The organism is Sideroxydans sp., from assembly GCF_054604835.1.
The window spans coordinates 114,220-229,245 of the sequence record NZ_JBTSFG010000002.1 but is presented as its reverse complement, the minus strand read 5'-3'; the positions used below and the strand labels follow the sequence as shown (position 1 = coordinate 229,245).

Annotated in this window: 109 protein-coding genes, 1 pseudogene and 2 riboswitches (1 of these 112 only partly in view); of the genes and pseudogenes, 61 read left to right on the top strand and 49 right to left on the bottom strand. The window is 57.4% G+C overall.

All coding sequences use genetic code 11. The annotated features are described in order from the left end of the window. Positions 1 to 28 precede the first annotated feature (28 nt). Positions 29 to 373 (bottom strand): YraN family protein, encoded by a 345-nt coding sequence (locus tag ACYCZ5_RS04420; protein ID WP_461543567.1) that lies wholly within the window; start codon positions 371 to 373, stop codon positions 29 to 31. 4 nt (positions 374 to 377) lie between these two features. Next, the gene (locus ACYCZ5_RS04415; RefSeq protein ID WP_461543566.1) at positions 378 to 1,601 is read right to left on the bottom strand and encodes a penicillin-binding protein activator; all 1,224 of its coding nucleotides are present in this window, start codon (positions 1,599 to 1,601) and stop codon (positions 378 to 380) included. Here ACYCZ5_RS04415 and rsmI point away from each other — a divergent pair. The 10 genes from rsmI (at position 1,596) to ACYCZ5_RS04365 (ending at position 12,054) form a co-directional block, all read left to right on the top strand. Continuing rightward, positions 1,596 to 2,459 (top strand): 16S rRNA (cytidine(1402)-2'-O)-methyltransferase, encoded by an 864-nt coding sequence (gene rsmI / locus ACYCZ5_RS04410; RefSeq protein WP_461543565.1) that lies wholly within the window; start codon positions 1,596 to 1,598, stop codon positions 2,457 to 2,459. The genes ACYCZ5_RS04415 and rsmI overlap by 6 nt on opposite strands. A gap of 74 nt (positions 2,460 to 2,533) precedes the next feature. Beyond that, a complete protein-coding gene (locus ACYCZ5_RS04405; RefSeq protein WP_461543564.1) occupies positions 2,534 to 3,664 on the top strand; it encodes an efflux RND transporter periplasmic adaptor subunit in 1,131 nt (376 codons plus the stop codon). A gap of 6 nt (positions 3,665 to 3,670) precedes the next feature. Continuing rightward, positions 3,671 to 6,787: an efflux RND transporter permease subunit gene (locus tag ACYCZ5_RS04400; RefSeq protein WP_461543563.1), complete on the top strand. Its 3,117-nt coding sequence runs from the start codon at positions 3,671 to 3,673 to the stop codon at positions 6,785 to 6,787. A gap of 211 nt (positions 6,788 to 6,998) precedes the next feature. Then, on the top strand, positions 6,999 to 8,633 hold the full coding sequence (locus ACYCZ5_RS04395) for a methyl-accepting chemotaxis protein (RefSeq protein WP_461543562.1): 1,635 nt from the start codon (positions 6,999 to 7,001) through the stop codon (positions 8,631 to 8,633). A 127-nt stretch (positions 8,634 to 8,760) separates the two neighbouring features. Next, a complete protein-coding gene (gene pyrC / locus ACYCZ5_RS04390) occupies positions 8,761 to 9,792 on the top strand; it encodes a dihydroorotase (protein ID WP_461543561.1) in 1,032 nt (343 codons plus the stop codon). A 124-nt stretch (positions 9,793 to 9,916) separates the two neighbouring features. Then, positions 9,917 to 10,444, top strand: a complete 528-nt coding sequence (locus ACYCZ5_RS04385; protein WP_461543560.1) for a chemotaxis protein CheX — start codon at positions 9,917 to 9,919, stop codon at positions 10,442 to 10,444. A 10-nt stretch (positions 10,445 to 10,454) separates the two neighbouring features. Beyond that, a complete protein-coding gene (locus ACYCZ5_RS04380) occupies positions 10,455 to 10,994 on the top strand; it encodes a gamma carbonic anhydrase family protein (RefSeq protein WP_461543559.1) in 540 nt (179 codons plus the stop codon). A 1-nt stretch (position 10,995) separates the two neighbouring features. After that, entirely contained in the window at positions 10,996 to 11,370 is a 375-nt protein-coding gene (locus tag ACYCZ5_RS04375) for a hypothetical protein (protein ID WP_461543558.1), read from the top strand. Next, the gene (locus ACYCZ5_RS04370; protein WP_461543557.1) at positions 11,367 to 11,687 is read left to right on the top strand and encodes a DUF2288 domain-containing protein; all 321 of its coding nucleotides are present in this window, start codon (positions 11,367 to 11,369) and stop codon (positions 11,685 to 11,687) included. The genes ACYCZ5_RS04375 and ACYCZ5_RS04370 overlap by 4 nt, the downstream gene beginning before the upstream one ends. Continuing rightward, positions 11,671 to 12,054 (top strand): DUF302 domain-containing protein, encoded by a 384-nt coding sequence (locus ACYCZ5_RS04365; protein ID WP_461543556.1) that lies wholly within the window; start codon positions 11,671 to 11,673, stop codon positions 12,052 to 12,054. Before ACYCZ5_RS04370 ends, ACYCZ5_RS04365 begins: the two co-directional genes overlap by 17 nt. Positions 12,055 to 12,060: 6 nt before the next feature. Here the strand turns inward: ACYCZ5_RS04365 and pap are convergent, their stop codons facing one another. Together pap and ACYCZ5_RS04355 are read right to left on the bottom strand one after the other, a co-directional pair. Beyond that, positions 12,061 to 13,551 carry a polyphosphate:AMP phosphotransferase gene (gene pap / locus ACYCZ5_RS04360; RefSeq protein WP_461543555.1) on the bottom strand — a complete coding sequence of 497 codons (1,491 nt, stop codon included), beginning with the start codon at positions 13,549 to 13,551 and terminating at the stop codon, positions 12,061 to 12,063. Positions 13,552 to 13,567: 16 nt separating this feature from the next. Beyond that, positions 13,568 to 14,020, bottom strand: a complete 453-nt coding sequence (locus ACYCZ5_RS04355) for a SixA phosphatase family protein (protein WP_461543554.1) — start codon at positions 14,018 to 14,020, stop codon at positions 13,568 to 13,570. 85 nt (positions 14,021 to 14,105) lie between these two features. Here ACYCZ5_RS04355 and ACYCZ5_RS04350 point away from each other — a divergent pair, with 85 nt between their 5' ends. After that, entirely contained in the window at positions 14,106 to 14,477 is a 372-nt protein-coding gene (locus ACYCZ5_RS04350) for a hypothetical protein (protein ID WP_461543553.1), read from the top strand. Here the strand turns inward: ACYCZ5_RS04350 and ppk1 are convergent. The 3 genes from ppk1 to argA all read right to left on the bottom strand — a co-directional run bounded on the left by ppk1 (position 14,474) and on the right by argA (position 18,226). Further along, the gene (ppk1, locus tag ACYCZ5_RS04345; protein WP_461543552.1) at positions 14,474 to 16,567 is read right to left on the bottom strand and encodes a polyphosphate kinase 1; all 2,094 of its coding nucleotides are present in this window, start codon (positions 16,565 to 16,567) and stop codon (positions 14,474 to 14,476) included. The two genes, ACYCZ5_RS04350 and ppk1, sit on opposite strands and share 4 nt — an antisense overlap. 2 nt (positions 16,568 to 16,569) lie before the next feature. Continuing rightward, complete coding sequence (locus ACYCZ5_RS04340; RefSeq protein ID WP_461543551.1) at positions 16,570 to 16,842, bottom strand: oxidative damage protection protein; 273 nt, start codon at positions 16,840 to 16,842, stop codon at positions 16,570 to 16,572. A 64-nt stretch (positions 16,843 to 16,906) separates the two neighbouring features. Further along, positions 16,907 to 18,226, bottom strand: coding sequence for an amino-acid N-acetyltransferase (gene argA / locus ACYCZ5_RS04335; RefSeq protein ID WP_461543550.1), 1,320 nt, complete (start codon positions 18,224 to 18,226; stop codon positions 16,907 to 16,909). Between the two features lie 144 nt (positions 18,227 to 18,370). Here argA and ACYCZ5_RS04330 point away from each other — a divergent pair, with 144 nt between their 5' ends. Continuing rightward, the gene (locus tag ACYCZ5_RS04330) at positions 18,371 to 19,000 is read left to right on the top strand and encodes a hypothetical protein (RefSeq protein WP_461543549.1); all 630 of its coding nucleotides are present in this window, start codon (positions 18,371 to 18,373) and stop codon (positions 18,998 to 19,000) included. Between the two features lies 1 nt (position 19,001). On the opposite strand, the gene ACYCZ5_RS04325 is transcribed toward ACYCZ5_RS04330, so the two are convergent. Both ACYCZ5_RS04325 and ACYCZ5_RS04320 read right to left on the bottom strand, forming a co-directional pair. Next, complete coding sequence (locus ACYCZ5_RS04325) at positions 19,002 to 19,187, bottom strand: tautomerase family protein (protein WP_461543548.1); 186 nt, start codon at positions 19,185 to 19,187, stop codon at positions 19,002 to 19,004. A gap of 16 nt (positions 19,188 to 19,203) precedes the next feature. Next, positions 19,204 to 19,944 (bottom strand): 16S rRNA (uracil(1498)-N(3))-methyltransferase, encoded by a 741-nt coding sequence (locus ACYCZ5_RS04320; RefSeq protein ID WP_461543547.1) that lies wholly within the window; start codon positions 19,942 to 19,944, stop codon positions 19,204 to 19,206. 77 nt (positions 19,945 to 20,021) lie between these two features. Here ACYCZ5_RS04320 and ACYCZ5_RS04315 point away from each other — a divergent pair, with 77 nt between their 5' ends. The 18 genes from ACYCZ5_RS04315 (at position 20,022) to ubiB (ending at position 41,612) form a co-directional block, all read left to right on the top strand. Then, the gene (locus ACYCZ5_RS04315) at positions 20,022 to 20,582 is read left to right on the top strand and encodes a thioredoxin family protein (RefSeq protein ID WP_461543546.1); all 561 of its coding nucleotides are present in this window, start codon (positions 20,022 to 20,024) and stop codon (positions 20,580 to 20,582) included. After that, a complete protein-coding gene (gene trkA / locus ACYCZ5_RS04310; protein ID WP_461543545.1) occupies positions 20,579 to 21,952 on the top strand; it encodes a Trk system potassium transporter TrkA in 1,374 nt (457 codons plus the stop codon). Before ACYCZ5_RS04315 ends, trkA begins: the two co-directional genes overlap by 4 nt. Beyond that, complete coding sequence (locus ACYCZ5_RS04305) at positions 21,952 to 23,412, top strand: TrkH family potassium uptake protein (protein ID WP_461543544.1); 1,461 nt, start codon at positions 21,952 to 21,954, stop codon at positions 23,410 to 23,412. Before trkA ends, ACYCZ5_RS04305 begins: the two co-directional genes overlap by 1 nt. Before the next feature lie 99 nt (positions 23,413 to 23,511). Next, the gene (locus ACYCZ5_RS04300) at positions 23,512 to 23,919 is read left to right on the top strand and encodes a response regulator (protein WP_459717523.1); all 408 of its coding nucleotides are present in this window, start codon (positions 23,512 to 23,514) and stop codon (positions 23,917 to 23,919) included. Continuing rightward, positions 23,909 to 24,274 carry a response regulator transcription factor gene (locus ACYCZ5_RS04295; RefSeq protein WP_461543543.1) on the top strand — a complete coding sequence of 122 codons (366 nt, stop codon included), beginning with the start codon at positions 23,909 to 23,911 and terminating at the stop codon, positions 24,272 to 24,274. Before ACYCZ5_RS04300 ends, ACYCZ5_RS04295 begins: the two co-directional genes overlap by 11 nt. A gap of 11 nt (positions 24,275 to 24,285) precedes the next feature. Then, positions 24,286 to 24,780, top strand: a complete 495-nt coding sequence (locus ACYCZ5_RS04290) for a chemotaxis protein CheW (protein WP_461543542.1) — start codon at positions 24,286 to 24,288, stop codon at positions 24,778 to 24,780. Between the two features lie 26 nt (positions 24,781 to 24,806). After that, on the top strand, positions 24,807 to 26,819 hold the full coding sequence (locus ACYCZ5_RS04285; RefSeq protein WP_461543541.1) for a methyl-accepting chemotaxis protein: 2,013 nt from the start codon (positions 24,807 to 24,809) through the stop codon (positions 26,817 to 26,819). 18 nt (positions 26,820 to 26,837) lie between these two features. Further along, on the top strand, positions 26,838 to 31,886 hold the full coding sequence (locus ACYCZ5_RS04280) for an Hpt domain-containing protein (RefSeq protein WP_461543540.1): 5,049 nt from the start codon (positions 26,838 to 26,840) through the stop codon (positions 31,884 to 31,886). 50 nt (positions 31,887 to 31,936) lie between these two features. Continuing rightward, on the top strand, positions 31,937 to 32,497 hold the full coding sequence (locus ACYCZ5_RS04275; RefSeq protein ID WP_461543539.1) for a YqgE/AlgH family protein: 561 nt from the start codon (positions 31,937 to 31,939) through the stop codon (positions 32,495 to 32,497). Then, on the top strand, positions 32,490 to 32,945 hold the full coding sequence (gene ruvX / locus ACYCZ5_RS04270; RefSeq protein ID WP_461543538.1) for a Holliday junction resolvase RuvX: 456 nt from the start codon (positions 32,490 to 32,492) through the stop codon (positions 32,943 to 32,945). The genes ACYCZ5_RS04275 and ruvX overlap by 8 nt, the downstream gene beginning before the upstream one ends. Continuing rightward, positions 32,942 to 33,892 carry an aspartate carbamoyltransferase catalytic subunit gene (locus ACYCZ5_RS04265; protein WP_461543537.1) on the top strand — a complete coding sequence of 317 codons (951 nt, stop codon included), beginning with the start codon at positions 32,942 to 32,944 and terminating at the stop codon, positions 33,890 to 33,892. The genes ruvX and ACYCZ5_RS04265 overlap by 4 nt, the downstream gene beginning before the upstream one ends. Before the next feature lie 2 nt (positions 33,893 to 33,894). Beyond that, positions 33,895 to 35,169, top strand: coding sequence for a dihydroorotase (locus ACYCZ5_RS04260; RefSeq protein WP_461543536.1), 1,275 nt, complete (start codon positions 33,895 to 33,897; stop codon positions 35,167 to 35,169). A 39-nt stretch (positions 35,170 to 35,208) separates the two neighbouring features. Then, a complete protein-coding gene (locus ACYCZ5_RS04255; RefSeq protein ID WP_461543535.1) occupies positions 35,209 to 37,248 on the top strand; it encodes a M3 family metallopeptidase in 2,040 nt (679 codons plus the stop codon). A 12-nt stretch (positions 37,249 to 37,260) separates the two neighbouring features. Beyond that, entirely contained in the window at positions 37,261 to 37,752 is a 492-nt protein-coding gene (locus ACYCZ5_RS04250) for a glutaredoxin family protein (RefSeq protein WP_461543534.1), read from the top strand. Then, positions 37,749 to 38,507, top strand: coding sequence for an exodeoxyribonuclease III (gene xth, locus ACYCZ5_RS04245; protein ID WP_461543533.1), 759 nt, complete (start codon positions 37,749 to 37,751; stop codon positions 38,505 to 38,507). Before ACYCZ5_RS04250 ends, xth begins: the two co-directional genes overlap by 4 nt. Continuing rightward, positions 38,504 to 39,127, top strand: coding sequence for an RluA family pseudouridine synthase (locus ACYCZ5_RS04240; RefSeq protein WP_461543532.1), 624 nt, complete (start codon positions 38,504 to 38,506; stop codon positions 39,125 to 39,127). The genes xth and ACYCZ5_RS04240 overlap by 4 nt, the downstream gene beginning before the upstream one ends. 60 nt (positions 39,128 to 39,187) lie before the next feature. Next, entirely contained in the window at positions 39,188 to 40,027 is an 840-nt protein-coding gene (locus tag ACYCZ5_RS04235; protein ID WP_461543531.1) for a Tim44 domain-containing protein, read from the top strand. Between the two features lie 61 nt (positions 40,028 to 40,088). Next, positions 40,089 to 41,612 (top strand): ubiquinone biosynthesis regulatory protein kinase UbiB, encoded by a 1,524-nt coding sequence (ubiB, locus tag ACYCZ5_RS04230; RefSeq protein WP_461543813.1) that lies wholly within the window; start codon positions 40,089 to 40,091, stop codon positions 41,610 to 41,612. On the opposite strand, the gene ACYCZ5_RS04225 is transcribed toward ubiB, so the two are convergent. The 21 genes from ACYCZ5_RS04225 to rpmH all read right to left on the bottom strand — a co-directional run bounded on the left by ACYCZ5_RS04225 (position 41,609) and on the right by rpmH (position 60,787). Then, a complete protein-coding gene (locus ACYCZ5_RS04225; RefSeq protein ID WP_461543530.1) occupies positions 41,609 to 42,373 on the bottom strand; it encodes a ParA family protein in 765 nt (254 codons plus the stop codon). The genes ubiB and ACYCZ5_RS04225 overlap by 4 nt on opposite strands. A gap of 99 nt (positions 42,374 to 42,472) precedes the next feature. Beyond that, the gene (gene glmS, locus ACYCZ5_RS04220; protein ID WP_461543529.1) at positions 42,473 to 44,296 is read right to left on the bottom strand and encodes a glutamine--fructose-6-phosphate transaminase (isomerizing); all 1,824 of its coding nucleotides are present in this window, start codon (positions 44,294 to 44,296) and stop codon (positions 42,473 to 42,475) included. Position 44,297: 1 nt separating this feature from the next. Continuing rightward, complete coding sequence (glmU, locus tag ACYCZ5_RS04215) at positions 44,298 to 45,662, bottom strand: bifunctional UDP-N-acetylglucosamine diphosphorylase/glucosamine-1-phosphate N-acetyltransferase GlmU (protein ID WP_461543528.1); 1,365 nt, start codon at positions 45,660 to 45,662, stop codon at positions 44,298 to 44,300. Between the two features lie 92 nt (positions 45,663 to 45,754). Next, positions 45,755 to 46,180, bottom strand: a complete 426-nt coding sequence (locus tag ACYCZ5_RS04210) for a F0F1 ATP synthase subunit epsilon (RefSeq protein WP_461543527.1) — start codon at positions 46,178 to 46,180, stop codon at positions 45,755 to 45,757. Between the two features lie 15 nt (positions 46,181 to 46,195). After that, the gene (gene atpD / locus ACYCZ5_RS04205; protein ID WP_461543526.1) at positions 46,196 to 47,617 is read right to left on the bottom strand and encodes a F0F1 ATP synthase subunit beta; all 1,422 of its coding nucleotides are present in this window, start codon (positions 47,615 to 47,617) and stop codon (positions 46,196 to 46,198) included. A gap of 42 nt (positions 47,618 to 47,659) precedes the next feature. Further along, a complete protein-coding gene (gene atpG, locus ACYCZ5_RS04200) occupies positions 47,660 to 48,526 on the bottom strand; it encodes a F0F1 ATP synthase subunit gamma (RefSeq protein ID WP_461543525.1) in 867 nt (288 codons plus the stop codon). Positions 48,527 to 48,539: 13 nt separating this feature from the next. Then, a complete protein-coding gene (gene atpA / locus ACYCZ5_RS04195; RefSeq protein ID WP_461543524.1) occupies positions 48,540 to 50,081 on the bottom strand; it encodes a F0F1 ATP synthase subunit alpha in 1,542 nt (513 codons plus the stop codon). A gap of 30 nt (positions 50,082 to 50,111) precedes the next feature. Continuing rightward, a complete protein-coding gene (locus ACYCZ5_RS04190) occupies positions 50,112 to 50,645 on the bottom strand; it encodes a F0F1 ATP synthase subunit delta (RefSeq protein WP_461543523.1) in 534 nt (177 codons plus the stop codon). Positions 50,646 to 50,650: 5 nt separating this feature from the next. Beyond that, positions 50,651 to 51,121 (bottom strand): F0F1 ATP synthase subunit B, encoded by a 471-nt coding sequence (locus ACYCZ5_RS04185; protein ID WP_461543522.1) that lies wholly within the window; start codon positions 51,119 to 51,121, stop codon positions 50,651 to 50,653. A 40-nt stretch (positions 51,122 to 51,161) separates the two neighbouring features. Continuing rightward, positions 51,162 to 51,401, bottom strand: coding sequence for a F0F1 ATP synthase subunit C (gene atpE / locus ACYCZ5_RS04180; protein ID WP_212785950.1), 240 nt, complete (start codon positions 51,399 to 51,401; stop codon positions 51,162 to 51,164). A 60-nt stretch (positions 51,402 to 51,461) separates the two neighbouring features. Next, positions 51,462 to 52,361 (bottom strand): F0F1 ATP synthase subunit A, encoded by a 900-nt coding sequence (gene atpB, locus ACYCZ5_RS04175; protein ID WP_461543521.1) that lies wholly within the window; start codon positions 52,359 to 52,361, stop codon positions 51,462 to 51,464. After that, entirely contained in the window at positions 52,351 to 52,827 is a 477-nt protein-coding gene (locus ACYCZ5_RS04170) for an ATP synthase subunit I (RefSeq protein WP_461543520.1), read from the bottom strand. The genes atpB and ACYCZ5_RS04170 overlap by 11 nt, the downstream gene beginning before the upstream one ends. Before the next feature lie 12 nt (positions 52,828 to 52,839). After that, the gene (locus ACYCZ5_RS04165; protein ID WP_461543519.1) at positions 52,840 to 53,697 is read right to left on the bottom strand and encodes a ParB/RepB/Spo0J family partition protein; all 858 of its coding nucleotides are present in this window, start codon (positions 53,695 to 53,697) and stop codon (positions 52,840 to 52,842) included. 22 nt (positions 53,698 to 53,719) lie between these two features. Beyond that, on the bottom strand, positions 53,720 to 54,502 hold the full coding sequence (locus ACYCZ5_RS04160) for a ParA family protein (RefSeq protein WP_461543518.1): 783 nt from the start codon (positions 54,500 to 54,502) through the stop codon (positions 53,720 to 53,722). A 12-nt stretch (positions 54,503 to 54,514) separates the two neighbouring features. Next, positions 54,515 to 55,129, bottom strand: a complete 615-nt coding sequence (rsmG, locus tag ACYCZ5_RS04155; protein ID WP_461543517.1) for a 16S rRNA (guanine(527)-N(7))-methyltransferase RsmG — start codon at positions 55,127 to 55,129, stop codon at positions 54,515 to 54,517. Further along, the gene (gene mnmG, locus ACYCZ5_RS04150; protein WP_461543516.1) at positions 55,119 to 57,023 is read right to left on the bottom strand and encodes a tRNA uridine-5-carboxymethylaminomethyl(34) synthesis enzyme MnmG; all 1,905 of its coding nucleotides are present in this window, start codon (positions 57,021 to 57,023) and stop codon (positions 55,119 to 55,121) included. Before mnmG ends, rsmG begins: the two co-directional genes overlap by 11 nt. A gap of 88 nt (positions 57,024 to 57,111) precedes the next feature. Beyond that, entirely contained in the window at positions 57,112 to 58,455 is a 1,344-nt protein-coding gene (gene mnmE / locus ACYCZ5_RS04145) for a tRNA uridine-5-carboxymethylaminomethyl(34) synthesis GTPase MnmE (RefSeq protein ID WP_461543515.1), read from the bottom strand. Beyond that, positions 58,439 to 60,070, bottom strand: coding sequence for a membrane protein insertase YidC (gene yidC, locus ACYCZ5_RS04140; RefSeq protein ID WP_461543514.1), 1,632 nt, complete (start codon positions 60,068 to 60,070; stop codon positions 58,439 to 58,441). The genes mnmE and yidC overlap by 17 nt, the downstream gene beginning before the upstream one ends. A 24-nt stretch (positions 60,071 to 60,094) precedes the next feature. Next, a complete protein-coding gene (gene yidD / locus ACYCZ5_RS04135; protein ID WP_461543513.1) occupies positions 60,095 to 60,304 on the bottom strand; it encodes a membrane protein insertion efficiency factor YidD in 210 nt (69 codons plus the stop codon). Next, complete coding sequence (gene rnpA / locus ACYCZ5_RS04130) at positions 60,301 to 60,711, bottom strand: ribonuclease P protein component (protein ID WP_461543512.1); 411 nt, start codon at positions 60,709 to 60,711, stop codon at positions 60,301 to 60,303. The genes yidD and rnpA overlap by 4 nt, the downstream gene beginning before the upstream one ends. After that, positions 60,653 to 60,787, bottom strand: coding sequence for a 50S ribosomal protein L34 (rpmH, locus tag ACYCZ5_RS04125; protein ID WP_459717392.1), 135 nt, complete (start codon positions 60,785 to 60,787; stop codon positions 60,653 to 60,655). Before rpmH ends, rnpA begins: the two co-directional genes overlap by 59 nt. A gap of 145 nt (positions 60,788 to 60,932) precedes the next feature. Here rpmH and dnaA point away from each other — a divergent pair, with 145 nt between their 5' ends. The 3 genes from dnaA (at position 60,933) to gyrB (ending at position 66,057) form a co-directional block, all read left to right on the top strand. After that, positions 60,933 to 62,279: a chromosomal replication initiator protein DnaA gene (dnaA, locus tag ACYCZ5_RS04120; RefSeq protein WP_461543511.1), complete on the top strand. Its 1,347-nt coding sequence runs from the start codon at positions 60,933 to 60,935 to the stop codon at positions 62,277 to 62,279. 199 nt (positions 62,280 to 62,478) lie between these two features. Beyond that, on the top strand, positions 62,479 to 63,588 hold the full coding sequence (gene dnaN, locus ACYCZ5_RS04115; protein WP_461543510.1) for a DNA polymerase III subunit beta: 1,110 nt from the start codon (positions 62,479 to 62,481) through the stop codon (positions 63,586 to 63,588). Positions 63,589 to 63,627: 39 nt separating this feature from the next. Continuing rightward, entirely contained in the window at positions 63,628 to 66,057 is a 2,430-nt protein-coding gene (gene gyrB / locus ACYCZ5_RS04110) for a DNA topoisomerase (ATP-hydrolyzing) subunit B (protein ID WP_461543509.1), read from the top strand. A 111-nt stretch (positions 66,058 to 66,168) separates the two neighbouring features. Here the strand turns inward: gyrB and topA are convergent, their stop codons facing one another. Genes topA through ACYCZ5_RS04090 form a run of 4 tightly spaced genes read right to left on the bottom strand, consistent with a single transcriptional unit; the run spans position 66,169 to position 71,384 of the window. Beyond that, positions 66,169 to 68,784 carry a type I DNA topoisomerase gene (gene topA / locus ACYCZ5_RS04105; RefSeq protein ID WP_461543508.1) on the bottom strand — a complete coding sequence of 872 codons (2,616 nt, stop codon included), beginning with the start codon at positions 68,782 to 68,784 and terminating at the stop codon, positions 66,169 to 66,171. Positions 68,785 to 68,793: 9 nt separating this feature from the next. Next, positions 68,794 to 69,249 carry a Smg family protein gene (locus ACYCZ5_RS04100; RefSeq protein ID WP_461543507.1) on the bottom strand — a complete coding sequence of 152 codons (456 nt, stop codon included), beginning with the start codon at positions 69,247 to 69,249 and terminating at the stop codon, positions 68,794 to 68,796. Positions 69,250 to 69,263: 14 nt separating this feature from the next. After that, on the bottom strand, positions 69,264 to 70,334 hold the full coding sequence (gene dprA, locus ACYCZ5_RS04095) for a DNA-processing protein DprA (protein ID WP_461543506.1): 1,071 nt from the start codon (positions 70,332 to 70,334) through the stop codon (positions 69,264 to 69,266). Beyond that, positions 70,335 to 71,384 carry a LysM peptidoglycan-binding domain-containing protein gene (locus ACYCZ5_RS04090; protein ID WP_461543505.1) on the bottom strand — a complete coding sequence of 350 codons (1,050 nt, stop codon included), beginning with the start codon at positions 71,382 to 71,384 and terminating at the stop codon, positions 70,335 to 70,337. It abuts the gene before it with no gap. Between the two features lie 89 nt (positions 71,385 to 71,473). On the opposite strand from ACYCZ5_RS04090, the gene def reads away from it, so the two are divergent. The 12 genes and pseudogenes from def (at position 71,474) to fba (ending at position 84,594) form a co-directional block, all read left to right on the top strand. Then, complete coding sequence (gene def, locus ACYCZ5_RS04085; RefSeq protein ID WP_461543504.1) at positions 71,474 to 71,977, top strand: peptide deformylase; 504 nt, start codon at positions 71,474 to 71,476, stop codon at positions 71,975 to 71,977. Positions 71,978 to 71,985: 8 nt separating this feature from the next. Further along, positions 71,986 to 72,924, top strand: a complete 939-nt coding sequence (fmt, locus tag ACYCZ5_RS04080; RefSeq protein WP_461543503.1) for a methionyl-tRNA formyltransferase — start codon at positions 71,986 to 71,988, stop codon at positions 72,922 to 72,924. After that, positions 72,921 to 74,198, top strand: coding sequence for a 16S rRNA (cytosine(967)-C(5))-methyltransferase RsmB (gene rsmB, locus ACYCZ5_RS04075; RefSeq protein WP_461543502.1), 1,278 nt, complete (start codon positions 72,921 to 72,923; stop codon positions 74,196 to 74,198). Before fmt ends, rsmB begins: the two co-directional genes overlap by 4 nt. Further along, positions 74,173 to 74,802: a DUF4390 domain-containing protein gene (locus ACYCZ5_RS04070; RefSeq protein WP_461543501.1), complete on the top strand. Its 630-nt coding sequence runs from the start codon at positions 74,173 to 74,175 to the stop codon at positions 74,800 to 74,802. Before rsmB ends, ACYCZ5_RS04070 begins: the two co-directional genes overlap by 26 nt. Beyond that, positions 74,799 to 76,931, top strand: coding sequence for a sensor histidine kinase (locus tag ACYCZ5_RS04065; RefSeq protein WP_461543500.1), 2,133 nt, complete (start codon positions 74,799 to 74,801; stop codon positions 76,929 to 76,931). The genes ACYCZ5_RS04070 and ACYCZ5_RS04065 overlap by 4 nt, the downstream gene beginning before the upstream one ends. Continuing rightward, positions 76,928 to 77,344 (top strand): annotated as a pseudogene (locus ACYCZ5_RS04060) (response regulator); the annotation flags it as partial. The gene ACYCZ5_RS04065 and the pseudogene ACYCZ5_RS04060, both read left to right, overlap by 4 nt. A 12-nt stretch (positions 77,345 to 77,356) precedes the next feature. Beyond that, positions 77,357 to 77,554, top strand: coding sequence for a helix-turn-helix domain-containing protein (locus ACYCZ5_RS04055; RefSeq protein WP_461543812.1), 198 nt, complete (start codon positions 77,357 to 77,359; stop codon positions 77,552 to 77,554). A 137-nt stretch (positions 77,555 to 77,691) separates the two neighbouring features. Continuing rightward, complete coding sequence (gene tkt / locus ACYCZ5_RS04050; protein WP_461543499.1) at positions 77,692 to 79,704, top strand: transketolase; 2,013 nt, start codon at positions 77,692 to 77,694, stop codon at positions 79,702 to 79,704. A gap of 33 nt (positions 79,705 to 79,737) precedes the next feature. Continuing rightward, positions 79,738 to 80,739: a type I glyceraldehyde-3-phosphate dehydrogenase gene (gene gap / locus ACYCZ5_RS04045; protein ID WP_461543498.1), complete on the top strand. Its 1,002-nt coding sequence runs from the start codon at positions 79,738 to 79,740 to the stop codon at positions 80,737 to 80,739. Between the two features lie 64 nt (positions 80,740 to 80,803). Continuing rightward, on the top strand, positions 80,804 to 81,985 hold the full coding sequence (locus ACYCZ5_RS04040; protein ID WP_461543497.1) for a phosphoglycerate kinase: 1,182 nt from the start codon (positions 80,804 to 80,806) through the stop codon (positions 81,983 to 81,985). Between the two features lie 75 nt (positions 81,986 to 82,060). After that, positions 82,061 to 83,500 (top strand): pyruvate kinase, encoded by a 1,440-nt coding sequence (gene pyk, locus ACYCZ5_RS04035; protein WP_461543496.1) that lies wholly within the window; start codon positions 82,061 to 82,063, stop codon positions 83,498 to 83,500. A 29-nt stretch (positions 83,501 to 83,529) separates the two neighbouring features. Further along, positions 83,530 to 84,594: a class II fructose-bisphosphate aldolase gene (gene fba / locus ACYCZ5_RS04030; protein ID WP_461543495.1), complete on the top strand. Its 1,065-nt coding sequence runs from the start codon at positions 83,530 to 83,532 to the stop codon at positions 84,592 to 84,594. A gap of 46 nt (positions 84,595 to 84,640) precedes the next feature. Here the strand turns inward: fba and ACYCZ5_RS04025 are convergent, their stop codons facing one another. Continuing rightward, positions 84,641 to 85,549, bottom strand: a complete 909-nt coding sequence (locus ACYCZ5_RS04025) for a LysR family transcriptional regulator (RefSeq protein ID WP_461543811.1) — start codon at positions 85,547 to 85,549, stop codon at positions 84,641 to 84,643. Positions 85,550 to 85,677: 128 nt separating this feature from the next. On the opposite strand from ACYCZ5_RS04025, the gene ACYCZ5_RS04020 reads away from it, so the two are divergent. From ACYCZ5_RS04020 to ACYCZ5_RS03985, 8 genes are all read left to right on the top strand, one after another. Next, on the top strand, positions 85,678 to 87,090 hold the full coding sequence (locus tag ACYCZ5_RS04020; RefSeq protein WP_461543494.1) for a ribulose-bisphosphate carboxylase: 1,413 nt from the start codon (positions 85,678 to 85,680) through the stop codon (positions 87,088 to 87,090). A 114-nt stretch (positions 87,091 to 87,204) separates the two neighbouring features. Then, positions 87,205 to 88,008: a CbbQ/NirQ/NorQ domain-containing protein gene (locus ACYCZ5_RS04015; RefSeq protein ID WP_461543493.1), complete on the top strand. Its 804-nt coding sequence runs from the start codon at positions 87,205 to 87,207 to the stop codon at positions 88,006 to 88,008. Between the two features lie 34 nt (positions 88,009 to 88,042). Continuing rightward, positions 88,043 to 90,316, top strand: a complete 2,274-nt coding sequence (locus ACYCZ5_RS04010; RefSeq protein WP_461543492.1) for a nitric oxide reductase activation protein NorD — start codon at positions 88,043 to 88,045, stop codon at positions 90,314 to 90,316. A gap of 20 nt (positions 90,317 to 90,336) precedes the next feature. Continuing rightward, positions 90,337 to 90,855 (top strand): 5-(carboxyamino)imidazole ribonucleotide mutase, encoded by a 519-nt coding sequence (purE, locus tag ACYCZ5_RS04005; protein ID WP_461543491.1) that lies wholly within the window; start codon positions 90,337 to 90,339, stop codon positions 90,853 to 90,855. A gap of 90 nt (positions 90,856 to 90,945) precedes the next feature. Continuing rightward, a complete protein-coding gene (locus tag ACYCZ5_RS04000; RefSeq protein ID WP_461543490.1) occupies positions 90,946 to 91,914 on the top strand; it encodes a TerC family protein in 969 nt (322 codons plus the stop codon). Positions 91,915 to 91,983: 69 nt separating this feature from the next. Then, on the top strand, positions 91,984 to 92,985 hold the full coding sequence (locus ACYCZ5_RS03995; protein WP_461543489.1) for a class 1 fructose-bisphosphatase: 1,002 nt from the start codon (positions 91,984 to 91,986) through the stop codon (positions 92,983 to 92,985). A gap of 67 nt (positions 92,986 to 93,052) precedes the next feature. Continuing rightward, complete coding sequence (locus tag ACYCZ5_RS03990) at positions 93,053 to 93,940, top strand: phosphoribosylaminoimidazolesuccinocarboxamide synthase (RefSeq protein ID WP_461543488.1); 888 nt, start codon at positions 93,053 to 93,055, stop codon at positions 93,938 to 93,940. Next, positions 93,937 to 94,572, top strand: coding sequence for a carbonic anhydrase (locus ACYCZ5_RS03985; protein ID WP_461543487.1), 636 nt, complete (start codon positions 93,937 to 93,939; stop codon positions 94,570 to 94,572). Before ACYCZ5_RS03990 ends, ACYCZ5_RS03985 begins: the two co-directional genes overlap by 4 nt. Here the strand turns inward: ACYCZ5_RS03985 and ACYCZ5_RS03980 are convergent, their stop codons facing one another. Together ACYCZ5_RS03980 and pyrE are read right to left on the bottom strand one after the other, a co-directional pair. Next, complete coding sequence (locus tag ACYCZ5_RS03980; protein WP_461543486.1) at positions 94,573 to 95,178, bottom strand: DUF4124 domain-containing protein; 606 nt, start codon at positions 95,176 to 95,178, stop codon at positions 94,573 to 94,575. Continuing rightward, the gene (gene pyrE / locus ACYCZ5_RS03975) at positions 95,175 to 95,816 is read right to left on the bottom strand and encodes an orotate phosphoribosyltransferase (protein ID WP_461543485.1); all 642 of its coding nucleotides are present in this window, start codon (positions 95,814 to 95,816) and stop codon (positions 95,175 to 95,177) included. Before pyrE ends, ACYCZ5_RS03980 begins: the two co-directional genes overlap by 4 nt. 78 nt (positions 95,817 to 95,894) lie before the next feature. Here pyrE and ACYCZ5_RS03970 point away from each other — a divergent pair, with 78 nt between their 5' ends. Beyond that, positions 95,895 to 96,662, top strand: a complete 768-nt coding sequence (locus ACYCZ5_RS03970) for an exodeoxyribonuclease III (protein WP_461543484.1) — start codon at positions 95,895 to 95,897, stop codon at positions 96,660 to 96,662. Here ACYCZ5_RS03970 and ACYCZ5_RS03965 read toward each other — a convergent pair. The 3 genes from ACYCZ5_RS03965 to metX all read right to left on the bottom strand — a co-directional run bounded on the left by ACYCZ5_RS03965 (position 96,650) and on the right by metX (position 99,751). Beyond that, complete coding sequence (locus tag ACYCZ5_RS03965; RefSeq protein WP_461543482.1) at positions 96,650 to 97,909, bottom strand: AmpG family muropeptide MFS transporter; 1,260 nt, start codon at positions 97,907 to 97,909, stop codon at positions 96,650 to 96,652. The two genes, ACYCZ5_RS03970 and ACYCZ5_RS03965, sit on opposite strands and share 13 nt — an antisense overlap. Continuing rightward, the gene (gene metW, locus ACYCZ5_RS03960; protein WP_461543481.1) at positions 97,906 to 98,508 is read right to left on the bottom strand and encodes a methionine biosynthesis protein MetW; all 603 of its coding nucleotides are present in this window, start codon (positions 98,506 to 98,508) and stop codon (positions 97,906 to 97,908) included. Before metW ends, ACYCZ5_RS03965 begins: the two co-directional genes overlap by 4 nt. Positions 98,509 to 98,617: 109 nt before the next feature. Beyond that, on the bottom strand, positions 98,618 to 99,751 hold the full coding sequence (metX, locus tag ACYCZ5_RS03955) for a homoserine O-succinyltransferase MetX (protein WP_461543480.1): 1,134 nt from the start codon (positions 99,749 to 99,751) through the stop codon (positions 98,618 to 98,620). Positions 99,752 to 99,790: 39 nt separating this feature from the next. After that, positions 99,791 to 99,865: riboswitch (SAM riboswitch) on the bottom strand. A gap of 188 nt (positions 99,866 to 100,053) precedes the next feature. Here metX and ACYCZ5_RS03950 point away from each other — a divergent pair. After that, positions 100,054 to 101,049 (top strand): porin, encoded by a 996-nt coding sequence (locus tag ACYCZ5_RS03950; RefSeq protein ID WP_461543479.1) that lies wholly within the window; start codon positions 100,054 to 100,056, stop codon positions 101,047 to 101,049. Between the two features lie 79 nt (positions 101,050 to 101,128). Here ACYCZ5_RS03950 and ptsP read toward each other — a convergent pair whose 3' ends face one another. The 9 genes from ptsP to ACYCZ5_RS03905 all read right to left on the bottom strand — a co-directional run bounded on the left by ptsP (position 101,129) and on the right by ACYCZ5_RS03905 (position 109,417). Then, on the bottom strand, positions 101,129 to 102,856 hold the full coding sequence (gene ptsP, locus ACYCZ5_RS03945) for a phosphoenolpyruvate--protein phosphotransferase (RefSeq protein WP_461543478.1): 1,728 nt from the start codon (positions 102,854 to 102,856) through the stop codon (positions 101,129 to 101,131). Further along, complete coding sequence (locus tag ACYCZ5_RS03940; RefSeq protein WP_461543477.1) at positions 102,853 to 103,122, bottom strand: HPr family phosphocarrier protein; 270 nt, start codon at positions 103,120 to 103,122, stop codon at positions 102,853 to 102,855. Before ACYCZ5_RS03940 ends, ptsP begins: the two co-directional genes overlap by 4 nt. A 9-nt stretch (positions 103,123 to 103,131) precedes the next feature. Further along, positions 103,132 to 103,521 (bottom strand): PTS sugar transporter subunit IIA, encoded by a 390-nt coding sequence (locus ACYCZ5_RS03935; protein ID WP_461543476.1) that lies wholly within the window; start codon positions 103,519 to 103,521, stop codon positions 103,132 to 103,134. Next, positions 103,521 to 103,721 carry a hypothetical protein gene (locus ACYCZ5_RS03930; protein ID WP_461543475.1) on the bottom strand — a complete coding sequence of 67 codons (201 nt, stop codon included), beginning with the start codon at positions 103,719 to 103,721 and terminating at the stop codon, positions 103,521 to 103,523. The genes ACYCZ5_RS03935 and ACYCZ5_RS03930 overlap by 1 nt, the downstream gene beginning before the upstream one ends. Then, positions 103,718 to 104,770 (bottom strand): FAD:protein FMN transferase, encoded by a 1,053-nt coding sequence (locus tag ACYCZ5_RS03925; protein WP_461543474.1) that lies wholly within the window; start codon positions 104,768 to 104,770, stop codon positions 103,718 to 103,720. Before ACYCZ5_RS03925 ends, ACYCZ5_RS03930 begins: the two co-directional genes overlap by 4 nt. Beyond that, a complete protein-coding gene (gene gshA, locus ACYCZ5_RS03920; protein ID WP_461543473.1) occupies positions 104,767 to 106,038 on the bottom strand; it encodes a glutamate--cysteine ligase in 1,272 nt (423 codons plus the stop codon). The genes ACYCZ5_RS03925 and gshA overlap by 4 nt, the downstream gene beginning before the upstream one ends. Before the next feature lie 49 nt (positions 106,039 to 106,087). Continuing rightward, positions 106,088 to 107,701, bottom strand: coding sequence for a response regulator (locus tag ACYCZ5_RS03915; protein ID WP_461543472.1), 1,614 nt, complete (start codon positions 107,699 to 107,701; stop codon positions 106,088 to 106,090). A gap of 22 nt (positions 107,702 to 107,723) precedes the next feature. After that, the gene (locus ACYCZ5_RS03910; RefSeq protein ID WP_461543471.1) at positions 107,724 to 108,416 is read right to left on the bottom strand and encodes a sensor histidine kinase; all 693 of its coding nucleotides are present in this window, start codon (positions 108,414 to 108,416) and stop codon (positions 107,724 to 107,726) included. Positions 108,417 to 108,481: 65 nt separating this feature from the next. Beyond that, positions 108,482 to 108,583: riboswitch (cyclic di-GMP riboswitch) on the bottom strand. A gap of 129 nt (positions 108,584 to 108,712) precedes the next feature. After that, positions 108,713 to 109,417, bottom strand: coding sequence for a hypothetical protein (locus ACYCZ5_RS03905; RefSeq protein ID WP_461543470.1), 705 nt, complete (start codon positions 109,415 to 109,417; stop codon positions 108,713 to 108,715). 108 nt (positions 109,418 to 109,525) lie between these two features. Here ACYCZ5_RS03905 and ACYCZ5_RS03900 point away from each other — a divergent pair, with 108 nt between their 5' ends. From ACYCZ5_RS03900 to ACYCZ5_RS03875, 6 genes are all read left to right on the top strand, one after another. After that, on the top strand, positions 109,526 to 111,121 hold the full coding sequence (locus tag ACYCZ5_RS03900; protein ID WP_461543469.1) for an ABC-F family ATPase: 1,596 nt from the start codon (positions 109,526 to 109,528) through the stop codon (positions 111,119 to 111,121). Positions 111,122 to 111,156: 35 nt separating this feature from the next. Next, positions 111,157 to 111,960 (top strand): glutamate racemase, encoded by an 804-nt coding sequence (gene murI, locus ACYCZ5_RS03895; RefSeq protein ID WP_461543468.1) that lies wholly within the window; start codon positions 111,157 to 111,159, stop codon positions 111,958 to 111,960. Positions 111,961 to 111,972: 12 nt separating this feature from the next. Further along, positions 111,973 to 112,176: a hypothetical protein gene (locus tag ACYCZ5_RS03890; RefSeq protein WP_461543467.1), complete on the top strand. Its 204-nt coding sequence runs from the start codon at positions 111,973 to 111,975 to the stop codon at positions 112,174 to 112,176. 64 nt (positions 112,177 to 112,240) lie between these two features. Beyond that, the gene (gene purU, locus ACYCZ5_RS03885) at positions 112,241 to 113,095 is read left to right on the top strand and encodes a formyltetrahydrofolate deformylase (protein ID WP_461543466.1); all 855 of its coding nucleotides are present in this window, start codon (positions 112,241 to 112,243) and stop codon (positions 113,093 to 113,095) included. Between the two features lie 20 nt (positions 113,096 to 113,115). Further along, positions 113,116 to 114,069, top strand: a complete 954-nt coding sequence (locus ACYCZ5_RS03880; protein ID WP_461543465.1) for a GGDEF domain-containing protein — start codon at positions 113,116 to 113,118, stop codon at positions 114,067 to 114,069. Positions 114,070 to 114,166: 97 nt separating this feature from the next. Then, a protein-coding gene (locus tag ACYCZ5_RS03875) for a serine/threonine-protein kinase (protein WP_461543464.1) crosses the window boundary here: on the top strand, positions 114,167 to 115,026 show its 5' portion. The gene runs 118 nt beyond the window's last position; 860 of the gene's 978 nt are visible here — the first part of the coding sequence; the start codon lies at positions 114,167 to 114,169; its stop codon lies off the right edge, out of view.

The window sequence follows — 115,026 nt, the reverse complement described above, 5'->3', positions numbered from 1 at the left end:
CTCGTTGGTGAACGGGTTTGATTTTACCCTAAAGCTGGAACGCATTCTTCAGCCACTCGACTCCTTCGCCGCCTTCGGCCGAGCTGAGCAGCACGGCATCGAAACGGCAAGGCGGTGTCGGCGAGACGGAAGAAAGATAATGTTGTGCGGCCAGTATGAGCTTGTTCTGCTTGCGCGCGTCGATGCTGGCCGCCGCACCGCCGAAATCGGAGCGGCTACGCATGCGCACTTCGGCGAACACCAGTGTGTCGCGATCTTTCAGGATCAGGTCGATCTCGCCGAAACGGCAGCGGTAGTTACTGTGCAGCAGTCGCAGGCCCTGACGCTGCAGATACTGCGCAGCTGTCTGTTCGGCCTGCGCGCCGGCCTTCATCCGATCACTCTTCCGGCACCGTGGTCGGCATGGGCGGTTGCGGCCCTTTCAGCGCGGCGTCCATCGTCATGCCCTGTCCGTTGCGCATGGTGGATTTCACGCCCTCGCGCTTGACGTAGCGCCCTTCCAACGTCAGCTTGCCAGTGACGCCGTCCAGCGGCAGCGCATTGCTCGTATTGTGGTGGTACAACACCTGCAGCATACGGTAAGCGTCGATGCCCAGCGCGTACAGGCGTTCCATGTCCATGCTGTAGGGCGGTTCCACGCGCGGGTAGACCATCACCGCCGGATGATCCGGCTGCATCACCCAGGGCATGTCATAGAAACGCACCTCGCCCAGATCGTAATTGACCAGATTGTTGCCGTTGCCGGTGAACACCTGCGACGTGGTGTAGACCGGGATATCGGCGAAGATGTAGGGCCGGATGAGGCGAGCCTGATCCGGCTCTGCAGCCATGAACACCATGCTGCCCGCTTCTCCACCCAGCAAGCGGACCTCCTCCGGGTCGCCTTCGTACACGATCTCGGGCCACAGCACCCCGCCGGTGCGCTGCCATTCTTCTTCGAAAGCCTGCGCCAGCCGTTTGGACAGTGCGCTATCGGTGCGCACCACGGTGGCGGTGAGCAGGCCGGTGCTCGCAGCCCACTGCGCGGCCTGGCGTGCTTCGAGTTCCGGGGGAAGGCCAAAGGAATACAGCTGGTCGGTGCGCTCCATCTCCAGCACGTTGAGCGCAAGGGTCGGCACCGGCAGCGCCGGGTTCGCAGCCAATGCCGCGACGCCATTGCGGGTGAGCGGCCCGGCTACCGCGAGCGCGCCCTGCGCCAGCGCCAAGCGGTACAGCGCGTCCACTTCGAACTTCTCGTCGCTGGCAGAATAGACCCGCACCGGCAATTCGTTCGGTTGCTGTTCCGCCGCAGACAGGAAGCCCAGCTGCAACGCCTCTGCGGCACGTCCGAACACGGGCGAGCGCAGCGGCAGGATCAAGGCGATATGGTGTTCCGCGCCTTCTGCCAGACGGGGCAGGATAGGTTCGACGACCGGTTGTTCCATGTCGACCGTGCCGGTCTCGACAACGGGCGTTTCCACGGCGGGTTGCTCGGCCGATGCTGCCGGCGCAGTGACCGGCGTTACGGATCGGGGTGGAGTGGCGCAGCCAAACACGCTCACGTATAGTGCGGCGATCAACAGACCGCGCAACCATTTCAACCCGGGGATACTCGTTTGCATAGCAAGACCAATCAAAGAATCGAATGCGCATTATATGTAGTCGCCACCCCGATTGGAAATCTGAGTGACATTTCCCTGCGTGCGCTGGACATCCTGAACGGCGTGAGCGTCGTCGCAGCCGAAGATACACGCAATACGCGCCATCTATTGCAGCACCACGGTATCAGCGACGCCAAGCTGCTCGCCGTCCATCAACACAACGAGCGTGGTTCGGCCGACAAGGTCATCTCCCTGCTACAGGAAGGGAAAAGCGTTGCGCTGGTGACCGACGCCGGCACCCCTGCGGTCAGCGACCCCGGAGCCTTACTGGTGGAGGCGGTCATCGCAGCCGGTCTGCGCGTGATCCCCATCCCCGGCGCATCTGCCGTGGTCACCGCCTTGTCCGCTTCGGGTCTGGTCAATCCACATTTCATGTTCTACGGCTTCCTGCCCAACAAATCCGCCGCGCGCCGCGTCACGCTGCAATCGTTGGCGAACCAGACCTGCACACTGGCGTTCTATGAAGCCCCGCACCGCATCCTCGAATGCACGGCCGACCTGCAGGCCGTGTTCGGCGACGAGCGCGAGATCGTGTTCGCGCGCGAGATCACCAAGCTGTTCGAGAGCATCCATCGCTGCAAGCTGGGGATCGCGCTGGACTGGCTGAACAGCGACCCGAACAACCAGCGCGGCGAGTTCGTGCTGCTGGTGTCGGGCGCGGCAGAGCGCACCGAGGAACTTGATGCGGAGGCAGAGCGGGTGCTCACATTGCTGCTGGAAGAACTGCCGCTCAAGCAGGCGGTGCAACTCGCCGTGCAGATCACCGGACAGAACAAGAACGCGCTCTACCAGAAGGCACTTTCCATCAAGTCCGCATAAGCACGCGGTTGTTATTCGCGTCCGGTTTGCTAAACTCGCTGCCCCGCACCACGATCCGATCTTTCGAGGACGTAATGAATCCCGCATCCAAATTCCTCCCTGTTCTGCTGGCGCTGACTCTGGCTGCCTGCGGCGGCGGTGACAAGAAAGCCGCCGCGCCCGCCGCCGGAGCCATGCCGCCGCCGCCCGAAGTCGAGGTCGTCACCATCGCGACCGGCAATGCCACTTACACGCGAGATCTGCCGGGCCGCGTGCAAGCCTTCCGCACCGCACAAGTGCGCGCCCGCGTGGATGGCGTGGTCGAACAGCGTCTGTTCAAGGAAGGCAGCGACGTGACCGAAGGCACGCAGTTGTTCCGCATCGATTCGCGCAGTTATCGCGCCGCCGCCGAAGCAGCCAATGCCGATGCCGCGCTGGCCTATCAGAATCTGGATCGCGCCAAGCGTCTGCTGGAGATCAAAGCCATCAGCCAGCAGGAATACGACCTGACATTGGCCAGAGCGGCACAGGCGCGCGCTGCGCTGGTGCGCGCCAACGAGGATGTCACCAACGCCGGCGTGCCCGCGCCCATCACCGGCCACATCGGCCGCACCGAGGTGACCGAAGGCGCGCTGGTCAGCAAGAGCGCCGCGACCCTGCTGGCGACCGTCGAACAGCTCGATCCGGTGTATGTGAACTTCTCGCAATCGGCGACCGACCTGCTGCGTCTGCGTCAGGCGGTGGCGACCGGCGTGCTCAAGCGCGCCGAGTCCACCGACGTCGAGCTGATGCTGGAAGACGGCAGCATCTATCCCAAGACCGGCCGTATCTTCTTCACCGACCTGGCGGTCGATGCCAACACCGGCTCGGTCTCCCTGCGCGCCCAGTTCCCCAATCCAAAACGTGATCTGCTGCCCGGCATGTTCGTGCGCCTGCGCTTCCCCGAAGCCATGGCCGAGAACGTGATCCGTGTGCCGCAACGCGCGGTGCAGTCCGGTGCACAGGGCCAATTCGTGATGACCGTGGGCCCTGACGGCAAGGTCGCGCCGCGCCCGGTCACCACCGGCGGCATGGCCGGTGCGGATTTCGTCATCGCGTCAGGTCTGAAACCTGGCGATCAGGTCATTGTCAACGGCCTGCAGAAGGCGCGTCCCGGCACGGTGGTGAAACCGGTGCCGCTGGCGACCAGCATGAAGATGGAAAGCCAGCTTTCCGCTGCGAAGTAAGCCGATATGCTCGCCCGCTTCTTCATCGACCGCCCCATCTTCGCCTGGGTCATCGCGCTGGTCATCCTGCTGGCCGGTGTGCTGGCCTTGCGCGGCCTGCCCGTCGCGCAATATCCGTCGGTCGCACCGCCTGCGCTGGCCGTCACCGTCACCTATCCCGGTGCCTCGGCGCAGGTGATCGAAGAGACCGTGGTCTCCCTGCTCGAGCAGGAGATGAACGGTATCGACAATCTGCTGTACATGGAATCCGCCGCCGAACTGGGACGCGGCAGCATCACCCTAACCTTCCAGACCGGCACCGATCTCGACCTTGCTTCCGTTGAAACACAGAACCGCGTCAAACGCGCCGAGATCCGTCTGCCGGAAGAAGTACGCCGCATGGGTATCCGCGTGGCGAAATCGGCGCGCAACTACGTGATGATCGTTGCGCTCATCTCGCCCGACAAGAGCTTGGACAACGTGGCACTCGGCAGCTATGTCAGTGCCAACGTGCTGGACAGTGTGCAGCGCGTACCTGGCGTGGGCGAGGCACTGCTGTTCGGTACCGAATATTCGATGCGTTTGTGGCTGAAGCCAGAGAAGCTGCAAGCCTACGGTGTGTCGCCATCGGATATCTCGAAAGCAGTACGTGCGCAGAATTCGGAACTGGCTGTGGGCGAGCTGGGCCAACTGCCCTCCGCCCCCGGTCAGGAGATGAATGCGGTGATCGTCACCCGCAGCCGCCTTTCCACACCGGAAGAGTTCGGCAACATCTTAGTGCGCACCAATGCCGATGGTTCCGCTTTGCGCGTGAAGGACATCGCCCGTGTCGAACTCGGCGCACAGGATTACTCCACCGCCGCCCGCATCGACGGTCAGCCGACCGCCGCCATCGCCATCCGCCTGACACCGGACGCCAACGCGCTGGATACCGTGAAAGCGGTGAAGGCGCGCATGGCCGAACTGGCGAAGTTTTTCCCGCAGGGTGTCGACTGGGTGGTGCCGTACGACACCTCCAAGTTCATCGAGATCTCCATCCAGGAAGTGCTAAAGAGCCTGGCCGAGGCGCTGCTACTGGTGTTCCTGGTGATGTATCTGTTCCTGGGCAACCTGCGCGCCACGCTGATCCCCACCATCGTCATCCCGATCGCGCTGGTCGGTGCGCTGGTCGGTCTGTATCTGCTGGGTTATTCCATCAACGTGCTGACGCTGTTCGCGATGGTGCTCGCCATCGGTATCGTGGTGGACGATGCCATCGTGGTGGTGGAGAACGTCGAACGCATCATGACCAAGGAGAACTTACCGCCGCGTGAAGCGACGCGCAAGGCGATGGATCAGATCATCGGCGCGATCATCGCCATCACACTGGTGCTGTCGGCGGTGTTCATCCCGATGTCGCTGTTTCCGGGATCGACAGGTGCGATCTATCGCCAGTTCGCGGTGACGCTGGTGCTGACCATGGGCTTCTCCGCGCTGATGGCGCTGACGTTGACGCCTGCGTTGTGCGCCTCGCTGCTCAAACACACCCCAGGCAAGGACGACCTGGTACCGAAGAGCGGTCCGTTGCACTGGTTCCATGATGCATTCGAGCGCTTGAGCCATCGCTATGTCGGCGTGGTCGGCAAGATCGTGCGCAAAGCTGCGCGTTATCTGCTGGTGTATGCCGCCATCCTCGTCGCCGTGGGCTGGATGTTCAGCAAGCTGCCGGGCAGCTTCCTGCCTTCCGAGGATCAGGGCTATTTCGTCAGCGTGATCCAGTTGCCGGCCGGTGCCACACGTGAACGCACACTCGACGTGCTGACACAGGTAGAGCAGTATTACCTCGGCCTGCCGGAAGTGGAGCACGTCATCGGCGTGGCCGGTTTCTCCTTCTTCGGCCGCGGTCAGAACGCCGCCATCACCTTCGTGCGCCTGAAGGACTGGAGCGAGCGCCCGGCCAAGGAAAGCGGCGCATCGGCACTGGCACAGAAAGCCAATATGATGCTGTTCCGCATCAAGCAGGCGATGATCTTCGCCATCAATCCGCCGCCCATCCCCGAGCTGGCAGCGGCGGGCGGTTTCGACTTCCGCCTGCAAGACCGTGGCGGATTGGGGCGCGACAAGTTGCTGGAGGCACGCAACATGGCACTGGGTATGGCGATGCAGAACCCCGCACTGGCCGGTGTGCGCCCCGAAGGTCAGGAAGCCGGTCCGCAACTGTTCCTCGATGTGGACCGCATCAAGGCCGAAGCCTTGGGCGTTTCCATCACCGACCTGAACGAGACGCTGCAATCGCTGCTGGGCACGGTGTACATCAATGACTTCGTGCGTCAGGGCCGCGTGCTGCGCGTGCAGATGCAGGCCGAGGCCGACACCCGCCGCACGCCTGACGACATCCTCAACATCTCCATCCGCAACAAACAGGGTGGCATGGTGCCGCTGTCCGCTATCGCCAAAGCGAGCTGGATCAGCGGTTCGCCCAAGCTGGACCGTTACAACGGCCTGCCCGCCATGAAGATCGCCGGTGGTCCCGCGCCGGGACGCAGTTCCGGTGAAGCGATGCAGGCGATGCAGGAGATCGCCGCCAAACTGCCGCCGGGCTTCGGCTTCGAATGGTCGGGTACGGCACGCGAGGAAGAGCAGTCCGGCGCGCAATCCACACTGCTATTCGCAATCTCCATCGTAGTGGTGTTCCTGTGTCTGGCCGCGCTGTACGAGAGCTGGTCCATCCCGTTCGCGGTGATGCTGGCCGTGCCGCTGGGTGTATTCGGTGCGCTGCTGGCGGTGACGCTGCGTGACCTGCCGAACGACGTGTATTTCAAAGTCGGCCTGATCGCCATCATCGGCCTGTCGGCCAAGAACGCCATCCTGATCATCGAATTCGCACGCAGGTTGCAGGACGACGGTATGAACCTGATCGACGCCACGCTGGAAGCTTGCCGTCTGCGCTTCCGACCCATCCTGATGACCTCGTTCGCCTTCATGGCCGGTGTGTTGCCGCTCGCCCTTTCCACCGGTGCGGGCGCGCAGAGCCGCCATGCCATCGGCACCGGCGTGATCGGCGGCATGTTCACTGCCACGCTGTTCGCCGTGTTCCTGGTGCCGGTGTTCTTCGTTATCGTGCGCCACTTCTTCCCGGGCCATTCGCGCAAACACCTCGATTAGGTATCACCTCATGCGTGCACCCCGCACGGCTGGGAGCGCTGCGTCATCCGCTTCGTGACTTGACTGACTGTCCTCCGCTGCGCTTTACTCGCACACTTTTGCAATCATGAATCTGACCCCGATGCAGGGGTCAGACCTAAAGCGCAAGACAAATGGTCCGAATACAAGGGCCAAGCTAAATAGATATAAATGTAAACGGGGGAGAAGAAACATGAACAAGTGGTGGGATGATTTATCGCTGAAAAACAAGCTGCAGATTCCGGTGCAGCTGATCCTGATGCTGATCCTGCTGACCGGCCAGCACTTCGCGTTCGTCTGGTTCGAGGAACGCATGCTTGACGAAGTGAAACAAAAGACTGCTTTGACTGCCGAGGTTGCGTTCCGCGGCATGAATGCGCTGATGCTCAACGGCGAGATCGTCGATCCCGCGCGACGCAAGCAGGTGCTCGAAGGAGTGCTGCGCGACAAGCAACTGAATCTGTCCGAACTGCGCATGATCCGCGGCAAGCCGGTGCAAGACCAGTTCGGCCAAGGTGCTGCAAGCGAGCAACCAAAGGACGACATGGACAAGGCCGCGCTGTCTGGCGCCGGGATGCAGGTTGGAGCGCTCAAGCGTGAGGGGAATCAATCGACGCTACGCATGGTCGTACCATTCGCAGCCAGCAAGGATCACGGTGGCGTGAACTGCTTGCAGTGCCACGTGGTGCCGGAAGGATCTATCAACGGTGCGATCAGCTTGGTCGCCGATGTGTCCCATGAATATGAATTTATCTCGCGCGCCAACATCGTGCTGTGGATCGCGCAGGCGTTCATCCAGGTCGTACTGTTCTTCGTCGTCGGCGCGGTTATCAATCGTGTGACCCGCCCGGTCAGGGATCTGCAGCAGGTCATGCTGAAGATCCAGTCCACTGGCGACCTGACACAACGCGCGCCAGTGACCGGCAACGACGAGATTGGGCAGATCTCGCGTGCATTCGATGCGCTGATGGACAGCATGGCCGAAGCATTGCGCCGGGTGCACGCAGGCGCTCAGGATGTGATGCGCACATCAACGAAACTGGCGGTGATATCTGGGAAGATAACCGAAGGTTCAATGGCACAGAGCGAAGCGGCGTCCTCGACTGCCGCAGCTGTCGAGCAGATGACTGTCAGCATCACATCGGTCGCCGACAGCACCGAGGAAGTACGCAGGTTGTCGGGTGAGAGCCTGGCGCGCACCCGCGAAGGCAACGACAGTGCGGCCGAGATGATACGGGAGGTCCGCCAGATCGAAGAGACGGTGCGACAGGTCGCTGCCTCGGTCAAAGACTTCGTGCAAAGCACCCATGACATCGCGGGCATGACCCAGCAGGTCAGGGACATCGCCGACCAGACCAACCTGCTGGCGCTGAATGCCGCCATCGAGGCTGCGCGCGCCGGCGAACAGGGACGCGGCTTCGCGGTGGTCGCCGACGAAGTGCGCAAGCTGGCCGAGAAATCCTCCAGTTCTGCCGGAGAGATCGACGGCGTGACCTCCGGTTTGAGCAGCAAGGCCGAAAGCGCTGAAGAATCCATCGAACGTGGTCTGGCTTCGCTGCATGCGACGCTGGAACATATCGATCGTGTCACCATCATGCTTGAGCAAGCCGGCCAGTCGGTCAACGAGGCCAGCAGCGGCGTGAACGATATTGCTACCGTCGTACGCGAACAGAGCCAGGTCAGCGGCCAGGTCGCGCAACATGTGGAACGCATCGCACAGATGGCCGAGGCGAACCACAGTGGCATCGAACAGACCGCGGCCGACATACGCCATCTGGGCTCGCTGGCGGATGACCTTGAAGCCGCCATTGGCCGCTTCAAGGTGTGACCCCCGCGCGGGCAGCCGGCTGATCCAGAACGGTCGCCTCCGGCTTTCCGGTCACAGTGTACAAAGGCCGACAGTCAGTCGGCCTTTGCTACAATCCCGCCATCACTCCACTGAGCCGGGAACCCCCATGCAACAACTCACGATCACCCGCCCCGACGACTGGCACCTGCACCTGCGCGACGACGCGCTGATGGCCTCCGTCCTGCCCGACACCGCGCGCCAGTTCGCTCGCGCCATCGTCATGCCCAACCTGCGCCCGCCGGTCACCACCACCGAACAGGCCGTGGCCTACCGCGAGCGCATCCTGAAAGCGCTACCAACAGGCATGAAGTTCGAGCCGCTGATGACGCTGTACCTGACGGACATCACCTCTGCCGACGAGATCAAAAAAGCCAAGGCCAGCGGTGTGGTGCATGCGGTGAAGCTGTACCCAGCCGGCGCCACCACCAACTCCGATGCGGGCGTGACCGACCTGCGCAAGACCTATGCCGCACTGGAAGAAATGCAGCGTTGCGGCATTCCGTTGCTGGTGCACGGCGAAGTCACCAGCCCCGACATCGACATCTTTGACCGCGAATCCGTGTTCATCGAACGCGTGATGCAACCGCTGCTGAAAGACCTGCCCGAGCTGCGCGTGGTGTTCGAACACATCACCACCAAAGATGCCGCCGAGTTCGTGATGAGCGCGCCGGACAACATCGCCGCCACCCTCACCCCTCAACACCTGCTCTACAACCGCAACGCCATGCTGGTCGGCGGCATCCGCCCGCACTACTACTGCCTGCCAATCTTGAAACGCGAAACGCACCGCGAGGCACTGCTCAAAGCCGCCACCAGCGGCAGCAAGAAGTTCTTCCTCGGCACCGACAGCGCCCCGCACGCGCAGCACACCAAAGAGAACGCCTGCGGCTGCGCCGGTTGCTACAGCGCACACAGCGCCATCGAACTGTATGCCGAAGCGTTCGAGAACGCGGGCGCGCTGGACAAGCTGGAAGGTTTTGCGAGTTTCTATGGGGCGGATTTCTACGATCTGCCTCGCAATACAGAGAAGGTCACGCTATGCAAGGAAGAGTGGCTAGTGCCTGCGTCGGTAGGATTTGGGGAGCATCAGCTGGTGCCGTTGAGGGCGGGGGAGCAGATGAAGTGGAAGTTGCTTTGAAAAAGCCAGCTTCACGTGGAGCGCTATAATTGAAGCGCTTTGCAGCAATTTATAAACCTCCGGTGCAATGCCCGTTGGCTATTGCGCCCGCTTTACAATGTCTGCTCAGTTTCGGGAGAATGAGATGGAACGCAAGGTAGGCGCCAAAAGATCCGCGAAGAAAGTCGCATCGCCCAGTGACGGCAGCCAAAGGGATGCAATCATCCTCAATGCGCTGGTCGATTCCTTGCACACGATCTTCGAGACGATGATGAATACCAAGGTGGAGATGGGCGCGCCTATCCCCAAACCTGCAAACACTGTGCAGAGCGGTGTATCCGCCTTGATCGGCATGAATGCTCATCAAGCGCGCGGCAGTGTGGCAATCACCTTGCCGATGCCTGCGCTGAACGAGATCTCGCGCAAGCTGCTCGGCGAGGAAGTCACGGCTATAGATATGGATGCGGCGGGTCTGGCAGGCGAGCTTTCCAACATGCTGGCGGGTGTGGCGAAGCGCATCCTGTCCGAACAGGGCATGGAGTTCGATATGCAGACTCCGCAGATGATGCACGGCGACGGTCACGAGATCGAACATCATCATGACGGACAGACCATGCTGTTACCGGTGAACATGAACGGTCACGAATTCTTCATCGAACTGAATTTTGTGTGAGAACCTGGCTATGCCGCTTTCCAACTACCTCGATACCTCCCCTGTCATAGGAGACAAGGTCTTCCTGCATCCTTCCTGCCAGGTCATCGGCGATGTGAAGATCGGCGAGGACAGTTCCGTCTGGTGCAACACGGTGTTGCGCGGCGATGTGAACCGCATCGTGATCGGGCGCGGCTCGAACGTGCAGGACCTGACCATGGGCCATGTGTCGCACAAGACCGCCGAGAAACCGGATGGCTCGCCGCTCATCATCGGCGACTACGTGACGGTGGGCCACTCGGTGATCCTCCACGGCTGCCGCATCGGTAACGAGTGCCTGATCGGCATGGGCTCCATCATCATGGACGATGTGGTGATCCCCGATCATGTGATGGTGGGCGCGGGCAGCCTGATCTCGCCTGGCAAGACGCTGCAAGGCGGCATGTTGTACATGGGCCGGCCGGCCAAGGCGGTACGCGCACTGACCGATGAAGAGATCGAATATCTGCGCTATTCCGCCGAACATTACATGCGTGTGAAGGACAATTATTTGAAGAGCGAGGTTTCCTGAGATGTTCGGCGACGACATCTCATTCAGGATAGAGCGCGAACTCGAGCTTGAGATCGAGCGCAAATGCCTCATCCTGAATCTGGACTTCAACGATGATGTGGCGGTGCATGGCTTCGCACACGATGTCCTGAGCCATCTTGATCGCTATGGCAAAGCCGCCGCCGACGGCGACATGCAGGCCCGCATCAAGATCGAGCTGTATGGCATGGCGGTGTTGATGCACAAGAGCAACGCGGCTAATTTCGGTGCCGGTTACATGACACAACTGGATGCGCTGTCGGAACGCGAATCGGCATGGGTGAGGATCGCGCGGGCGATCTGGAGCGAATTGGAAAGACGCAATTCCATGGATGAAGCAAGGAAAGTAACGCAATGAAGATGGATAACGACGAAAAGCTGCTACGCGGCCAGATCAATCTAGAAACGGCGCAGATCGCCTGGCGGGAGCTGCAACGCTTCTTTGCCAGCGGTGCGACAGTGTTCGTCGGGCCTGAGCTTGATCTGGTAGAAGTGGCCTACCAAATCGCAAAGGACAATGCGGCGCAAGTCGCGGAGTGGATGGAGCACGGCCAGATCGCCCGAGTCACCGATGCGCAGGCTTTGGCCTGGCATGAGGCCGACACCATAGTGTGGGCCGTCGTCGCAAGACCATATGTTTTGATCCAGGAGAACCGCTATGTATCACATAGTTGAGAGCGAGAAGAGTTTCGAACAAGCAGCTGCCGATCTTGAAGCAGCGGTGAAGAAGCACGGCTTCGGCGTGCTGCATGTGCACGACATCGGCAACACGCTGCGCGGCAAAGGCGTGGCGTTCGAGCCGCAGTGCCGCGTGTTCGAAGTGTGCAATCCTGTGCAGGCTTCGAAGGTGATGGCGGCTGACATGCGCCTGAACATGGCGCTACCCTGCCGCATCTCGGTCTATACCGAAGGCGGCAAGACGCACATCGGCATGATCAAACCCGCCGCCATCCTCGCTTCGCTTTCGCAGGACCCGGCGCTCGCCGTGGTTGCACAGGAAGTGGAACAGCAAACGATACAAATGATCAACGAATCGAAGTAGCCGAACTTACTTCGCTTTCTTCAGTGCCGCCTCAATACGGTCGGCGAGGGTCTTCAGCACCTTGATGCGCGCGAAGTATTTGTCGTTCGCTTCGACCAGCGTCCAGGGGGCGATCTCGGTGCTGGTTCTGTCCACCATGTCGCACACCGCGTGCTCGTAGGCGTCCCATTTCTCGCGATTGCGCCAGTCTTCCTCGGTGATCTTGAAGCGCTTGAAACCGATCTTTTCGCGTTCCTTGAAACGTCTCAACTGCTCATCTTTGGTGATCGCCAGCCAGAATTTGACCACCACGATGTTGTGGCGCGCGAGTTGCGATTCGAAATCGTTGATCTCGCTGTAAGCGCGCATCCAGTCTGATTCGGAACAGAACTTCTCAACCCGCTCGACCAGCACGCGACCATACCAGGAACGGTCGAAGATGGTGAGACGGCCGCGTCGTGGCACATGCCGCCAGAAGCGCCACAGATAGGGTTGAGCGCGCTCTTCCTCGGTCGGTGCGGCGATGGGGATGATGTTGTATTGACGCGCGTCCAGCGCGCTGGTGATACGGCGCACTGCACCGCCTTTGCCTGCCGCATCGTTGCCCTCGAACATGGCGACGACCGTGATCTTGCTGAATTTTGGCGAGCGGGTCAGGATGGCGAGCCTGCCCTGATGCTTTTCCAGTTCGGCCTCGTATTTCTTCTTGTCCAGCTTCTGCTTCATATCCAGCGTCTTCAGCACGTTCAGCTTGTCGAGGGACGACATGGGCAGCGGCGCGGTGACGTCCGTCGCCTTTTTTGCGACATGCTTCAGACGTTTGGTGATCACGTCGAGAATGATCTTGCCCACGGTGAGGCTGCGATAGCGCGGGTCGTAACCCTCAACGATGGTCCATGGCGCGTCGGCGGTACTGGTATGGCGGATGACGCGTTCATTCACCGCGTTGAACTTGTCGTACAAATTGTAGTGCTCCCAATCCCGCTTGGTCACACGCCAGCGCGTTTTGGGAGCCTTCTCCAGCGACTTGAGTCGCTTCTGCTGTTTCTCCTTGGACAGGTGCATCCAGAATTTGAGTACCACCGCGCCCTCGTCCACCAGCATCTTTTCCAGACGTTTGGCACGCTCCAGACTTTGGTCCAGCTCGGCGTTCTTGGTCACACCGCGCACACGGTTGAGGATGGGCCAGGTGTACCAGGAACCGAGGAAGATGCCGATACGCCCTTTCGGCGGCAGCTCACGCCAGAAGCGCCACATCATCGGGCGGTCGAGCTCTTCGTCGGAGGGTTCGCCCATGCCGTGCGTCTGCAGGAAACGCGGGTCCATCCATTCATTGAGCAGGTTCACGGTCTCGCCGCGTCCCGCACCGTCCACCCCGCCGATCAGTATGACCACCGGGAATTTGGATTGCTTCGCCAGTTCCATCTGCGCTTCCAGCAGCGCTTCGCGCAGCTTGGGTACTTCGGCGTCATAGGTGGCTTTGTCTATCTTGTGTCCGAGCTCGGCGGATTCAAACATGATCGTCTCCTTTGATTCACAGGCTTTCCGGTGCGATCACCAGTTTGAGGCTGGTCTGATAATCGCCTTCGTTCGTTTTGCGCACCAGCCACCACACCGCACCTTTCTTGACGCTGAAACCGGCGTTTGAATCCGCCAGCAATCGGGCGGCGATCTGTCCCAGTGTGGGCTGGTGGCCGACCACCAGCACCGTCCCTTCGGCATCCGGCCAACCAACAGCGTCCAGCACATTCTGCGGCGTGGCGGATGTGCCCAGTGCGGCATCGGTGATGAAGTGTTTGGTGAGGGCAAGTGCGGTCTGTTGTGTGCGCTTGGCCGGGCTGACCAGGATGCGGGTGTGCTCGGGCAATCGTTCGCGTAGGAAGGCGGCCATCTTGTCGGCTTGCTTGCGCCCTTTGCCGGTCAATTCGCGTTCGAGATCGGGCGTTCCATCTTCTGCCTCGGCATGCCGCCAAAGTATCAGTTCCATGCTGCCTCTCCCGAAATATTACAATCGTGTCAGCAGGATATACCGTCTATACTGTTTTTGCCATCACACAACTGGAGGCTTCAACATGGTCACATCCGCTACAAAGAAAGCTACACCGGCCGCACGCAAGCCTGCCGCTGCTGCGCGCAGAACACCAAGCACGACACGCAAAGCCACTGCTGCAAAACCGGCTGCCAAGCCCGCAGCCAAACCGATGAAGAAAGTCGCCGCGCCCAAGAAGGTGAAAGTAGTGCGCGACAGCTTCAGCATGCCGCAGGATGATTACGCTTTGATCGCGAAGTTGAAAGAGAAGGCGCAGGCAGCGGGCATGCAGGTGAAGAAGAGCGCGCTGTTGCGTGCCGGCCTGCAGTTGCTGGATAAGAGCAGTGCGCTGCAATTGAAGCGCGTGATCTCCGGCCTGACGCCGATCAAGACCGGCCGGCCGAAGAAACACTAGGCGGCTTCGTCGCTCGGAGTTGGCGTCTGCCCCAACAGGGCAGCCAACTCGACTTGGGCGTTGACCGATTTGCTGCGATTCGGTTTCTTGCGATGCCAGAAACCGTTGCAGTCCATCTCCCATGCCTGATGGTTGTCCTTCAGGTAGATGTTCAGTCCTTCATCCAGCACACGCTTCTTCAGCTTCTTGTCGAGGATGGGGAAACAAGCCTCGATACGACGGAAGAAGTTGCGGTCCATCCAGTCGGCGCTGGCGAGATAGATGTCTTCCTTGCCGCCGTTGCGGAAGTAGAAGATGCGGGTGTGTTCCAGGAAGCGTCCGATGATGGAGCGTACCTGGATGTTCTCCGACAGTCCTTTCACGCCGGGCCGCAACGCACATACGCCGCGCACGATCAGGTCGACTTTCACGCCCGCTTGCGAAGCCTCGTACAAGGTGTTGATGGTCTCCGGTTCCAGCAGGGCATTCATCTTGGCAATGACGTGCGCCGGTTTGCCCTCCTTGGCCAGCGCGATCTCGTTGCGGATAGATTCCAGCACCTTGCTGTGCAAAGTGAACGGTGATTGCCACAGATGTTTGAGCTTGCTCGCCTTGCCCAGGCCGGTGAGCTGAACGAATATCTCGTTCACATCACTGCACATGTCCTCGTCGCAAGTGAACAGTCCGAAATCGGTATACAGACGTGCCGTGCGCGGATGATAGTTGCCGGTGCCCAGATGCACGTAGCGACGCAGGCCGCCTTCTTCGCGGCGCACCACCATCAGCATCTTGGCATGCGTCTTGTGACCGACCACGCCGTACACGACGTGCGCGCCGACCAGTTCCAGCCGCGATGCCCAAGTGATGTTTGCCTCTTCGTCGAAGCGGGCCAACAATTCCACCACGACGGTCACTTCCTTGCCGCGTTTGGCCGCGGCGATCAAGGCTTCCATCAGCTCGGAATCGGTACCGGTGCGGTACACCGTCTGTTTGATCGCCACCACATCGGGATCGGCGGCGGCCTGCTGGATGAAGTCGATCACCGGGCGGAACGATTGGTAGGGATGGTGCAGCAATACGTCACCCTTGCGGATCACCTTGAACATGTCCGCACCCTTCTTTTTCAGCAGGGGCGGCATGCCGGGCACGAACGGCGGGAATTTGAGATCGGGCCGCTCCACCTTGTCGGGGATGCCCATCAGACGCACCAGATTCACCGGACCGTGCACGCGATACAGGTCGTCGCTGTTCAATTCAAACTGCTGCAGCAGAAAGTCCGCCAGTTCGGGCGGACAGTTGTCGGCCACTTCCAGCCGCACCGCATCGCCGAAATGGCGCTGGGGCAATTCACCCTGCAAACTGATGCGCAGGTTCTTCACTTCTTCCTCGTCCACGAACAGGTCGCTGTTGCGCGTGACGCGGAACTGGTAGCAGCCCTTCACTTCCATGCCGGAGAACAGCTCGCCCACGTGCGCATGCAGGATGGACGACAGGAACACGAAACCGTGCGGGCAACCGGCAATCTCGGGCGGCATGAGGATGGCGCGCGGCAGCACGCGCGGCGCCTGCACGATGGCCTTGGCGGAATTGCGGCCAAAGGCATCCTTGCCCTGCAGCTCGACGGCGAAGTTCAAACTCTTGTTGAGCACGCGCGGGAAGGGATGCGCCGGGTCGAGTCCGATCGGAGTGAGCACCGGCATCACTTCGCGCAGGAAGAAATCCTTCACCCACGCCTGCTGGGTGGGATTCCAGTGCGTACGACGCAGGAACTTGATGCCCTGCGCGGCCAGCGCGGGCACCAGTTCTTCGTTGAACAACTGGTACTGGCGCGCGATCAACTGGTGCGTGGGATCGAACAGGCGCTTGAGGATCTGCGTGGCTTCCAGTCCGTCGGCACCCGCGGCGATACCACCCAGCTTGACCTGTTCTTTCAGGCCGGCGACGCGTATCTCGAAGAACTCGTCCAGATTGCTGCTGACGATGCACAGGTACTTGAGGCGTTCCAGCAGTTGCACTGCGGGGTCTTCCGCCTGTGCCAATACACGCCGGTTGAACTCGAGCAAACCGAGTTCCCGGTTGAGGAAGTTCTGCGCTGTATAGGTTTTGGCCAATCTCAGTTTTTTGGCGGCACGAAGCCCTGCGGCATCTGCGCCTCCCCGCCGAAGAAGTAGTTCTCCATCTGTTGGGCCAGATATTGGCGTGCCTTGATGTCCGCCAGATTGAGACGGTTCTCGTTCACCAGCATGGTCTGGAACTTGATCCATCCCTGCCAGGCTTCCTTCGACACGTTGTCGAATATGCGCTGTCCCAGCGGGCCCGGATAGGTCGGGCGCTCCAGCCCTTCCGCTTCGCGGCCCAGTTTCACGCATTGCACCATTCTTGTCATTTGTCGTCTCCATAGCCGGTTGATATTAGGCGCGCAATGTTACACGCCGATGAAACAAAGCATCTCATTTCAGGTTCTTTACGAATACTTTTGAGCGGCGCTGGTAGTTGTACAAGGCCTTCTTCTCCTTAGGCAACTGACTGACGTCCGCTTCCTTGAAGCCGCGTTCGATGAACCAGTGCGCGGTGCGCGTAGTCAGCACGAACAACTTCTTCATGCCCTGACTTTGCGCCAGTGCGCCCATGTGGTTGAGCACTGCTTCGCCGTAACCGTGGTCGCGATACTGGCTGTCCACGGCCAGACAGGCCAGCTCGGCGGACGCTTCATTGGGGAAGGGATACAGCGCGGCACAACCGATGATGCGATGGTCGTGTTCCAGCACCTCGAAGCGGGAGATCTCACGCTCCAGCAGCTCGCGTGAACGCCTGACCAGAATGCCTTCCTCTTCCAGCGGCCGCAGCAACTGCAGGATTCCGCCCACATCCTCGATGGTCGCCGCGCGCAAGGTATTGAGCGTGGACTCGACCACCATGGTGCCGATGCCGTCGTCGCTGAACAGTTCCTGCAACACCGCCCCTTCCACATGACGACTGACCAGATGCGTGCGGGCCACGCCTGCCTCGCAGGCGCGCACGGCGCAGGGCAGGAACAGGCTGATGTCATCAGGCAGCTTGCGCTTGGCGGACAGGATGGCTTGCGCCTGACTGATGGTCAGCTCCTTCAGCAGTGCGCCCTTCTTGTCCTGCACCCCGTCCGTGTCCATCAGGAACACCAGCTTGTCGGCATCGAGTGCGATGGCGGTAGCGGTGGCCACGTCTTCCAGAGTGAGGTTGAACACTTCACCTGTGGGCGAATATCCCAATGGCGAGAGCAGCACCACCTCGCCGAATTCCATGCGGTCGTTCAGCGCGGCCACATCGACCTTGCGCACGCTGCCGGTGTGCATCAGGTCGACACCGTTGATGACGCCCAGTGGTTGCGCGGTGATGAAGTTACCGCCGGCGACGCGGATATCGGCATTCGCCATCGGCGAATTGGCCAGGCCCATGGACAGCAGCGCCTCGATCTCGACCCGCACGCGGCCGACCGCCTCCTTCACGCATATCATGGTTTCGGCATCGGTCATGCGCACGCCATGGTGATAGGCGTCTTCCAGCTTGTTCTTGGCCAGATGCTGTTCGATCTGCGGGCGGGCACCGTGTACCAGCACCAGCCGGATACCCAGTGCCGCCAGCAGATTGAAGTCATGTGTCAGCTCGACGAACTTACCGTCCGCCACCACTTCGCCGCCGAATGCGATGACAAAGGTCTTGCCGCGAAAGGCATTGATGTAGGGGGCGACCGAACGGAACCAGTTGACGAACTCGGTGGACTGGAATGGCATGGCTATCGATTCGGGGGAAGTTGGCAACGCTTGCAATTAGACACCCAGAACGAAAAAATTGCCATTTGTAGCACAGCCTAAAGGGGCTAGAATCAAAGTCACAGACAAGAAGGCGATTCCCGCCTCGATGCAAGGAAAACAATCATGAACCATCTCCTCAGTCAGGTCTCCTATCCGGTGTTCCTGTATATGACGCTGCTATTCTTCCTGATCGCCAGTGTTTTTTCCTTCCTGGTGGGGATAGGTCTGTCACTGAGAAGCCGGCGCGCGATGCGCTGGTTCGACGTGATGAACCGCTGGATCTCGGTGCGCAAGATGATCAAGCCGCTCACCATGCCGCATGAAGTGGAGCCGATCCTGATGAAACAGCGTGTCTGGCTCGGCAGCGCCATCATCATCGGCGCTGCTATCGCGCTATATCTGTTGCAGGATGTCGACCTGCGCGTGGCGCTGCTGCTGTTTGACGGCAGTCTGACACCGATCGAGATGGGCGGCATCGCCGACAACCTGAAGACTTTCCTGCTGGTCGGCAACGCGCTCTGCCTGATCGTCGGCATCGCCATCCTGTTCTTCCCGCGCACGCTGACCGTGGTCGAGCGCTATACCGATCACTGGTATACCGTGCGCAGAAGTACGCGGGCACTAGATCTGATGCACATGGAAGTGGATAGCTGGGTGCTCAAGCACCCCACCAGCGTGGGCATCACCATGTCGCTGCTGTCGGCCAGTCTTGGCATGATGATGTACAGCATGATGCAAAGCCTGCCGGCTTAAGTCACAGCTCGTCCAGTAGCTTGCCTGCGATGGCCCAGTTCTCGTCAGGGAGTTCGTCGAACGCAATGTAGGTGTACGACGCCGGTTTGAGCGCGATGCGTTCCAGCGTGTCGGTGATCTCTGCGGCGATCTTCGCTTTCTGTTCGCGGCTCAGTGTTCCGGCAATGCGGATGTTCACATAGGGCATATTCGCTTCCTTCTATTTAGTTGAAATCTCCCCACAGGGTCTGAATGGCAGTGATCCCGGCGATGGCCGCTGTCTCGGTGCGCAATACGCGCGGCCCGAGCAGGATGGGTGCGAAGCCGACTTGTTGCGCGACATTGGCTTCGTCCGTGGTGAAGCCGCCCTCGGGTCCGATCAACAGGGTCACGCGCTCCTGCGGTTTGGCTTGCGCCTTCAACGCGCAGGCTCCGCCCGGCATCAGGATGAACTTGCTGCCGCTTTGTGCTCTCGTGGCTTGCAACCAGTCTGCCATAGACACGGGGGGATGCATGCGCGGCAAATCGTTGCGGCCACATTGCTCGCAGGCCGAGACGATGACGTTCTGCCAGTGCTGCGCACGCTTCTCGGCGCGGGCCCCGGTCAGCTTGGCCACACTGCGCTGCGCCTGGACAGGCACGATCTCACTCGCCCCCAGTTCGGTGGCTTTCTGTATCACCCAGTCCATCTTCTCGCTGCTGCACAGCGATTGCGCCAGCACGATCTGCAGGTCGGATGCCTGCTGCTGCACCATGCAGGTCTGCAGATTACCCAGGTAAACATGCTTGCCGCTGATGTTGTTGATGGTGGCGTCCAGCGCGTTGCCCTCGCCATCGAAGATCTGTACCGCATCGCCGACGCGCAGACGCAATACACGGCTGGCGTGATGGGCGGCTTCGGGCGGCAATTCGCAGTTGTTATTTTGCGGGAGCGGCGGCGGACAATAGAATCTGGGGGCTGACATGGTGACCCGAAGGCGTATGAATGGGCGTGATAATATAACGCCGCAAAAAATCACGCTGTTCATCAGGAGGAAGTTTCATGGTCAGTCTGCAACCCCCATTGTGCGACTTCGGCTGGAAGGCGCGTCCTTTCGATCTGCCGGGCGTCGATGGCAAGCGCTATACATTGGAGAATGCACGCGGCCCCAACGGCTTGCTGGTGATGTTCATCTGCAACCACTGCCCCTACGTCAAATCCATCCGCGACCGCATCATCCGCGACGTGCGCGAACTGCAGCAACACGGCATCAACACCATCGCCATCATGTCCAACGATCCCGCCGATTACGAGGAAGACTCGTTCGACAACATGAAGAAGGTGGCGCAGGAATTCAGCTATCCCTTCCCCTACGTGTGGGACGAGACGCAGCAGATCGCCAAGGATTACGGCGCGGTGTGCACACCGGACTTCTTCGGCTTCAACGCCAACCTCGAACTGCAATATCGCGGCCGTCTGGATGCTTCGCGTAAGGAAGCTGCACCGGATGCCAAGCGCGACCTGTTCGAAGCGATGCTGCAAGTGGCGCAGAGCGGGCAAGGCCCGCGCGAGCAGCTCGCCAGCATGGGCTGTTCCATCAAATGGAAAGGTGAAGCAGCGTGAAGATCCTCATTCTGGGTGCAGGACAAGTCGGCTCCTCCGTCGCCGAAAGTCTGGTCGGCGAAGCGAACGACATCACCATCATCGATTCCGACGCGGAGAAGCTGCGCGTATTGCAGGACAGGCTGGATCTGCGCACGGTGGTTGGCAACGCCGCCCACCCTTCCACACTGGAGCGGGCCGGTATCGCCGATGCGGATATGCTGCTGGCGGTCACGCAGAGCGACGAGGTGAATCTGGTGGCCTGCAAACTGGCCGCCAGTCTGTACAACACCCCGACCCGTATCGCGCGTATCCGCGCCGTCGATTATCTGAACCGTCCCGAGATCTTCGAGAAGGATATCTTCAGCGTGGATTTCTCCATCTGCCCCGAGCAGATCCTCACTGAATACATCGTCAAACTGATCGAGTTCCCGGAAGCGCTGCAAGTGCAGAAGTTCTCGCAGGGCAAAGCCTCGCTGGCTGCCGTGCGCGCTTTCGAGGGCGGACCGCTGGTCGGCCAGCCACTCTCTTTCCTGCGCACCGACATGCCGCAGGTGGAGACGCGCGTGGCTGCCATCTTCCGCCACGACCGCCCCATCATCCCGGAAGGCACGACCGTGGTGGAAGCCGGCGACGAAGTGTTCTTCATCGCTGCCACCGAGAACATCCGCAGCGTGCTGCACGAACTGCGCCGCATGGACAAGCCGGTGAAGCGCGTCGCCATCGTGGGCGGCGGCAACATCGGCTTCCGGCTGGCCAAGGCGATCGAGAACGATTACCAGGTGAAGCTGATCGAGCACAACAAGAAAGCCTGTGAACGACTGGCCAGCCAGCTGACCAACACCCTGGTGCTCAACGGCGACGGTACCGACGAGAAGCTGATGGAGCAGGAACACATCGGCGAGGTGGATGTGTTCTGCGCGCTGACCAACGACGATGAGAACAACATCATGTCCGCCCTGCTGGCGAAACAGGCCGGCGCACGCAAGGTGATCTCGCTAATCAACCGTAGTGCCTATGTCGACCTGCTGCAGGGCGGCAAGATCGACATCGCGCTGTCGCCCGCCCAAGTCACCATCGGTTCGCTGCTGGCCTATGTGCGCCAAGGCGATGTGGCAGCCGTGCATTCGCTGCGGCGCGGCGCGGCGGAAGCGCTGGAACTGGTGGCGCATGGCGACCACGACTCCTCGCGCGTGGTCGGCCGCCGTATCGACGCGATCGACCTGCCCAAGGGCGCGACCATCGGGGCCATCGTGCGCAACCACGAGGTGGTCATCGCCCACCACAACACGGTGATCGAGGCCGAAGACCATGTGATCGTGTTCGTCGTCGACAAGAAGATGGTGAAGAAGGTCGAGAAACTGTTCCAGGTCAATCTCGGGTTCTTCTGATGGGCCGCACCCTGACCGTCTTCCATGCGCTGGGCCTGTTGCTGGTGATGTTCAGCATCACCTATCTGTTCCCGGTCATCACCGCGCTGATCTATCACGACAGCACGCTGCTGCTCGACTTCCTGCTCGCCATGCTGTGGACCGCCGGTGCCGGTACCGCCATGTGGATGCTGACCCGCCGCTACAAGGGCGAACTGTCGATCCGCCATGGTTACCTGCTGGTGGTGACCATGTGGACCGCGATGCCGCTGTTCGCCACCATTCCGCTGTTGCTCGCGATCCCCGGCCTGTCGTTCACTGATGCCTATTTCGAGACCATGTCCGCCATGACCACTACCGGCGCTACCGTGCTGACCGGACTGGATGACATGCCACCGGCGATCAACGTCTGGCGCCACGAACTGCAATGGCTGGGCGGTTTGGGCGTGATCGTGCTGGCGGTGGCGGTGCTGCCGCTGCTGGGCATCGGCGGCCGACAACTGTTCAAAGCCGAGACACCCGGCCCGATGAAAGAGACCGCGCTGACCCCGCGCATCGCCGACACCGCGCGCAATCTGTGGATCATCTATGTGGCCATCACACTGGTCTGCATCGGCACGCTGAAATGGGCCGGCATGGACTGGCTGGACGCGGTCTGCCATGCTTTTTCGGCCATGGGCCTGGGCGGCTTCTCCACCCATGACAACAGCATCGGCTATTTCGATTCACCGCTGATCGAGTTCGTGCTGATCGCATTCATGCTGTTCGCGGTGATCAACTTCGCCACCCACTTCCTGGCACTGCGCGGCCGCTCCTTGCGCACTTACATCAGAGATGCAGAAGCGGTCGCGGCAATCAGCCTGATCGTGCTGAGCTGCGGTGGTGTCGCGCTGTTCCTGTGGTGGCAAGGTGTGTATCCAGACTTCCTCACCGCCTTGCGCCATGCCAGCTTCAACCTGGTGTCGATCGCCACCGACAGCGGCTATGCCAGCGTGGACTACGCACAGTGGCCGATCTTCGCGCCGATGTGGATGCTGTTCCTCGGCTGTATCTGCGCCAACTCCGGCTCCACCGGCGGCGGCATCAAGATGATCCGCACGCTGGTGCTGATCAAGCAGGCCGGTCGCGAATTCCTCAAGCTGCTGCATCCGGCCGTCATCAACCCGATGAAGATCGGCGGTCAGGTGATCGCCAACAACATCGTGTTCGCCGTGCTGGGTTTCATCTTCCTGTATTTCATGACCATCGCCACGCTGGCCTTCGTGCTGTGGATCAGCGGCCTGGATTTCATTACCGGCTTCACCGCCTCGCTGGCGATGGTTAACAACATCGGTCCCGGACTGGGCGCGGTCGGTCCTTCATCCAACTTCCAGGGGCTGACTGATTTCCAGACTTGGGCCTGCGCCTTCGGCATGCTGGTCGGTCGACTGGAGATCTTCACTGTGCTGATCCTGTTCACGCCCGCCTTCTGGCGCCGATAAACACGTTGAGGCGGCGGGGGCAAATGGGGTAGGATTCGCCCGTATCGCGGCGGCGGTGCGGCGGGAGGGGTCTCAAATACAACGAACTAGGTGGACAGCATGAGCGATAGTCTGGCCGGGATAAGCGTTTTACTGATAGACGACAGCAACACCATACGCCGCAGCGGCGAGATCTTCCTGTCTCAGGCGGGCGCCAAAGTCATTCTGGCCGAAGACGGCTTCGACGGCCTGTCCAAGGTGGTCGATCACAAACCCGACATCATCTTCGTCGATGTCATGATGCCCCGCCTGGACGGCTATCAGACCTGCGCACTCATCAAGAACCACCGCGATTTCAAAGATGTACCGGTAGTCATGCTGACCAGCAAGGACACGCTATTCGACCGCGCACGCGGCAAGCTGGTCGGTTCCGACCAGTATCTGACCAAACCGTTCAGCAAGAAGAGCCTGATCGAGGCGGTCATCGCACATACGCAACAATACGAGGATGTGGATTATGGCAATTAGCAAAGTGATGGTGGTGGACGACTCGGCGACCGAGCGCCATGTGTTGGGGGACATCCTCGGCAAGAAAGGTTTTCAGGTGGTCTATGCCGAGAGCGGTGAGCAGGCTGTGGCGAATTCCAAAACCGAACTGCCCGACCTGATATTGATGGACGTGGTGATGCCCGGCCTCAACGGTTTCCAGGCCACGCGCGCGATCACCCATGACGATGTGACCAAGCACATCCCCATCATCATCTGCACTACCAAGGGGCAGGAGACCGACAAGGTGTGGGGTCTGCGCCAGGGTGCCAAGGATTACGTCACCAAACCGATCCGCGCCGATGAGTTGCTCGGCAAGATCGCCGCACTCGGCTGATCCAATAGACGATGTCGAAGCGTTTCAACCTGCGCGAATTCCAGCAACAAGTGCTGGATCGCCTCCAGGCGCAAACTGCCGGCGACAGCCGCCAGTCCACACTGGGCATCCAGCTCGGGCAGGAGAACTGGCTGGTCGACATGACCGACATCAGCGAAGTCATGCCGCTACCGGCGCTCACGCCGGTGCCGCTGACCAAGAGCTGGTACTGCGGTGTCGCCAACGTGCGCGGCAACCTGTACAGCATCATCGATCTGAACACCTATAACCATCAGGAAGCGACAGCCCGCGACGCGCACAACCGCGTGATGCTGCTGGGGCATCGCTTTGCCTTCAACGCCGGTTTGTTGGTTTCGCGCGTGCTGGGCCTGCGCAACACGGAAGACTGGCCGCAAAGCGAAGAGAACGGCTCGGTAAGTTACCGGGATCCGGGCGGTCAGATATGGCACAAGCTGGACATCCATCAATTGTTGTCACAACCAGAGTTTTTGCAGATCGGGGAATGAACCCCGTCGCACAGGGAGAATAAGCAATGGCTTTCAAGTTACCGTTCACAAAGTCCTCGACCAAGCTTGCCAAACACGGCGCCACACAGCAGGCGGAAAGCGCCATCCGCATCCCCTGGTTCAGCGACCAGTCCTTTGACCGCCAGCTCCGCATCCTCGGTTTCCTGCTGCTGGTGTTCCTGGTCGTCGCCGCCACGTTCACCTACCTCGACACCCGCACGACCAGCGAAAGCTCGCGCTATGTCGCGCAGGCGTCCAAGCTGCAACTGCTGTCCCTGCAACTGGCCAAGCATGCTGAAGTGGCCAGTATCTCGGGTGAGAACGATGCGTTCGATGCGCTGCTCAATACGCGCGCCGAATTCACAGCCACACTGAACGGACTGGATCAGGGCAATGCCGAGCTGCCTGCCACGACCGGTGTGCCGCGCGACTCGCTGGACCTGCTGCTGCTCAAATGGCAACAGCAGGAGAAGTTGCTCAATCAGGTGGAAGAAGGCCGTCCTTTGCTGGTGACACTGGAACGCGGCGCTTCGCTTCAACGCGACATGCTGCACCGCGCGGAAGTGATCGCACTGCGCGCCCCGCTGGTATACAGCCAGAAGGCCGCCCGTCTGCAATTGCTGCTCGAGCAGATCGTGGGCGCGGTGCAGACCGTGCAGACCTCCTCCTCCATCGACATTCTGGATACCTTGCCCGCCAAGATGCAGGCCGCCCGCACTCTGTTCAGCGAATTGCCGCAATCCGACAGCGAAGTGCTGGAGCTGTCCGAAGAGTTCGACGGCTACCAGAACGTGGTGGGCTTCATCATCGCCAACAAGAGCCTGCTGCTCACTTCGCGCCAGGCAGCCCAGCAACTGCTGAAAGAGGATGTGCGCATGCAATCGCTGATGCAGAACCTGCTGAATGCCTATGAGCAGGCCAGCGAGAACCGCCTCACCAGTTTTGTGGTGGCACTCTCCGGCGGTATGCTGCTGTTGCTGCTGTTGCTGCTGTCCAAGATCTATCTGGACGAATCGCAGCGCCGCGAACATGAGTCCGCCCGCATCAACCGCCAGAACCAGCAAGCCATTCTGCGTTTGATGAACGAACTGTCCGATCTGGCCGACGGTGACCTGAGCGCCAAGGCGACCGTCTCGGAAGACATCACCGGCGCCATCGCCGACTCGATCAACTACACCACTGACGAGCTGCGCAAGCTGGTCGCGCGCGTCATCACCGCGTCCGAACAGGTGAACAAGGCGACCACCGACGCGGGTCAGGTCACCAAAGGGCTGCTGAATGCTGCAGAGAAGCAGGCGGCGGAGATCCGCGACGCCGGCAGCGCGGTCGAACTGATGACCAAGTCCATCCAGGAGGTCGACAGCAGTGCGGCGCAGGCTTCGCAAGTGGCGTCCCGTACCTTGCAGGTGACCGAACAAGGCGCCAAAGCGGTGCAGAACTCGGTGGCCGGCATGGACGGTATCCGCGAACAGATCCAGGAGACATCCAAGCGCATCAAACGTCTGGGCGAAAGCTCGCAGGAGATCGGCGAGATCGTGGACCTGATCTCGGACATTACCGAGCAGACCAACGTGCTGGCGTTGAACGCCGCCATCCAGGCGGCGTCGGCCGGTGAAGCCGGTCGGGGCTTCGCGGTGGTGGCGGAAGAAGTGCAGCGCCTCGCGGAACGCTCCGGCGAGGCGACCAAGCAGATTGGTTTGCTGGTGAAGACCATTCAGGGCGACACCCAGGATGCGGTGACCGCGATGGAGAAGAGCACGCAGGGTGTGGTCGAGGGGGCACAGCTCGCCGACGACGCCGGCCATTCTCTGCAGGAGATTGAAAAAGCCACACGCGAACTGACCGACCTGGTGAACAGCATCTCGGTATCGACCCAGGTACAGACCGATATGGCGCAGGAGGTCGCGGCAGTGATGGGCGACATCCTGAAGATCACGGAACAGACTTCCAAGGGTACCCAGCTCACCAGCGCATCGGTCACACAGCTGGAAGGCCTGGCCAAGGAGCTGAGTGGCTCCGTCTCCGGCTTCAAACTCTAATCACGGCTCAGGAATTTAGTGACTCCCGCGTTCAATCCTCTGCTGCTTTCATCGGTCAAGTCCGAGCTGGACAGCTCGCTGGCCACCATCATCCGCGAACAGGAGCAGTTCTTCTCCTCGGCCGGCAAGCATCCGCTGGATGCCGCGCTGGGGGAATTGCATCGCCTGCGCGGCGTGTTGCAGATGTTGCACCTGCAAGCGCTGGAGGTGTTCTGCGGCGAGCTGGAAACGCTGATGCAGGAAATGTCGGACCGTCCGGACAGCGCCACCGTGATGCATCTGGACGCTATGCGTCATGCCTTGTTCGGCCTCACCCATTATCTGGATGCACTCTCGGCCGGCGCCTCCAACGCCGCCCTGCGGCTGTTCCCGGAATACCAGGAGCTGCACCAGGTGCGCGGTTTGGATATGGCCTTCGAAGTGGATCTGTTCTTCCCCGAGCTGAACGTCGATCTGCCCGCTGAACTGCTGGAGGGTGCGCTGCCCGACAGTGCACCCGCGCGCATCAAGCAGGCACGTATGCATTTCCAGCAGGGCCTGCTCAAGTGGTTGCGCCAGGACGAAGCGAATGAAGCATTGCGGGCCATGACAGCCGCTGTCAAAGCTGTCGCGAATTGTGTGGCAGGTGAACAGCGCGGCTTCTGGTGGGTCGCGGAAGGTGTATTGGGCTGTGTAGCACTGGACGGTGTGCCGCCCGAGTTGAACGTCAAGAAATCGTTCAGCCGCATCGATCAGGGCATGCGCGCCCTGCTGGACAACAGCGAGTTCGACACGGTCGGCGCCATGAGCGAGATGCTCTATCTGGTCGCGCGCAGCCACACCGTCAACGAGGCTGTGGAACAGATCAAACAGGTGTTCGATCTGGACACCTACCTGCCGGAAGCACCGCCGCTGCCGCCGGGCGAGACGTCGGCATTGCTGGAGAACATGCGCGCGCAACTCGCCGTGGCGACCGAAGCATGGGAACAATGCGTGCTGAACGACCGCCCATCCTGCACCCGCTTCGCCACCCAGTCGGAACAGCTGCATGCCTTGTCCGAACAGCTGGACCGCAACACGCTTCAGTTCCTGTGCAAACAGATCCATGCCACGGCGCAGCATGTGGAGAATCCGGAACACGCGCAGATTGTTTCGATGGATATGGCGATGGCTTTGTTGCTGCTCGATAGCGGCATCGAGCACTACCAGCATCTGGGCAGCGGCTTCCACGAGCAGGCCCGACTGCTCACTTCGCGTCTGCATGAGACCCTGCTGAAGCATCCCGAAGACCACAACAAGCTGGCCAGTCTGGTCGCGCTGTACTGCGAGATGGAACAACGCGACGTCATGGGTCCGCTGGCCGTCGAGATGCAGAGCAATCTGCAGCATATCGAACAGACCCTTAACGCCTTCTTCGGCAATGCCGCCAAACGCACCGAGCTGCTGCAGGTCAATCGCCTGCTGAGTCAGGTACAAGGCGGTCTGCACATCCTGTCTTTGGATATCGCCGAACAACTGCTGCTCACCCTGCGCCAGATCACCGAGCGCTACCATCAGGGCGATACGCCTTCTCCCGCCGAGATGCGCGCCGTGGCGACGGCCATCAGCGTCATGGACGATTATGTGCACGGCCTGTCGTTGGGCCAGAAACCCGACCCGGTGGCACTGAATGATGTACTGCGCGAATTGGGCGAAGCCACGGCCGGACATGCACAAGCTGTGGCAGAAACCGCCGAAGAGGAAACGCCCGCTTCGGTGGTGTCTGTCCGCTCCGGCGATGAAGATGCCGAACTGCTGGAAGTGTTCCTGGAAGAAGCGCAGGAAGTGATGGAGACTTTGCGCACCAATCTGGAAGTCTCGCGCCTGCATCTGGACAGCCGCGACCCGTGGGTCACCATGCGCCGCGCCTTCCATACGCTCAAGGGCAGCGGTCGCATGGTCGGACTGACCGAGCTGGGAGAGGTTGCCTGGGCAGTCGAGCGTGCCATGAACAAGTGGCTCGCCTCCAACCAGCCCGCCACGCCGGATCTGCTCGATCTGGTCGGCGATGCGGAAGTGCTGTTCCAGCACTGGGTGGATATGCTTGAGAGCGGCAGCACTACGGCGCAGATCGACACCGCGCATCTGCTCACGCTGGCAGATTGCATCGAACACGGCAAACCAGCACCCCAGCCAGCCGTACCTGCAGCCGCCGAACCCGAGCCGCAGATCGAAGCGGCAGCCGAGGCTGCACCCGAACCCGAGGATGAAGGCCCGATCGTCATCGGTGACGTCAGTATGTCTCCGGTATTGTTCAACATCGCATCGGAAGAGGCGCTTGAGCATGTGCACGCCTTGCGCGCCTGCTTCGACGTCATCCAGGCATCTGCCAAACCGGTCGTGTCTTACGATTTCATGCGCGCCGCCCACACCCTGGCGGGCGTCAACCGCACCATGGGTTTCCTGCCTATCGCCGAACTCGCCTACACGCTGGAGATGTGGCTGGAACCACGCATCGACAAAGCAGGCGCCATAGGCACCCCGCAGCTGGTGTTGCTGGACGATGTCATCACCCGGCTAGATGAACTGTGCAATGGCGTACGTGAACGCAAGGCGCCAGCCCCACAGACCGAACTGATAGAGCGCCTGCAGGCCGACAAGGTCCTTGGCGGTTCCGATATCCCGCAGGAAACGGAAGAACAACCTGACGAAACGTTCACCGCAATAGCCGCCCCATCTGAGGCTAACGCACAGATCGTGGCCGCCGAGCCGGCACCCGAAGCAGTGCCGGAAGAGGCTGAGGCCGAGGAAGAATCCCCTGCGCCTCAGGCCGAATTGCATGAGCGCACCGTCCATGACGAGGTGGACGAGCAACTGCTGCCCATCTTCCTGGAAGAAGCGCACGAGCTCTATCCGCAGATCGGCAGCACCTTGCGCGCCTGGCGCGACGATCCCGAGGATGCGCAGCAGGGACGCAACCTGCAACGCAGCCTGCACACACTGAAGGGCAGCGCACGCATGGCCGGTGCCATGCGGCTGGGAGAATTGACCCACCGTGTCGAAGATCGCGTCAGCAAGGCCATCTCGCAGAACGTGCTGGACGAAAACCTGTGGAACGAGATGGACAATTATCTCGACCGCATCGCGCATGCCATCGAGCAATTGACCCAGCCATCCGCGGACGAAGCAGCGCCGCAAACCGCTGAGTTGACCGGCACGTCTGCGACCGAATCACCCGCCGAAGTGCCTGCCGCGTTTGCTGCACCTGCGGCACCAGTCGCCGCGCTGGAAGTCGGCGCCGAGCGCGCGATGCAATCCGCACTATTGCGTGTGCGCTCCGATATCGTCGACCGGCTGGTCAACGAAGCCGGCGAAGTCAGCGTGACACGCTCGCGCGCCGAGGCCGAACTGCGCGAATTCCGAACCAGCGTGCTGGAACTGACCGACAGCGTGAGCCGTTTGCGCAAGCAATTGCGCGAGATCGAGATCCAGGCGGAAAGTCAGATGCAGGCCAACGTCGCCGTCAGCACGGATGTCGCCGGACAGTTCGATCCGCTCGAGTTCGACCGCTTCACCCGTTTCCAGGAACTGACACGCTTCATGACCGAGAGCGTGCACGACGTGCAGACGGTACAGCAGACGCTGCTGAAGAATCTGGACGAGACCGCCGCCGCGCTGAATGCCCAGGCACACATCAACCGCGATCTGCAGCAGGGACTGATGAGCATACGTATGGTGCCGTTCGCCAGCATCAGCGAACGTCTGTACCGCATCGTGCGCCAGACCGGCAAGGAACTCGGCAAGCGCGCCAACCTGGAGTTGTCGGGCACCGAGATCGAACTCGACCGCAGTGTGCTGGAGAAGATGACGGCACCGTTCGAGCACCTGCTGCGCAACGCGATCGCCCATGGTCTGGAAATGCCGGAGCAACGCAGCCAGAGCGGAAAACCGCCCATTGGTGAAGTACGTTTCTCCTTGCGGCAGGAAAGTAATGAGGTGGTGTTCGAATTGGCTGATGACGGCGCCGGTCTGGATATCGAGCGCATCCGCCAAAAAGCGCTGGACAGCGGCCTCATCACTGCCGACGAGGAGATCAGCGACGAGCAGTTGATGCAGTTGATCTTCACCGCCGGCTTGTCCACCGCCGGCGAAGTGACCGAGATCGCCGGTCGCGGTGTCGGTCTGGACGTGGTACGCAGCGAGGTGTCAGCATTGGGCGGTCGTGTCGATGTCAGCTCCGAGCCCGGCAAGGGCGTGCGCTTCACCATCCACCTGCCGTTGACGCTGGCCGTCACCCGCACCCTGATGGTGCGCGCGGCGCACGCCGTGTATGCCCTGCCCGGCACCATGGTCGAGCATGTACAGCAGGTGAAGCCGGCAGAATTGAACGCGCTCTATGCCCAGCAATATATCGACTGGCAGGGTAAACGCTACCCCCTGTTCTATTTGCCGCGCGTGCTCGGCGACGATCAGGCCGAAGTGGTCAGCCTACCGCACAACCCTATCCTGCTGCTGCGCAGCGGTGAGCAGCGCATCGCCTTGCATGTGGACGCCCTGCTCGGCAACCAGGAAGTCGTGGTCAAGAACATCGGTCCGCAACTGGCGCGCCTGCCCGGCATCGCCGGGGCTACGGTTTCCAGCAGCGGTGCCGTGATCCTGATCATCAATCCGGTCGCCTTCACCCAGCGTATCGCCGTGACGCGCAAGATCGCCAAGAAAGTGGAGACCGAAGCGGTACATACCAAACCGCTGGTGATGGTGGTGGACGATTCGCTGACCGTGCGCAAGATCACCACCCGTCTGCTGGAGCGCAGCGGCTATCTGACCGTTACCGCGAAAGACGGCGTGGACGCCCTGGAACAACTGATGGAGATCTCGCCTGACGTGATGCTGCTGGATATCGAGATGCCGCGCATGGACGGTTTCGAGCTGGCCAAGCGTCTGCGCCAGGACAGCAAGACCAAGGCTTTGCCTATCATCATGATCACTTCGCGCACTGCGGACAAACACCGCAACTACGCGATGGAGCTGGGCGTGAACGAGTACCTCGGAAAACCCTTCCAGGAAGAGGAATTGCTCGGTCACATCGCAAGCTTCATCAAACAGTGATTCACCGCATCTGATTTGTGAAGGCCGGCGGCAATAGCTACAATGCCGCCATGTCCGACATCGACCTCACCAACCACTTCCTCATCGCCATGCCGGCGATGACCGACCCTTTCTTCGCGAAGTCGCTCACCTATGTATGCGAGCACAACGACGAGGGCGCGATGGGTATCGTGGTGAATCGCCCGATCAGCCTGACCCTGAGCGAGTTATTCGCCCAGATCAACATGCCGCTGACCCAGTCCGAGCTGGAAGACATGGCTGTGCATTTCGGCGGCCCGGTGCAGACCGACCGCGGCTTCGTGTTGCATGACTCAGGCGAAGCATGGCAATCCACGCTGCAAGTGAACGACCGGGTCAGCCTCACCACCTCCAAGGACATCCTGCAGGCAGTCGGCGAAGGCAAGGGTCCCAAGCATCTGCTGATCACGCTGGGTTATGCCGGCTGGTCGGAAGGCCAACTGGAGCAGGAGATCGCCGACAACGCTTGGCTGTCGGTGCCCGCCACCGAACACATCCTGTTCGACCTGCCGGCCGAGGAACGCCTTACGGCTGCCATGGCACTACTCGGTGTCGATTACGCCACCCTGTCGGAGGAAGCCGGACATGCCTGAGGGCGTGACCGCGAACTATTCCGGCACCCTGCTCGCTTTCGATTTCGGTACCCGTCGCATCGGCATCGCGGTCGGCAACACCCTCACCGGCACCGCGCGCCCGCTGACTACCATCGCCGATGAGAGGAACGATGTGCGCTTCGCCACCATCGCCAACCTGCTGCAGGAATGGCAACCAGTTGCACTGGTGGTCGGCCTGCCCTGCAATGACGACGGCACACCGCACGAGATGACCGCCCACTGCCGCCGCTTCGCCAATCGACTCAAAGGGCGTTTCAATTTGCCCACTTTGCTGGTGGATGAGCGGTATACTTCCGCCGCCGCGAGTTCAGCACTGGATGATGAAGGGATACACGGCAGGAAGCAGAAATCCCTGATCGATCAGTATGCCGCGCAACAGATACTGCAAGCGTATTTCGATGAACCCAGCTCAGGGATCCATGCATGAATAATCCTCAGTTGAACAAGAACGGTGAACTACAGCACCTGCTGTCCACCGAGGGCTTGCCCGCGCGCATCCTGCGCGACATCCTCGACCAGGCGGGCGAGTTCGTGAATCCGAACGGCGGCAGCGAGATCCGCAAAGTACCGCTGCTGCACGGCAAATCGGTGTTCAACATCTTCTTCGAGAACAGCACCCGCACCCGCACCACCTTCGAGATCGCGGCCAAGCGCCTGTCGGCTGACGTGGTCAACCTCAATATCGGCTCTTCTTCCACCAGCAAGGGCGAGACCCTGCTCGATACCGTGGACAACCTGTGCGCGATGCATGCCGACATGTTCGTGGTGCGCCATTCCACCAGCGGCGCGGCGCACCTGATCGCCAAGCATGTCGCGCCGGACATCCACGTGATCAATGCCGGCGACGGGCGCCATGCTCACCCGACGCAGGCGCTGCTGGACATGTTCACCATCCGCCACTACAAAAAAGAGTTCCACAACCTGACCGTCGCTATCGTCGGCGATGTGCTGCACTCGCGTGTGGCGCGTTCGCAGATCCACGCGCTGACCACACTGGATGTGCCGGAAGTGCGCGTGGTAGCGCCCAAGACACTGTTACCTAGCCATGTCGACAAGCTGGGGGTGCGTGTCTTCCACGACATGGAAGAGGGACTGAGAGGCGTGGATGTGGTGATGATGTTGCGCCTGCAGAACGAACGCATGCAGGGTGCGCTGCTGCCCTCGGCGCAGGAGTATTTCAAATACTACGGCCTGACCCAGGATCGTCTGGCGCTGGCCAAGGACAATGCCATCGTGATGCATCCGGGTCCGATGAACCGCGGTGTAGAGATCGACTCCAGCGTGGCCGACGGTTCGCAGGCGGTGATCTTGCCGCAGGTGACGTTCGGCATCGCGGTGCGCATGGCGGTGATGAGCATGCTGGCGAGGAATTGAACATGAACATCCATATCAAGAACGGTCGCCTGATCGATCCCAGCAATCAGCTCGATGCACAGCAGGATCTGTTCATCGTCGACCGGCGCGTCGCGGCTATCGGCAAAGCCCCCAAAGGTTTTGTCGCCGAACAGGTGATCGATGCCGCAGGCATGATCGTGATGCCGGGTCTGGTCGATGTGGCGGCGCGCCTGCGCGAGCCGGGTTATGAATATCGAGCAACGCTGGAATCCGAGATGGCCGCTGCCGTTGCCGGCGGCGTGACCTCGCTGGCCTGCCCCCCCGATACCGATCCGCCGCTGGACGAGCCGGGCTTGGTAGAGATGCTGAAGCACCGCGCGCGCGCGCTCAATCAGTGCCGCGTGTTCCCACTGGGCGCGCTGACCTATGGCCTGAAGGGTGCTGAGCTGACCGAGATGGTCGAGTTGAGCGAAGCCGGTTGCAAGGCATTCAGCCAGGCCGATGCACCGCTCACCGACACCCGCGTGCTGATGCGCGCCATGCAATATGCGGCGACCTTCGGCTATCGCGTGTGGCTGCGTCCGCAGGACAGCTTCCTCGCCAAGAACGGCGTGGCGCATGACGGCGAGGTGGCTACCCGGCTCGGTTTGCCGCCCATCCCGGTGATCGCCGAGACCATCGCGTTGTCCACCGCACTGCAACTGGCACGGGAGACCGGCGTCACTTTGCATATCTGCCGCCTGTCCAGTGCCGCCGCTGTGGACATGGTCCGTGCGGCCAAGCAGGAAGGACTGAACGTCACCTGCGACGTATCCATGAACCATGTGCACCTGACCGAGATGGACATCGGCTACTTCGACGCCAACTGTCATCTGATGCCACCGCTGCGCAGCCAGCGTGACCGCACCGCGCTGCGTGCCGGCCTGCTGGACGGCACCATCGATGCGATCTGCTCCAACCATTCACCGGTGGACGACGATGCCAAGCTGTTGCCGTTCGCCGAAGCGGAGGCCGGGGCGACCGGGCTGGAACTGTTGCTGACTTTGGTGTTGAAGTGGGCTGAACAGGAGAAAGTGCCGCTGCTGCATGCGCTGTCGCGCATCACCATCAACCCGGCGAAATTATTGGGCCAGAAGATGGGTCACCTGTCGCTGGGCGCGCATGCCGACATCTGCATCTTCGACCCCGCCGCCAACTGGCGCGTGGAACCTGCCGCGTTACGCAGTCAGGGCAAGAACACGCCGTTCAACGGTTATGAGATGCAGGGCCGCGTGCGCTACACCCTGCTGGACGGGCAGCTCGTTTTCCAACAATAGGCGCGCCCATCCGGGCGTGCCGTTCTTTACGTGAACATCATGAACAATCCATTACTCGACCAATCCGGTCTGCCGCGCTTTGCCGAGATCAAGCCCGAGCATGTCGCACCCGCCATCGATCAGTTGCTGGCGGAGAATCGCGCGCTGAATACGCGTCAGTTGTCCGACGCTATCCCGCCGACCTGGGATGCTTTCGTCCGCCCCATGGAAGATGCCAACGAGCGCCTGTCCCGCGCCTGGGGCCCTGTGGGTCATCTGAACGCGGTGATGAACTCGCCCGAGCTGCGTGAGGCTTACAACAGCACACTGCCCAAGATCACCCAGTATTACGCGGAGCTCGGCCAAAACCAGGCGCTGTTCGAGAAGTTCAAGGCTTTGCGCGCCAGCGCCGAGTTCGCCACGCTGAGCGCGGCACGCAAACAAGTGATCGAGAACGAATTGCGCGACTTCCGTCTGGGCGGTGCCGAACTGCCCGAGGACAAGAAGGCGCGTTACATGCAAGTGCAGGAGCGCCTGAGTGAACTCTCTTCGCGCTTCTCGGACAACCTGCTGGATGCGACCAACGATTTCACGCTGGTGGTCGAGCAGCGCGGCGAAGTGAGCGGCATGCCGGAAGATGTGTTGCAGACCGCACGCGAAGCCGCCGAAGCAGCGGGCAAGACCGGCTGGCTGTTCACCTTGAAGGCACCTTCTTATATGCCGGTGATGCAATTCGCCGACAACCGCGAGCTGCGCGCAAAGATCTACCGCGCCTATGCCACGCGCGCTTCCGAATTCGGCAAGCACGACTGGGACAACACGCCGCTGATGGACGAGATCGTAGCCCTGCGTGCGGAAGAAGCGCAGCTGCTCGGTTTTGCCAACTACGGCGAACTGTCGCTGGCAGCCAAGATGGCTGAAACACCGCAGCAGGTCGCGGACTTCATGCGCGAACTGGCCCAGCGTGCGCGCCCTTTCGCCGAGAAAGATCTGGTCGAGCTGCGTGCCTTCGCCAGCAAGGAATTGGGTTTGAGCGAATTGCATTCATGGGATGTCGCTTACGCCAGCGAGAAGCTGCGTGAACAGCGCTATGCCTTCTCCGAGCAGGAAGTGAAACAGTACTTCCCCGAAGATGCCGTGTTGAGCGGTTTGTTCAAGCTGGTGGAGACGCTGTACGGTCTGACTATCCAGGACGCCAGTGCGCCGGTATGGCACGAATCCGTACGCTTCTTCGACATCCGCGACGATCAGGGTGCGCTGGTCGGCCAGTTCTACTTCGATCTGTATGCGCGCAACAGCAAGCGCGGCGGTGCATGGATGGACGACGTGATCACTCGGCGCCGTCTGGCCGATGGCACGATCCAGACACCGGTCGCCTACATGAACTGCAACTTCTCCGCACCGGTCGGCGGCAAACCCGCGCTGTTCACCCACGACGAGGTGAACACGCTGTTCCACGAGTTCGGCCACGGCTTGCATCATCTGCTGACGGAAGTGGAGGAGTTGGGCGTGTCCGGCATCAACGGCGTGGAATGGGATGCGGTGGAGTTACCCAGCCAGTTCATGGAGAACTTCTGCTGGGAATGGGGCGTGCTGCAGAACATGACGCGCCATGTGGACACGGGCGAGCCCTTGCCGCGAGAGCTGTACGACAAGATGCTGGCTGCCAAGAACTTCCAGAGCGGCTTGGCCACTTTGCGCCAGATCGAGTTCGCCTTGTTCGACATGCTGATGCACAGCAATTTCAAACCCGGGGAAGGCAGATCCATCCTGCGGCTGCTGGACGAAGTGCGTGCCGAGGTGGCCGTGCTGATCCCGCCCGAATTCCACCGCTTCCCGCAGAGCTTCGCGCACATCTTCGCCGGCGGCTATGCGGCGGGTTATTACAGCTACAAGTGGGCGGAGGTGTTGTCGGCCGATGCCTACAGCCTGTTCGAAGAGCATGGTGTGCTCAACCCGGAGATCGGTGCCCGCTTCCGCAGCGAGATCCTTTCCTTCGGCGGCGCACGGCCGGCGATGCAATCGTTCACCGCATTCCGCGGCCGCGCGCCTTCCATCGACGCGCTGCTGCGGCATAATGGGCTGGTCGAAACCGAATAACAGGAGGTCGCCATGCGGGCTTTTATTCTCTTCGCCATGTGCTGTGCACTGGCCGGCAATGCGCAAGCCGAGCTGTACCGTTCCGTGGATAGTCAGGGCAAGGTGCATTACAGCGACAGCCCGCTGCCCGGCACCGATGACGTGGAACAGCTGAAGCTTGGTACTCCCCCGACACCGGATGTCAGCCTGCCCTATGAGACGCAACGCGCTCAGAAGAACTTTCCTGTGACTTTGTATGTAGCCCCCAACTGTGGCGCGCCCTGTAACGACGCCCAATCATTCCTGAGCAGGCGCGGCATCCCTTACGCCGAGCAGAATCTGGACACAGCCGAAAAGGTCGAGGCTTATCGTCAGGCGAACGGCGGACTGGAGATCCCCTCGCTCACTGTCGGCAACACCCGCCTCAAGGGATTCCTTGAGTCCGCATGGAACAAGGAGCTGGATCTCTCCGGTTATCCCAAGACTGCGCCTTATCGTCCGCGCGTCGTACAACCTGCCCGATGAAGATCGCTACCTGGAACGTCAACTCGCTCAAAGTGCGTCTGCCGCACCTGCTCGACTGGCAGGCTACATCGCCGGTGGATGTGGTGTGCCTGCAAGAGACCAAGACTGAGGACAAGAACTTCCCGCTGGCGGATATCGAGGCGGCCGGTTTCCATTGTGTCTACAGCGGACAGAAGACTTATAACGGTGTCGCCATCCTCAGCCGTGAGGCGGCCAGCGATGTGCAGGTCGGCATCCCCAACTTCGAGGATGAGCAGAAGCGCGTGATCGCTGCGACCATCGCCGGTGTGCGCGTCATCTGTGTCTACATCCCCAATGGTCAGGAAGTCGGCTCGGATAAATATGATTACAAACTGCGCTGGCTCGCTGCATTGCATGTCTGGCTAAAGGACGAGATGCAGAGGTATCCCAAGCTGGCTCTGTTGGGCGACTACAACATCGCCCCCGATGACCGCGACGTTTACGATTCGATTGCCTGGAAGGACAAGGTGCTGTGCAGCGCGCCGGAGCGCGATGCGTTCCAGGGGCTGCTAGCCCTCGGTCTGCGCGATGCGTTCCGTTTGTTCGAATCAGGTGAGAAGCTCTATTCCTGGTGGGATTACCGCATGATGGCTTTCCGCCGCAACATGGGCATGCGCATCGACCACATCCTGATCAGTGCTGCGCTGCAATGCACGGGCTGCCACATCGACAAAGCACCGCGCAAACTGGAACGCCCCTCCGACCACACGCCTGTGGTGGCCGACGTCACTTGAACTCCCCCGCAGTCGAACTGCTGTTCGCAGATGAGCACCTGCTGGTAGCTGTCAAACCTGCCGGCCTGTTGTCGGTGCCCGGGCGCGGAGCGGATAAGCAGGATTGTCTTTCTGCGCGCCTCCAACAGCAGTTCCCCGATTCCCTGGTCGTTCATCGACTCGATATGGCCACATCCGGCTTGATGCTGTTCGCACGCGGTCCCGAGATGCAGCGTAAATTGTCGATGATGTTTCAACATCGCGAGATGGATAAACGCTACATCGCAGTATGCACGGGCAAGCTGGAAAACCCCCGGGGCGAGATAGATCTGCCTATCGCGCCCGACTGGCCGAACCGCCCGTTGCAACGTGTCGACGTTGAGTATGGTAAGCCCTCGCTCACACGCTATCAGCTGCTGCAACAGGAGGGTGATCACTCACGTGTCGAGCTGGAGCCGGTCACCGGCCGCACTCACCAATTGCGTTTGCATCTGTCTGCCCTCGGCCACCCTATCCTTGGCGATGCGCTGTATGGCGATGAGCATAGTGCGCCGCGTTTGCTGCTGCATGCTTGCCTGCTGCGCTTTAACCATCCAGTAAGTGTGGAATTGCTGGCCTTTGAGCATGCGCCTTCGTTCTAAATTCACTGGTCGCTACGGTATACTGCGCGCCCTGTTCCAACCTCGATCTTAAGGATGCACATGAAACGTTTCGCTGTTGCCCTGACCTTGCTGCTCACCAGTTTGACCCTGATCTCGACTCATGCCGAAGCCAAGCGCCTCGGTGGCGGCGTTAACCTCGGCAAGCAACGCACCATGAGCGCGCCACAGAAGCAGGCTGCACCCGCGCCGACGCAAGCCAGTCCTGCGCAAGCTGCCGGGACACCCGCCAAACAAGGCAACAAGTGGCTTGGCCCCCTGGCTGGTATCGCAGCCGGTCTGGGTCTGGCGGCGCTGTTCTCCCACCTCGGACTGGGTGAAGGCATGGGCATGTTGCTGTTGATCATCTTGCTGGCCGTGGGTGCTTTCTTCCTGTATTCGATGCTGCGCAAGAAACAGCAACCCGCGATGCAATACGCCGCTAACGGGCCTGACTTTGGCGCTACCCCTCAGCAAGCCCCCGTCACGACCCAAGTGTCTGCCGATACTGTACCGCAGCGAGCTGCGAACATACCGGCAGACTTCCCGGTGGAAAGCTTCCTGCGCAGCGCCAAGATGTCTTTCATCCGTCTGCAGGCGGCCAATGACCGCAAGGATCTGAACGACATCCGTGAATACACCACACCCGAGATGTTCGCCGAGATCAGCATGCAGTTGCAGGAACGCGGCGATCAGGCACAACTGACCGATGTCGGTTTCGTGAATGCCGAATTGCTGGAAGTCGTAACCGAGAACGATCTCGCCATCGCCAGCGTGCGTCTGAGCGGCCAGTTGCGCGAAAACAACGGTGCGCCCGAACACTTCGAGGAAGTCTGGCACGTGCAGAAGGACCTGAAGGATGACGATTCTGTCTGGTTGCTGGCCGGAATTCAGCAGAACTGAGCATGAACTGAAGTAGACTTACGGGCACGGCGCTTTGGCCGTGCCCTTTTCATTTCTAGCGATGCGTTTCTTTCGACTGATCAAGATCATCTACATCGTCCTGCGCTTCGGTTTGGACGAATTCATTCTCGCGCATGAACGTACCAGCTGGCTGTTGCGCCCGCTCAATGTGCTGTTGTTCTTCCGTGACAACAAGCGTCCGCGCGGCTTGCGACTGAGGCTGGCACTGGAAGCGCTGGGGCCCATCTTCGTCAAGTTCGGCCAGTTGTTGTCGACCCGGCGCGATCTTATCCCGACCGATATCGCCGATGAACTCGCATCCCTGCAGGATCAGGTACCTCCCTTCCCTTCCGCCGTAGCTGTGGCTTTGCTTGAATCTGCCTTCGGCAGACCTTTGCAGGACGTGTTCGCCAGTTTCGATCAATTGCCGGTCGCCAGTGCCTCGGTTGCCCAAGTGCATTTCGCCGTGCTTCCGGATGGGCGCGAGGTCGCCGTCAAAGTCTTGCGGCCCGGTATCCAGCAGATCATCGAACATGACCTCGCTTTGCTCGACATCGCCGCTTCTCTCATCGAACGGCTGTGGGAAGACGGTAAGCGTCTGAAGCCAAGGGAAGTCGTCGCCGAGTTCGAAAAGACACTGCATGACGAACTGGATTTGATGCGCGAGGCGGCTAATGCCAGCCAGTTGCGCCGCAATTTCATCGATGCGACCTTGCTGCTTGTGCCCGAGATCTACTGGGACTGGTGCAGCGAACAGGTAATGGTGATGCAGCGCATGCAGGGCATTCCTGTCAGCCAGATCGCGGCGCTGCGTGAGGCAGGTATCGATATTTCCAAACTGGCCAGCGATGGCGTCGAGATCTTCTACACCCAGGTGTTCCGTGACGGCTTCTTCCATGCCGACATGCATCCCGGCAACATCCTGGTCGCGCGCGATGGCCGTTATGTGGCTTTGGATTTTGGCATCATGGGCACGCTGACCGATAACGACAAGCATTACTTGGCACACAACTTCATCGCTTTCTTCAACCGGGATTACCGGCGCGTGGCCGAGTTGCACATCGAATCGGGCTGGGCGCCTTCCTCCACGCGCATCGATGAATTCGAGTCGGCGATACGGGCTGTATGCGAGCCTATCTTCGACAAGCCGCTGCGCGAAGTCTCGTTCGGCCGCATCCTGTTGCGCTTGTTCCAGACCTCGCGTCGTTTCGGTATCCAGATACAGCCGCAATTGGTCCTGCTGCAGAAGACACTGCTGAATATCGAAGGACTGGGGCTGCAGCTCGATCCCGAGCTTGACCTGTGGAAAACGGCCAAGCCTTGGCTGGAGCGCTGGATGAGTGAACAGATCGGATGGCGCGGGTTCTTACAAGCTCTCAAGCGTGAAACGCCACGTTTTGCCACCTTGATCCCCGAGCTACCCCGGCTGATCCATCAGCGCCTGAAGCAGGAGCCTTATGAACATGCAGCACCTTTGTTGCTGGAATTGGTCGTGCAGCAGAGAATGCGTAACGGCTGGTTGTCCTTGATCGCCGCCTTGCTTGCAGCCGCGCTTGCTTTAGCCGTGTCCGTTCAGTTCGGCTAGATGAAGCCGGTTTCGGTCAGTTCCTTGGCGAGCGCTCTGTAGTCCGCCGCCCCCGGACTGTTCGGCGCATAAGCGAACACATCCAGACCATGCATCGGGCTAGTCGCCAGCGCGACCGTCTCGCCGATGCGGGTCTTGCATACCAAGTCACCGTATCGTTGCTTGAGCTTTTCGTAGATGTCGAACGAGAGCTTGCGACGGGAATCGAAGCGCGTGACGACGATGCGTCGCTCGAATGTACGCTGCAGTTTCTTTTCCAGCACATTCAATGCGCTGTCCAGTCTGTGCACACCATGCTGCGACAGGAAATCCGGGGATACCGGTATCAGCACCTTGTCCGCCGCCAGTAGCGCGTTCAGCGTCAACACACCGAGCATGGGGCAGCAATCTATCAGTATGGGTGCACCGGTCAGCGCCAATTCCTCGGCCAATCCCTGTTTCAGCTTCTTGGCGGCTTGTGGGTCGTTGCCATACATGGCATCGATCTTGGAAAGCTCCAGCGTTGCGGGTATCAGCTGCCAGCCGGCGGGGGTTTCGTACAACAGTTTGGCCAACGGCGTGCCATCCCTAAAGAATGAGGCGATGCTGTCCCGTTGGGTCGTGCCATGACGCAAGCCGGATGCCAGGCTCAGGTGTCCCTGCGGATCCATGTCCAGTGCGATCGGGCTGCGCTGGGCAAGCGATAACGCTGCCGTCAGGTTGAGGCAGGTCGTGGTCTTGCCAACACCACCTTTTTGGTTGAATACGGCGATAGTCGCCATGCTGTGTTTTTCTCCGATGATACGGGAGGCTGGATTTCCACAGTATCGTCAAGGGTGGTCAAAGCTTTAATTCCGCCTTGCCACCATTGTTGTCCTGCGTTACTCCACCGTGACGGATTTGGCGAGGTTTCTAGGCTTGTCCACATCCGTTCCCTTTTGCAGTGCTACGTAATATGCCAACAGTTGCAAAGGGGCAGTGTGCAGAATAGGGCTGAGAAAGCCCGCGTGTTCCGGCATTTGCAGGATGTGTATGCCTTCACTTGAATGTATATGGGTATTGGCATCGGCGAAGACGAATAGCTCGCCTCCGCGCGCGCGGACCTCCTGCAGGTTCGACTTGAGCTTTTCCAACAATGTGTCATTGGGAGCGACCGACACCACTGGCATGTCCTTGTCCACCAGTGCCAACGGTCCATGTTTCAATTCACCTGCCGGGTAAGCTTCTGCATGGATGTAGGAGATCTCCTTGAGCTTGAGTGCGCCTTCTGCCGCGATCGGGAAATGCATGCCGCGTCCCAGGAACAGGGCATGATGCTTGTTCGCGAAGTGCTTGGACATCTCTGCGATCTCCGGTTCCAATGCCAGAACTTTCTGCATGGCGGCCGGAAGATGGCGCAGTTCATGCAGGAATTGTTGCTCGCGCGTCTCATCCAGACGCCCGCGCACCTTCGCCATCACCAGCGTGAGCAGGAACAAGCCTGCCAGCTGGGTGGTGAACGCCTTGGTTGAGGCCACTCCGATCTCCGGCCCTGCGCGCGTCAGGAATCGCAACTTCGATTGGCGGATGATTGCGCTTTCCGGCACGTTGCAGATCGCCAGCGTGTAACCATGGCCCGTGGCCTTTGCGTGATTGAGCGCGGCCAATGTGTCGGCAGTCTCTCCCGATTGGGAGATGGTAACCACCAGTGTCTTCGGATTTGCCACGCTGGTGCGATAGCGATATTCGCTGGCGATCTCCACATTGCACGGAATACCGGCGATCTCCTCCAGCCAGTAGCGTGCGACCTGCCCTGCGTGGTTGCTGGTGCCGCAGGCTAGGATGAGGATGTTCTCTACACGCGGAAAGATATCATTTGCTTCTGCCCCGAAGATCCCCGGTACCAGAGACTGGCTGTTGCACACCGATTCCAGTGTGTCTGCCAAGGCCTGGGGTTGTTCATGTATCTCTTTTTGCATGTAGTGCTGGTACTCACCCAGCTCCACGCTGTCATTGTCCAACTCGCTGATATGGACCTGCCGTTGTACGCGCACCCCTGCGGCATCGAATATACGGTAGCTGTTTGCGCTCACTTCGACTACATCGCCCTCTTCCAGATACACGACGTTCCTTGTGACCTGCAACAGGGCCGACATATCTGAACCTACAAAGTGTTCACCCTCTCCTACGCCAAGTAGTAGCGGACTACCCTTTCTAGCCGCGACCATTTGGTGCGGGTTGTCTGCCGCTATGACGCCGATCGCATAAGCACCAACCAGCTGCGACAGTGCCATCTGTGTCGCAACCAGCAGGCTTCCTTGTGCGTAATGACTGTGGACCAAGTGTGCGATCACTTCAGTGTCAGTATCCGAGGTGAACTCGTAGCCTTGCGCGGTTAACTCACTCCGTAGTTCTTCGTAGTTCTCGATGATGCCGTTGTGCACCACGGCTATCAGTTCGCGGCTCATATGCGGGTGGGCGTTGCGCTCGCTCGGTACGCCGTGGGTCGCCCAGCGTGTGTGTGCGATGCCGACTTCACCTACGGTATGCGCGCTCTTTTGTCCCAGTTCGGCAACACGGCCTGCACTGCGCACACGCTCCAGTTTACCTTCATGCACTACTACCAAGCCGGCTGAGTCGTAGCCACGGTATTCCAGGCGTAACAGACCATTCACCAAGACTGGGACGATGTTGCGTTTTGCGACTGCTCCGACGATTCCGCACATGTTATTTCTTTCCTTTTACGGGACGTTGCCAGCCGGCAATCGTGACTTGTTTGCTGCGGGAGAGTGTCAGTTCTCCGGCAGGGGTGTCTTTGGTGATGGTAGAACCTGCGCCTATGGTCGCGCCTTTGCCAACAGTGACTGGCGCAACGAGTTGCGTATCCGAGCCGATGAATGCATCGTCCCCGATGACAGTGCGGAACTTGTTCGCACCATCGTAGTTGCAGGTGATGGTTCCCGCTCCGATGTTGACCCGACTGCCCACCGTGCTGTCCCCTATGTAACTCAGGTGGTTCGCTTTGCTACCTGGTCCGATCTCGCTGTTCTTGATCTCTACGAAATTGCCGATATGGGCATGGTCGTGTAATTCAGTACCGGGACGTAGCCGCGCGTAGGGTCCGATGTGGCAGTCAGCACCCACTTCGCTGCTATCGATATGACTGTAAGCTGCAATGTGTGTGGCATTTCCGATATTTGCGTTGCGAATGACACTATAAGCGCTGACTTTCACCCGATCTCCCAAGGTGACCTTACCCTCAAAGATGCACCCGACGTCGATCTCCACATCGCGCCCACATACCAGTTCACCGCGCACATCGATCCGTGCCGGATCGTTCAGCGTCACGCCTTGGGCCAAAAGCTTCGTGGCGATTTGTTTCTGCCACACACGCTCAAGGCTGGCCAGTTGCATCTTGTTATTGATACCTTCAACTTCCCACCCATGCGCCGGTTGGGCGGTATGTACCGCAACACCCTGCTGCACTGCCATCGCGACGATATCTGTCAGGTAGTACTCACCCTGGGCGTTGTCATTTCTCAACTTGCCTAACCATTCACGCAGTTTTGCTGTCGGGGCGAGCATGATGCCAGTGTTCACTTCGCTAATCTCCAGCTCTTCCGGAGAGGCGTCTTTCTGCTCGACGATGCGCTGCACATCACCCTCTTGATCGCGCACGATTCGACCGTAGCCTGCTGGATTGTCAAGATCGACTGTCAGCAATACAAGCCCTTCGCCCGCTTGTTGCATCTGGTGCAATGTACTATGCTGGATCAGCGGTACATCGCCGTACAGTATTAGCGTACGACTATCATCCTGCAGGTGCGGCATGGCCTGTTGTACGGCATGACCTGTGCCAAGTTGCGGTTCTTGAATGACGAATTTTGCACCGTAGAGCTGCATCGCTTGCGGTACTGCCTCGCCACCGTGGCCGTACACCACGCAGATCTGCTGGGGTTGTAACGAGATCCCGCAGTCCAGCACATGCTGAACCAGTGGTTTACCTGCCAAGTTATGCAGCACCTTCGGCCGATCCGAATACATACGCGTACCTTTGCCGGCGGCAAGGATGATGATGTTCAATGCGTTCATATTGTTCTGTGTTTCATTGATGCGCGAGTATAGCTTTCAGGCAACAAAAAAGCAGCCGAAGCTGCTCTTTTGGTGTTTCTGATACTTGAACTTTAATGCGTGTGTTTGCGCATTTGTTGGATTGCTCGCAATTGCGCGATCGCTTCAGCCAATTCAGCCTGGGCTGCTGCGTAGTCGATGTCAGAAGTACGGTTCTTCATGGCTTCTTCCGCCGCCTGCTTGGCTTCCAATGCACGCGCCTCGTCCAAATCGGCCCCGCGGATTGCGGTGTCGGCGAGGATAGTGACCACGTTGGGCTGCACTTCCAGCATACCGCCGGACACATAGATCAACTCTTCCTGCTCCTGGTCCGGACGCTTGATGCGCACAGCACCGGGTTTGATGCGAGTCATCAGGGCGGTATGGCGCGGATAGATACCCAATTCGCCCATCTCGCCCGGTACCACGACGACTTCAGCCAGCCCGGAGAAGATCTGCTCCTCCGCGCTCACCACGTCTACATGTACGGTCATTGCCATGGTTATCCCCACTAATTATTGCAGTGTTTTGGCCTTTTCGACCGCCTCTTCGATGCTGCCGACCATGTAGAAAGCCTGTTCCGGCAGATGGTCGTATTCACCATCAACGATGCCCTTGAAGCCTTTGATCGTGTCTTTCAGGGTCACGTACTTGCCCGGTGCACCTGTGAACACTTCAGCAACGTGGAACGGTTGCGACAGGAAGCGCTGGATCTTGCGCGCACGGGCCACGGCCAACTTGTCTTCCGGTGCCAGTTCGTCCATACCCAGAATCGCGATGATGTCGCGCAATTCCTTGTAGCGTTGCAACGTCTGTTGCACGCTGCGTGCTACTGCATAGTGCTCTTCACCCACGACCAGCGGATCGAGCTGGCGAGAAGTGGAATCCAGCGGATCGACCGCAGGGTAGATACCCAGCGAAGCGATGTCACGGGACAGCACGACGGTGGAGTCCAGGTGCAAGAAGGTCGTTGCTGGAGACGGGTCGGTCAAGTCGTCCGCAGGCACGTAAACGGCCTGGATGGATGTAATCGAACCGACCTTGGTGGAAGTGATACGCTCTTGCAGACGGCCCATTTCTTCGGCCAGTGTAGGCTGATAACCCACGGCGGAAGGCATACGGCCCAGCAGCGCGGACACTTCGGTTCCGGCCAGTGTGTAACGGTAGATGTTGTCCACGAAGAACAGGATGTCGCGGCCTTCGTCACGGAACTTCTCGGCCATGGTCAGACCGGAAAGTGCAACGCGCAGACGGTTACCGGGCGGTTCGTTCATCTGACCGAACACCATCGCAACTTTGGACTTGGTGAAGTCTTCCTTGTCGATAACGCCCGCGTCGGACATCTCGTGGTAGAAGTCGTTACCTTCGCGGGTACGCTCACCCACGCCGGCGAACACGGACAGACCCGCGTGCTGCTTGGCGATGTTGTTGATCAGTTCCAGCATGTTCACGGTCTTGCCCACACCCGCGCCGCCGAACAGACCCACTTTACCGCCCTTGGCGAACGGGCAAACCAGATCGATCACCTTGATGCCGGTTTCCAGCAGGTCAACGGAAGGCGACAGTTCGTCGAACTTCGGTGCAGCCTGGTGAATAGAGCGGCGCTCGTCACTCTGGATCGGACCAACTTCATCGATCGGGCGACCCAGCACGTCCATGATACGGCCCAATGTGCCGGTGCCAACTGGCACTTGGATCGGGTTGCCGGTGGCATTGACTGCCATGCCGCGACGCAGACCGTCGGACGAACCCATCGCAATGGTACGTACCACGCCGTCGCCCAATTGCTGTTCGACCTCGAAGGTCAGGCCAACTTCAGCAGTGGAGTTACCGGCATCTGCCAACGTCAAGGCTTCGTACACCTTGGGCATGCTGTCGCGCGGAAATTCGATGTCGACCACGGCACCGATACACTGAACAATCTTTCCTTGACTCATTTTAAGATTCCCCGTCTAAATTAATTCTGAATTCTTTGCCGATCAACCGATCGCCGCCGCACCGCCCACGATCTCCGAGATTTCCTTGGTGATCGCTGCCTGACGTGCTTTGTTGTAAACCAGCTTGAGCTCGCCGATGACGCTCTTGGCATTATCGGATGCGGCTTTCATCGCCACCATGCGCGAGCTTTGCTCGGAAGCCATGTTCTCTACCACCGCTTGGTACACCAAGGATTCGATGTAGCGCAGCAGCAGTTCGTCGATGACTTTTTTGGCATCGGGTTCGTAGATGTAGTCCCAGTTACCTTCGCTGGTACCCATCTTTTCACCGGTCAACGGCAGCAATTGCTCGATGCGTGGCTCCTGCTTCATCGTATTGATGAAGTGGTTATAGCTCAAGTAGATGGCATCGATCTCGCCAGCCACATAGGCATCCAGCATCGCCTTGACGGTACCGATCAGCTTTTCAATATGCGGTGTGTCACCCAAACCCGTCAGGTGTGACTGGACCTTGGCGCCGATGCGGTTCATGAAGCCAAAACCCTTGTTACCGATCGGACATACCAGAAGACCTTTACCTTCGCCTTCCCATGTTTTCATCTCGTTTATAGCGAGACGCAACAGGTTGGTATTCAAGCCACCGCACAGACCTTTGTCGGAAGTGACGACGATCAGGCCGACGTTTTTCACTGTTTCACGCTTGACCAGGAATGGATGCTTGTATTCCGGGTTAGCGCGCGACAGGTGAGCGGCGACATTGCGAATCTTCTCGGCATAAGGGCGAGCGGCACGCATGCGTTCCTGCGCCTTGCGCATCTTCGCAGCTGCCACCATTTCCATCGCACGCGTGATCTTGCGCGTATTTTCAACGCTCTTGATTTTGGTGCGAATCTCTTTACTGCCCGCCATAACTCAGCTCCCCTTAGTAGACAGCAGTTGCCTTGAACGATTCGATCGCAGCCACCAGCAGTTTTTCATTGTCGGCAGACAGATCCTTGCTGGATTCGATCGCGTCCATCAGTGCTTTGCTGTTGGTCTTCAGGTTCGTATGCAGTGCGGATTCGAATGCCAATGCCTTGGGCACAGGAACATCGTCGAAGTAGCCCTTGTTCACTGCGAACAGCGTAGTGGCCATCTCGGAGACCGACAGCGGCGCGTACTGCAGCTGCTTCATCAGCTCGGTCACCAAACGGCCGCGCTCCAGTTGCTTGCGGGTAGATTCGTCCAGATCGGAAGCGAACTGCGCGAACGCAGCCAGTTCACGGTACTGAGCCAGAGCCAGACGCACACCGCCACCCAACTTTTTGATGACCTTGGTCTGCGCAGCACCACCCACGCGGGACACCGATACACCGGCGTTGATCGCGGGACGGATACCGGCGTTGAACAGGTCGGCTTCCAGGAAGATCTGGCCGTCGGTGATCGAGATCACGTTGGTCGGCACGAACGCGGACACGTCACCGGCTTGGGTTTCGATGATCGGCAGAGCGGTCAGCGAACCGGTTTTGCCCTTGACTTCGCCCTTGGTGAAGGCTTCGACGTAATCGGCGTTCACGCGTGCTGCGCGCTCGAGCAGACGGGAGTGCAGATAGAACACGTCGCCAGGATACGCTTCACGACCGGGCGGACGGCGCAGCAGCAGCGAGATCTGACGATAGGCCCAAGCTTGCTTGGTCAAGTCGTCATATACGATCAGTGCGTCTTCGCCGCGATCGCGGAAGTATTCACCCATGGTGCAGCCGGAATATGGTGCCAGGAACTGCATCGCGGCGGAGTCGGAAGCGGTAGCGGCCACGACGATGGTGTATTCCATCGCGCCGTGCTCTTCCAGCTTGCGCACCACGTTGGCGACGGTCGAGGCTTTCTGGCCGATGGCAACGTAGATACAGGTCATGTTCTGACCCTTCTGGTTGATGATCGCGTCGACAGCGACGGCAGTCTTGCCGGTCTGGCGGTCACCGATAATCAGTTCGCGCTGGCCGCGGCCGACTGGAACCATGGAGTCGATGGACTTCAGACCGGTCTGCACGGGCTGGTCAACGGATTTACGTGCGATGACGCCCGGCGCGACCTTTTCGATCTTGTCGGTCATCTTGGCATTGATCGGGCCCTTACCGTCGATGGGCTGACCCAACGCGTTCACTACGCGACCGCGCAGTTCGGGACCAACCGGCACTTCCAGGATGCGGCCCGTGCACTTGACGGTGTCGCCTTCGGTGATGTGCTCGTACTCACCCAGAATCACGGCGCCGACAGAGTCACGCTCGAGGTTGAGTGCGAGGCCGAATGTGTTACCCGGGAATTCCAGCATCTCGCCCTGCATCACATCGGACAAGCCGTGCACGCGAACGATACCGTCGGTTACGCTGACCACCGTACCTTCGGTGCGCGCCTGGGTCAGTGCTTCGAAGTTATCGATGCGACTGCGAATCAAATTGCTAATTTCAGAAGGATTGAGCTTCATCTGGATTTCCTCATTCTTGATAATTCTTTATCAGGCTAGGGCAGTCGCCATTTCGCCAAGGCGCGTCAACGCGGATCCGTCGATGACCTTGTCTCCGGCGCGGATCACCACGCCACCCAGCAATTCTTTTTTGATGCGGCTTTCAAGCTTGATCTCGCAGCCCATGCGTTTCTTCAACGAAGCCACTATCTTGTCTTGTTGCGCAGTTGACAGTTCAAACGGAGACTCAACCACCACATTGATCGATTTTTCCGCCTCGGCTTTCAGTGCTGCAAAGCTGGCTGCGATCTCAGGCAGAACAGAAACGCGCTGATTGTCGGCAAGGATACGCACGAAGTTCTGCAGTTTGACATCCGGGCTTTTTCCCAGAAATGCCTCCATCAGCGAAGCCACTTGGGTCTTCGCAACCTTCGGATTGCCGATGATGGCGCGCACTTCGGGGTGGGAGGCTGCTTCTGCCAGAGCAATGAGTGCATCCGACCAAGCCTGTAGCGCATTCAGCTTTTGAGCTTCCTCAAAAGCTGCCTGGGCGTAGGGGCGTGCAATGGTTATGGCTTCAGACATGGCGATCAGATTTCCGCAACGAGTTTGTCGAGCAGGTCGTTATGTGCCTTCGCATCGATCTCTCGACCGAGGATCTTGCCGGCGCCTGCCAGTGCGATCGCGGACACCTGCGTACGCAGCTGTTCTTTGGCGCGGAACACTTCCTGATCGATCTCTGCTTTCGCCCCAGCGATGATGCGCTCACCTTCGACCTTGGCCTGAGTCTTGGACTCTTCCACGATCTCGCTAGCGCGTTTTTCGCTATTGCCAATGATCTCGCCAGCTTTTTCCTTGGCCTCGCGCAGGATCTCTGCGGAACGACGGGATGCGAGCTCCAGATCCTGCTTGGCGCGTTCTGCATCTGCCAGACCGTCAGCGATCTGCTTCTTGCGCTCATCCAGTGCCGCCACGATCGGGGTCCACACGAACTTCATGCAGAACCATACGAACAGCGCGAACATGATCAACTGTGCGAGAAGAGTTGCATTGATATTCATGCAAGCTTCCTTTCTAAATTATGCGTTTCGCTTGCGCGAATCAGCCCACCACTGCGAACAGAACGTACATGGCGATACCGACAGCGATCATCGGAACAGCATCGACCAGACCCATCACCACGAAGAATTGTGTGCGCAGCATCGGGATCAGCTCAGGCTGACGTGCAGCGCCTTCCAGGAAGCGACCACCCAGGATACCGATACCTACAGCTGCGCCGAGAGCGCCCAGACCCATCATCAATGCGCCAGCGATGTACAGCAGTGCGTTTGCCATTTCCATTTTCAATTTCTCCTGTTAGATAAAAGTAAAGCTAAAGTTAAAGTTAAATGAAACCGTAAATTAGTGGTGTTCCTGATGCGCCATATCCAGATAGACAACTGTCAGCGTCATGAAGATGAACGCCTGCAGGGTCACGATAAGGATGTGGAAGATCGCCCAGCCGAGAGACAGCAGAATCTGCGAACCGAACAAGGTGACGCCGCCCAGCGAGAAGCCCGCCCAAGCACCGCCCATCAGTGCGATTAGGATGAAGATCATTTCACCCGCATACATGTTGCCAAACAGACGCAGTGCCAGTGAGATCGGCTTGGCGATCAGGTTCACGCCTTCCAGCAGGAAATTGACCGGCATGCCCCACTTGCCGAATGGCTGCAGGGTCAGTTCGCCCATGAATCCACCCAGACCCTTCATCTTCACGCTGTAGTACAGCACCAGCAGGAACACGCCGATGGCCATGCCGAATGTTGCATTGGGATCGGTTGAGGGAACGACTTTGAAGAATGGCACGCCCAGCGAAGACATCAACAATGGCACCCAATCGATCGGGATCAAGTCCATCAGGTTCATCATGAACACCCAGAAGAAGATGGTCAGCGCCAGCGGTGCGACCATATTGTTCTTGGAACTGAAGGAGCCACGCACGCTGGTGTCGACGAATTCGATTGCCCACTCGCAGAAGTTTTGCAGACTGCCCGGCGCGCCTGTCACGATCGTCGTTGCTACGCGACGGAACACGAACAGGAAGATCGCCCCCAGCAGCAAAGACATGATGAATGTATCAAGATTGAGCGCCCAGAATCCCATGGCCTTAGCTTCTGCTGCGCTATGCGCGACACCCCATGTGCCATCGGGCAGCTGACCATATGTCAGGTTCTGGAGGTGGTGCTTGATGTAATCGCCCGATGTGTGAGCCGCCTCGTGGGCTACCTCGGTTGCTGCATGCGCCATTTCACTGGACATTTTGTGAGCCACTTTCCGTCTTGTTCTTTAACAATAAGCGAGCTGCCAGCAGCGTCGCCTGCCCCAATACAAATCCACTAATTACCATCAGCGGAGAATCTTTCAGCACCACCAGAACCAAGCCCAGCAGCACCACAACCGCCAGAAACCGCTCGGCAGCATAAAAATACATAAGCCGTAATTGTTGAAGCGCGTCGTGGACAGGGCGTTGAGTTGCTCGGGACATTCTCCAAGCAAGCAACGCACCGTTGAGAATGGAAATCCCTCCCCCACCTAACACTGCTATCGCATTTTGCGGCGAACTTCCCCAAGCCATGACTGCGCCTGCTGCGGACAGCGTGACCAGCATTTGCAGCCAGATCACTTGACGCGCCGATTTTTTTTCTTGTTCTTCGGCTAGGAAAAGCGGCGGGATGATAGCGGCGTTCTCACGGGGTGTCAAACACTCTTGCAGCTGTTTTCCCATGGCTTCGAGCGCTTAGCCGGCCCGGGTCAGGCGTGATATCAATTCATCCAGATGGTCATTGCTTGCATATTCGATAACGAGTTTGCCATTACCTTTTTTCCCAGATTTGATCTCTACCCGAGCTCCGATCTTTTCGGTCAACTCCTCTTGCAGGCGTTCCGTGTCTCTATTCGCCAGCTTGGGCTTGAGACCTTCTTTAGATGCAGCAGCTCCTTGTTTTTGCACCAACATCTCAGCTTCACGCACTGACAACCCTTCCAGCACCACCTTGTTTGCCAGCATGATCTGTTGTGCCGGCTCCAATGACAGCAAGGCCCGCGCATGCCCCATATCCAGCTTGTTTTCCATCAACATGCCCTGCACTTCAACCGGCAGCTTTAGAAGACGCAGCAGATTGCTGGCCGCACTTCTTGAGCGTCCAACCGCATCGGCGGCTTCCTGATGTGTCATCTGGAATTCATCTATCAGGCGCTGAATACCCACCGCCTCCTCCAGTGGATTCAGATCTTCGCGCTGGATGTTCTCGATAAGCGCCATGGCCAGCGCTGCATTATCCGGAACAACTCTCACCAATACAGGAACTTGCGTCAATCCTGCCAATTGCGAAGCACGCCAGCGGCGTTCACCGGCAATGATCTCATAACTACCGTTGGGCATTTCTCTAACCAGGATTGGCTGCATCACGCCTTGCGACTTGATAGAGGCGGCCAGTTCCTTGAGCGATTCCTCGTCCATATGGCTACGCGGCTGGTATTTTCCGGGTTTGAGCTGGTTAACATTCAATTCGCGCAATGATTCATTGGTCTTTGTTGCACCACCACCCAGCAGCGCATCCAATCCCCGACCCAGCCCCTTGTTTATCTTTGCCATTTTATTTTCCGTTCAATTTAAGTTATTGAATACCTTGATTAAACTCAGATCTATTCAAGATTTCTCCCGCCAGCGCCAGATATGCCTGCGTGCCTTTGGATTGGGCATCGTGGTACAGCACGGGCACACCGTAGCTGGGCGCTTCGGCCAATCGAATATTGCGAGGGATAACCGTGCGATAGACCTTCTCCCCGAAGTGCTGCTGCAATTGCGCAGAGACCTGCTGGGCCAGCGAGTTGCGGGGATCGAACATGGTGCGTAGCAATCCTTCGATCTCCAGCTGAGGATTCAGGCTTTCGCGCACCATGCGTATGGTGTTCACCAAATCACTCAAGCCTTCCAGCGCATAATATTCGCACTGCATCGGAATCATCACCGAATGGGCTGCGCACAAACCGTTCAGAGTCAGCAGATTCAGCGCGGGAGGGCAATCTACCAGGACATAGTCGTATTCACCTGCGACCGCCTCGATCTCTTTCTTCAGTCGTGTTTCACGACCTTCTACGTTCACCAGTTCGATTTCGGCACCCGCCAGATCTCTGCTCGCCGCCAACACGTCGTACTTACCTTGCTGATAGCTTATTCTTGCTTGAGCAATCGTGGCTTCACCCAGCAACACATCATAGACAGTCACTTCCTGCGCATGTTTGTCGATGCCACTGCCCATGGTCGCATTCGCTTGCGGATCAAGATCGACCAGTAATACGCGCTTTTTCGCCGCAGCCAGACTGGCTGCCAGATTCACTGTGGTTGTGGTCTTGCCAACCCCGCCCTTCTGGTTGGTGATTGCCATTATTCTTGCCATTCCTGTCGCTCCCTATTTCCTGCCTGCGATCACCAGACTTCTTGATGCATCAAGTCCCGGCACATGCAATGTGATGATGTGGTCGATTCTGTATTGCCCGGGAATCCCCTCTTCCATTTTCCCCTTCATTGCAGCCCATCGCCCTTCTGGAGCAAGCAAACCTTCTGTCAAACTGAAGAAATTCCCTAACTCGGTGAATGCCCGAGAGATTATCCCGTCGAACCGAATCCCTTCCTGCCAATCTTCTACTCTACCGGTATGGACTTGCACGTTCTTCAAGCCCAGCTGAATGGCTGCCTGCTGTACAAATCCAGTTTTCTTTGAATTGCTGTCCAGCAATGTGAAATCCCAGTCCGGTCGCATGATTGCAAGCACTATTCCCGGAAGCCCGCCCCCGCAGCCCACGTCCAACCATTTTCCCGCCCAAAGATGCGGCAGCACTGCCAGACTATCCAACAAATGGTAAGTCACCATCTCCGGTCCGCTGCCGATCGCGGTCAGGTTGTACACTTTATTCCATTTTTGCATCAAGGCCATATATTGGAGCAACTTTGACTGCGCGTCAGCGGTCAATTCAATACCCAGTTGACCCGCGCCATCTATCAGCATCTGGCGTTCATTTTGCATCTTCGTTGCCCGCCCGAATTGTGCGAAATCCCCGCTTCAAATGCACCAGCAGCAAGGAAATATCAGCCGGTGTGATACCCGAAATCCGGCTCGCATGGCCAATAGTTTCAGGCTTCTGCAGGTTCAATCTCTGTTGCGCTTCGATGGATAAAGCTCTTACTTCCCGGTAATCGAGTGTTGCGGGCAGTTGCAAGTCTTCCTGCGCGGCTTGTTGTTGCACCTCTTGATTCTGCTTGGTGATGTAGCCCTGATATTTGGCACCGATCTCCACTTGCTGCGCCACTACATCATCCACCACCCGCTCTCCACTATTGGGCAGCGACATCAGCGCGTCGTAGCTCACCTCTGGCCGCCTCAGCAGATCGTACAAGGAGTATTCCCGCTCTACGTTTTTTCCCAGAACACGAATAGCGTGTTCTTCGCTCAGGATCGCTGGGTTGATCCAAGTCGATTTCAAGCGCTGCTCTTCACGCGCTATAGCTTCGCGTTTTTCATCAAACGCACGCCAACGCGCCTCACTTACCACGCCCAGATTCCAGCCTATCTCCGTCAAGCGCAGGTCCGCATTGTCTTCGCGCAACTGCAGTCTGTATTCAGCCCGACTGGTGAACATCCGATAGGGCTCCGTCACACCTCTGGCGGTCAGGTCATCGACCATCACACCAAGGTAGGCTTCGTTGCGCTTCGGACTCCATGCCTCTTGCTCGCGCGCATGTCGTGCGGCATTCATTCCCGCCAACAACCCTTGGGCTGCCGCCTCTTCATAGCCTGTCGTGCCATTGATCTGCCCTGCAAAGAACAAGCCCGCAATTGCTTTGGTTTCCAGCGATCGTTTTAGCCCTCTCGGGTCGAAATAGTCGTATTCAATGGCATAGCCAGGGCGCAATATATGCGCATTTTCAAGGCCCTTGATCGAGCGCACCAACGCTATCTGCACATCAAATGGAAGACTGGTCGATATTCCGTTGGGATATATCTCATGTGTCAGCAGACCCTCTGGCTCAAGAAATATCTGATGGGAATCCTTACCGGCGAATCGGGTTATCTTGTCTTCAACGGAAGGACAATAACGGGGGCCCACCCCCTCGATCACACCAGTGAACATCGGAGAACGATCCAGCCCTCCGCGAATGATTTCATGGGTTTTTTCATTGGTTTCAGTGATCCAGCATGGCAATTGTCTCGGGTGCTGGGCTGCTTTACCCATAAACGAGAACACGGGTGCCGGATCATCTCCCCTCTGTTCTTGCATGACTGAAAAATCGATGCTGCGACCATCCAGTCTTGGTGGCGTGCCGGTCTTCAACCGCCCCACGGGCATCCCCATCTCTCGGAGTTGCTCCGAAAGCGTGATCGAGGGCGGATCGCCGGCTCGTCCAGCAGAGTAATTCGATTGCCCCACATGTATCAGGCCCGACAGAAAGGTTCCTGCCGTCAGAACAACACTTTTTGCAGAAAAGCGTATTCCCGCTTGCGTCTTCACACCCTCAACTCTATTTGCGTTGACTATCAATGCATCCACGGCCTGCTGGAAGAGCCACAGATTCGGCTGATTCTCCAGCCGCGAGCGAATGGCTTGTTTGTAAAGCAACCTGTCAGCCTGCGCCCTAGTGGCCCTGACTGCCGGGCCTTTACTGGCATTCAGAATACGAAATTGAATTCCACCTTCATCCGTCGCTGCGGCCATGGCCCCATCCAACGCATCGACCTCTTTAACAAGGTGCCCCTTCCCTATCCCGCCAATCGACGGGTTGCAGGACATTTGCCCCAGGGTTTCAATGTTATGACTGAGCAGCAGCGTCCTACAGCCAGCGCGCGCGCTTACTAGCGCCGCCTCCGTTCCTGCATGGCCGCCGCCAACAATAATCACGTCAAATTTATCGGGATAATCCATTCTATTCATGAATCACAAGGGGGGCGCATCTTACATCAGGGCAGCCAACTACAAAACCACGTTTCACGTGAAACAATTGGTTTCTATTCTATTTCCCCACGCAAAACTTCCCAAAAATCTCACCCAGTAAATCATCGGCAACAAATTCTCCAGTGATCTGATTAAGTGCGTTTTGGGTTTGGCGCAGGGATTCTGCAAACAATTCAAGTTGGGAGCACAAGGTCTCCGCGCCTCGCAGGGCTGTCAATGCTTGGTTGATTGCATCCATGTGCCTAGTTCTGGCCATGAATATGCCTTCTTCCCTATGCCAGCCTATAGCGTTCAAGATAGCGGCTTTAAGCAGCTCGATCCCATCCCCTGTCTTGGCAGAAAGGAATACCCGGGTCGTCCCCTCATGGCTTTCGATTGCAGCTTGCATGCCGGTCAAATCGATCTTGTTATGTACAAAAATTGTCGGAGTTGCTCCACCCCGGATCTCAGCCTTGACTAGGGCTTGTGCTGCTGCAGCGTCTGATTCGTCTATCAATAATATGAGAAGGTCGGCTTTATCTATACTTTGACGCGCACGAACAATGCCCATCTGTTCCAATACATCTTCTGTTTCCCGAATCCCTGCGGTATCAATAAGATGAATGGGCACACCCTCGATCTGCAGTGCTTGCCGTATGGTGTCCCGCGTAGTGCCCGGGATATCACTCACCAGCGCTACCTCTTCGCCTGAAAGTCGATTCAATAAGCTGGATTTCCCCGCATTTGGTGCGCCAATAAGTACTACTTGAGCACCCTCGCGCAAAATATTTCCCTGGGTTGCCAGTGACTGTATGTGCTCAAGCTCTGCCCTCAAGGTACCCAAATCAGCTTGTAACCGGCCGTGGTCAACGCTGACAACGCCCTCTTCTTCAGGAAAGTCCAAGGTTGCTTCGACAAAGACTCTCAGGCGTATGGTTTTGTCCAGAACAGCGGTGATGGCCCTAGAGAATTCACCATTTAGAGAACGCACAGCGCTCTTTGCAGCCTGCTGTGTAGTGGCTGCAATAAGGTCTGCAATGCTTTCTGCCTGAGCCAGGTCCAGTTTGCCATTCAAGAATGCGCGCTGGCTGAACTCCCCAGGCTGGGCAAGACGCGCACCAAGACTGATGCAGCGATTCAGAACTGACTGCAGCACCGCCGGCCCGCCATGCCCCTGTAATTCAAGCACCTCTTCGCCTGTAAAGGAATTGGGGGCGGTGAAATACAGCGCTATTCCCTGATCCAGGGTTTCCCCAGCCTCATCCAGGAATGACGTATAGGTGGCGATGCGCGGAGCCAGTTTTCGACCCGTAACGGCTTCCGACAGATCCACCAGGGATGTGCCCGACACTCTAACCACACCGATCCCGCCCTGACCGGGCGCGGTGGCGATCGCCGCTATTGTGTCAGGCTTTGGAAGCACCCTTTTGAGCCGTTTCTGCTGCGTGAGTGATATACCACTGCTGCGATATGGACAAGATGTTGTTCACGATCGAATACAACACCAGTCCTGCGGGGAAAAAGAAGAATATGACGCTGAATGCCACGGGCATGATTTGCATGATCTTCGCTTGCAACGGGTCTGTCGGCGTGGGGTTGAGTTTGCTTTGTATCAGCATGCTGATACCCATGATGATAGGCAGCACAAAATACGGATCGGTTGCAGACAGATCGACTATCCAGCCCACAAACGGCGCATGACGCAACTCTACGCTTTCCAGAATCGCCCAGTAAAGGCCGATGAATACTGGAATCTGGATCAATACCGGCAGGCATCCGCCCAAGGGATTGATTTTCTCGCTCTTGTATAGATCCATCATGGCGCGATTCAGGCGCTCACGATCATCGCCACATTGCTGTTTGATCTTTTCCAGCTTGGGAGCGACCAGGCGCATTTTTGCCATGGACCGGTAGCTCGCCGCGGACAGGGGGAAGAATGCAAGCTTGATCAATACCGTCAGCAAGATGATGGATACGCCCCAGTTCCCGATCCAGCCATTCAGGAATGACATCAGCCAAAACAACGGAGCGGCGAATATCGTGAAGATCCCATAATCCACCGACAAACCCAAACCGGGGACTATGTCGTTAAGTTTTGTCTGGGCCGGTCCAACATATAGTCGTGATTTGATCTCGGCCGTTTGGCCGGGTGCTATCTCTGCTTCCGGCATAACAACACCCGCCGAATACAGGCCCTCGCCCAGTGATTTTGTGTAGAACTCACGCTGTCCGTTGCCCTCTGGCAGCCAAGCTGATACGAAATAGTGCTGCAACATGCCCACCCAGCCATTGTTGGCTGCTGTAGGCAATTTTTGCTTTTCCTTGGCAATATCACTGAATTCGACCTTCAGAAACTTTTCTTCATCCGTATAGATTGCCGGGCCGGTATAGGTAGGAATGAACATCGACCCACCTTCTGGCGGCACATCATCCCTTACCAGTTGAAAGTAGGCTGTGGGCTGGATAGCTTCCTTGCTTTTGTTTTCAATTTTATAAACAACATCAACCAGATAAGAATCACGATGGAATGTGTAGATTTTTGAAACCTGCGCCTGGCCGCTTTCCGTGGCAGACAGAACAACAGATATCTCATCTTTACCGCTTTCAAGACGAGTCGTGCCGCTCGAGCTTGTCTGGAATACCGCATTGTGCGTGGGAAGCCCCGGACCCAATAACCCGGACTGGGCTACATATGTGTGGCTTTCATCCTGCTGAAACAGCGTGATCGGTTTTGTTTTATCGTCTGCAACACGATGTTTCAACAAAGTAAAGCTATTGATATTTCCGCCGGCTGTATCTATTTTTGCAACATAGTTACCTGTTTCAACCACCAAGACTTGCCCTGTTGCCGCCTTTATTTTGTTCTCTTTTGGCTGAGCAGGAACCGATTTGAGCGAGGTCACTTCCGGTGTTTGAGCGACACCTTTATTATTCTGGATCTGCGGGCTTGCGGGCTGCCCTTGGCGATTCCACTCTCCCCACAATATGATCAAGGAAAAAGAAAAGACAATAAATAGTAATAAGCGCCGCGTTTCCATCAATCTGTCACCTGTTAATGATATTTAAGGTACGGGGTCAAATCCGCCTGCATTCCAGGGGTTGCACCGCAATATTCGCTTTGCGGACAGCCAAGCGCCCTTCAGAGCCCCGTGTTTAACGATCGCCTCTTCTGCGTATTGTGAGCAACTAGGATGAAACCTGCATGACGGTGGCAAGAGCGGACTGATCAGATATTTGTATCCGCGCACCAAGAGTAGAAATAGTGATTTCATTTGTTCGCCAATACCCGCTTCAGCATCTCTGCAAGTACAGAGAAAACCAGAGATAGTTCCGCCTTTTCGATCGGTCTTCTCAATCGAACAATCACATCTTGTTGTAAGCCGCTTCTATCTTGAAGGCGAAAGCTCTCTCGGATCTTCCTCTTCAATCTGTTGCGTTGAGCAGCGCCAGGTATGTGGCGCTTACCAACGGACAATCCCAGTCTTGCACATCCTGAATTGTTTGGTCTGGAATGAACAGCAAACCAACGATTCAATAAGGGCTTTTCTTGCAAAAGCCCGGAAAAACCTTCTTGGCGAGAAATTCTAAAACGCCGGGAAAAATGAAAGTTTTGTCCTGCTTTAAACACCAAGACGGGTTCTACCCTTGGCTCGGCGGGCGGCAATAACTGCACGACCACCTTTGGTCTTCATGCGGACGAGGAATCCGTGTGTACGTTTTCTTTTGGTTACTGACGGTTGAAATGTGCGCTTCATGGCTGAATCCTATATTTCTAGTATTGAAAAGCGCGCAATTACAATCGTTTGCGCTTCTGCTGTCAAGTTTAATTTATATTGTGGATAACTTTGGGTGGAGCTTGTAGAATTGAGCGGTCTATAAGCAATCGAAACCTGACTTTTTATGTCATCCCAAGGCTTGTCTGTGTGCTACCAGAAGTATTTTCAGGAATTGCTGCCTCCGCAACAATATAATTCCTGGATCAAGCCGTTATTGTTTGAAATGGATGGTAACAAGGTAATCCTTACCGCGCCGAATAGTTTTACGTTAAGAATCATTCAAGAACGTTTTCTTTCCGCGCTAGCAAAACAAGCTCATGATTTTTTTGGTTTTCCTGCTGAAATCGAGCTGCGGCTGCAAAAAAAACGAGCTGTTAAATTGGCAACGCCCACCGAACAGCTGCCCCCTACCTCTCCTGTTTCATCTATACCTGCAAAAGTATCAAAGTCAGCAAGCAAGCTAAATCCTATGCTGACTTTTGATACTTTTGTAACTGGAAAAGCCAATCAACTTGCCCACGCCGCTGGTTTGCAGGTTGCTGAAACACCAGGGGCGACATATAACCCGCTATTTGTCTATGGCGGGGTGGGGTTGGGGAAAACCCACCTTTTGCAGTCCATCGGCAACTTGGTGGCAAAAGAGAATAGCGACGCAAAGATCTGCTATATCCACGCAACCAATTATGTTTCTGGCGTAGTCAAAGCGTTCCAGACAAAGAGTTTTGATGAGTTCAAGCAGTTTTACAACTCTTTGGATTTGCTGCTTATTGATGATATTCAGTTTATTGCTGATAAACCTGGTACTCAACAAGAGTTCTTCTACACCCTTAATTCTTTGATCGATACCAATAAACAGGTCGTTATATCCTGTGATACCTTTCCAAAGGAGATTTCAGGGATCGAGCCGCGCCTTACTTCGAGATTCACGTGTGGATTAACAGTAGCTATTGAGCCACCGGGACTAGAAATGCGGGTGGCTATCCTGTTACAGAAGGCCGCAAACAGTTCAACACCCATCTCTGAAGATGTCGCTTTCTTCATCGCCAAACATGTTCGTTCGAATATTCGTGAATTGGAAGGTGCTTTGAACAGGATTGAAGCCTATGCTCGGTTTCATAAGAAGGTTATTTCGATTGATTTGGCCAAAGAAGCCTTGAAAGACTTGCTGGCCGCGCAAAACAAACAAGTAACAATAGAAAATATTCAAAAGACCGTAGCCGACTTTTACCGAATCAAGCTAGTTGAATTGTTATCCAAAAAAAGGACTCGAGCGATTGCCCGTCCCCGACAAATCGCCATGTCTTTGGCTAGGGAATTAACTCAACTAAGCCTTCCGGAAATCGGAAATACTTTCGGTGGTAGGGACCATACCACTGTGTTGCACGCTTGTAAGACGATAGATGCATTAAGAAACTCTGATTCAACGATCGAAGCTGAATTCAATCTATTGCATCAGACGTTAAGGGGATAACTCTGAATTTTATTGATTGTACTTGTGGATAACTATGGATATGTTCCATATCTAATTTTTATCCACAATCTATGTACAGTATTCAGTGTATTTCGCTAACAGTACTCAAAGTTTGCTTGTTGTTGAATTAGTTTGAGTTTTACGAGTTTCCACAAAAACTTGCGCTATTATTATTTATATTAAGAATTTAAGGAAAAACATGTTTATCAAACAAATCAATCGAAATGACTTGGTAAAACCCTTACAGGCTGTCGTTGGCATAGTGGAAAGAAAACAACCCCTTCCTATACTTTCAAATGTACTTCTTAAAAAAACCGGTGATTCGCTTCATTTGGTGACAACCGATCTTGAAATTCAAATCGAGGCTAGACAGAAAGTAGAACTTTTGGGATCAGAAGGTCCAGATTCCATTACGATTTCAGCAAAAAAATTCCAGGACATATTGAAAGCCATTCCTGAAGAAAGTGTGGTCAGTCTGGACATACAAGAAAGTAAACTACTTGTAAAAGCAAACAAGAGTAAGTTCAGCTTGCAAACCTTGCCAGCCCAAGACTTTCCAAACTTGACAGACCAATTGGATGGGGCGACACAGATAAGGATCAAGCAAGGCAAAATGAAGCGGCTGTTGAGTTCGGTTCAGCATGCAATGGCTCAACAGGATATTCGCTATTATCTCAATGGTGTTTTGGTCGTTGTTGAAAACAACTCTATCAAACTGGTTGCGACAGACGGTCATCGTCTTGCCTATATCGCAGAAGAAATGGATGAAGAATATCCAAAACTGGAGGTCATTCTTTCCAGAAAAACCGTAAACGAATTATTAAAACAGCTCAATGACAGCGATGATGAACTTCTGATCGAACTTGCTGAAAAGCAAGTGCGTTTTAATTTTGCAGACACAACCATGACTTCCAAGGTGATTGACGGCAAGTTCCCTGATTACACACGGGTCATACCGAACCACGCCAATCATCTAGTCTTGAACAGAGTGGTTATTATGCAAGCGCTACAGCGAGCCGCAATTCTGTCGAATGAAAAATTCAGAGGCGTACGATTACTTCTCACTGAGAACAATCTGCAAATCATCAGTAACAACAGCGAACAGGAAGAGGCTCAAGAGGATATCGAAACCCAATACACAGGGGGCCCTTTAGATATTGGCTTTAATGTAAATTATCTGCTTGATGGTATTAATTACCTAAACAGCGAAGAAGTAACTTTTTCGTTCGGGGATCAAAACAGCAGCCTCTTGGTGACTACACCTGAAAAGAATGACTATAAGTATGTAGTCATGCCAATGCGTATTTAACGTGTTCCACGTGAAACAGCAACGAAAGTAAAAATACAGATGAGCGAAAACTACGACGAATCAAGCATCCAACAACTCGAAGGCCTGGAGGCAGTGCGTAAGCGACCAGGTATGTATATTGGCGACACATCAGATGGTACAGGTCTGCACCATATGGTTTTCGAGGTGGTAGATAACGCTATTGATGAGTCGCTGGCCGGACACTGTGACGATATTAAAGTCATTATTCATGGAGATAACTCGATTTCAGTGGCTGATAATGGTCGAGGAATTCCTATTGGTATTAAGTTCGATGATAAGCATGAGCCAAAACGCTCCGCGGCTGAAATTGTACTGACGGTGCTGCATGCAGGCGGTAAATTCAATCAGAATAGCTATAAGGTTTCCGGCGGATTGCATGGCGTGGGTGTGAGTTGTGTAAATGGATTGTCAGAATGGCTGAAGTTGACCACGTATCGGGATGGGAAGAAATTCGGCTTGGAGTTTGTCCGAGGAGCAGTGAAAGATCGTCTGGTAGAAAACCAGAAAGGCGTCGAGGTTTCCCCGATGCGAGAATTGGGGGAAAGCCAGAAGCGCGGCACTGAGGTACATTTTTTAGCGGATGCAGAAATTTTTGGTAATGTGGATTTCCACTATGAGGTGCTCGCAAAACGCCTTCGAGAGTTATCTTTCCTGAATAATGGCGTTAAGATCGAGTTGATAGATCAACGCACAGGAAAAAGTGAGAATTTTGCGTACTCTGGGGGAGTTCGAGGCTTCGTTGAGTACATGAACAAGAGTAAATCTGTTCTGCATTCGAAATGTTTTGAAGCAACCGGTGAAAAAGACAACATCATTGTTGATGTTGCCATGCAGTGGAACGATAGTTATTCGGAAGTTGTACAGTGTTTTACCAATAACATCCCGCAACGGGATGGTGGTACCCATATGACCGGTCTGCGTATGGCAATGACGCGTGTCATAAATAAATATATCGAAGACAACGAACTGGCAAAAAAAGCCAAGGTTGATACCACTGGCGATGATATGCGAGAGGGCCTGACTTGTGTACTTTCAGTAAAAGTACCGGATCCGAAGTTCTCTTCGCAAACAAAAGACAAGCTCGTTTCCAGCGAAGTACAGCCTGCTGTACAAGAGGTGGTTGCACAAAAGTTAACAGACTTTTTGTTGGAGAATCCGGTAGATGCAAAGATCATCTGTAACAAGATCATAGATGCGGCGCGCGCGCGCGATGCCGCCCGCAAAGCCCGCGAATTAACGCGGCGCAAAGGTGTTCTGGATGGAATTGGTTTGCCAGGGAAATTGGCAGACTGTCAGGAAAAGGATCCAGCCCTGTCGGAGCTGTATCTGGTAGAGGGTGATTCCGCCGGCGGTTCCGCCAAGCAAGGAAGAGATCGAAAATTTCAGGCCATTCTGCCGCTCAAGGGAAAGATCCTTAACGTAGAACGCGCACGGTTTGAAAAACTCATCTCCTCACAGGAGATTGCTACCCTGATTACCGTATTGGGTACGGGTATCGGCAAAGAGGAATATAACGCGGATAAACTACGCTATCACCGCATCATCATCATGACTGACGCTGACGTGGACGGCGCTCATATTCGCACGCTGCTACTAACCTTTTTCTATCGCCAGATGCCAGAGTTAGTTGAGCGCGGCCACATATACATTGCTCAACCACCACTATATAAGATCAAACAGGGCCGCGACGAGCGCTATCTGAAAGATGAGCACGAACTGAAAAATTATATGCTTGGTTCTGCGTTGAAAGATGCATCGTTTTACCCTGCGCTTGATGCTGCGCCCATCCAGGGTGAGGCGCTTGGTGAGATCGCCAAACAATACTTTCTTGCTGAGGCGGTCATTGATCGACTCTCGCGCTTCATTGCGCCCGAGGCTAGCCACGCCCTGCTGATCTTGCCTGCGCTATCGCTGGCGGACGAAATTAGTGCCAAAGAGAGTGCAAAATTACTGCAGGAAGCCTGTGGTGGAGTCATCAGGGCAGAAGTAGAGAAGGACGAGAACAGTGAGCTGCGACTGCGTCTGGAAAAGATCTATCACGGCAACTATTCGCTCAGTTATCTAGATAAGGAGTTTCTGGAAAGCGGAGACTACGAGCAGATACGCCGCACAGCCGACGCATTGAACGGTCTGATATCACCTTCCGCCTACGCCATGCGAGGCGAGCAGAAGCGGGGTGTAGGCAGTTTTAAACAAGCTATCGAATGGTTGCTTGAAGATGCCAAACGCGGCGTCAGTATCCAGCGCTATAAAGGACTGGGCGAGATGAACCCCGAGCAGCTATGGGAGACCACTATGGATGTGAAGAACCGCATCTTGTTGCGTGTGCGTATCGAGGATGCCATTGGTGCCGATGAGATATTTACTACGCTTATGGGTGATGTGGTTGAGCCGCGCCGCGCATTCATTGAGAAGAATGCACTGGGCGTGAAGAATCTCGATGTATAAGGGATTTCAGTACCTATTCCCGAGTAGGTAATTGAAAAAAATGACCACAGATGCTGTGGTCATTTTTTAACTAGTGATAATCGCGGAGATTATCAGGGGAGAATCGAACAGTTACTTCTTTGCAGCTTTCTTGACTGCGGGTTTCTTCGCCGTAGATTTAGCGGTAGCCTTTTTTGTAGTGCCAGCTTTAGCAGCAGTCGTTTTGCCAGAAGATGTTGCCGCCTTGGTTGTTTTCTTGGCGGCAACTTTTTTGGTAGCTGGTTTCTTTGTTGCTTTGGCTTTACTTGGCCCGGCCTTGGCAGCTCTTGCAGCAATCAGCTCCAGCGCTTCTTCCAGTGTTACAGCCTCAGGGGTTACGTCTTTTGGCAAGGTGGCGTTGATCTTGCCGTGGCGAACATAGGGGCCATAACGGCCGCTGCACACTTCGATGGGCGCTTTGTCATCAGGGTGCTCACCAATGGCACGCAACACCGTGGCGCCGCCCGTCTTGGCTTGCGCGAGCAGTTCCACAGCACGTTCTAATCCGATGTCGAAGATGCTGTCAGTACGCGGGATAGACTTGAATTTTCCGTCATGTCCGATGTAGGGGCCGAAACGGCCAATGTTGACGATGACCTTCTTTCCGCTTTCTGGGTGAGTACCAACTTCTCTTGGAAGAGATAGTAACTTGAGCGCGGCGGCAAGATCAGCCTGCTCCAAGGGAAGATCCTTGGGCCACGAAACTCGCTTGGGTTTCGTCTTTACGCCCTCTTCCTGCTCACCGAGTTGTACGTAAGGGCCATAAGGACCGCGCAACAACAATACAGCCTGATTGGTGTCCGGGTGCATCCCCAATTCTTTGCGCGCTTCTCCGGTGTCCTCTTCATCACCAAGGCTGCGGGTGAAATCACACTCCGGATAACCGGTACAGCCGATGAAACTACCGCGCTTGCCAAGGCGCTTGGAAAGCGGCTTGCCGCACTTGGGGCAAGCCTCTTCCAGGATCTCTGTGCCGGGACGATCAACATCCTTCTTGTCTACAAGCAGCTTATGGAAACCAGTCCAGAAGGCGTCCAGCACAGGTATCCAATCGCGCTTGCCTTCAGATATCTCATCAAGCTCATCTTCAAGATTGGCGGTAAAGCTGTAATCGACATATCTTGTGAAGTGCTCATTAAGGAATTTAATCACGACACGACCGACATCGGTGGGCATAAAGCGCTTTTTGTCGAGCGTTGCGTATTCGCGAGCCTGCAACGTGGAGATGATGGCGGCATATGTGGAAGGACGGCCGATGCCGTACTCCTCGAGTGTTTTCACCAAACTTGCCTCGGAATAGCGCGGCGGAGGCTGGGTAAAGTGCTGCTCTCCATAGAGCTTATCGACTGGCAGAATGTCGCCTTCTGCCAAAGGCGGCAGTTTGGCACTATCCTCTTCCTCGGCATCATCTACATCTTCCATGTAGACGCCGATAAAACCAGGGAACACCAGTGTCTGTCCGCTGGCGCGAAACAGTGTGTCATCACTGCTCAGCCGGATATCGACACTGACCGTGTCAAAACGAGCAGGAGACATCTGGCTGGCCAGCGTGCGCTTCCATATCATTTCGTACAGACGCATCTGGTCGATGTTCAGATGGTCTCTAAGGCTGTCAGGCGATCGTCCTATAGAGGTGGGGCGAATGGCCTCGTGTGCCTCCTGGGCATTCTTTGACTTGCTTTTGTAGGTAGGCTGCTTTGCAGGCAAGTAGTCGGAAGCGAAATTATCCTTGATGTAGTCGCGGATCTCGGCGACGGCCTCATTGGCCAAGTTCAAAGAATCGGTACGCATGTATGTGATCAGACCAATGGTCTGGCCGCCAATATCAACGCCCTCGTACAATGACTGTGCGGTACGCATGGTGCGGTCGGAAGTCATGCCCAGCTTGCGGACGGCTTCCTGTTGAAGTGTGGAAGTCGTAAAAGGCGCGGCGGGATTTCGCTGCTTTCCTTTTTTGTCTACGCGCACCACCTTGGGTGGCAACTTGGCATCATTAAGCTTGGCGTAGATCGCGTCATACTCTTTCTGGCTGGCGATGCTGAGCTGTTCAAGCTTATTACCTTGATACTGGAAAAGTTTAGCCTTGAACGGGATGCTGTTCTTCTGACTGTCCAGGTGCACGGACCAGTATTCCTGGCTTTTGAACTTCTCGATCTCCAGCTCACGTTCGACGATTAGACGTAACGCGGGGCTTTGCACACGTCCGGCGGAGAGTCCCGGCCTGATCTTGCGCCATAGCAAAGGCGAAAGATTGAAACCGACCAAGTAATCCAGAGCTCTTCGCGCTTGTTGGGCATTCACCAGCGGCATGGAGATTTCGCGGGGTTTGGCGACGGCTTCCTGGACGGCACTTTGCGTGATCTCATAAAAGACGACGCGTTGCATGTTCTTGTTTTTGAGTGCACGCTTGCTTTTAAGCAGCTCGGAGATATGCCAAGCAATTGCTTCACCCTCGCGGTCGGGGTCGGGTGCCAGAAAGATGTTGTCTGCCGCAGCCGCAGCTTTTGCAATGGCATCAACATGCTTGGAGTTACGAGCGATTGTCTCGTAATTCATGGCGTAGCCATTATCAACGTCAACAGCACCATTCTTGGGAATAAGGTCGCGAACATGACCATAAGATGCAAGAACCTCAAAGTCCTTGCCCAGATATTTCTTGAGCGTCTTGGCCTTGGCCGGAGACTCAACAATTAGCAGATTGGTTGCCATGCGCGGTTTCTAATGTAGGGGTGTGGTGCCGGAAGGCGTAAGCAGATCCTCGATCAGCATAGGATCAAGCTCCTCATGCTGACTCCACAAGACCATGAGCATGATGAGTTTGACTTTATCCAACTGAAGGTTCTCACGGTCAAGCGCGACCGCGCGATCAATGATCATCTCGCGCTCGATCGGTGTGATGAACTTGTTGTGCTCCCAGAACTTCAAGAAAAGGAGCGCGTCGGAACTGATGCGCCGCTGTTCATAGTCAGAGAACAGGCGAAAGCCGCTTTGATTGATACTCTCGGGGTACTTTGCCTGGGTAAGCTGCTGCAAACCAGAGAGCCAGACCAGCGCCTGGTTGATGTCCTCTTCCTCAAACCCGGCTGCTGAAAGCTTCAGGGAAAGTTTGTCGTGATCAGGATAGCTGCCGAGGTCGAAATAACTCTCGAACAGGAATAGGAGGATATCAAACATGAATGTATATGGGTTTAGGTGATACGTTGATACAACCCGCCGGGTAAGCTTGCGATATGCCCGTCGAGTTCAAGTTGCAACAGGATGGCTGATAGCTCGCTTATCGTCAAGCCGCTGCGCTGCGCGAGCGCTTCAGCATCGACGGGCTCGAAACCCAAGTGTACGAACAAGGGATGCTCTTCTGAAGTGCCGGTTGCGGAAACAACCTGCAAGGAATGACCCAGCTCCTCGAAGATGTCGTTAACGTTCTCAACCAATTTTGCCCCTTGCTTGATCAATGCGTGGCAACCTTTGGCTTGGGGTGAATGGATAGAGCCGGGGATGGCAAATACATCTTTACCCTGCTCAACAGCCAAACGAGCCGTGATAAGTGAGCCGCTCTGGATGGAGGCCTCAACTACAAGGCAGCCAAGGCCAAGCCCGCTAATGATTCGGTTGCGACGGGGGAAGTTCGCTGCCAGCGGAGGCGTGCCAAGAGGGAACTCAGAAATGATTGTGCCAGCTTGGGCGAGCGAGTGTGCCAGATCCCGGTTGGAAGCAGGATAGACCTTATCAAGCCCGGTACCTACCACAGCGATACTAGATCCACGGCCCTCCAAGCCGCCGATATGTGCTGCGGTATCGATACCTTGCGCCAAGCCGCTGACAACACAGAAGCCAGCTTCAGATGCTGCAAGCGCAAAAGCTTCTGCGTTGCGGACCCCTTGAGCTGAAGCATTGCGGCTACCCACGATAGCCAAAGCAGGGGCATTCAAAAGATCAAGCCGGCCCTTAACAAACAGCAACAAGGGCGGGTCGGGAATATTCAACAAGGATTGTGGATATTCGATATCGGCAATTGTGATGACATGGTTAAGCGGGTCTTCCAGCCAGGCAGAAACAGCAGATATCAAAGAAGAATCGATTTCAGCTGAAATCGAGCGAGCTATCGCTGGTTTAACGTGAGGAGCGAGGTCTGCAACGGTTTGATCAAAAATTGCTGCAGGGGAGCCAAATACCTTTAACAGACGGCGCTGGCTCTCGTGACCCAGCCCCGGAATCATGTAGAGTCGGAGCCAAGCTGCGAGTCCAGAGTCAACTGCCATTTATTCCGGGTTGCGAGCGCTATCGAGTAACTGGACTGGCAGTTTGGTTTCCATGACCAAGGCATACGAGACCTTGTTGAAAACACGGAACACCATGACCAAGCCATAGCGCATGTCAGGGAGATTGATGTTTGGTGTAAACCAGCCCTGGGTTTTAAGAACCTCTCCCTTTTGGTACAAGCCAAGAACGTTGCCGACTTCAAGGCCGTCACGGCGCCCTTTATTCAGTGTGATAACAGCGTGTTGCCCAGCTTGCTGTACGCCGCCATATATAGAAATGACTTTGGCGGAAATCTGATTTTCAGGAGCGCGAGGTAAATAACTGGTGCTATAACCCGTGCCCGCCTGTGCAAAATAATCACCTTTATTGATTTCCAGAATCGCGTTGGTGATGCGCAAAGTGCTGGGGTCGCCGAACTTTTCAACGGTCGCGTCGCCGAGGTACATGACCTCCTGCCCGAGTTCTTCGTCAGTATCGGGATCGACGAACTTCACATTCGGACGATAGACCTGCCATTGCGAACCTTTGTCAGTAGGCAAGTTCTGCGCATACGCTAAATCATTGACCGACAGAAGCGTGCGTTGCTCATAGGTACCCACCAGCTTGGGAGCGATATCCAACTCCTCCTCGTCAACGACCAGGGGTCGCTGCAGAAACGAGGCGATCACATCCAGTGGGATGGCGGGAATAGCCTCGGTGTTTTGGCCTACAACACGCACTTTAGGCTCGAGTTTCACAATGTTGGACGGCGTAACGGGCTCGGCAACGAGAGCCGGTGCGGGAGGCGTGGTGGTCAAAGTGCCGGTACTACGGTCCAAATAGACCAGATCGCCGGGATAGATCCAGTGAGGATCCTTGATCGCTTGCTTGTTCAAAGCCCATATCTCGGGCCATTTCCATGGATCTTTGAAAAACATCGCCGAGATATCCCACAAGGTATCACCCTTGACGACGACATAACGGTCCGGGGCATCTTCGCGGATCTGCAACACGTCTGCGGAGGCAAGGATGGGCAACAGAAAGCAAATCAGCGATATAATCTTGCGCATGGAAAACCCCAGCAAAGTAATGAAATGCGGTGCAAAGTTTGCGCACCTGTTTAAATTCTGCATCTAGTCTCTTAAGTTGGCAAGCATTTATGGCGTTACTACCCATTATTAAATATCCTGATCCACGATTGCATAAGGTAGCTAAACCGGTTGCAGCGGTGACCCAGCACACCCGAAAACTGATACAGGATATGAGTGAAACGATGTATGCGGCCCCGGGCATCGGACTTGCCGCGACGCAGGTCGACGTGCATGAGCAGATCGTCGTGATTGATGTGTCTGAAACCCATAACGACCTGAAAGTCTTCATAAATCCGGTGATACTTGAGCTAGATGGTACCGAAGAGAGTGAAGAAGGCTGCCTGTCGGTTCCCGGAATATATGAAACGGTACAGCGAGCGAATCGGGTCAAGGTGCAGGCTCAAAATGAAAACGGAGAATCATTTCAGTTGGAAGCAGATGGCCTGCTGGCTGTTTGTATCCAGCATGAGATCGACCATTTGCAGGGCAAGGTGTTCGTAGAGCGCCTGTCACACCTTAAACAAACCCGCATCCGCGCAAAGTTGAAGAAGCAGCGGCGCGAAACGTTGTAGAACACAACGTGAATATCATCTTTGCAGGCACCCCTCATTTTGCAGCCAGCGCACTTGCTGCCTTACTGAACTCAGGGCATAAGATTCTGGCTGTGCTGACACAGCCAGATCGTCCGGCTGGCCGGGGCATGCAACTGACCGCAAGCCCTGTGAAAAAACTTGCGCTCGAGCACGACATTCCCGTATTACAACCGGCTTCTCTGAAGTCCGAGGAAATACAGCAGACCTTGCGGGCGCTGAAGGCAGATGTGATGGTGGTCGCGGCATATGGTCTGATCCTTCCTTCCGCGGTATTGGATATCCCGCGCCTAGGGTGTCTGAACATCCACGCCTCGCTGCTGCCAAGGTGGCGCGGCGCGGCACCGATACAGCGCGCCATCCTGGCGGGCGATGCCGAGACGGGCATCACCATCATGCAAATGGACGTGGGCTTGGATACGGGCGATATGCTGTTCAAGTACCCCTGCCCTATCCTTGCAACGGATGATGCACAGTCATTGCATGACAAGCTGGCGGACATCGGCGCAACAGGCATCGTCGATGCTTTGCAGCAGCTTGAGAAGGGCACAGTGCATCCAGAGAAGCAGGACGACAGCCAAGCTTGTTATGCGGCAAAGCTAAGCAAGCAGGAAGCACTTGTCGACTGGTCTCTGGATTCAGTCGTTCTTGAAAGGATGATCCGAGGCTATTTTCCTTTCCCGGCAGCACATACGGAGTTCAATGGGACACCAATAAAACTCCTGCGTGCCCGTCCCGGGTTGCAGGAAACAGCAAGTCCCGGCACGGTGTTGGGTGTGAACAAGAGTGAGATCGTCGTGGCATGCGGGCGTGGCACATTGGCTCTGGAGGTCTTGCAAAAACCGGGTGGGAAGCCATTGCCGGCGGTGCAATTCGTACAGGGATTTCCGCTCAAGGCCGGTGACAGATTCGGTGTCGATAAGCTGTGAATGTCATCCAGACAGAGGCCGCCGGAATCGTTCAGCGCGTCATGGGCGGATGCAATCTGGATCGGGCACTCGCCGACAGGCTGACAGCAAACCCAGACTACTCGCCCCAGCAAAGAGGTGCGCTCCAGGATTTGAGTTATGGCACGGTCCGTCACTACTCGCGCCTTGAATTCATGCTGGGGAAATTACTAGACAGGCCGCCACGCGATAAACTGGTATCCCACCTGTTGCAGGTGGCCCTGTACCAACTGGAATACAGCAAAGCCGGCTCGCACGTGATCGTCGATCAGGCAGTGCGTGCCGCAAAGAGATTCAAGTCCCCAGTAAGTGGACTGGTGAATGCCGTGCTGCGCAACTTCCTGCGTCAGCGGGAAAGCCTGTGCTTGGCGGCAGATGCAGAGAAAAGCAGTCACTTTGCTTATCAGGATTGGTGGATACAAGAGATCGAACGACAATACGGCGAACGCTCGACAGAAATACTGCAGGCTGGCAACGCCCATCCGCCTATGACACTCAGGGTCAACCGACGCCTCACGACCACAGAAGACTATATGTCATTGCTGGAAAAGGCAGACGTTAGAGTTCAGCGGGTGGCGGCAGAAGCTTTACTGATGGCACAACCGATGTCTGTGGAGCGCCTGCCCAAGTTCGCCGAAGGCTGGGTGTCGGTGCAGGATGCGGGTGCACAGTGCGCAGCCGCTATCCTCAATGTCGCAAATGGCATGCGCGTGCTTGATGTGTGTTCGGCGCCGGGCGGTAAAGCAATGCATATGCTGGAACGCGCGGACATCGAACTTGTGGCGATGGACAAGGATGAACGACGACTGGACCGGGTCAGGCAAAATCTGCACCGGGGAAAGCTGAGCGCACAAGTGGTTTGCGGAGATGCTTCGCAACCTGACGCGTGGTGGGATGGCAAGCCTTTCCAGCGCATCCTGGCTGACGTACCCTGCTCGGCCTCGGGGGTGGTGCGCAGGCATCCCGACATCAAATGGTTAAGAAGGGCTGCAGATATTGCGGAGTTCGCCGAGCAACAGCTACGCATACTTCAGGCTGTCTGGCCGCTGCTGGACTCGGGTGGTAAATTGCTTTACGCCACCTGTTCGGTATTCAGGCAGGAGAACCAGGATGTGGTTGAGCGGTTTCTGACTACACATGAAGATGCGCGTCAGGAGATTATCGAGCTACCTTTTGCAAATGATCCGCCCGGACAGTTATTGCCCTGCGATCAGCATGATGGATTCTTCTATGCCCTGCTGCGCAAAGACGACTAAAGCACTGTTGCGAAGCTTGTGCGCCTGGGTATTGATCCTTGGCGCGTCATCAGCCATCGCCGACGGCATCGAGGTCAAAAAGGTAGAAGCCAGGCTGACCAGCGAGGGGTATCTGATCTCGGCCGATTTTGATATTCAATTGCCTCCGCAAGTAGAGGAAGCTTTAAGGCGTGGTGTAACGCTGTATTTCGAAAGTGAATTATCCGTGCACCGCTCGCGCTGGTATTGGATGGACAGCGAGATTGCCAGCCACACGCAGACCAGCAAACTCACATTCAATACGCTGACCCAGCAATATCGTCTGACCCGGGGCGGTTTGTATCAAAGCTTCCTCTCCCTGCCGGATGCCTTGCGCATTCTGGGGCGCCAAGTCGCGCCACCGATCGAGATATCCCGTCTGGATATGTCCGGCGGCGGCTATTTTTCGAGGCTGGTCAAGAAAGGAAGTCAGGTCGGGGCAACCGCCTGGATGACGCTGGATATCACGCAGCTACCAAAACCGATGCAGATGAACGCGCTGACCAGCGACCAGTGGAAGGTAGAGTCGGAACGCTTCCATTGGGACATCAGTCCGGAACCCCCTGCTGAGGAAGAGACGCCATGAAGTATCTGGTTCTGTTCTCCAGTGTCATCGGGGTCATCCTGCTCTACTTATTATCCAGTGCGAGCGGTAACACGGATCTGTACGCCCGCAACTACTTCACCCTGTTGTTATTAACGGGGGCGTTGGCTTTGGGTCTGCTGGTGCAGGTAATCTATCAATTCTGGCAACTAAAGAACAAATTGCGAGATCAGGTGTATGGCGCCAGGTTGACTTTGCGTCTGGCGATGTTCTTTTCGCTGATCGCGGTATTGCCGGGCATGCTGGTCTACGCGGTATCAGTTCAGTTTCTGGGCAAGAGTATCGAATCATGGTTCGATGTGCGTGTCGAAAAAGCGCTGGAAGGCGGTTTGAATCTTGCGCGCAGTACCCTGCAGAACGGACTGGATGAACTGGGAAGAAAAGGACAGTTCGTCGCGCTGATCCTTGCGGACCAGCCTCCCGGACGGCACGGCGAGACTCTGGCACGCTTCATATCGGAAGGCGGAGCTCAGGAAGCGGCGGTATTCGACAAGGGCGGAAGGCTTTCAGCGTATGCCAGCAGCAGGAATGTCGATCGCATAGAGTCCCCTGCCCCAGAGATGCTGCGCGAGGTTTGGAAGTCGGGCCGCTACAGTCAGGCCGATGCCCTGCCGGATGGGCGTTTGATATTGCGTGTCATCGTGCCAATCCGTTCGATGAATAACGAACAGCGTGTATTGCAATTCGCGCAACCGGTTCCAGAGCGTTTGGCGGCAGATGCGGAGACCGTTCAGGGCGTCTATGGTGATTACCAGCAGTTGAGCCTCTCCAGAGTGGGACTCAAACGTCTGTATGGCATCACGCTTACCCTTTCGCTATTGATCGTTCTGCTGAGCGCAATCTCGGCGGCGTTCTACTTGAGTGCAAAACTGAGTGCGCCGTTGGCGGCCTTGGCGGCAGGTACACGCGCCGTGGCGAAAGGCGATTTCAGCAGCAGTTATCCCGTACAAAGCAACGACGAACTGGGCGGATTGACGGCGCTGTTCAACCAGATGACCTCGCAGCTGTCTGCTGCGAAAACATTGGGCGAGCAACAACAGCAGCAGGTAGCCGATGCAAAGGCTCACCTTGAAAGTGTGCTGGGACATTTGTCGTCGGGCGTACTTGTTCTGGATGAGCATCTGATGTTGCGCTCGGCGAATGCCAGTGCGGGACAGATACTCGGGTTGGCCACTGCGGAGTTGAATGGGAAAAACACACAGAGTCTGGGCGAAGAACACGGCCTGCTAAAACCATTCCTGCTGGCGATCGAGCAAGGCATCACTTCCAGTCCGCAGCAAGTGTGGCAACGGCAGATCGAGCGCATGAGCAAGGATGGAGACCAAGTCCTGCTGCTGCGCGGAACCCGGCTGGCGGGTGATGCAAATCGAGGCTACGTTGTGGTGTTCGACGACATCACCCACCTGCGCCAAGCTGAACGACAAGCCGCTTGGGGCGAGGTCGCCCGGCGCTTGGCACATGAGATCAAGAATCCGCTGACCCCGATCCAACTTTCGGCGGAACGTCTGCAACACAAACTTGCGGATCGTCTGGATGAAAAAGACGCGCAACTGCTGCAGCGTGCCACGCAGACCATAGTCAGCCAGGTTGCAGCGATGAAGAATATGGTTTCAGATTTTGCCGACTACGCCCGCGCACCTGCTGCGCGCTTGATGCCTCTGGATCTGCACCAGCTACTGAACGAGATCCTTGGTTTGTATGAAGCGAACAGCAGCCCTATCAAAATCAAACTGGAGGCTCGCCAAACCATGATCAATGGAGATGCGACGCGCTTGCGTCAAGTGGTGCACAACCTGTTGCAGAATGCGCACGATGCTTTGCAACAAGTGCAGGACAGGTTGATCACCCTGTCCACCAGTGATGACAGGAACAACATGCTCAGATTGTCGGTAGCAGATAATGGCAGTGGTTTTCCGGAGCAATTCCTTGCCAAGGCTTTTGAGCCTTACACAACGACCAAAGCCAGAGGCACGGGGCTGGGATTACCGATTGTAAAAAAGATCGTAGAAGAGCACGGCGGTAGCATCAGCATACAGAACCAGCCACAGGGCGGCACATGCGTCAGCATACTGTTGCCGGTGTTGGAAAATAAGACCAGGAGGGTTGCATGACAAGCAAGACCATCATGATCGTGGATGACGAAGCAGGCATACGAGAACTGCTGTCCGAGATCCTGTACGACGAAGGCTATGGCGTGCTACTGGCGGAGAACGCGGAAGAAGCGCGCAAGTTGATAGACCAGGAGCCGGATGTCGTGCTGCTGGATATCTGGATGCCGGATACGGATGGGCTCACCCTGCTCAAGGAATGGGTGGCACAAGGACGTTTGACGATGCCGGTGATCATGATGTCGGGACACGGCACCATAGAGACGGCTCTGGAAGCGACCCGTATCGGTGCAGTGGATTTTCTGGAAAAGCCCATCGCTTTGAAGAAACTGCTGGCGACGATCGCACAGACTTTGAAGCCGCAACAAACAGCGCCTGCAAAGTCCGAGAATCACCTTGCATCACAAGGAGACAGCCGTGACGGTTATGTGAAGCTGGAGTTGCCGTTGGATCTGCCATTCCGTGAAGCGCGCGAGCATTTCGATACGGCCTATCTGAATTACCATCTTGAAATGGCACAAGGGAATATCGCCAACTTGGCAGATAAAATCGGCATAGAGCGCACGCATTTGTATCGAAAACTCAAGCAATTGGGTATAAAACCGCCTAAAAAGAACGCCGGCTGAATCGAAAAGGTATTCCCAATCAATGGGCAAGGATATTGGTGAGTTGCCCAGACAATAGGCGCTGAGGCATAATCTGTCCTCTTTAATGTAGCGTCCGGTGCTTGATCACCACAAAGTTTTTTCGGAGGAGAACGGAAATGTCAGCAACACGCAGTGTAAACCCACCAAAATATAACGACATCACAGGTGCGATCCGCATGCTGGCGGTGGATGCAGTGCAGAAGGCAAATTCCGGTCACCCCGGCGCGCCTATGGGCATGGCAGAGATCGCCGACGTATTGTGGAACCGCCATCTGCGCCACAACCCGGCCAACCCGAAATGGCCGGATCGTGATCGCTTCATCCTGTCCAACGGCCACGGTTCGATGCTGATCTATGCATTGCTGCACCTGTCCGGTTACGACCTGCCGATCGAAGAACTGAAGCGCTTCCGCCAGATGCACTCCAAGACTCCGGGTCACCCCGAGTACGGTTACACGCCAGGCGTAGAGACCACCGGTGGCCCGCTGGGTCAGGGCATCACCAACGCCGTGGGTATGGCGATGGCAGAAAAGTTGCTGGCAGCTGAGTTCAACAAGCCGGGTCATGAGATCGTCGATCACCGCACTTATGTGTTCTTGGGCGATGGCTGCATGATGGAAGGTATCTCCCACGAAGCCTGCGCGCTGGCTGGCACTTGGGGCTTGGGCAAGCTGACCGCATTCTGGGACGACAACAACATCTCCATCGATGGCCACATCGACGGCTGGTACACAGATGACACACCGAAGCGTTTCGAAGCTTACGGCTGGCACGTCATTGCCGATGTGCAAGGTCATGATCCCGAGGCGATCAACGCCGCGATCGAGGCTGGCAAGGCCGTAACCGACAAGCCGACACTGATCTGCTGCAAGACCGTGATCGGTGCCGGTTCTCCGAACAAGGAAGGTACACACGACGTGCATGGCGCAGCGCTGGGCGATGCTGAAGTCGCTGCAACTCGCGAACACATCGGCTGGAAATATCCCCCGTTCGAGATCCCCGCTCACGTGTACGAAGCATGGGATGCCCGCACCAAGGGCGAAGGCCTGGAAAAGCTGTGGAACAATAAGTTCGCCGAATACAAGGCTGCATTCCCAAAAGAAGCTGCTGAGTTCGAGCGCCGCATCAATAACCAGTTGCCAGCAAACTGGACTGCTCACGCTGCTGAGTTCATTGCCAAGACCAACGAGAAGGCTGAAACAATCGCTACTCGTAAGGCTTCGCAAAATGCCATCAACGGCCTGCAACCTGCCCTGCCAGAGTTCCTTGGCGGTTCCGCCGACCTGACCGGTTCCAACCTGACCAACTGGACAGGCGCGCACCATGTCAGTGGCAAGAAGCCAGGCAACTACATCAGCTACGGCGTGCGCGAGTTCGGCATGTCGCACATCATGAACGGTATGGCCTTGCACGGCGGCTTCCTGCCGTTCGGCGGAACCTTCCTGATGTTCTCCGAATACGCACGCAATGCGCTGCGCATGTCGGCACTGATGAAGCAGCGCGTGATCTATGTGTTCACCCACGACTCCATTGGTCTGGGTGAAGACGGCCCGACCCACCAGCCGGTCGAGCAGACTGCTACGCTGCGTTACATCCCGAACATGGAAGTATGGCGTCCGTGCGACACCGTTGAGTCCGCCGTGGCATGGGTCGCTGCAGTCGAGCGTACCGACGGCCCATCCAGCCTGATCTTCAGCCGCCAGAATCTGGCGTTCCAGAAGCGTGATGCAGCGCAGATCGCCAACATCCGCAAGGGAGCGTATGTTCTGTCTGAAGCGGCAGGTGGCAAGCCGCAAGCAGTGATCATCGCGACTGGCTCCGAAGTGTCGCTGGCACTGAGCGCACAAGTAGCATTGGCAGTAGAAGGTATCAACGTGCGTGTGGTATCGATGCCATCCACCAACGTGTTCGACAAGCAAGACCAAGCCTACAAGGACAGCGTATTGCCGAAGGGCAGCAAGCGCGTGGCGGTCGAAGCGGGCGTGACCGGTGGTTGGTACAAGTATGTTCTGGATGGCGCAGTGGTTGGTATGGACACCTTCGGTGAGTCCGCTCCGGCACCCGAGCTGTTCAAGCACTTCGGCTTTACTACGGAGAACGTAGTCAAGGCCGTGAAGTCGGTGCTGTAAGACATAATTTAATTACTAAACGGGAGAGAAAACATGGCAATCAAAGTTGGTATCAATGGTTTCGGTCGTATCGGCCGCATGGCATTCCGCGCAATCGCTAAGGACTTCCCCGAGCTCGAAGTGGTCGCGATCAACGACCTGTTGGAGCCGGATTACTTGGCATACATGCTGAAATACGATTCCGTGCACGGAAACTTCAAGGGCGAAGTGGGCGTAGACGGAAACAATATGGTGGTGAACGGCAAGAAGATCCGCCTGACCGCCGAGACCGATCCGTCCAACCTGAAGTGGAACGAAGTGGGCGCCGAGCTGGTGCTGGAATGCACCGGTTTCTTCCTTGATGATGCCGGCTGCCAGAAGCACATCGCTGCCGGTGCCAAGAAGGTGGTGATGTCAGCACCTTCCAAGGACAAGACACCGATGTTCGTGTACGGCGTGAACCACACTGCCTACAAGGGCGAGGCAATCGTTTCTGCCGCTTCCTGCACCACCAACTGCCTGGCTCCGGTCGCTAAAGTACTGAATGACAACTGGGGCATCAAGCGCGGTCTGATGACAACTGTGCACGCAGCGACTGCTACCCAGAAGACAGTCGACGGCCCGTCCAAAAAAGATTGGCGCGGCGGCCGCGGCATCCTGGAAAACATCATCCCCTCCTCTACTGGCGCAGCCAAGGCAGTGGGTGTGGTGTTGCCAGAGTTGAACGGCAAGCTGACCGGTATGGCATTCCGCGTGCCGACATCCGACGTATCCGTGGTCGACCTGACTGTGGAATTGAACAAGGAAGCCAGCTACGCAGAGATCTGCGCCGCCATGAAGAAGGCATCGCAGAGCGGCGACATGAGCAAGACGCTGGGTTACACCGACGAGAAAGTGGTCTCCACTGACTTCCGCGGTTGTGGCTTCTCTTCCATCTTCGATTCGGAAGCAGGCATCGCGCTGGATGGCACCTTCGTCAAGGTCGTGTCCTGGTATGACAATGAATATGGTTACACCTGCAACATGCTGCGTTTCGCGCAGCACATTGCCAAGTAATCCATGTTGAACAAGGGCTGGCAGTTGCCAGCCCTTTAAGTTTCAGTCTGTAGAAGGAAAAATCATGTCCGTAATCAAAATGACCGACCTGGATCTGAAGGGCAAGCGCGTCCTGATCCGTTCTGATCTCAATGTGCCCGTCAAAGATGGCAAGGTGACCTCCGATGCGCGTATCAGCGCTTCCATGGCAACCATCAACGCCGCTCTGAACGCAGGTGCCAAAGTGATGGTGACCTCTCACCTTGGCCGCCCGGAAGAAGGCGTGTTCTCCGACGAGAATTCGCTCAAGCCGGTAGCAGACGATATCGCCAATAAACTGGGCAAGCCCGTGCGTCTGATCCGCGACTGGATCGACGGAGGTTTCGACGTGGCCGATGGTGAATTGGTGTTGCTGGAGAATTGTCGTTTCAACAAAGGCGAAAAGAAAAGCACTGAAGAAGTGGCGAAGAAATATGCCGCTCTTTGCGACGTGTTCGTGATGGACGCATTCGGCACGGCCCACCGCGCCGAAGCTTCCACTCACGGCGTGGCCAAGTACGCGCCAGTTGCTGCCGCAGGCATTTTGCTGACGCAAGAGCTGGAAGCGCTGACCAAGGCATTGCTCAGCCCGGCACGTCCGATGGTCGCCATCGTCGGTGGTTCCAAGGTCTCTACCAAGCTGACCGTGCTGGAATCATTGTCCGAGAAGTGTGAGCAGTTGGTCGTGGGTGGCGGTATCGCCAACACCTTCATCAAAGCGACTGGCGGCAATGTCGGCAAGTCGCTGTGCGAAGACGACCTGATCCCGACCGCGCAGGCATTGATCGAAAAAATGAAACAACGCGGCGCTAATATCCCCATCGCGGTGGACGTGGTGTGCGGCAAGAAATTCGATGCCAATGAGCCGGCAGTCCTGAAAGACGTGGGCGATGTGGCTGATGACGACATGATCTTCGACATTGGTCCAAAATCTGCACAGGAATTGGCTGACATCATCATGAAGGCAGGTACTGTGGTGTGGAACGGACCGGTCGGCGTGTTCGAGTTCGACCAGTTTGGCGAAGGCACCAAGACTATCGCCAAGGCGATTGCGGAAACCAGTGCATTCACACTGGCTGGCGGTGGCGACACCATAGCCGCGATCCAGAAGTACGACATCTTCGACAAGGTTTCGTATATCTCCACCGCAGGCGGTGCGTTCCTGGAATTCCTCGAAGGCAAGACATTGCCGGCAGTGGCGATCCTGGAAGAACGCGCAAAGCAGTAAAACAGAAGGGTGCCCCGCGTCCTCGATGGAGAGAGACGGACGCGGGGAAATTCGCAAGATTCAATCAAGGAAATCATGCTGCGCAGAACAAAAATAGTAGCAACCCTGGGGCCCGCGACCAATGACCTGAAGTCGTTGACCGCGATCATACGAGCCGGCGTCGATGTCGTGCGTATGAACTTCTCACACGGCACGGCCGAAGACCATCAGAAGCGCGCCGAGATCGTGCGTGCGGCAGCGGCCACTGCAGGCCGTACGGTCGGTATCCTCGCCGACCTGCAAGGACCGAAGATCCGCGTACGCAAGTTCGAGAATGACAAGATCGTGCTGAAGCCAGGCGACGCTTTCATTCTTGATGCCGAGCTGGAAGGCCTGGGAAATCAGGAACGCGTCGGGCTGGATTACAAGGAATTGCCGCAGGATGTGGAGATCGGCACTGTTCTGTTGCTTAACGACGGCTTGCTGGAATTCCATGTTACCGGCGTCAAAGGCGCCGAGGTGCATTGCGTGGTCGTGCGCGGTGGCGTGCTGTCCAATAACAAGGGCATCAACCGCAAAGGTGGCGGACTGACCGCGCCGGCGCTGACGGACAAGGACAAGGAAGACATCAAGACAGCCGCGCTGATCAAAGCGGACTTCCTGGCTGTTTCCTTCCCGCGTTCGGCTAGCGACATGAAGCTTGCGCGCGAGTTGATGCACGCAGCAGGTGGCAAGAGTTTGCTCATCGCCAAGATCGAACGTGCAGAAGCCATTCCCGTACTGGGCGAGATCATCGAAGCCTCCGACGGCATCATGGTCGCACGCGGTGACTTGGCGGTCGAAGTAGGCGATGCGGCCGTACCCGGTCTGCAGAAGAAAATGATCAAACTGGCACGCTCCAAGAACCGCCTGGTCATCACTGCCACTCAGATGATGGAATCGATGATCACAGCACCGATCCCGACCAGAGCGGAAGTATCCGACGTGGCCAACGCGGTTCTGGACGGAACCGATGCGGTGATGCTGTCGGCAGAAACCGCCGTCGGTGACTATCCGGTCGAAACCATCGAATCGATGGCGCGTATCTGTCTCAATGCCGAAGAAGAAAGTGAAGACAGCGCAACGGACCGCCGTCTGGAGCACAACAAGTTTGCCCGCATCGACCAATCGATCGCAATGTCGGCCTTGTATGCTGCCTCTCACTTCAAGGTGAAAGCCATCGTCGCCCTGACACAATCCGGTTCAACCGCTCTGTGGATGTCGCGTACCAGCGCAGAGACACCGATCTTTGCGATGACACCGATGGAAGCCACACTGAGCAAAGTCACGTTGTTCAGCGGCGTACATCCGATCGCGTTCGAATCCACTTCGGACGATCATTCTGTCACCCTGCGTCAGGCGGAAAATGAATTACTGCGCTTGAACATGGTGCAGGAAGGCGACCTCATCGTGATGACCGTGGGCGAAGCCATCGGTAAAGCCGGTCACACCAACACCATGAAGATCGTGCGCGTCGGCGATCATCGTAAAAGTTAATGTTTTGTAATTAATATCAGGAGGAAATAATGGCACTCGTATCCTTGCGTCAACTACTCGATCACGCGGCAGAAAACAGCTACGGCCTGCCGGCGTTCAACGTCAACAACCTGGAACAGGTCAAGGCCATCATGGAAGCGGCCGATGAAACCAACAGCCCGGTGATCATGCAGGGTTCCGCCGGTGCGCGTAAGTACGCAGGCGAGCCGTTCCTGCGTCACCTCATCGAAGCAGCGGTCGAGATGTACCCACATATCCCCGTCGTCATGCACCAGGACCACGGCGCATCGCCGGCAGTCTGTATCAACGCCATCAAGTCCGGCTTCTCCAGCGTGATGATGGACGGTTCTTTGATGACCGACGGCAAGACGCCTTCTTCCTTCGAATATAACGTCAATGTCACCAAGAGCGTGGTTGAGATGTCCCACGCGGTCGGCGTTTCCGTCGAAGGCGAATTGGGTTGCCTGGGTTCTCTGGAATCCGGCCATGGTGAAAAGGAAGACGGCCACGGCGCTGAAGGCGTGTTGAGCCACGATCAGCTGCTGACCGATCCGAACGAAGCAGCCGAGTTCGTCAAGCTGACCCAAGTCGACGCACTGGCCATCGCCATCGGCACCAGCCACGGCGCCTACAAGTTCACCAAGCCGCCCACAGGCGACACGCTCGCGATCAGCCGCATCAAAGAGATCCACGCACGTATCCCCAACACACATCTGGTGATGCACGGCTCTTCTTCCGTGCCGCAAGAGTGGCTGGAGATCATCAACCAGTTCGGCGGCGCGATGCCACAGACTTACGGCGTGCCGGTCGAAGAGATCGTTGAAGGCATCAAGCACGGCGTGCGCAAAGTGAACATCGACACTGACCTGCGCATGGCCTCTACCGGCGCTACCCGTCGCTATCTGGCCAACAACCCCAAGGACTTCGACCCGCGCAAGTTCCTGGCCGAGACCACCAAGGCGATGAAGGCGATCTGCAAGGCACGTTACGAAGCCTTCGGTTCCGCTGGCCAAGCCGGCAAGATCAAGCCGATCGCGCTGGATGCCATGGCAATGCGTTACATCAAGGGCGAACTGAACGCGATCGTGAAGTGATCGAACGCCTCAGCTAGCAAATAAAAAGCGACCTTCGGGTCGCTTTTTATTTGTCCGTCGCTTGGATCTGTGACTGGGCGATCAGGTACTTTTCGAATTCCATGACCGCAGTCGACGAGCGCTTGTCCTTGCGTTGCACGATGTACCAGTGCCGCACGATGGGAAAACTGTCCACATCCAGAATGACGAGCCGCCCGGTCTCCAGTTCAAGCTCGATGCCGTGGCGGGAGATGATGCCGACTCCCATGCCCGCCTGAACCGATTGCTTGATTGCCTCGTTGGTGTCCATTTCCATGTGCGCGGGCAGAGGAAGCTTGTTGCTGTCAAAGTAGCGCTCGACCACGCCACGCGTACCGGAACCCAGTTCGCGCAACAGGAAAGTCTCTTTGGCCAACTGATGCGCCTGAACATGCGTAATGCCAGCCAGTGCATGAGTGGGGGCAGCGATCACGACCATAGGATTCTGCAAAAATGGCTTGGCGACCATCTCGGTACCGGCCGGCGGCTGGCCCATGATGGCAAGGTCGGCGAGATTCTCGGAGAGCTGCTTGACGACTGCATCGCGGTTGGCCACGGATAGGGATACTTGAATGCCGGGATGAAGTTGGATGAAGCTCGCCAGCAGCTGCGGCATGAAGTAGTTGGCCGTGCTGACGACAGCGATGTTCAACTTGCCGCGCTCCATACCCTTCATCGCATCGAAGCTGGATTCCATCTCCTGCATCAATTGCAATATGGCACGCGAATAATGCATCAACTCCCGCCCGGCCTCGGTCAGGAACAGGCGCTTGCCAGCTTGCTCGAACAGGGGGATTCCGATAGTCTGTTCAGCCTGCTTGATCTGCATGGAAACGGCGGGTTGCGATAGAAACAGCTCTTCAGCGGCGCGCGAATGACTCAAGTGGCGGGAGACACTTTCGAAGACCTGAAGCTGACGTAAGGTGAGCGGCAACATGATGGTCAAAGTTTATTACATAAGCATTGCTTATGGTAGCGATAAAAATATTTGACTGTTATTTATGATAGCGGATGCGTACATTGCGCTTCGTTGCAAGAATATTTAAACGACAAGAGGAGAAAACAATGGATCAATCGAATCGTTACTCAAATCTGAATCTTAAGGAAGCAGATTTGATCGCTGGCGGTAAGCACTTGCTGGTGGCATATAAGCTCATTCCTGCAAAAGGCTACGGCTTCCTGGAAGTAGCTGCGCACGTTGCAGCCGAATCCTCAACTGGTACCAACGTAGAAGTTTCCACAACTGACGACTTCACACGTGGTGTGGACGCGCTGGTATACGAGATCGACGAAACTGCATTCGGCGATGACCCTGTCAAGGGCGGTGGTCTGATGAAGATCGCATATCCGGTTGATCTGTTCGACCCGAACCTGACAGATGGTTTCTACAACGTATCGCACATGTGGTCTTTGATTCTCGGTAACAACCAGGGTATGGGTGACCATAATGGTCTGCGCATGCTGGACTTCTTGGTACCTGAGTGCATGATCAAAAAGTTCGACGGCCCTAGCACTGGCATCAAGGACTTGTGGAAAGTACTGGGTCGTCCGGAAGTGGATGGCGGTTATATCGCCGGTACCATCATCAAGCCGAAGTTGGGCCTGCGCCCGGATCCGTTCGCTAAAGCCTGTTACGACTTCTGGCTCGGCGGCGACTTCATCAAGAACGACGAACCACAAGCTAACCAGCCTTTCTGCCCGATGGAAGTGGTAATTCCTAAGGTTGCAGCAATGATGGACAAGGCGCAGCAAGAAACTGGCAATCCAAAATTGTTCTCGGCAAACGTAACTGCTGACTACCACGTTGAAATGATCAAGCGTGGCGAATACATCCTGAGCGAGTTCGCCAAATACGGTAACGAGAAGCATGTTGCATTCTTGGTAGACGGTTTCGTGACCGGCCCAGCTGGTGTGACAACCTGCCGCCGTGCCTTCCCGGATACCTTCTTGCACTTCCACCGTGCAGGCCACGGCGCTGTGACTTCCTACAAGTCGCCGATGGGTATGGATCCGCTGTGCTACATGAAGATCTCCCGTTTGTCCGGTGCTTCCGGTATTCACACGGGCACCATGGGCTACGGCAAGATGGAAGGCCACGCCAAGGAAACCGTTCTGGCATACATGCTTGAGCGTGACGAGTGCCAAGGACCTTACTTCTACCAGAAGTGGTACGGCATGAAGCCAACAGCACCGATCATCTCCGGCGGCATGAACGCACTGCGCCTGCCAGGCTTCTTCGAGAATCTGGGCCACGGCAACGTGATCAACACCTGCGGTGGTGGTGCATTCGGCCACATCGACAGCCCTGCTGCTGGTGGCATCTCGCTGGGTCAGGCTTACGAGTGCTGGAAGACTGGTACAGATCCGATCGAATACGCCAAGACTCACAAAGAGTTCGCCCGCGCATTCGAGTCCTTCCCCAAGGATGCGGACAAGTACTTTGCAGGATGGCGCGAGAAGCTGGGCGTACACAAGTAAGCTCAGGCTGTATCGAAGCAATAAAACGCGCCCCCACACGTTGGGGGCGTTTTTTTCCAGACGCAGAAAAGCCGCAATTCAATTGCGGATATGCGTAGAACCAAGGAGTTCGTTATGGATAACAAAGAACAATACAAGGTCCACACAGAGCCGTTCTACCAAGTGCAAGGCGACGAAGTGGCGCTTTACGAAGCGGCTTACAACGCCCGTTTGCCGGTCATGGTCAAAGGGCCGACCGGTTGCGGCAAGTCGCGTTTCATTGAATACATGGCATGGAAACTCAACAAGCCGCTGATCACCGTGGCCTGTAACGAAGACATGACAGCATCCGATCTGGTCGGACGTTATCTGCTCGATGCGAACGGCACGCGTTGGCTCGATGGCCCGCTCACCACAGCAGCCCGCATCGGCGCGATCTGCTATCTTGATGAGGTGGTTGAAGCACGTCAGGACACCACCGTGGTGATCCACCCGCTGACCGACCACCGCCGTACCTTACCGCTGGACAAGAAGGGTGAGTTGCTCGAAGCACACCCTGACTTCCAGTTGGTGATCTCGTATAACCCGGGCTACCAGAGTCTGATGAAGGATCTGAAGCAATCCACCAAACAGCGCTTCACGGGTTTCGAGTTCGACTACCCGAGTGCGGAGTTGGAAGCAGATATTCTGTCCAAGGAGACCAATCTAGACGTGGCGATCTGCGGCAAGCTGGTGCAGATAGGCCAAGCAGCACGTAACTTGAAAGGTCACGGGCTGGATGAAGGTATCTCTACACGTCTGTTGGTATACGCAGCAACTTTGATCAAGAATGGTGTCGATCCCAAAGCAGCATGCCGTATGGCGATGGTGCGTCCGATCACCGACGACGCAGATATCCGCGACACGCTCGATCACGCGATCGATGCTTCGTTCGCCTAAACAAAAGGCGATGCGAATTACAGAGGGCTGATCTATGACGGAAGCCGTGACGGACAGAACCGAAGAGACAGTGATGTACTGGGAGAAGCTGAGCTGCAAATTCTCACAGGTGAATGCCGTCTTTGATGAATGCCTGAAGGAAGCCAAGGCCTTGCTGTCGGCAGAGGGCCTTGAAACTTACATCGAAAACGCGCGCATCATCGGCAAGATGGGGCGTGGCGCAGAGCCGCTGCTGGTCTATCTGGAAGAAGCACCGGGCGTGGCGGCGATTGTAGGCGAACAAGCGCTGACCGAGATGCGCGAGTTCTCGCAGTACATGTCCACGCACACCAACTTCAAGGCGATTGTGCCATTCCTGCAGACCAGCGGTGCAGCAGCAAGGCGACTTAGCAGTAATAAGATGTTCAAGCGCTACATCGAGGTGATCCGCGACATGATGGATAGAACCTCGGGTTCAGTGCACGGGCACCATACGACCTTTCCCAGCCCAGGACTGCCGGAGTTGCTTAAACAAGCACCAAGATTGCTGGGTGTGCTGTCCCTGCAGGGACTTCGTAACTGGATCGAATACGGTATCAAGTACTACAACAATCACCCAGAACGACAAATTGAATATTTCAACTTGACGTCGGCTGACGCGATCGCTGTCATGCAACGCGAACGGCATGGCACATTGCTTGTGGATAACGAGCGCAAACTGGATACCTACATCAGGGCACTTTGGAACGACAGCGATTACCTCATACCGTATTCAGTCGCTTTCGATGAATTACGCAATCCAATGCCCTACTTCACCGATGATGGCATCCGTTTGCCTGACGTGTACGACGAAATGGATGGGATATCGGGGATAGGCCGGTATCGCGCTGCGCTGGCACACATGGCAGCACATCGTCGCTGGTCGCAGAAGATGATCGTGGACAACTGGAGTCCTTTTCAGAGAGCCAGTGTCGAGATATTCGAGGATTCGCGCGTGGAATATCTGGCGTGCCAGAAATACCCAGGATTACGCAAATTATTCCTGGCGCTGCATCCGGTGCCAAAGGAAGAGGATCTGCAGCTCGAGGAACAGGGTATCTCCGTGTTCAGGCTCAGACTGGCGATGCTGTCACGTGCAATCCTTGACCCGGACTACAAGTATGAAAATATCCACGTTAAAGAATTTGTAAAACGGTTTTTGGATCTGATGGCAACGGGTGAATCGACCAGCGCGGAAATGTCATCTGTCGCTCTGTCATTCATCGCCCGCATCCGCGGGCAGCGCGATCTGTCGGCCAAGATGTATTTCGACAATACCGAAGTCAGCTACCGCGATGACAACCGCCATCTGTGGATCTACATCGAAGAGAGCGATGAGGATGAGATGTTTGAACATCTCGACAAACGCCAGACGACGGAAGATGAACTGAACGGTCTACCGCCGCGTCACTACGATGAGTGGGACTATAACGCGCAGAACTATCGCCCGGACTGGGTAAGCGTGTACGAGGCACTGCATCCGCGCGGCAATCCCGCCAAGATCGATGATCTGTTGCTCAAGCACAGCAAACTGGCCAAGCGACTGAAGGCCATGCTGGAGATGCTCAAGCCACAGGACAAGGTGCGCATCCGCTATCAGGAAGAAGGTTCCGAACTCGATCTGGATGTGGCGATCCGTTCGTTGATCGATTTCAAAAGCGGTTCCTCGCCCGACCCGCGCATCAACATGTCGCACCGTACCGACGGTCGCAGCTTCGCGGTCACATTGCTGGTCGACCTGTCGCAATCGCTCAGTGAGAAGGCAGCGGGCAGCCAGCAGACCATCCTCGAACTGAGTCAGGAAGCGGTATCGCTGCTGGCATGGTCGGTGCAGCAGGTCGGCGATTCGTTCGCCATCGGCGGTTTCCATTCCAATACCCGCCACGACGTGCGCTACTACCACCTCAAGGGCTTCAAGGAGCCCTGGGGCGACGAAGTGAAGTCGCGTCTGGCCGAGATGCAGGCCGGCTATTCCACCCGTATGGGTGCCGCGATGCGCCATGCCGGACATTATCTGAAGGCACAGCAGGCAGACAAGAAGCTGATGCTGATCCTGACCGACGGCGAACCTGCGGATATCGACGTGCACGATCCGCAACTGCTGATCCAGGATGCCAAACAGGCAGTGAGGGAGCTGGACCAGGAGGGTATCTATACCTACTGTATCAATCTGGATCCCAAGGCCGATGAATATGTTTCCGACATCTTCGGCAAGCAATACACTATCGTGGACAACGTGACCCAGCTGCCGATCAAGCTGCCGGAACTGTTCATCGCCCTGACCAAATAAGCAAATCAAGGAGAGCAAGCATGCAACTCGCATCTAACGGCAAGGTTTTGGTGGGCATCCTCACCGGTAGCCCGAACGATCTGCCCACTGTGGTCAAAGTGCGCGACACATTGTCGGATCTCGGCATCGCCAGCGAGATCGTGGTGGCATCGGCCCACCGCACACCGGATAAAGTGGTCGCTTACATCGAGCGCGCACATAAGGAAGACGTGCAAGTGCTGATCGGCTGCGCCGGCATGGCAGCCCATCTGGCCGGAGTGATCGCCGGGCATACGCGTCTGCCGGTGATCGGTCTGCCGCTGTCCGGCGGCGTGGTGTCAGGACTGGATGCCTTGCTGGCCACCGTGCAGATGCCGCCCGGTGTTCCGGTAGCGACAGTGGCGGTGGATGGCGCAAAGAACGCCGCCATGCTGGCGGCCCGCATCCTGGCGCTGAAATATCCAGAGATCAACCAAGCGCTGGAGGATGCAGCGAAGAAGGAACGCGCCCGCTACGACGAGTCGGCAGATCAGGCATTGGCCAAGCTGGGAGCGAAATAACCCAGCCGCTTAAAACTTTGCGGCAAATAAAGAGCCAATTTGCTGCCTGCAACAATACAGACGAGCGCGAATTACCCACGAGAAGGCTACATGAACAATATCGGCGAACCCTGGATGTGGGGCGCATTCATCCTCTTTGTCCTGGCGATGCTGGCGTTGGACCTGTTCGTGCTCGGGGGTCGCAAAGCGCATAAGGTGAGCGTCAGGGAAGCGGCGCTCTGGTCGCTGGTTTGGGTATCGCTGGCTTTGATCTTCAACGGCCTGCTGTGGTGGCACTTGAAAGGAACGGCCGGCGAAGCGGTCGCCGATGCCAAGGCGCTGGAGTTCCTTACCGGCTACCTGATCGAGAAGTCCCTGTCGGTGGACAATGTTTTCGTGTTCCTGCTGATCTTTGGCGCATTCCATGTTCCGCCAGAATACCAGCGCCGCGTGTTGATATACGGCGTGCTCGGCGCGATCGTGATGCGTGCGGTAATGATCTTGGCGGGGGCCTGGGTGGTGCAAGAGTTCAGCTGGGTGCTGTACCTGTTTGGGGCGTTCCTGGTCGTTTCGGGTGTACGCATGCTGGTGGCTGAAGAGAAGCAGCCCGATCTGGAGAACAATCCGGTGCTGCGTTTTGCACGCCGCCATCTGCGTATCTCGGAGGGCGACCACGGCGAGAGGTTCAGCGTGACCAAGGATGGCGTGCGCTACTTTACGCCGCTGTTCCTGGTGTTGCTGCTGGTGGAAGTATCCGATCTGGTGTTTGCAGTAGATTCCATCCCGGCCATCTTCGCGATCACCACCGATCCTTTCATCGTGTTCACCTCAAATATTTTCGCGATCATGGGGTTGCGCGCGCTGTATTTCTTGCTGGCAGACGTGGCCGACCGTTTCCACCTGCTGAGATACGGTTTGGCGATGGTGCTGGCTTTCATTGGCTCCAAGATGCTGGTCGCACCTTGGTACCACATCCCCGTGCAGGCATCGCTAGCCATAGTCGCCGTGCTGATCGGGGCCAGCGTTGCTGCCAGCCTGATCAGCACGCGCGGAAAGCCGCGCACAGGCGCAGGCAAATAGCCGTGGAGTAAGGGCCGTAAAACCTGTAAAATCCGGCAGTTGAAAAAATTTCTAAAAGAGGAGAGCAGCATGAGCAAGAGTTTGATCCAGTTCATCATCGAAGAACAACGTCAGATCCCGGGCGCAACCGGCGACTTTACCGGCCTGATCAGCGACATCGTATCTGCCTGCAAGCAGATCGCGCATGACGTGAACAAGGGCGCGCTGATCGGCGTGCTGGGTTCCGCAGGCAGCGAGAACGTGCAAGGCGAGACACAGAAGAAACTCGACATCATCACCAACGAAGTGTTCATCAAGGCCAACGAGTGGAGCGGCCACCTGGCAGCGATGGCTTCCGAAGAGATGGATGACATCTACGAGATCCCCAAACAGTACCCGCGCGGCAAATACCTGATCACTTTCGATCCGCTGGACGGCTCGTCCAACATCGACGTGAACATCTCCGTCGGCACCATCTTCTCCATCCTGCGTTGCCCTGAAGGCGTGACCAACCCCACCGCTGCCGACTTCATGCAGCCCGGCACCAAGCAAGTGTGCGGTGGCTATGCACTGTACGGCCCCAACACCATGATGGTGATCACCACCGGCCACGGCGTGAACGGCTTCACACTGGATCGCGATGTCGGCGACTTCTTCCTGACCCACCCGAACATGACCATCCCGGAAGACACAGCCGAGTTCGCCATCAACATGTCCAACCAGCGCTTCTGGGAAGCGCCGGTGCAAAAGTATGTCGACGAGTGTATGAAGGGCAAGGACGGCGGACGCGAGAAGAACTTCAACATGCGTTGGGTCGCTTCCATGGTGGCCGAAGTGCACCGCATCCTGACACGCGGCGGCATCTTCATGTATCCGTTCGACACCAAGGATCCAAGCAAGCCGGGCAAACTGCGTCTGATGTACGAAGCCAACCCGATGTCCTTCATCGTGGAACAGGCAGGCGGCATGAGCTCCACCGGCCGTGAGCGCATCATGGAACTGCAACCCACAGGTCTGCACCAGCGCGTGCCGGTCATCCTCGGCTCGAAGAACGAAGTCGAGCGCGTGGTCGGTTACCACAAAGGCGCGTAATTTCGCGAAGGCGCCCCCGGAAACGGGGGCGTTGTCACGTCCGCAATAACAAACTACTGAGGTCAAGATGTCTTCAGCCTTGCATGAATCCGATCTGCCCAGCCTGAAATTCCTCCACCGTGGCAAAGTACGCGACCTGTACGAAGTGGATGCCGACCATCTGCTGATCGTGCAGACCGACCGCCTGTCCGCGTTCGATTTCATCCTGCCTACGCCTATCCCCGGTAAGGGCGAAGTGCTGACGGCGGTGTCGAATTTCTGGTTCAGGAAACTCGGCCATGTCATTCCAAACCATCTGTCCGGCATCGATCCCGAAGCAGTGGTGAAGAGCGACGCCGAAAAGGCGCAGGTGCGCGGCCGTGCCTTCGTTACCAAAAAACTGAAACCGCTGCCGATCGAAGCCATCGTGCGCGGTTATCTGGTCGGTTCCGGCTGGAAGGATTACAAGAAGACCGGCGCGGTATGCGGCATCCAGTTGCCCGCCGGCCTGCAGGAAGCACAGAAGTTGCCGCAGGCATTGTTCACGCCCTCCACCAAAGCCGCAGTGGGCGACCATGACGAGAACATCTCGTTCGAGGAAGCCAAGAAGTTGTTGGGTGCGGACATGGCTGAGCAGGTGAAGAACGCCACACTGGCGCTGTACAACGAAGCGGCGGATTACGCGCTGACGCGCGGCATCATCATCGCCGACACCAAGTTCGAATTCGGCACTGACGCCGATGGCAAGTTGTATCTGATCGACGAAGCACTGACGCCGGATTCCTCGCGTTTCTGGCCCGCCGACCAGTACCAGGTTGGCAGCAACCCGCCCAGCTTTGACAAGCAGTTCGTGCGCGATTGGCTGGAAACATCGGGCTGGAACAAGCAACCGCCCGCACCGGCTATCCCCGCCGACATCCTGCAAAAGACCGCAGACAAATACCGCGAAGCACAGCGGCTCCTGACAGGCGAATGACCAATCCGGCAGACCTGATAAAAGGATTCCATCGTTTCCGTGAACAGCATTTCACGGACGACGATGCGTTGTACCGACAACTGGTACAAGAAGGGCAAACCCCGAAGATACTGGTGGTCGCCTGCTGTGATTCGCGCGTGGATCCGGCGTTGGTGCTCGATTGCGCGCCGGGCGACCTGTTCGTCATCCGTAACGTCGCCAATCTGGTGCCGCCCGACGAGAACCGCATCGGTGGGCGTCACGGCACCAGCGCCGCGCTGGAATACGGTGTGAAGACATTGGGTGTAGAGCATGTCATCGTATTGGGGCACGCACAGTGTGGCGGCATTCAGGCATTGATGAGAGGTTCGGCTATCGACGGACAGGAATCTTTCATCAGCAGCTGGATGAGGCTGGCGGAACAGGCGCGCAACAAGGTGTTGCAAGAGCTGCCGGATGCTTCGAGTCAGGAATTGGAACGGGCCTGCGAACAGCAGGCCATACTCAGCTCACTCGACAATCTGCTGTCTTTCGACTGGATACGCGAGCGTGTGGAGGATGGCCGCTTGACGCTGCACGGATGGTACTTCGATATCGAACACGGACAGTTGCTGCAGTACGAAGCAGGCAACAGCCGGTTCAACGCGATGTGATCACTGCCCTTCCAGAGGGGCCAGACCTTTAAGTTCGCGATAGCGGGCCTTGTCCTTGGCGCATCGGGCTTTGACCGCTTCCAGCTCCGCCTTGTTGGTGTCCAAGTCGGCCTGGAACTGCTCGATGCGCAGCTTGGCATTTTCCAGATCCTCCTCCAGCGATTTTGGGGTCTTGCGGTTCTGCTTGGCGATCCGTTCCTGCTCCTGCTGCAGGCTGACAAGGTTCTCATTGGCAGATTTGAGCAGTGTGGTGTAGCTGCTGATGCGCGCCTCGACCTGCTGCAGGTTGCGGTCACGCGCCAAGTCGATCTCCTTGTCGGAACTGTAGGTGTTGATCAGCGCGTTGTCATGTCGTTCGGCTTGCACCTCTTCATCCGACAACATCTTTCTCTGCACGTTTGCGCTCTCTCGGGTTGACTCGCGCTCCTGCACGCGGCCCTTTTCAAAAGTCTGCGCGTTGCGATTGGCATACTTGGGCGGGATGGTTTCGCCATAGTGCGTGGTACCGTTCTCATCCACCCACTTGTAGAGCTTGGCTTCTGCATTCAGCGAAATGGCTGCGAACAACGCCGCAACACCCACCAGCATCTTCGATTTCATCATCATTTCACCCCGTATCTATCCCGATAAGTTTGAACTGCCTGCAGATTCTGCCCCAAGTCCGCCTGCCCCTGCAAATAACCGAGCAGATCATCCAGCGCGGCGATGGAAACCACCGGCAGTCCGTAGTCGCGTTGCACCTCCTGCACCGCCGACAACTCGCCCTGTCCGCGCTCCATGCGGTCCAGCGCGATCACCACGCCGCAGGGTTCGGCACCCGCCGCCCGGATAAGTTCGATGGACTCGCGCACCGAGGTGCCGGCAGAGATCACATCGTCGATGATCAGCACTTTTCCGGCCAGCTTCGCCCCCACCGTGTTGCCACCTTCGCCGTGATCCTTGGCCTCCTTGCGGTTGAAGCAATAAGGCACGTTGTGTCCTTGCTCCGCCAGCGCGATGGAAGTACCCGCTACCAGCGGGATGCCCTTGTAGGCGGGGCCGAACAGCATGTCGAACTCCAAGCCGGAGGCCAGGATGGCCTGCGCATAGAACTGGCAAAGCTCGCGCAGCGCAGCACCGTCCTGGAACAGTCCCGAGTTGAAGAAGTAAGGCGACAGACGACCGGCCTTGGTCTGGAACTCGCCGAAACGGAGAACGTTCTGAGCGACGGCGAAGCGGATGAAATCCTGGCGGTATGCATGCATGGGGAGAATGGGAACGAATTGAAGAATGCGGCCATTATAATGCCCGTCACCCCAGATTACAGAAGACGCACCAACGATATGCGAATAATCAGCCTCAACCTCAACGGCATCCGCTCCGCCTACAACAAAGGTCTGCTCGAATGGTTCGGCAAGCAGGATGCCGACATCCTGTGCGTGCAGGAACTCAAGGCGCAGGAACCGGACATGACGCCCGACATGCTCGCCCCGCTCGGTTATCACGGATATTTCCACTATGCCGAAAAGAAGGGCTACAGCGGCGTGGGCATCTACAGCAAAAAGAAACCGGATAACGTCATCGTCGGCCTCGGCATCCCCGAGTTCGACATGGAAGGCCGTTACATCGAAGCCCAATTCGGCAACCTCAGCGTGGTCTCGCTCTACCTGCCCTCCGGCTCCAGCGGCGAAGAGCGCCAGGCCGTGAAGTTCAAGTTCCTGGAAGCCTTCATGCCGCACATGGTTGCGCTCAAGCAGAGCGGCCGAGACGTCGTCGTCTGCGGCGACTGGAACATCGCGCATACCGAAAAGGATCTGAAGAATTGGAAAGGCAACAAGAAGAACTCCGGCTTCCTGCCCGAAGAACGTGCCTGGATGACAGCGTTGTTTAACGAAGTCGGCTTCGTCGACGTGTTCCGCAAGCTGCACCCCGAGCTGGAAGCCTACACATGGTGGTCGAATCGCGGTCAGGCATGGGCCAAGGATGTGGGTTGGCGCATCGATTACCAGATCGCCACTCCCGGCATTGCGGAGAAAGCGGTCTCAACGGGCATCTACAAGGAACAACGGTTCAGTGATCATGCTCCGTTGTTGGTGGATTACAAGGACTGACTTGAATGCTGCGCATTCCACGGCGCAACCTTCAATAACAGCAGCATCCCCGGTATCGCCAGTAGCACACACAACAGGAAGAACATCGTCCATCCCATGCTCTCCACCAGCCAGCCGGTCGCCGCATTGGCGAAGGTGCGCGGGATCGCCATCAAACTGGTAAATAGCGCGAACTGTGTAGCCGTATAGGCGGGGTGGGTGGTGCGGGCGATGAAGGCAACGAAGGCGACGGTGCCTAGGCCGACGCCTAGGGCTTCCATGCCGATGACGATGGCGAGCTGGGTGCGTTCGGCCACGCCGATCTCGGTGAAGGGGCCATGCGAGGCGAGCCAAGCGAAGCCGAAGATGGATACCACCTGCACCACGCCGAACAGCCACAGTGCGCGGTTGATACCGATCTTCACCATCCACAGACCGCCGAGCATGCCGCCGATGATGGAGGGCCACAGGCCGGCGTTTTTGGCGATGAGACCGATGTCGGTCTTGGTGAAGCCCATGTCGAGATAGAAAGGTGTGGCCAGCGCAGTGCACATGCTGTCGCCGAGTTTGTAGAACAGCAGGAAGGCCAGCACCAGCAGCGCGCTGTTCCAGCCCTTGCGCGTGATGAACTCATGGAACGGTTCCACCACCGCTTCGCGCAGTGTCTTGGGAGGCGAGGCGCGGTGCGGTTCGCTCACCATCAGCGTCATGGCGATGCCGGGCAGCATGAACAGCGCGGTGATGATGAACACCGTGCTCCACGGCAGGAAATCGGCGAGGATCAGCGACAGCGAACCGGGTACCAATCCGGCGATGCGGTAGGCGTTTACGTGGATGGCGTTACCCAGACCCAGTTCAACGTCGCTCAACAATTCGCGCCGGTAGGCGTCAAGCACGATGTCCTGTGTCGCGCTCAGTACCGCGAGCAGAGTGGCGATCCAGGCGATGGTGACGAGGTCGCTACTCGGCGAGAAGCCGCCCATGGCGGCGATGGTCGCCAGCAAGCCGATCTGCGTGAGCAGCATCCAGCCACGGCGGCGGCCCAGCACCGGCACCACGTAGCGGTCGAGGAACGGCGACCACAGGAACTTCCAGGTGTAGGGGAACTGGATCAGCGCGAACAGGCCGATGGTCTTCAGGTCGACCTGCTCGCTACGCAGCCATGCAGGCACAAGGTTGAACAGCAGGAACAGCGGCAGGCCGGAGGCAAAACCCGTGAAAACGCATATCAACATGCGTCTCGTGAATAATTGCTCCCAGACGCTCATACCTCGCGCTTGAAGCGATACACCGCCACGCTGCCGCGCAAGTTGGGCAGCAGGTTCACATCACCGCTGTCGTTCATCACGTGACGGCCGAGGATGCGCAGGCCGAGGTGATCGCACAGCAGTTCGAAATCGTTCAGTGTGCACAGGTGCACGTTGGGTGTGTCGTACCACTGGTAAGGCAGTATCTTCGACACGGGCATATGTCCTTGCATGATCTGCAAACGGTTCTTCCAGTAGCCGAAGTTGGGGAAGCTGACGATGCCGCCACGCCCGACGCGCACGATCTCTTTCATCAAGGCTTCGGTATGGCGCGTGGCCTGCAGCGTCTGCGACAGGATGACGAAGTCAAAGGAGTCGCTCTCGAAATCGGCCAGTCCGTGATCCAGATCGTTCTGGATCACATTCACGCCATTGGCGATGCAGGCCGCGATGTTGGCGTCGCTGATCTCCACACCGTAGCCGCGCACATCGCGCGTCTCGCGAAGGTAGCGCAGCAGGCTGCCGTCGCCGCAACCTAGGTCGAGCACCGAGGAACCTTGCGGGATCCATGCAGCGATGGCGGCGAAATCCGGGCGGGATTGGATGATGGATGTATTCATCGGGCCACCTCCGAAAGGGCAACTGCAAAATCCATCACTTGGTGTTGTCGGTGTCCGCAAGCAATCGCGGACGGTCGCATCCCCACTGCACGGGGCCCCTGCTTCCTGCTCATGCTGCTACCTCCGCTGCCACGCGCTCAAGATAATTGCGCATCACCGCAAAATACTGTTCGTCCTGCATCAGGAAGGAATCGTGGCCGTGTTGCGAGGTGATCTCCGCATAGCTCACATCGCGCTTGTTATGCAGCAGCGCTTTCACGATCTCGCGCGAACGGTCGGGCGAGAAACGCCAGTCGCTGGAGAACGACACCACCAGATAGTTGGCCTGCACGTTGGCGAAGGCGCGCGCGAGGTTGTGCTCGGTGTGGCGCGCCGGGTCGAAATAATCCAGCGCCTTGGTCATCAGCAGATAAGTATTGGCGTCGAAATAGGCGGCGAACTTGTCGCCCTGATAGCGCAGATAGGATTCGACTTCGAACTCGATGTCGTAACCGTATTTGTACTCGCCAGAGCGCAGGCCGCGCCCGAATTTGCCCGCCATCGCATCGTCGGAAAGATAAGTGATGTGGCCCAGCATGCGCGCCAGACGCAGGCCGCGCGTGGGCACCACACCGAACTGGTAGAAGTCGCCGCCGTGAAAATCCGGATCGGTGAGGATGGCGTTACGCGCCACATCGTTGAACGCGATGTTCTCGGTGGTCAGGTGCGGCGCGGTGGCGATGGCCAGCACGTTGCGCACGCGCTCGGGATGAGTGATCGACCACTGCATCGCCTGCATGCCGCCCAAACTGCCGCCGATGATGGCGGCGAACTGCCGGATGCCGAGCCTGTCGGCCAGCCGCGCTTGCGCTTGCACCCAGTCTTCCACCGTAACCATGGGGAAATCGGAACCGTAGGGTTTGCCGGAAGCAGGATCGATGCTGGCAGGGCCGGTGGAGCCGTGGCAACCGCCGAGGTTGTTCAGACCGATGACGAAGAACTTGTTGGTGTCGACAGGCTTGCCGGGGCCGATCATGTTGTCCCACCAGCCGATGTTCTTCTCGTCATCGGCATAGCTGCCTGCCACATGGTGGTGACCGGACAGCGCGTGACAGATGAGGATGGCATTCGACTTGTCGGCATTCAGCGTGCCGTAAGTCTCGTACATCAGTTCAAAGCGCGGCAGCACCTTGCCGCAGCTGAAGCTCAGCGGCTCTTCAAAGGTTGCGCATTGCGCGCTGACGATTCCAACAGATCCGGACAAAACGAACTCCCAAAACAAAACCCGCACAGCTGGCAGCTAGAGCGGGTCGTCTCGCTTTAGCTGGAATGTTTAACGTGCCCCGCAAGCTGATCTCAAATCGGCACGGGACGAAGTGTCCGTGTTTTGTTACAGGCTGTCAATTGAGCACAAGCACGGAGCAAAAAACCCTGGTGCAAAAATGAAACAGTCTGACAACCTTAACAAAGCTGTAACAAACGCGCGGCATCATCCGCACCCAGTTCTTTCGGCGCTTGACCGTTAAGAGCCAAGTGCAGTTATTTTATTAACGTTAAGGAGTAACCATGAAACAAAAACTGATCGCACTGGCAATCGCCTCTGCCCTCTCCGCACCGGCTTTCGCTGACAACGCAAACGTAACTGTTTACGGCAAAGCATTCCTGACTATGGATTCGCACGACACTGGCGTTTCTGGCACTGTTAGCAAAATGCGCGTCAATACCAATGCTTCGCGTTTCGGCGTGAAGGGTGACGAAGACCTGGGCGAAGGCCTGAAGGCTCTGTACCAGTTTGAAGTGGAAGTTGATGCAGACGGCAGCACTGGCGCAGGCATGGGCAAGACGCGTAACAGCGGTGCCGGTCTGGAAGGCGGCTTCGGTAAGGTTGTTCTGGGTTACTGGGATACACCGTTCAAGGTTGCACACAACGCGATCGAACTGTTCGACAACACGACAGACTGGACCGCTACTAAAGTGATCGGTATTTCGGCCGGCAAGAACTTCAATACCCGCCAAAAGAACATGATTCAGTACTGGTCTCCCAAGATGGGCGGCCTGCAAGCATCGTTCATGTACACACCTGACGAAGCCAAGACTGCTACATCCAACAAGAGCAACTTCTCCATGGCTGCCACTTTCAAGCAAGATGGCATCTACGCTGCAGCTGCCTATGAGAGCCGTCCGGACCAGACAACAGTTGCAACCACAGACAGCGCATTCCGTCTGGTTGGCAAGTTCGATCTGGCTGACGCATGGGTTGGTGCAATGCTGGAAAACATCAAGACCAACACCAGCGCGACTGCCAGCGTCAGCGGCAAAAACGTGGAACTGGTCGGCGGCATCAACATGGGTGCTTCCAGCATCGCTGCCAGCTATGCTAAGGCAGGCTCCACCGCCACGGGCGCTACTGCAGCAAACGACGTGAATCAATTGGCACTGAAGTACGCTTATAAGTTCAGCAAGCGTACTGAAGTCTTTGCGGCTTACGCATCCAAGAAGACCAACGGCGCGACCAGCGTGACAGCCAAAACATTCGGCGGCGGTCTCGTGCACGCGTTCTAAGCTGACTTCGGTCTAGTAGTAACAATAAAAACGGGCATCTTCGGACGCCCGTTTTTATTTGCTAACTGAAATCCGAATGTCAGAGCGCGTTCAATTTATCCAACAGCTCGCGGATCTTGAGCGGATCGTCTGCACGAAGGATGCGTTGCACCAGCGGCGCGATCTCGGACAGGCTGGTGGTGAGCACGCGCTGCTTGGTACCCAGCAATTGGGCCGGATGCATAGAGAACTGGCGCAAGCCGATACCCAGCAACAAACGCGTGTAGGACAACTCACCTGCCATCTCACCGCACACCGAGACCGGGATGCCGGCCTTGTTGGCGGTGGTGATCACATGCGACAGCAGTTCAAGGATCGCCGGATGCAGGGGGTCGTAGAGATGCGCGACTTCCTCGTCGGTGCGGTCGATGGCCAGCGTGTACTGGATCAAGTCGTTGGTACCGATGGACAGGAAGTCCAGCTTCTTGATGAATGCGCCCAGCGCCAGTGCGGCGGCCGGGATCTCGATCATGCCGCCGATGGGGACGTCTTCGCGGAAAGGGATGTTCTGCGCAGTCAGTTCCTGTTTGACCGAATCGATCAGCTGCAGGGTCTGGTTGATCTCCGATGCGCCCGACAGCATGGGCACCAGGATCTTCAGATTGCCGTACACCGAGGCGCGCAGCAGTGCGCGCAACTGGGTGCGGAACAGTTGCGGCTCGGCCAGGCACAAGCGGATCGCGCGCAAGCCCAGTGCCGGGTTGCTGGCGACGCGGGTCACGCCTTTGAGTTGCTTGTCTGCACCCAAATCGTAGGTGCGGATGGTGACGGGTTTGTCTTTCAAACCTTGCAGTACGGTGCGGTAGGCCTGGTACTGCTCTTCCTCGTCCGGCAGTTCATCGCGGTTGAGGAACAGGAACTCGCTGCGGAACAGTCCGACACCATTGGCACCGTTATCCTTCACTTGCTGCACATCGGTGGGCATCTCGATGTTCGCCAGCAGATCGATGACAGTGCCGTCCAGCGTGTTGGCGCGCGCCGTCTTCAGGCGCTTGAGCTTCTGGCGTTCCAGTTGCCATTCGCTCTGGCGTAGCTTGTATTCGGCCAGCAGGTTCTTGTCCGGGTTGACGATGACCACGCCCTGCGCACCGTCCACGATCAGCATGTCGCGGTCTTTGATCAGCTCGCGCGCATGATGCAGACCGACGATACACGGCGTGTTCAGACCGCGCGCCACGATGGCGGTGTGCGAGGTGGCGCCGCCGAGGTCGGTGAGGATGGCGCAGAACTGATGCGGCTTGAGCTGGATCAGGTCTGCCGGGCTCACGTCGTGCGCGACCAGCACCATCTCGGTGTCTTGCTGAGGTGTCGGTGGCACATGGCCGGGATGGCCGCCCAGCACCTTGAGGATGCGCTCGACCACCTGGATCACATCGGTCTTGCGCTCGCGCAGATAGGCATCGTCGAAGGCTTCGAACTGTGCGACCAGCTCGTCCATCTGCGTCTTCAGCGCCCATTCGGCATTGCAATGTTCAGCCTTCACCATCTCGCGCGCGGCGTGGCTGATGTGCTCGTCGCCGAGGATCATCAGGTGCAGGTCGAGGAAGGCATCGAATTCCGCCGCCGCCATCTGCGGGCGGTGCGTGCGCAAGTCGGTCAGCTCTTCCCGTGTCGAATGCAGGGCTGCATCGAGACGCGCGACCTCCTCTTCTACCATGTGCTTGGGCAAGACATAGTGCGAGACCTCAAGCGAGGTATGCGATACCAGATGAGCACGGCCGATAGCGATACCGCTGGAGACGGGCAAACCATGAATGGTGAAACTCATTCGCCTTCTCCGAAATAGTCGTTGATCAACGCCAGCAATGCCGTCATCGCTTCGTCCTCGCGCTCGCCATTGGTCTCAATGGCGATGGTCGAGCCTTTCGCTGCGGCCAGCATCATCACGCCCATGATGCTCTTGGCGTTGATGCGCTTGCCGTTGCGCGACAGCCACACCTCGCACGGGAACTGCGAGGCGGTCTGCGTCAGCTTGGCGGATGCGCGTGCGTGCAAGCCGAGTTTGTTGATGATCTGTGCGTCCTGATTCTGCATTTGATTACCTTATTCGTCGCCCATGGTCACGATGCATTCGCGACCGCCTTCCAGCGCGATCCGCGCCAGTTCGGGCATGTCCTTGTTGGGGTGGCATACCACGCGCAATAGCATCGGCAGGTTCACACCCGCGACACCCATGATGTGTTCCTTGCGGCATAGTTGCCGCGCGACGTTGCTGGGCGTGGCACCGAAGATGTCGGCGAGGATCAGCACGCCGTTGCCCTTGTTGAGCTGCTGGATGAGTGCATGTCCCTCGGCCAGCTTCTGCTCCGGGTCGTCATCGGCATACATCGACAACACCCTCACGTTCTCAGGGACCTTGCCCAGCACATGCCGGACACAATCCACCAGACTCTCTCCCAGCGCGTTGTGCGCCACCACCAATATGCCGGCCATCAGATGACTCCCAAGTAACGTGCGAACAACAACGCCAAGATCAAAATAACCAACCAACCGTAGCGCAACAGCCAGCCCAGCGCCCGCGCCTTGAAAGCGTCGTCGGCGTTCTCTTTATCCACGATACCGCGTACCTGCTTCAGCGCATGGTGCGCAGTGCTGCGCTGTATGTTCTGTTGCAAGCGGTCGTCTTCGTTCATGGCACGGGATCGATAACGGTTTTACTGTCGCTGAATTCTAAGCGCTTCTGCATGGCTTCGGTGAGGTGGACCCGGCCTTCCGCGTCGATCAACAGCGCGTCGGTCTGGTGCATGCTGCGTACCGCCGCGCGCCAGCCGGAGACGCCGGCAATGAAGATGGGCTTGGATGTCACATCTGACAGTAGGCCGGCGCGCTCGCCGCGTGCCAGCACGGTCACCGCCTGTACTCCCTGCACGGGCTGGCCGGTGCGCGGGTCGAGCAGATGGCAATAACGTTTGCCGTCCAATTCGAAGTAACGCTGGTAATCGCCGGAGGTGCCGACGGCCTCACCGTCACGCAGTTCAAGTGTGGCGATCGCGCCCGGCTTGCGTGGATGCTGGATGCCGATCTGCCACGGGCGCTTGCCGTGCGTACCTAGTGCAATCACGTTGCCGCCGATGTTGACCAGCGCGTTGGCGATGCCTTGTTCCTGAAGTAAAGCCACTGCGCGATCCAGCGCATAGCCTTTTGCATAGCCGCCCAGGTCGACCATGACAGCAGGGTTCTTGCTGCTGACCTGCTCTTCCGTGGCGCCTGCGGCGGGCGGGAGATAGGACAGGTCAGTCATTTGCGGGTTCGCCTTGAGCAGCGTCGCGATCTGCTGGGCATCAGGCAGCACAGGCTGGAAGGTGTCCGACTGGAAGCCCCAAGCTTTGATCAGGCTGCCTATCGCCGGATTGAAAGTACCGCCCGACTGCACAGAGAACTGCTCCGCATCCTGCAACAGGGACAGCAGTTCGGCAGATGCAGCATGCGGTTTGCCATGTGCGAACGCCTCGTTCAGCGACGACAAGGCGGAAGGTTGCCAGGCATGCAACAGGTCGTGCAGACGCTGGAACTCGGCCATCACAGCCGCCGCGCCCTGGCGTGCCTTGGCTTCATCCTCGCCGTAGATGCTGACCTCGACGATGGTGCCGAACACATAGGCTTGCTCTTGATACAAAGGCTCTTTGCCGCAGCCGGTGAGCAGTACCAGCGCGGCCAGCATTGCAACGAGCATCCTCATCATGCGGTCAGTTCCTCCAGCTCGATGGACGCTGCCAGTAACGCCAGGCGCGCCACCACACCATAGGCATAGAAGCGGTTCGGGGTGTCGTCGGGCGCGCGGTCCGGGTTGGGCAGCGTGCAGCTGCTCTCGAACGCCAGCGGCACGAAATGCATGCCCGGCGCGTTCAGGTTCTCGTCCACTCCGCGTCCCGTGTGAACACGGTAGAAGCCGCCGACCACGAAGTGATCTACCATGTACACCACCGGCTCGGCCACCGCCTCGTTGATCTGCTCGAAGGTATACACGCCCTCCTGCACCAGCACATCCGAGACCGACAGTCCTTCTTTCACCACCGCCATCTTGTTGCGCTGCTTGCGGTTGAGGTCGCGCACTTCGCTCGCATCTTTCACGGTCATGATGCCCATGCCGTAGGTGCCGGCGTCCGCCTTCACGATCACGAAGGGATCGTCCTTCACGCCATATTCCGCGTATTTGGTGCGCATCTTCTGCAACACTATGTCCACCTTGGCGGCCAGACAATCCTCGCCGGTGCGCGCGTGGAAATCCACCTCGCCGCACATCTCAAAATACGGATCGATCAGCCACGGGTCGATGCCCAGCATCTGTGCGAAATCCTGCGCGACGCGCGAATAAGCCGCGAAATGGCGCGACTTGCGGCGCGTGGTCCAGCCACCTTGCAGCGGCGGCAACACGTTCTGCTCCAGACCGCGCAGCAGCTCGGGTACACCCGCCGACAGATCGTTGTTGAGCAGCACTACGCAGGGATCGAAGTCGTCGATCAGCAATCGGTTGCCTTTGCGCGTGATCGGTTCCAGCGTGAGCGTATTGCCATCCGAAAGCGTGATGTCCGTGGGCTGGGTGATCTCCGGCAGCAGGCTGCCGATGCGCACGTTCAAACCGGATTGACGCAGCACGCGCACCAGCATCGCCACGTTCTGCAGATAGAACTGGTTGCGCGTGTGGTTCTCCGGGATCAGCAGCACGCCGCGCGCCTCGGGGCAGATCTTCTCGATCGCGCTCTGTGCCGCATGCACACACAGCGGCAGGAAATCCGGATTCAGATTGTTGAAGCCGCCGGGGAACAGATTAGTATCCACCGGCGCCAGTTTGAAGCCGCAGTTGCGCAGATCGACCGAGGCATAGAACGGTACCGTATGTTCCAGCCACTGGGTGCGGAACCAGCGTTCGATATCGGGTTGCTTGGCAAGGAAGCGCCGCTCCAGATCGAGCAGCGGGCCTTTGAGTGCGGTGGTGAGATGGGGAACCATGATTAACCTGCTAGAAACGATGCAGGCATTCTAGCCGATTTGCTCCCGGTCAATCAGTCGCTGACATCTTGCCGAGCAAGGTTACATAAGGGTGGTATTTCTTGTTGGTGGGGTTAAGGCGGCCCACGCGTTCCAGCAGTTCACTTACCTCGAACAGCATGCGGTCGTCCTTGCCGGTGCGGTGCATCATGCCGATCATCATGCCGCACAGGTTGGTTATCATCAGATCGTTGTTGGGCATGGCTTGCAGCGCCTTGCGGATCAGGCGGATGCCTTCCTCGAACTTGCCCTCGTTGGCCAATGCAACGCCCTGGTTGTTGATGTCGATCACTTCCTTGGATGAGCTCTTGATCAGAGCGAGCCCCTCTTCTGCCATGCCCGCATCCTCGAATGTGGTTTCGACGCGTTGCAATATGGCGCGGTTCTCATGGTTGTTCTTCACCACGCTTTCCAGCAAGCCGCAGGCTTTATCTTTCTGGCCGAGCTGGAACATCATGTTGGCCATGTCGATGGTGGTATCCACGCTGGTGTTTTGCGCAGTCTCGCCGATCAGCGCTTCCGCTTCCTGCAAGCTTGCCAGCGCCTGTTCGGTATTGCCCAGTTTGTGGTGTGCAAGACTTTCCGCCACCGCCGTCTGTAACGTCGCAGCGGGTTCGTCCTTGAATTCGTTACGGCTGAGCGTCAGTATCTTGAGTGCCTGCTCCGGATCGTTCTGTGTGGTGAGCACCTTGGCCAGGCCGGCGAAATTGCCCGCACTCTTGTGCACTGAGAATTCACCGAGCTTGATCGCCTTTTCGTAGGCGGACTGGGCGAGCTCCAGTGCGCCGTTCTTGAGCGCGGCGTCGGCCAGGCTTTTCTGGCGCAACGTGGCATTGGGCGAAAGCATCATGGCTTTCTCCAGCACCGCTTGCGCTAGTGCGCTTTCGCCCAATGCATCCAGCGACTTGGCCAGCCAGTCGGCGGCTTCCAGATACATCTTGTTTTCCTGCAACACTTCTTCGAACAATTCACGCGCTTTGATGTAATCCTTGCTCAGGTAATGCACCTTGCCCAGACTGGTCTTCACCCACGGGATGTTGCGTGCGGCCAGTAGACCGCTGAGGAAAGTCTTGGCGGTAACGAAATCGCCGCTGTTGATCAGCAGATCGCTCTTGATGCGTTGCAGCTCCTGCGTGTTGGCCGAGGGCGTGGCCAGTTGTTCTTCGCACAGCTTGATAGCGTGTGCATAGTTGCGTGATTTCACCGCCTTTTCGACCGGCTCCAGCATGCGCTTCTTCTCGAATAGTTTTTGCAGGCGCGAACTCAGCATGGCTTCCGTCACCGGCTTCAGCAGGTAATCGTCCGGCTTGGCTTCGGCTGCGCCCATGAACATGTCCATGGTCTTCTCAGCCGTCACCATCATCCAAACGGTGGAGTGGCCGATGTAGCGCTTGTGTCGCGCTTCTTCCAAGATCTGTTGGCCGTTCTTGCCCTGTCCGAGGTTGTAGTCGCAGATGACCAGATCGAACTTTTTCGAAGACAGTAGTTCCAGCGCCTCGCGCGCCGTACCGACGTTGCTGATGTTGGTGACGCCCATGGACTTGAGGAAGCCCATGATCATCGAGCGCATGCTCTGGAAATCGTCGATGACGAGGGTGTTGGATTTGTTCAGGGTGATAGTCATGATGGGTTCCTTGGTATGTGTATCAGGGCAGCGTCAGCACGAAACAGCCGCCGTTGTAGGCGCCGCCATTCTCGATAGTCAGCACGCCCTGTCGTTCGCCGTTCTTGTGCATCGCGGCCACGCGTGAAGAGAAATAGAAACCGAGCCCGGTACTGCCAGTGGAGAAATTGACGCCTTTGTTGCTGTTGACGTTCTCGTTCAGCATGCGGGCGGGATAACCCTTGCCGTTGTCTTCCACACGGATCTCCAGCTGGTCGTCGCGGATGTCGGCGGCGATGCGGATCTTGTCCTGCGTGTAGTTGTAGGCGTTGTTGAGCGCGTTGACCAATACACCGCCCACTAGGTCGCGGTCGAAATACCAGTAATGGTCGGGCGCACAATCCACGATGATCTCTATGCCCTTGTGCTTCATGATGGACTGGTTCTGTAACACCACTTCCTCCAGCATTTCAGTGACCGAGCGCTCACTGATGTCGATGGGATAGATGGAGTTGCCGAGTTTGTAGAGGCTGAGGATCTGCACCAGATTCACGTTCATGCGACCGGCTTCGTAGATGGTGTGGCCGAGTTGATCCAGCGTGTTCGGATCAACCTTGTCGTGATACGAGTGCATCAGGTGTTCGAGAAAACCGACCTGAATGTTGAGCGAGTTCTTCATGTCGTGGATGGACGACGCGATGAAATCGGAAAAGTTGATGTCTTCGGTTTGTGGCATGTGAATCTCTCCTGGCGATAAGTCGCACGGACAATGCAAGGAGTAAGACCACATGGATGTGGAGACCTGGCGGCCCCGCTGGCACTCGACTGAGTCGATTAGGATGGATATCCCTTAGCCCGGTAGCTTTGCGTCCCTGCCTTTCAGCAGGTTTGCCCGTGCAGGCGTTGATAGTGAAATCAACAATTGCAGGCGAACTGTAACGGAAGCGCTTGTGCACCGTCAACGAAAACAAGGCTACACAGTACGTTTTGTTGGATCAGCGATAAAAATAGTGTTGCTACGGGAGCGAGAGACTATTCCGGCAATCTTGCGCGCAACACATCACGGTCGAACCACCACTTGTCACCCACGATGGCGTCCACCACCGCAGCCAGTCGAGGCAGGAATATCTGCGGATCACGCAGTTGCAGGTGGTTCAGCCAGCGATCCAGCCCTTCCTGATCCTGCACGTTGCTGTGGCGCTGGGCGACCATGGCGATCAGGTTGTTCACCAGGAAGCTCTGGCTCTCGTGCTGGTCATCGTCGGCGCGCAGGTCCACCACGTAGCGCGCCGTGATCGCCGCCACCGCCGCGCCATCCGAGTCGTTCGGCGTCTCGTCCACCACATGGATCAGCATGGCCACCGTCAGTTCGGGGTCGACCGGGAAGGTGACCGACAGCCAGATGCCCATGCCCAGTGCGGGCAGCGAATCGGGCTGCCGTGCCTGGAACAGCACATCGCACGCTTCCACTGCATCCGCCCAGGCTTCCTGCTGCATGCAGGTGAAGAACGCATCGCGCGCGATGTCCCATGCTTCCTTGTGACGACCCAGTGTGTTCAGAGATTCGGCCACGTCTAGCTGCAGGCGGGCGCGGGTTAGAGGTTCTGCTTCTGACGCACCGTCCAGTGACTGTAACTGCTCGGCAAGCTGTTTCTTCAGCGCGGCGCGTTCTTCGGCGCTCAGTCCGTCGTTGCTGTTGTTGACGAGTTTTGTGATGTTGATGGTCTGCTCTTGCATGGTCGGCTCAAGGTCGTTCTGGTGAGGGCGGCAGTGTAAACCAGCCGCTACCGGATCGAACCCTGCTGTCAGTGGTAGAATGCCGCCCTTCGAAAATAAGGCAGTCCCATGTTATCTACAGCAAATATCACCATGCAGTTCGGCGCCAAGCCGTTGTTCGAGAACGTCTCCGTCAAATTCGGTGACGGTAACCGTTACGGTTTGATCGGTGCCAACGGCTGCGGCAAGTCCACTTTCATGAAGATCCTCGGGCGCGATCTGGAGCAAAGCTCGGGCGAAGTCATGCTGGACCGCGGCGAGCGCCTCGGCAAATTGCGCCAGGACCAGTTCGCCTACGAAGACAATCGTGTGTTGGACGTGGTGATGATGGGCCACGACGAGATGTGGCAGGCGATGAGTGAGCGCGACGCGATCTACGCCAATCCTGACGCCAGCGAAGAAGACTATATGCGTGCCGCCGATCTGGAGGCGACCTTTGCTGAATACGACGGTTACACCGCCGAAGCACGTGCGGGCGAGCTGCTGCTGGGTCTGGGCATCGATATCGAATTGCACCAGGGGCCGATGAGCGCTGTCGCGCCGGGTTTCAAGCTGCGCGTGCTGCTGGCACAAGCGCTGTTCTCCAACCCCGACATCCTGCTGCTGGACGAGCCGACCAACAACCTGGACATCAACACCATCCGCTGGCTGGAAGATGTGCTCAATGCGCGCAACTCCACCATGGTCATCATCTCCCACGACCGCCACTTCCTGAACAGCGTTTGCACGCACATGGCCGACCTGGACTTCGGCAAGATCACCGTGTATCCGGGCAACTATAACGACTACATGCTGGCTTCCACGCAGGCGCGCGAGCAGCAATCATCCGACAATGCCAAGGCCAAGGAAAAGGTCGCCGAACTGAAAGCCTTCGTGGCGCGTTTCTCGGCCAACGCCTCCAAGGCCAAGCAGGCCACCAGCCGCGCGCGCCAGATCGACAAGATCAAGATCGAGGACATCAAACCTTCCAGCCGCCAGTACCCCTTCATCCGCTTCGAATACGACGAGCGCGAGAAGCTGCACCGCGTCGCGGTGGAAGTCGAGAAGATGGCCAAGGGCTACGACAAGATGTTGTTCTCCAACGTGAACTTCCGCATCGACGCGGGCGAGAAGGTGGCCATCATCGGCCCCAACGGTATCGGTAAGACCACCTTGCTGCGCTGCCTCGCGGGTGACCTCGCGCCGGACACCGGCACGATCAAGTGGGCGGAAAAAGCCAAGCCCGGTTACTACGCGCAGGACCATGCGCACGACTTCGCCGAAGACAAAGGGATGATGGAATGGATGACTGACTGGCGCGGCCCGGGTGACGACGACCAAGTGGTGCGCGGCACGCTGGGCCGTCTGCTGTTTTCCGGCGACGACGTGAAGAAGAAGGTCAAGATACTGTCCGGCGGCGAGAAAGGCCGCATGCTGTTCGGCAAGCTGATGTTGGCCAAGCCTAACGTGCTGCTGATGGACGAGCCGACCAACCACATGGACATGGAAGCCATCGAATCGCTGAACACCGCGCTCGACCTGTTCAAGGGCACGCTGATCTTCGTCAGCCATGACCGCGAATTCGTCAGTTCGCTCGCCACGCGCATCATCGAGATATCCGCCAGGGGTGTGAACGATTACCATGGCACGTACGAGGAATTCCTGCGCGACCAGATGGTGGAGTAAGGCTTAAACGATCTGCGGAAATAAAGGGTTTTGAATTGAACAGAACCATAGGTGTATTCGACTCCGGCGTGGGCGGACTTTCCGTCCTGCAACACATCCGCGAGGCATTGCCCGAAGCCGATCTGATCTACGTCGCCGATTCCGGCCATGTGCCCTACGGTGACCGAACCGCCGCCTTCATCGAAGCCCGCTCCATGGCGCTCACACGCTTCCTGCTCAGTCAGGGGGCGGAGGCCATCGTCATCGCCTGCAATACCGCGACTGCCGCCGCCGCCCTACCGCTGCGCAAGCAGTTCAGCAAGATCCCCTTCATCGGCATGGAGCCCGCCATCAAGCCGGCAGTCGCCGCAACTAAAAGCAATGTGGTGGGTGTGCTGGCGACAGTGGGTACGCTGGAGAGTGCGCGTTTCGCCGCATTGCTGGAAAAATATGCCGGCAGTGTAAAGATCGTCACCCAGGGTTGCCCCGGCCTGGTCGAAGTAGTCGAACGCGGCGATTTGCGCAGCCTCGAAGCGCGGCGACTGGTGGAACGTTACACCGCACCATTGCTGCAGGCGGGCGCCGACACTTTCATCCTTGGCTGCACCCACTACCCCTACCTCGCACCGTTGATCCGCGAGGTAGTAGGCGAAGAGATCTCCTTGATCGATACCGGTGCTGCAGTCGCGCGCGAACTCAAGCGGCGAGTCGATACCGAATTGCCACCGCGCGTGGCGATGGGCGTGATCGGCAGCGAGTCCTTCCACACCAGCGGCGATGTCGAGCGCGCCACGCGCATCACCTCCCAGTTGTGGGGCAAGGATGTCGCGGTCGCAGCCCTACCGCAGGCATATAGCTGAGCACGTCCCGGCATGAACAAGACGGCTGACAACAAGCCAGTGTCCCCAGCGCCCAGATGCACCGACTGCGCGCATTACTACATCACCTACGAAGCCAACTTCCGCTACGGCTGCCGCGCGCTGGATTTCAAGAGCCAGCGTCTGCCCATGCTGGACGTGCTGGAAGCTTCCGGCCAGCCTTGTCATTTCTTTCAGAACAAGCCGCGCCGCCCATAGCGGTGAAAGCCTTCCCGCAAGGGATATCCGTTAGAATCCGCGCACTGACATCAGGAGTCTCTGCATGACCACGCATCGCTATACCCTCACCATCTCCTGCCCGGACCGCTCCGGCATCATCGCCGCCGTCACCGGATTCATCGCCGAGCACGGCGGTTTCATCACCGAGGCGAGTTATCACACCGAGCAGGACGCGCAGCGCTTCTTCATGCGCCAGGAGATGCGCGCCGATTCGCTGCCGTTCGATGCGGCAACCTTCCGCGAGAAGTTCAAGCCGCTGGCGGACGGTTTCAACATGACCTGGCAGCTGACCGACTCCGCCAACAAGAAGCGGCTGGTAGTGCTGGTGAGCAAACAGGACCACTGTCTGGACGACCTGTTGCATCGCTGGCGCAGCGGCGAGTTGCAGGTGGACATCCCCTGCGTCATCTCGAACCACGAAGACCTGCGCAGCTTCGTCGAATGGCACGGCATCCCCTTCATCCATGTCGACATGAGCGGTGACAAGGAAGAAGCGTTCCAGCACATCGCCGCCCTGTTCGATCAACATAAGGGCGATGCCATGGTGCTGGCGCGCTTCATGCAGATACTACCGCCGTGGTTGTGCCAGCGTTATCCCGGCCGCGTCATCAATATCCACCACAGCTTCCTGCCCTCCTTCGTCGGTGCCAAGCCCTACCATCAGGCCTACCAGCGCGGCGTAAAGCTGATCGGCGCCACCTGCCACTACGTCACCGACGAGCTGGACGCCGGCCCCATCATCGAGCAGGACACCGTGCGCATCGATCACGGCGACACGCCGGACGATCTGGTGCGCTACGGGCGCGACATCGAGAAGACCGTGTTGGCGCGCGGACTGCGCTACCATGTGGAGGACCGTGTGCTGGTGTGCGGCAACAAGACCATCGTATTCCGTTGATTCATCAAGCCGGGGGGGCTATGGAAAATCTGGATCGTGATCGCGCGCTGACCGCGCAGAACCTGCTGTTCCGTAACGTGGACTTCTCCAGTGTCGAATACATGCTCGAACGCAGCCAGATACGGGCACTGGCCGGCGGCGAGAAGCTGCTGCAACCGGAGATCCCCAATAACTGGCTGTATCTCATCCTGGAAGGTGAGCTGCACGTGCATCTGGCTGCACAGCAGACAGTTGAACATGCCACGCTGGTGGCCGGCGAATGCACCGGAGAAATATCATTGGTGGACGGCAAAAACCCCTCCGCGCTGGTGGTCGCCGCCAAACCCACGCGCGTGCTGGCCGTGCCGCACGACACCGTGTGGTCGCTGGTCGACCAGTCGCACGATGTGGCGCGCAACCTGCTCGCCATCATCGCCGGACGCATGCGCAACGACAATTCCGCGCTGATCACCTCGCACAACCAGCGTGCGCAATATGAACATCAGGCCACCGTCGACGCGCTCACCGGCGTGCACAACCGGCGCTGGATGAACGATGCCTTCCCGCGCGTGCTGCACCGCTGTGCGCTGAACAAACAGCACAGCGCCGTGATGGTGTTGGACATCGACCACTTCAAGAAAGTGAACGACAGCTACGGCCATCTGGTGGGCGATGCCGCGCTGAAATCACTGGCGGACATCATGCAGCACAACCTGCGCCCGCACGACCTGCTGGTGCGCTACGGCGGTGAGGAATTCGCCATCCTGCTGCCGGATACCGCGCTGACGGAGGCGAAGTCCATCGCCGAAAGGCTGCGCCAGATGGTCGCCGCCAACGAGGTGGTGAGCCACGGCGTGGCGTTCAAGATCACCGTCTCCAGCGGCATCGCGCCCATCGACGAGGTAGGCGAGCTGGAAGCAAGCTTCGCCCAAGCCGACGAGGCGCTATACCGCGCCAAGGAAGGCGGACGCAACCGGGTAGAGATCGCTGCCTGACCTTGCCTCAATTGCGGGTAGCAGGAAACTAAATCGGGTGATGCCTACTCTATGGCGTCGTTGAAATCCATTTCCGCTTGATGCCTATCGCACCCGCATGTCTGTGACCCCGCCCATCCTCCGCATCGGCCCCTACTCCATCGTGCGCGAACTTGGCGAAGGTGCGACTTCAAACGTCTATCTCGCCCTGCGCGACGGCTCCTACGCATCGGTTGCCCTCAAGCAGTTGCGCCGTGCCAGCCAGTCTGATCTGCACAAATCCATGTTCACCGACGAGGTCGAACTCGGCCGCAGGATGCAGCACCGCAACATCGTGCGTGTCATCGATGCGGACCTGAAAGAACCGACCGGTGCCTATCTGGTGATGGAATACATCAACGGCAAACCGCTGGATAGGCACGACAAGGTCGAGAATCTGTTGCCGTTGGACAAGGTGCTCTCCGTCACCGCGCAAGTGGCCGAGGCACTGAAATACGCGGCCGAGATGGGCGTGGTACACCGCGACGTGAAGCCCGGTAACATCATCCTCATGCCCAACGGCGTCGCCAAACTGGCCGACTTCGGCTGCGCCATCCCGGTCAGCGAGATGGGTGCCGTGGTCGCCGGTAGCTTGGCTTATATGTCACCGGAGCAGATCGAAGGCGAAGCGCTGGATCAGCGCTCTGACATCTACTCGCTGGGTGCCGTCCTGTACCGGCTATTGACTGGCCACCACACCTTCGAAGCGGACAACCAGTTCGACGCGCGCATCGCCATCCAGAACTTCCCCATCATCCCCATCGAAACCTACCGCAAGGCGCTGCCAAAAGTGCTCACCGACGTGATCGAACGCGCCATGCAAAAGGATCCGGCGCAGCGTTACACGAACTGGGATGAGTTCATCGCCGATCTGGCGAAGGCGATACAACTGATCGAGGCAAGTGATTACGACATGGACTTGTACCGCGGCTTCAGTAT

Coding starts and splice junctions, on each gene's coding strand:
- ACYCZ5_RS04420 (WP_461543567.1), bottom strand. CDS start 373: ATGAAGGCCGGCGCGCAGGCCGAACAGACAGCTGCGCAGTATCTGCAG.
- ACYCZ5_RS04415 (WP_461543566.1), bottom strand. CDS start 1,601: ATGCAAACGAGTATCCCCGGGTTGAAATGGTTGCGCGGTCTGTTGATC.
- ACYCZ5_RS04405 (WP_461543564.1), top strand. CDS start 2,534: ATGAATCCCGCATCCAAATTCCTCCCTGTTCTGCTGGCGCTGACTCTG.
- ACYCZ5_RS04400 (WP_461543563.1), top strand. CDS start 3,671: ATGCTCGCCCGCTTCTTCATCGACCGCCCCATCTTCGCCTGGGTCATC.
- ACYCZ5_RS04395 (WP_461543562.1), top strand. CDS start 6,999: ATGAACAAGTGGTGGGATGATTTATCGCTGAAAAACAAGCTGCAGATT.
- pyrC (WP_461543561.1), top strand. CDS start 8,761: ATGCAACAACTCACGATCACCCGCCCCGACGACTGGCACCTGCACCTG.
- ACYCZ5_RS04385 (WP_461543560.1), top strand. CDS start 9,917: ATGGAACGCAAGGTAGGCGCCAAAAGATCCGCGAAGAAAGTCGCATCG.
- ACYCZ5_RS04380 (WP_461543559.1), top strand. CDS start 10,455: ATGCCGCTTTCCAACTACCTCGATACCTCCCCTGTCATAGGAGACAAG.
- ACYCZ5_RS04375 (WP_461543558.1), top strand. CDS start 10,996: ATGTTCGGCGACGACATCTCATTCAGGATAGAGCGCGAACTCGAGCTT.
- ACYCZ5_RS04370 (WP_461543557.1), top strand. CDS start 11,367: ATGAAGATGGATAACGACGAAAAGCTGCTACGCGGCCAGATCAATCTA.
- ACYCZ5_RS04365 (WP_461543556.1), top strand. CDS start 11,671: ATGTATCACATAGTTGAGAGCGAGAAGAGTTTCGAACAAGCAGCTGCC.
- pap (WP_461543555.1), bottom strand. CDS start 13,551: ATGTTTGAATCCGCCGAGCTCGGACACAAGATAGACAAAGCCACCTAT.
- ACYCZ5_RS04355 (WP_461543554.1), bottom strand. CDS start 14,020: ATGGAACTGATACTTTGGCGGCATGCCGAGGCAGAAGATGGAACGCCC.
- ACYCZ5_RS04350 (WP_461543553.1), top strand. CDS start 14,106: ATGGTCACATCCGCTACAAAGAAAGCTACACCGGCCGCACGCAAGCCT.
- ACYCZ5_RS04340 (WP_461543551.1), bottom strand. CDS start 16,842: ATGACAAGAATGGTGCAATGCGTGAAACTGGGCCGCGAAGCGGAAGGG.
- argA (WP_461543550.1), bottom strand. CDS start 18,226: ATGCCATTCCAGTCCACCGAGTTCGTCAACTGGTTCCGTTCGGTCGCC.
- ACYCZ5_RS04330 (WP_461543549.1), top strand. CDS start 18,371: ATGAACCATCTCCTCAGTCAGGTCTCCTATCCGGTGTTCCTGTATATG.
- ACYCZ5_RS04325 (WP_461543548.1), bottom strand. CDS start 19,187: ATGCCCTATGTGAACATCCGCATTGCCGGAACACTGAGCCGCGAACAG.
- ACYCZ5_RS04320 (WP_461543547.1), bottom strand. CDS start 19,944: ATGTCAGCCCCCAGATTCTATTGTCCGCCGCCGCTCCCGCAAAATAAC.
- ACYCZ5_RS04315 (WP_461543546.1), top strand. CDS start 20,022: ATGGTCAGTCTGCAACCCCCATTGTGCGACTTCGGCTGGAAGGCGCGT.
- ACYCZ5_RS04305 (WP_461543544.1), top strand. CDS start 21,952: ATGGGCCGCACCCTGACCGTCTTCCATGCGCTGGGCCTGTTGCTGGTG.
- ACYCZ5_RS04300 (WP_459717523.1), top strand. CDS start 23,512: ATGAGCGATAGTCTGGCCGGGATAAGCGTTTTACTGATAGACGACAGC.
- ACYCZ5_RS04295 (WP_461543543.1), top strand. CDS start 23,909: ATGGCAATTAGCAAAGTGATGGTGGTGGACGACTCGGCGACCGAGCGC.
- ACYCZ5_RS04290 (WP_461543542.1), top strand. CDS start 24,286: ATGTCGAAGCGTTTCAACCTGCGCGAATTCCAGCAACAAGTGCTGGAT.
- ACYCZ5_RS04285 (WP_461543541.1), top strand. CDS start 24,807: ATGGCTTTCAAGTTACCGTTCACAAAGTCCTCGACCAAGCTTGCCAAA.
- ACYCZ5_RS04275 (WP_461543539.1), top strand. CDS start 31,937: ATGTCCGACATCGACCTCACCAACCACTTCCTCATCGCCATGCCGGCG.
- ruvX (WP_461543538.1), top strand. CDS start 32,490: ATGCCTGAGGGCGTGACCGCGAACTATTCCGGCACCCTGCTCGCTTTC.
- ACYCZ5_RS04265 (WP_461543537.1), top strand. CDS start 32,942: ATGAATAATCCTCAGTTGAACAAGAACGGTGAACTACAGCACCTGCTG.
- ACYCZ5_RS04260 (WP_461543536.1), top strand. CDS start 33,895: ATGAACATCCATATCAAGAACGGTCGCCTGATCGATCCCAGCAATCAG.
- ACYCZ5_RS04255 (WP_461543535.1), top strand. CDS start 35,209: ATGAACAATCCATTACTCGACCAATCCGGTCTGCCGCGCTTTGCCGAG.
- ACYCZ5_RS04250 (WP_461543534.1), top strand. CDS start 37,261: ATGCGGGCTTTTATTCTCTTCGCCATGTGCTGTGCACTGGCCGGCAAT.
- xth (WP_461543533.1), top strand. CDS start 37,749: ATGAAGATCGCTACCTGGAACGTCAACTCGCTCAAAGTGCGTCTGCCG.
- ACYCZ5_RS04235 (WP_461543531.1), top strand. CDS start 39,188: ATGAAACGTTTCGCTGTTGCCCTGACCTTGCTGCTCACCAGTTTGACC.
- ubiB (WP_461543813.1), top strand. CDS start 40,089: ATGCGTTTCTTTCGACTGATCAAGATCATCTACATCGTCCTGCGCTTC.
- ACYCZ5_RS04225 (WP_461543530.1), bottom strand. CDS start 42,373: ATGGCGACTATCGCCGTATTCAACCAAAAAGGTGGTGTTGGCAAGACC.
- glmS (WP_461543529.1), bottom strand. CDS start 44,296: ATGTGCGGAATCGTCGGAGCAGTCGCAAAACGCAACATCGTCCCAGTC.
- glmU (WP_461543528.1), bottom strand. CDS start 45,662: ATGAACGCATTGAACATCATCATCCTTGCCGCCGGCAAAGGTACGCGT.
- ACYCZ5_RS04210 (WP_461543527.1), bottom strand. CDS start 46,180: ATGGCAATGACCGTACATGTAGACGTGGTGAGCGCGGAGGAGCAGATC.
- atpD (WP_461543526.1), bottom strand. CDS start 47,617: ATGAGTCAAGGAAAGATTGTTCAGTGTATCGGTGCCGTGGTCGACATC.
- atpG (WP_461543525.1), bottom strand. CDS start 48,526: ATGGCGGGCAGTAAAGAGATTCGCACCAAAATCAAGAGCGTTGAAAAT.
- atpA (WP_461543524.1), bottom strand. CDS start 50,081: ATGAAGCTCAATCCTTCTGAAATTAGCAATTTGATTCGCAGTCGCATC.
- ACYCZ5_RS04190 (WP_461543523.1), bottom strand. CDS start 50,645: ATGTCTGAAGCCATAACCATTGCACGCCCCTACGCCCAGGCAGCTTTT.
- ACYCZ5_RS04185 (WP_461543522.1), bottom strand. CDS start 51,121: ATGAATATCAATGCAACTCTTCTCGCACAGTTGATCATGTTCGCGCTG.
- atpE (WP_212785950.1), bottom strand. CDS start 51,401: ATGGAAATGGCAAACGCACTGCTGTACATCGCTGGCGCATTGATGATG.
- atpB (WP_461543521.1), bottom strand. CDS start 52,361: ATGTCCAGTGAAATGGCGCATGCAGCAACCGAGGTAGCCCACGAGGCG.
- ACYCZ5_RS04170 (WP_461543520.1), bottom strand. CDS start 52,827: ATGGGAAAACAGCTGCAAGAGTGTTTGACACCCCGTGAGAACGCCGCT.
- ACYCZ5_RS04165 (WP_461543519.1), bottom strand. CDS start 53,697: ATGGCAAAGATAAACAAGGGGCTGGGTCGGGGATTGGATGCGCTGCTG.
- ACYCZ5_RS04160 (WP_461543518.1), bottom strand. CDS start 54,502: ATGGCAAGAATAATGGCAATCACCAACCAGAAGGGCGGGGTTGGCAAG.
- rsmG (WP_461543517.1), bottom strand. CDS start 55,129: ATGCAAAATGAACGCCAGATGCTGATAGATGGCGCGGGTCAACTGGGT.
- mnmG (WP_461543516.1), bottom strand. CDS start 57,023: ATGGATTATCCCGATAAATTTGACGTGATTATTGTTGGCGGCGGCCAT.
- yidC (WP_461543514.1), bottom strand. CDS start 60,070: ATGGAAACGCGGCGCTTATTACTATTTATTGTCTTTTCTTTTTCCTTG.
- yidD (WP_461543513.1), bottom strand. CDS start 60,304: ATGAAATCACTATTTCTACTCTTGGTGCGCGGATACAAATATCTGATC.
- rpmH (WP_459717392.1), bottom strand. CDS start 60,787: ATGAAGCGCACATTTCAACCGTCAGTAACCAAAAGAAAACGTACACAC.
- dnaA (WP_461543511.1), top strand. CDS start 60,933: ATGTCATCCCAAGGCTTGTCTGTGTGCTACCAGAAGTATTTTCAGGAA.
- dnaN (WP_461543510.1), top strand. CDS start 62,479: ATGTTTATCAAACAAATCAATCGAAATGACTTGGTAAAACCCTTACAG.
- gyrB (WP_461543509.1), top strand. CDS start 63,628: ATGAGCGAAAACTACGACGAATCAAGCATCCAACAACTCGAAGGCCTG.
- topA (WP_461543508.1), bottom strand. CDS start 68,784: ATGGCAACCAATCTGCTAATTGTTGAGTCTCCGGCCAAGGCCAAGACG.
- ACYCZ5_RS04100 (WP_461543507.1), bottom strand. CDS start 69,249: ATGTTTGATATCCTCCTATTCCTGTTCGAGAGTTATTTCGACCTCGGC.
- dprA (WP_461543506.1), bottom strand. CDS start 70,334: ATGGCAGTTGACTCTGGACTCGCAGCTTGGCTCCGACTCTACATGATT.
- ACYCZ5_RS04090 (WP_461543505.1), bottom strand. CDS start 71,384: ATGCGCAAGATTATATCGCTGATTTGCTTTCTGTTGCCCATCCTTGCC.
- def (WP_461543504.1), top strand. CDS start 71,474: ATGGCGTTACTACCCATTATTAAATATCCTGATCCACGATTGCATAAG.
- ACYCZ5_RS04070 (WP_461543501.1), top strand. CDS start 74,173: ATGCCCTGCTGCGCAAAGACGACTAAAGCACTGTTGCGAAGCTTGTGC.
- ACYCZ5_RS04065 (WP_461543500.1), top strand. CDS start 74,799: ATGAAGTATCTGGTTCTGTTCTCCAGTGTCATCGGGGTCATCCTGCTC.
- tkt (WP_461543499.1), top strand. CDS start 77,692: ATGTCAGCAACACGCAGTGTAAACCCACCAAAATATAACGACATCACA.
- gap (WP_461543498.1), top strand. CDS start 79,738: ATGGCAATCAAAGTTGGTATCAATGGTTTCGGTCGTATCGGCCGCATG.
- ACYCZ5_RS04040 (WP_461543497.1), top strand. CDS start 80,804: ATGTCCGTAATCAAAATGACCGACCTGGATCTGAAGGGCAAGCGCGTC.
- pyk (WP_461543496.1), top strand. CDS start 82,061: ATGCTGCGCAGAACAAAAATAGTAGCAACCCTGGGGCCCGCGACCAAT.
- fba (WP_461543495.1), top strand. CDS start 83,530: ATGGCACTCGTATCCTTGCGTCAACTACTCGATCACGCGGCAGAAAAC.
- ACYCZ5_RS04025 (WP_461543811.1), bottom strand. CDS start 85,549: ATGTTGCCGCTCACCTTACGTCAGCTTCAGGTCTTCGAAAGTGTCTCC.
- ACYCZ5_RS04020 (WP_461543494.1), top strand. CDS start 85,678: ATGGATCAATCGAATCGTTACTCAAATCTGAATCTTAAGGAAGCAGAT.
- ACYCZ5_RS04015 (WP_461543493.1), top strand. CDS start 87,205: ATGGATAACAAAGAACAATACAAGGTCCACACAGAGCCGTTCTACCAA.
- ACYCZ5_RS04010 (WP_461543492.1), top strand. CDS start 88,043: ATGACGGAAGCCGTGACGGACAGAACCGAAGAGACAGTGATGTACTGG.
- purE (WP_461543491.1), top strand. CDS start 90,337: ATGCAACTCGCATCTAACGGCAAGGTTTTGGTGGGCATCCTCACCGGT.
- ACYCZ5_RS04000 (WP_461543490.1), top strand. CDS start 90,946: ATGAACAATATCGGCGAACCCTGGATGTGGGGCGCATTCATCCTCTTT.
- ACYCZ5_RS03995 (WP_461543489.1), top strand. CDS start 91,984: ATGAGCAAGAGTTTGATCCAGTTCATCATCGAAGAACAACGTCAGATC.
- ACYCZ5_RS03990 (WP_461543488.1), top strand. CDS start 93,053: ATGTCTTCAGCCTTGCATGAATCCGATCTGCCCAGCCTGAAATTCCTC.
- ACYCZ5_RS03985 (WP_461543487.1), top strand. CDS start 93,937: ATGACCAATCCGGCAGACCTGATAAAAGGATTCCATCGTTTCCGTGAA.
- ACYCZ5_RS03980 (WP_461543486.1), bottom strand. CDS start 95,178: ATGATGATGAAATCGAAGATGCTGGTGGGTGTTGCGGCGTTGTTCGCA.
- pyrE (WP_461543485.1), bottom strand. CDS start 95,816: ATGCATGCATACCGCCAGGATTTCATCCGCTTCGCCGTCGCTCAGAAC.
- ACYCZ5_RS03970 (WP_461543484.1), top strand. CDS start 95,895: ATGCGAATAATCAGCCTCAACCTCAACGGCATCCGCTCCGCCTACAAC.
- ACYCZ5_RS03965 (WP_461543482.1), bottom strand. CDS start 97,909: ATGAGCGTCTGGGAGCAATTATTCACGAGACGCATGTTGATATGCGTT.
- metW (WP_461543481.1), bottom strand. CDS start 98,508: ATGAATACATCCATCATCCAATCCCGCCCGGATTTCGCCGCCATCGCT.
- ACYCZ5_RS03950 (WP_461543479.1), top strand. CDS start 100,054: ATGAAACAAAAACTGATCGCACTGGCAATCGCCTCTGCCCTCTCCGCA.
- ptsP (WP_461543478.1), bottom strand. CDS start 102,856: ATGAGTTTCACCATTCATGGTTTGCCCGTCTCCAGCGGTATCGCTATC.
- ACYCZ5_RS03940 (WP_461543477.1), bottom strand. CDS start 103,122: ATGCAGAATCAGGACGCACAGATCATCAACAAACTCGGCTTGCACGCA.
- ACYCZ5_RS03935 (WP_461543476.1), bottom strand. CDS start 103,521: ATGGCCGGCATATTGGTGGTGGCGCACAACGCGCTGGGAGAGAGTCTG.
- ACYCZ5_RS03930 (WP_461543475.1), bottom strand. CDS start 103,721: ATGAACGAAGACGACCGCTTGCAACAGAACATACAGCGCAGCACTGCG.
- ACYCZ5_RS03925 (WP_461543474.1), bottom strand. CDS start 104,770: ATGATGAGGATGCTCGTTGCAATGCTGGCCGCGCTGGTACTGCTCACC.
- gshA (WP_461543473.1), bottom strand. CDS start 106,038: ATGGTTCCCCATCTCACCACCGCACTCAAAGGCCCGCTGCTCGATCTG.
- ACYCZ5_RS03915 (WP_461543472.1), bottom strand. CDS start 107,701: ATGACTATCACCCTGAACAAATCCAACACCCTCGTCATCGACGATTTC.
- ACYCZ5_RS03910 (WP_461543471.1), bottom strand. CDS start 108,416: ATGCCACAAACCGAAGACATCAACTTTTCCGATTTCATCGCGTCGTCC.
- ACYCZ5_RS03905 (WP_461543470.1), bottom strand. CDS start 109,417: ATGCAAGAGCAGACCATCAACATCACAAAACTCGTCAACAACAGCAAC.
- ACYCZ5_RS03900 (WP_461543469.1), top strand. CDS start 109,526: ATGTTATCTACAGCAAATATCACCATGCAGTTCGGCGCCAAGCCGTTG.
- ACYCZ5_RS03890 (WP_461543467.1), top strand. CDS start 111,973: ATGAACAAGACGGCTGACAACAAGCCAGTGTCCCCAGCGCCCAGATGC.
- purU (WP_461543466.1), top strand. CDS start 112,241: ATGACCACGCATCGCTATACCCTCACCATCTCCTGCCCGGACCGCTCC.
- ACYCZ5_RS03880 (WP_461543465.1), top strand. CDS start 113,116: ATGGAAAATCTGGATCGTGATCGCGCGCTGACCGCGCAGAACCTGCTG.